General features: G+C 72.9%; 82 protein-coding genes and 1 pseudogene (1 of these 83 only partly in view). 48 read left to right on the top strand and 35 right to left on the bottom strand.

Annotated features, from left to right (window positions below):
- Together FB454_RS06255 and FB454_RS06250 are read right to left on the bottom strand one after the other, a co-directional pair.
- Nucleotides 1-94, bottom strand: a pseudogene (locus FB454_RS06255) (IS5/IS1182 family transposase); the annotation flags it as partial.
- A 163-nt stretch (nt 95-257) separates the two neighbouring features.
- The gene (locus tag FB454_RS06250) at nt 258-725 is read right to left on the bottom strand and encodes a helix-turn-helix domain-containing protein (RefSeq protein ID WP_145822629.1); all 468 of its coding nucleotides are present in this window, start codon (nt 723-725) and stop codon (nt 258-260) included.
- Between the two features lie 178 nt (nt 726-903).
- Between FB454_RS06250 and FB454_RS06245 the strand changes: the two genes are divergently transcribed.
- From FB454_RS06245 to glmM, 6 genes are all read left to right on the top strand, one after another.
- On the top strand, nt 904-1,161 hold the full coding sequence (locus FB454_RS06245; RefSeq protein WP_030269378.1) for a DUF6364 family protein: 258 nt from the start codon (nt 904-906) through the stop codon (nt 1,159-1,161).
- Nucleotides 1,151-1,444, top strand: a complete 294-nt coding sequence (locus FB454_RS06240) for a type II toxin-antitoxin system PemK/MazF family toxin (RefSeq protein ID WP_030269379.1) — start codon at nt 1,151-1,153, stop codon at nt 1,442-1,444. The genes FB454_RS06245 and FB454_RS06240 overlap by 11 nt, the downstream gene beginning before the upstream one ends.
- 122 nt (nt 1,445-1,566) lie before the next feature.
- On the top strand, nt 1,567-2,934 hold the full coding sequence (locus FB454_RS06235) for an MFS transporter (RefSeq protein ID WP_013288575.1): 1,368 nt from the start codon (nt 1,567-1,569) through the stop codon (nt 2,932-2,934).
- Between the two features lie 209 nt (nt 2,935-3,143).
- Nucleotides 3,144-3,587: a 50S ribosomal protein L13 gene (gene rplM / locus FB454_RS06230; protein ID WP_013288574.1), complete on the top strand. Its 444-nt coding sequence runs from the start codon at nt 3,144-3,146 to the stop codon at nt 3,585-3,587.
- Nucleotides 3,588-3,607: 20 nt separating this feature from the next.
- Nucleotides 3,608-4,072, top strand: a complete 465-nt coding sequence (gene rpsI / locus FB454_RS06225; protein WP_013288573.1) for a 30S ribosomal protein S9 — start codon at nt 3,608-3,610, stop codon at nt 4,070-4,072.
- Between the two features lie 116 nt (nt 4,073-4,188).
- Complete coding sequence (gene glmM / locus FB454_RS06220; protein ID WP_013473666.1) at nt 4,189-5,544, top strand: phosphoglucosamine mutase; 1,356 nt, start codon at nt 4,189-4,191, stop codon at nt 5,542-5,544.
- A gap of 57 nt (nt 5,545-5,601) precedes the next feature.
- On the opposite strand, the gene FB454_RS06215 is transcribed toward glmM, so the two are convergent.
- The 3 genes from FB454_RS06215 to FB454_RS06205 are packed head-to-tail and all read right to left on the bottom strand — an operon-like array spanning nt 5,602 to nt 8,901.
- Complete coding sequence (locus FB454_RS06215) at nt 5,602-6,708, bottom strand: beta-eliminating lyase-related protein (protein WP_145822628.1); 1,107 nt, start codon at nt 6,706-6,708, stop codon at nt 5,602-5,604.
- Complete coding sequence (locus tag FB454_RS06210; RefSeq protein ID WP_013288570.1) at nt 6,705-7,892, bottom strand: pyridoxal phosphate-dependent aminotransferase; 1,188 nt, start codon at nt 7,890-7,892, stop codon at nt 6,705-6,707. The genes FB454_RS06215 and FB454_RS06210 overlap by 4 nt, the downstream gene beginning before the upstream one ends.
- Nucleotides 7,893-7,923: 31 nt before the next feature.
- Nucleotides 7,924-8,901: an MmpS family transport accessory protein gene (locus FB454_RS06205; protein WP_013473664.1), complete on the bottom strand. Its 978-nt coding sequence runs from the start codon at nt 8,899-8,901 to the stop codon at nt 7,924-7,926.
- Between the two features lie 272 nt (nt 8,902-9,173).
- Here FB454_RS06205 and glmS point away from each other — a divergent pair, with 272 nt between their 5' ends.
- Nucleotides 9,174-11,087 carry a glutamine--fructose-6-phosphate transaminase (isomerizing) gene (gene glmS / locus FB454_RS06200; RefSeq protein WP_013288568.1) on the top strand — a complete coding sequence of 638 codons (1,914 nt, stop codon included), beginning with the start codon at nt 9,174-9,176 and terminating at the stop codon, nt 11,085-11,087.
- Between the two features lie 140 nt (nt 11,088-11,227).
- On the opposite strand, the gene FB454_RS06195 is transcribed toward glmS, so the two are convergent.
- Nucleotides 11,228-12,850 (bottom strand): alpha/beta hydrolase, encoded by a 1,623-nt coding sequence (locus tag FB454_RS06195; protein ID WP_145822627.1) that lies wholly within the window; start codon nt 12,848-12,850, stop codon nt 11,228-11,230.
- Nucleotides 12,847-13,149, bottom strand: a complete 303-nt coding sequence (locus FB454_RS06190; protein WP_013288566.1) for a type VII secretion target — start codon at nt 13,147-13,149, stop codon at nt 12,847-12,849. Before FB454_RS06190 ends, FB454_RS06195 begins: the two co-directional genes overlap by 4 nt.
- Before the next feature lie 216 nt (nt 13,150-13,365).
- Here FB454_RS06190 and FB454_RS06185 point away from each other — a divergent pair, with 216 nt between their 5' ends.
- The 4 genes from FB454_RS06185 to tsaE all read left to right on the top strand — a co-directional run bounded on the left by FB454_RS06185 (nt 13,366) and on the right by tsaE (nt 17,596).
- Nucleotides 13,366-14,835, top strand: a complete 1,470-nt coding sequence (locus FB454_RS06185) for an NAD(P)H-hydrate dehydratase (RefSeq protein WP_030269389.1) — start codon at nt 13,366-13,368, stop codon at nt 14,833-14,835.
- Nucleotides 14,836-14,916: 81 nt separating this feature from the next.
- Nucleotides 14,917-16,035, top strand: coding sequence for an alanine racemase (gene alr, locus FB454_RS06180; RefSeq protein WP_030269390.1), 1,119 nt, complete (start codon nt 14,917-14,919; stop codon nt 16,033-16,035).
- The gene (locus FB454_RS06175; protein WP_013473659.1) at nt 16,032-17,117 is read left to right on the top strand and encodes an alpha/beta fold hydrolase; all 1,086 of its coding nucleotides are present in this window, start codon (nt 16,032-16,034) and stop codon (nt 17,115-17,117) included. The genes alr and FB454_RS06175 overlap by 4 nt, the downstream gene beginning before the upstream one ends.
- The gene (tsaE, locus tag FB454_RS06170) at nt 17,114-17,596 is read left to right on the top strand and encodes a tRNA (adenosine(37)-N6)-threonylcarbamoyltransferase complex ATPase subunit type 1 TsaE (RefSeq protein WP_145822626.1); all 483 of its coding nucleotides are present in this window, start codon (nt 17,114-17,116) and stop codon (nt 17,594-17,596) included. Before FB454_RS06175 ends, tsaE begins: the two co-directional genes overlap by 4 nt.
- Here the strand turns inward: tsaE and FB454_RS06165 are convergent.
- Nucleotides 17,593-18,975 carry a lipase family protein gene (locus FB454_RS06165; RefSeq protein WP_145822625.1) on the bottom strand — a complete coding sequence of 461 codons (1,383 nt, stop codon included), beginning with the start codon at nt 18,973-18,975 and terminating at the stop codon, nt 17,593-17,595. The genes tsaE and FB454_RS06165 overlap by 4 nt on opposite strands.
- Before the next feature lie 181 nt (nt 18,976-19,156).
- Here FB454_RS06165 and ung point away from each other — a divergent pair, with 181 nt between their 5' ends.
- Entirely contained in the window at nt 19,157-19,855 is a 699-nt protein-coding gene (gene ung, locus FB454_RS06160; RefSeq protein WP_013288560.1) for a uracil-DNA glycosylase, read from the top strand.
- Here ung and FB454_RS06155 read toward each other — a convergent pair.
- Nucleotides 19,844-20,569 (bottom strand): helix-turn-helix domain-containing protein, encoded by a 726-nt coding sequence (locus tag FB454_RS06155; protein WP_013288559.1) that lies wholly within the window; start codon nt 20,567-20,569, stop codon nt 19,844-19,846. The genes ung and FB454_RS06155 overlap by 12 nt on opposite strands.
- Before the next feature lie 189 nt (nt 20,570-20,758).
- On the opposite strand from FB454_RS06155, the gene tsaB reads away from it, so the two are divergent.
- The 6 genes from tsaB to FB454_RS06125 all read left to right on the top strand — a co-directional run bounded on the left by tsaB (nt 20,759) and on the right by FB454_RS06125 (nt 26,743).
- Complete coding sequence (gene tsaB, locus FB454_RS06150) at nt 20,759-21,436, top strand: tRNA (adenosine(37)-N6)-threonylcarbamoyltransferase complex dimerization subunit type 1 TsaB (protein ID WP_145822624.1); 678 nt, start codon at nt 20,759-20,761, stop codon at nt 21,434-21,436.
- The gene (rimI, locus tag FB454_RS06145) at nt 21,433-21,876 is read left to right on the top strand and encodes a ribosomal protein S18-alanine N-acetyltransferase (protein ID WP_013288557.1); all 444 of its coding nucleotides are present in this window, start codon (nt 21,433-21,435) and stop codon (nt 21,874-21,876) included. Before tsaB ends, rimI begins: the two co-directional genes overlap by 4 nt.
- A 5-nt stretch (nt 21,877-21,881) precedes the next feature.
- Nucleotides 21,882-22,928 (top strand): tRNA (adenosine(37)-N6)-threonylcarbamoyltransferase complex transferase subunit TsaD, encoded by a 1,047-nt coding sequence (tsaD, locus tag FB454_RS06140; RefSeq protein WP_145822623.1) that lies wholly within the window; start codon nt 21,882-21,884, stop codon nt 22,926-22,928.
- A 17-nt stretch (nt 22,929-22,945) separates the two neighbouring features.
- Nucleotides 22,946-23,200 carry a hypothetical protein gene (locus tag FB454_RS06135; RefSeq protein ID WP_013288555.1) on the top strand — a complete coding sequence of 85 codons (255 nt, stop codon included), beginning with the start codon at nt 22,946-22,948 and terminating at the stop codon, nt 23,198-23,200.
- Between the two features lie 70 nt (nt 23,201-23,270).
- Nucleotides 23,271-24,977 (top strand): ABC transporter ATP-binding protein, encoded by a 1,707-nt coding sequence (locus FB454_RS06130; RefSeq protein WP_047890895.1) that lies wholly within the window; start codon nt 23,271-23,273, stop codon nt 24,975-24,977.
- Complete coding sequence (locus FB454_RS06125; protein ID WP_013473653.1) at nt 24,974-26,743, top strand: ABC transporter ATP-binding protein; 1,770 nt, start codon at nt 24,974-24,976, stop codon at nt 26,741-26,743. Before FB454_RS06130 ends, FB454_RS06125 begins: the two co-directional genes overlap by 4 nt.
- 53 nt (nt 26,744-26,796) lie before the next feature.
- On the opposite strand, the gene FB454_RS06120 is transcribed toward FB454_RS06125, so the two are convergent.
- From FB454_RS06120 to FB454_RS06090, 7 genes are all read right to left on the bottom strand, one after another.
- Complete coding sequence (locus FB454_RS06120) at nt 26,797-27,534, bottom strand: DUF4142 domain-containing protein (protein ID WP_013288552.1); 738 nt, start codon at nt 27,532-27,534, stop codon at nt 26,797-26,799.
- A 98-nt stretch (nt 27,535-27,632) separates the two neighbouring features.
- Nucleotides 27,633-28,808: an ROK family protein gene (locus FB454_RS06115; protein ID WP_030269402.1), complete on the bottom strand. Its 1,176-nt coding sequence runs from the start codon at nt 28,806-28,808 to the stop codon at nt 27,633-27,635.
- Between the two features lie 31 nt (nt 28,809-28,839).
- Nucleotides 28,840-30,099 (bottom strand): sugar ABC transporter permease, encoded by a 1,260-nt coding sequence (locus tag FB454_RS06110; protein ID WP_013473652.1) that lies wholly within the window; start codon nt 30,097-30,099, stop codon nt 28,840-28,842.
- Nucleotides 30,096-30,908 carry an ATP-binding cassette domain-containing protein gene (locus FB454_RS06105; RefSeq protein WP_013288549.1) on the bottom strand — a complete coding sequence of 271 codons (813 nt, stop codon included), beginning with the start codon at nt 30,906-30,908 and terminating at the stop codon, nt 30,096-30,098. Before FB454_RS06105 ends, FB454_RS06110 begins: the two co-directional genes overlap by 4 nt.
- 103 nt (nt 30,909-31,011) lie before the next feature.
- Nucleotides 31,012-32,115, bottom strand: coding sequence for a sugar ABC transporter substrate-binding protein (locus FB454_RS06100; RefSeq protein ID WP_013288548.1), 1,104 nt, complete (start codon nt 32,113-32,115; stop codon nt 31,012-31,014).
- A 203-nt stretch (nt 32,116-32,318) separates the two neighbouring features.
- Nucleotides 32,319-32,798, bottom strand: coding sequence for a Cys-tRNA(Pro) deacylase (gene ybaK / locus FB454_RS06095; RefSeq protein ID WP_013288547.1), 480 nt, complete (start codon nt 32,796-32,798; stop codon nt 32,319-32,321).
- A 55-nt stretch (nt 32,799-32,853) separates the two neighbouring features.
- Entirely contained in the window at nt 32,854-34,086 is a 1,233-nt protein-coding gene (locus tag FB454_RS06090; RefSeq protein ID WP_145822622.1) for a THUMP-like domain-containing protein, read from the bottom strand.
- Nucleotides 34,087-34,340: 254 nt separating this feature from the next.
- Between FB454_RS06090 and groES the strand changes: the two genes are divergently transcribed.
- The 3 genes from groES to FB454_RS06075 all read left to right on the top strand — a co-directional run bounded on the left by groES (nt 34,341) and on the right by FB454_RS06075 (nt 38,139).
- Nucleotides 34,341-34,655 (top strand): co-chaperone GroES, encoded by a 315-nt coding sequence (gene groES / locus FB454_RS06085; RefSeq protein ID WP_018222648.1) that lies wholly within the window; start codon nt 34,341-34,343, stop codon nt 34,653-34,655.
- A 70-nt stretch (nt 34,656-34,725) separates the two neighbouring features.
- Nucleotides 34,726-36,369, top strand: a complete 1,644-nt coding sequence (gene groL / locus FB454_RS06080) for a chaperonin GroEL (RefSeq protein WP_013288545.1) — start codon at nt 34,726-34,728, stop codon at nt 36,367-36,369.
- Between the two features lie 60 nt (nt 36,370-36,429).
- Nucleotides 36,430-38,139, top strand: a complete 1,710-nt coding sequence (locus tag FB454_RS06075; protein WP_486485396.1) for a sulfite oxidase — start codon at nt 36,430-36,432, stop codon at nt 38,137-38,139.
- Between the two features lie 171 nt (nt 38,140-38,310).
- Here FB454_RS06075 and FB454_RS06070 read toward each other — a convergent pair whose 3' ends face one another.
- Entirely contained in the window at nt 38,311-38,694 is a 384-nt protein-coding gene (locus tag FB454_RS06070) for a WhiB family transcriptional regulator (RefSeq protein ID WP_013288543.1), read from the bottom strand.
- Between the two features lie 252 nt (nt 38,695-38,946).
- On the opposite strand from FB454_RS06070, the gene FB454_RS06065 reads away from it, so the two are divergent.
- Nucleotides 38,947-39,765: a helix-turn-helix transcriptional regulator gene (locus tag FB454_RS06065; RefSeq protein WP_013288542.1), complete on the top strand. Its 819-nt coding sequence runs from the start codon at nt 38,947-38,949 to the stop codon at nt 39,763-39,765.
- Between the two features lie 12 nt (nt 39,766-39,777).
- On the opposite strand, the gene FB454_RS06060 is transcribed toward FB454_RS06065, so the two are convergent.
- The gene (locus FB454_RS06060) at nt 39,778-40,182 is read right to left on the bottom strand and encodes a DUF5319 domain-containing protein (protein ID WP_013288541.1); all 405 of its coding nucleotides are present in this window, start codon (nt 40,180-40,182) and stop codon (nt 39,778-39,780) included.
- Between the two features lie 197 nt (nt 40,183-40,379).
- On the opposite strand from FB454_RS06060, the gene guaB reads away from it, so the two are divergent.
- From guaB to FB454_RS06040, 4 genes are all read left to right on the top strand, one after another.
- The gene (gene guaB / locus FB454_RS06055) at nt 40,380-41,942 is read left to right on the top strand and encodes an IMP dehydrogenase (protein ID WP_013288540.1); all 1,563 of its coding nucleotides are present in this window, start codon (nt 40,380-40,382) and stop codon (nt 41,940-41,942) included.
- A 31-nt stretch (nt 41,943-41,973) separates the two neighbouring features.
- Nucleotides 41,974-43,092 carry a GuaB3 family IMP dehydrogenase-related protein gene (locus FB454_RS06050; RefSeq protein ID WP_013288539.1) on the top strand — a complete coding sequence of 373 codons (1,119 nt, stop codon included), beginning with the start codon at nt 41,974-41,976 and terminating at the stop codon, nt 43,090-43,092.
- Between the two features lie 98 nt (nt 43,093-43,190).
- Nucleotides 43,191-44,585, top strand: coding sequence for a M1 family metallopeptidase (locus tag FB454_RS06045; RefSeq protein WP_145822620.1), 1,395 nt, complete (start codon nt 43,191-43,193; stop codon nt 44,583-44,585).
- Nucleotides 44,586-44,674: 89 nt separating this feature from the next.
- The gene (locus tag FB454_RS06040) at nt 44,675-46,132 is read left to right on the top strand and encodes a M1 family metallopeptidase (RefSeq protein WP_013288537.1); all 1,458 of its coding nucleotides are present in this window, start codon (nt 44,675-44,677) and stop codon (nt 46,130-46,132) included.
- 5 nt (nt 46,133-46,137) lie between these two features.
- On the opposite strand, the gene FB454_RS06035 is transcribed toward FB454_RS06040, so the two are convergent.
- Complete coding sequence (locus tag FB454_RS06035) at nt 46,138-47,238, bottom strand: LCP family protein (protein ID WP_145822619.1); 1,101 nt, start codon at nt 47,236-47,238, stop codon at nt 46,138-46,140.
- A gap of 141 nt (nt 47,239-47,379) precedes the next feature.
- On the opposite strand from FB454_RS06035, the gene FB454_RS06030 reads away from it, so the two are divergent.
- Both FB454_RS06030 and guaA read left to right on the top strand, forming a co-directional pair.
- The gene (locus FB454_RS06030; protein ID WP_145822618.1) at nt 47,380-49,062 is read left to right on the top strand and encodes a GMC family oxidoreductase; all 1,683 of its coding nucleotides are present in this window, start codon (nt 47,380-47,382) and stop codon (nt 49,060-49,062) included.
- Between the two features lie 119 nt (nt 49,063-49,181).
- A complete protein-coding gene (guaA, locus tag FB454_RS06025) occupies nt 49,182-50,738 on the top strand; it encodes a glutamine-hydrolyzing GMP synthase (RefSeq protein ID WP_013288534.1) in 1,557 nt (518 codons plus the stop codon).
- 6 nt (nt 50,739-50,744) lie between these two features.
- Here the strand turns inward: guaA and FB454_RS06020 are convergent, their stop codons facing one another.
- The gene (locus tag FB454_RS06020) at nt 50,745-51,107 is read right to left on the bottom strand and encodes a PspC domain-containing protein (protein WP_013288533.1); all 363 of its coding nucleotides are present in this window, start codon (nt 51,105-51,107) and stop codon (nt 50,745-50,747) included.
- 144 nt (nt 51,108-51,251) lie between these two features.
- On the opposite strand from FB454_RS06020, the gene FB454_RS06015 reads away from it, so the two are divergent.
- The 3 genes from FB454_RS06015 to FB454_RS06005 all read left to right on the top strand — a co-directional run bounded on the left by FB454_RS06015 (nt 51,252) and on the right by FB454_RS06005 (nt 54,515).
- Nucleotides 51,252-52,199, top strand: coding sequence for an NUDIX hydrolase (locus FB454_RS06015; protein WP_013288532.1), 948 nt, complete (start codon nt 51,252-51,254; stop codon nt 52,197-52,199).
- Between the two features lie 144 nt (nt 52,200-52,343).
- Nucleotides 52,344-53,255 carry an NUDIX hydrolase gene (locus tag FB454_RS06010; RefSeq protein WP_145822617.1) on the top strand — a complete coding sequence of 304 codons (912 nt, stop codon included), beginning with the start codon at nt 52,344-52,346 and terminating at the stop codon, nt 53,253-53,255.
- A 345-nt stretch (nt 53,256-53,600) separates the two neighbouring features.
- Nucleotides 53,601-54,515, top strand: coding sequence for a CDP-alcohol phosphatidyltransferase family protein (locus tag FB454_RS06005; protein WP_013288530.1), 915 nt, complete (start codon nt 53,601-53,603; stop codon nt 54,513-54,515).
- 57 nt (nt 54,516-54,572) lie between these two features.
- On the opposite strand, the gene FB454_RS06000 is transcribed toward FB454_RS06005, so the two are convergent.
- The 3 genes from FB454_RS06000 to FB454_RS05990 all read right to left on the bottom strand — a co-directional run bounded on the left by FB454_RS06000 (nt 54,573) and on the right by FB454_RS05990 (nt 58,262).
- Complete coding sequence (locus FB454_RS06000) at nt 54,573-55,820, bottom strand: phosphatidylserine decarboxylase (RefSeq protein WP_013473638.1); 1,248 nt, start codon at nt 55,818-55,820, stop codon at nt 54,573-54,575.
- Between the two features lie 157 nt (nt 55,821-55,977).
- Nucleotides 55,978-56,415 (bottom strand): hypothetical protein, encoded by a 438-nt coding sequence (locus FB454_RS05995; protein ID WP_145822616.1) that lies wholly within the window; start codon nt 56,413-56,415, stop codon nt 55,978-55,980.
- Entirely contained in the window at nt 56,412-58,262 is a 1,851-nt protein-coding gene (locus tag FB454_RS05990; protein WP_145754057.1) for a PspC domain-containing protein, read from the bottom strand. The genes FB454_RS05995 and FB454_RS05990 overlap by 4 nt, the downstream gene beginning before the upstream one ends.
- A gap of 149 nt (nt 58,263-58,411) precedes the next feature.
- On the opposite strand from FB454_RS05990, the gene FB454_RS05985 reads away from it, so the two are divergent.
- The 7 genes from FB454_RS05985 (at nt 58,412) to FB454_RS05955 (ending at nt 66,791) form a co-directional block, all read left to right on the top strand.
- Nucleotides 58,412-59,689: an ATP-binding protein gene (locus tag FB454_RS05985; RefSeq protein ID WP_030269421.1), complete on the top strand. Its 1,278-nt coding sequence runs from the start codon at nt 58,412-58,414 to the stop codon at nt 59,687-59,689.
- A 1-nt stretch (nt 59,690) separates the two neighbouring features.
- A complete protein-coding gene (locus FB454_RS05980; protein WP_013473634.1) occupies nt 59,691-60,368 on the top strand; it encodes a response regulator in 678 nt (225 codons plus the stop codon).
- 586 nt (nt 60,369-60,954) lie between these two features.
- Complete coding sequence (locus tag FB454_RS05975; RefSeq protein ID WP_013288524.1) at nt 60,955-62,598, top strand: peptide ABC transporter substrate-binding protein; 1,644 nt, start codon at nt 60,955-60,957, stop codon at nt 62,596-62,598.
- A gap of 144 nt (nt 62,599-62,742) precedes the next feature.
- Nucleotides 62,743-63,669 carry an ABC transporter permease gene (locus tag FB454_RS05970; protein WP_013288523.1) on the top strand — a complete coding sequence of 309 codons (927 nt, stop codon included), beginning with the start codon at nt 62,743-62,745 and terminating at the stop codon, nt 63,667-63,669.
- A gap of 75 nt (nt 63,670-63,744) precedes the next feature.
- Complete coding sequence (locus FB454_RS05965; RefSeq protein ID WP_013288522.1) at nt 63,745-64,728, top strand: ABC transporter permease; 984 nt, start codon at nt 63,745-63,747, stop codon at nt 64,726-64,728.
- Nucleotides 64,729-64,753: 25 nt separating this feature from the next.
- A complete protein-coding gene (locus tag FB454_RS05960; RefSeq protein ID WP_013288521.1) occupies nt 64,754-65,782 on the top strand; it encodes an ABC transporter ATP-binding protein in 1,029 nt (342 codons plus the stop codon).
- On the top strand, nt 65,775-66,791 hold the full coding sequence (locus tag FB454_RS05955; RefSeq protein WP_145754060.1) for an ABC transporter ATP-binding protein: 1,017 nt from the start codon (nt 65,775-65,777) through the stop codon (nt 66,789-66,791). Before FB454_RS05960 ends, FB454_RS05955 begins: the two co-directional genes overlap by 8 nt.
- Before the next feature lie 85 nt (nt 66,792-66,876).
- On the opposite strand, the gene FB454_RS05950 is transcribed toward FB454_RS05955, so the two are convergent.
- Nucleotides 66,877-67,230, bottom strand: a complete 354-nt coding sequence (locus tag FB454_RS05950; RefSeq protein ID WP_013288519.1) for a chorismate mutase — start codon at nt 67,228-67,230, stop codon at nt 66,877-66,879.
- Nucleotides 67,231-67,518: 288 nt separating this feature from the next.
- On the opposite strand from FB454_RS05950, the gene pcrA reads away from it, so the two are divergent.
- On the top strand, nt 67,519-69,930 hold the full coding sequence (pcrA, locus tag FB454_RS05945) for a DNA helicase PcrA (RefSeq protein WP_145822615.1): 2,412 nt from the start codon (nt 67,519-67,521) through the stop codon (nt 69,928-69,930).
- 70 nt (nt 69,931-70,000) lie between these two features.
- Here pcrA and FB454_RS05940 read toward each other — a convergent pair whose 3' ends face one another.
- Nucleotides 70,001-70,774 carry a M23 family metallopeptidase gene (locus FB454_RS05940; RefSeq protein WP_013473628.1) on the bottom strand — a complete coding sequence of 258 codons (774 nt, stop codon included), beginning with the start codon at nt 70,772-70,774 and terminating at the stop codon, nt 70,001-70,003.
- Between the two features lie 250 nt (nt 70,775-71,024).
- The gene (locus FB454_RS05935) at nt 71,025-71,735 is read right to left on the bottom strand and encodes a M23 family metallopeptidase (RefSeq protein ID WP_013288516.1); all 711 of its coding nucleotides are present in this window, start codon (nt 71,733-71,735) and stop codon (nt 71,025-71,027) included.
- 402 nt (nt 71,736-72,137) lie between these two features.
- Between FB454_RS05935 and icmB the strand changes: the two genes are divergently transcribed.
- The 3 genes from icmB (at nt 72,138) to sucD (ending at nt 75,066) form a co-directional block, all read left to right on the top strand.
- Complete coding sequence (gene icmB, locus FB454_RS05930) at nt 72,138-72,542, top strand: coenzyme B12-dependent isobutyryl CoA mutase small subunit (RefSeq protein ID WP_013288515.1); 405 nt, start codon at nt 72,138-72,140, stop codon at nt 72,540-72,542.
- A 455-nt stretch (nt 72,543-72,997) separates the two neighbouring features.
- On the top strand, nt 72,998-74,176 hold the full coding sequence (gene sucC / locus FB454_RS05925) for an ADP-forming succinate--CoA ligase subunit beta (RefSeq protein WP_135241995.1): 1,179 nt from the start codon (nt 72,998-73,000) through the stop codon (nt 74,174-74,176).
- Nucleotides 74,177-74,178: 2 nt separating this feature from the next.
- On the top strand, nt 74,179-75,066 hold the full coding sequence (sucD, locus tag FB454_RS05920) for a succinate--CoA ligase subunit alpha (RefSeq protein ID WP_013288513.1): 888 nt from the start codon (nt 74,179-74,181) through the stop codon (nt 75,064-75,066).
- A 56-nt stretch (nt 75,067-75,122) separates the two neighbouring features.
- Here the strand turns inward: sucD and FB454_RS05915 are convergent, their stop codons facing one another.
- Entirely contained in the window at nt 75,123-75,392 is a 270-nt protein-coding gene (locus FB454_RS05915) for a hypothetical protein (protein WP_013288512.1), read from the bottom strand.
- 158 nt (nt 75,393-75,550) lie between these two features.
- Here FB454_RS05915 and FB454_RS05910 point away from each other — a divergent pair, with 158 nt between their 5' ends.
- Entirely contained in the window at nt 75,551-76,867 is a 1,317-nt protein-coding gene (locus tag FB454_RS05910; protein WP_030269427.1) for a cell division protein PerM, read from the top strand.
- 70 nt (nt 76,868-76,937) lie between these two features.
- Here the strand turns inward: FB454_RS05910 and FB454_RS05905 are convergent, their stop codons facing one another.
- Together FB454_RS05905 and FB454_RS05900 are read right to left on the bottom strand one after the other, a co-directional pair.
- Nucleotides 76,938-77,492 carry a DUF4190 domain-containing protein gene (locus tag FB454_RS05905; protein ID WP_013288510.1) on the bottom strand — a complete coding sequence of 185 codons (555 nt, stop codon included), beginning with the start codon at nt 77,490-77,492 and terminating at the stop codon, nt 76,938-76,940.
- Nucleotides 77,493-77,526: 34 nt separating this feature from the next.
- Nucleotides 77,527-77,823: a CD225/dispanin family protein gene (locus FB454_RS05900; protein ID WP_013288509.1), complete on the bottom strand. Its 297-nt coding sequence runs from the start codon at nt 77,821-77,823 to the stop codon at nt 77,527-77,529.
- Nucleotides 77,824-78,001: 178 nt separating this feature from the next.
- Between FB454_RS05900 and purN the strand changes: the two genes are divergently transcribed.
- The 3 genes from purN (at nt 78,002) to FB454_RS05885 (ending at nt 80,790) form a co-directional block, all read left to right on the top strand.
- Nucleotides 78,002-78,622: a phosphoribosylglycinamide formyltransferase gene (purN, locus tag FB454_RS05895; RefSeq protein ID WP_013288508.1), complete on the top strand. Its 621-nt coding sequence runs from the start codon at nt 78,002-78,004 to the stop codon at nt 78,620-78,622.
- Nucleotides 78,619-80,193 carry a bifunctional phosphoribosylaminoimidazolecarboxamide formyltransferase/IMP cyclohydrolase gene (gene purH / locus FB454_RS05890; RefSeq protein WP_145822614.1) on the top strand — a complete coding sequence of 525 codons (1,575 nt, stop codon included), beginning with the start codon at nt 78,619-78,621 and terminating at the stop codon, nt 80,191-80,193. Before purN ends, purH begins: the two co-directional genes overlap by 4 nt.
- 147 nt (nt 80,194-80,340) lie before the next feature.
- Entirely contained in the window at nt 80,341-80,790 is a 450-nt protein-coding gene (locus FB454_RS05885) for a hypothetical protein (protein WP_013288506.1), read from the top strand.
- A 220-nt stretch (nt 80,791-81,010) separates the two neighbouring features.
- On the opposite strand, the gene FB454_RS05880 is transcribed toward FB454_RS05885, so the two are convergent.
- The 5 genes from FB454_RS05880 to FB454_RS05860 form a co-directional block, all read right to left on the bottom strand.
- Nucleotides 81,011-82,039 carry an ABC transporter ATP-binding protein gene (locus tag FB454_RS05880; protein WP_013288505.1) on the bottom strand — a complete coding sequence of 343 codons (1,029 nt, stop codon included), beginning with the start codon at nt 82,037-82,039 and terminating at the stop codon, nt 81,011-81,013.
- The gene (locus FB454_RS05875; RefSeq protein ID WP_013288504.1) at nt 82,023-83,060 is read right to left on the bottom strand and encodes an ABC transporter ATP-binding protein; all 1,038 of its coding nucleotides are present in this window, start codon (nt 83,058-83,060) and stop codon (nt 82,023-82,025) included. Before FB454_RS05875 ends, FB454_RS05880 begins: the two co-directional genes overlap by 17 nt.
- Nucleotides 83,061-83,067: 7 nt before the next feature.
- Nucleotides 83,068-84,024: an ABC transporter permease gene (locus FB454_RS05870; RefSeq protein WP_120573183.1), complete on the bottom strand. Its 957-nt coding sequence runs from the start codon at nt 84,022-84,024 to the stop codon at nt 83,068-83,070.
- Nucleotides 84,025-84,042: 18 nt separating this feature from the next.
- Nucleotides 84,043-84,981, bottom strand: coding sequence for an ABC transporter permease (locus FB454_RS05865; protein WP_013473620.1), 939 nt, complete (start codon nt 84,979-84,981; stop codon nt 84,043-84,045).
- An 89-nt stretch (nt 84,982-85,070) separates the two neighbouring features.
- Complete coding sequence (locus FB454_RS05860; protein WP_013288501.1) at nt 85,071-86,669, bottom strand: peptide ABC transporter substrate-binding protein; 1,599 nt, start codon at nt 86,667-86,669, stop codon at nt 85,071-85,073.
- Nucleotides 86,670-87,059: 390 nt separating this feature from the next.
- Here FB454_RS05860 and FB454_RS05855 point away from each other — a divergent pair, with 390 nt between their 5' ends.
- The gene (locus FB454_RS05855; protein ID WP_145822613.1) at nt 87,060-87,923 is read left to right on the top strand and encodes a bifunctional methylenetetrahydrofolate dehydrogenase/methenyltetrahydrofolate cyclohydrolase; all 864 of its coding nucleotides are present in this window, start codon (nt 87,060-87,062) and stop codon (nt 87,921-87,923) included.
- A 98-nt stretch (nt 87,924-88,021) separates the two neighbouring features.
- Nucleotides 88,022-88,972: a malate dehydrogenase gene (mdh, locus tag FB454_RS05850; protein WP_013288499.1), complete on the top strand. Its 951-nt coding sequence runs from the start codon at nt 88,022-88,024 to the stop codon at nt 88,970-88,972.
- A gap of 124 nt (nt 88,973-89,096) precedes the next feature.
- Here the strand turns inward: mdh and FB454_RS05845 are convergent, their stop codons facing one another.
- Nucleotides 89,097-89,338 carry the 3' portion of an MBL fold metallo-hydrolase gene (locus FB454_RS05845; protein ID WP_013288498.1) on the bottom strand. Its footprint extends 556 nt past the window's final position, so the window shows 242 of its 798 coding nt (coding positions 557-798); the start codon falls outside the window, past its right edge; the stop codon is at nt 89,097-89,099.

Raw genomic sequence — 89,338 nt, 5'->3', positions numbered from 1 at the left:
GAGACCGTTGCTGCTGGCGGCGGGTTCGGATGAGGGCGGCGAGGTGGTTCAGGCTGCGGGTGGACAACGGAATCGCGGCAGGGTAAGACAGCACAGCGAGGCTCCCGGTTGGGGCATCTGATCTTGGTCGATTGCTGTCTTACCGGGAGCCTCGTCCTACCTGGACACCGGCCTCCCACACCGCCCGTGACCTGCGCCGTCACGATGAAAATGGCTCAGTGGACACCCTACCCAGCGCCCCCTGGCCGGGCCCGGAACTACACGTCGTCGGTGAAACCCAGCGCGTCGGATTCCCACATCAAGGCCTCGTACGACTTCCGTCGCTCCTCCATCTGCCATTGCCGGAATGCGAGGACGTCGCGGAGGAAGAGGCGCCGGTGGCTGCCGACCCGGTGGGACGCGATCGACCCGTTCTCCAGGAGGCGAACGAGTGTGGGGCGGGACATGCCGAGCAGCTTCGCCGCCTCGGTCGTCGTCAGTTCGCGGGAGATGGCGCTGATCGCGACGCCGTCGCCGCGGGCGAGCATCGCCGAGATCTGATGGAGGACGTCGAACATCTGGGCGGGCACCTCGACCTCTTCGCCGTCCGCCGAGACGAGGCGGGCCACGCCTCCGCCCGCGGCGAGGGGGTGCCGCACGAGGAACTCCTCCATGGCGGCCGCCTTCTGGCGCTCCGCTTCCTCGGTGGGCATGACCGAGGCGGCCATGCCGGTGCTGAGGCTCATGACGGCTCCCTGTGGCAGATGCGGCTTGTGTCGTCCCAGCCGTTCGGACCTGCTCTATCGTCGCCCCCAAGTGCAATATCCGCAACCGGATTCGCTTGTTTCACCTGCAGGTGTCCGATTCCGCGATCGGCGGGGACGAGGATGACTGGCGGTCATACCGATGGGTAGTCTTCCCGGCATGACCGCCAAAGTGACGCTGTCGTTCTCCGACGAGACGATCGAGGAGGCGCGCCGGTTCGCCAAGCGGGAAGGGCTCTCCCTCTCCGCCTGGATGGACCAGGCCGCCCGGGAGAAGGCGCTGCGCGAGGTCTTCACCGCGCACGCCGACGCGGTCGGCCGTGCCGGCCTGGACCTGGAAGCCGCCGCCCTGGCCGACGCCCAGGAGGTCGCGCTCGTCGACGACGCCCTGTTCGGCGGGCGTCCGCGTGCTGCGTAGGGGTGAGGTCTGGCGCATCTCCGGCGCCCGGGAGCGGTTCGGCCTGGTGATCAGCTCCGACGTCTACAACGCCACTGCGGTACCGATCGTGATCGTGGCCGAGGTGGTCGAGGAGTCGCTGCTGCGCGACTCGCCGCTCGCCGTGCCGATGGGCGCGTACGTGGTGATGCCCGACCGGATCTCCTCGCCGATGAAGAAGTGGTTCACCGAGTGCGTGGACGTGGCGGACACCGAGACCATGCAGCGGGTCGGCCGGGCGCTGCGGATCCTCCAGGAGCTGTGACCGCCTCACCGGCGCCGTCCGGCGGACGTGCGATCTCCGTTGCCGGGCCGACGCGTGCGGGGCACGCCGGGGAAACCACGGGCTGAGAGCGTCGCCTCGTCATCGACGAGGAGGAGTCGCCCGTGAGCACGCTCGTTTCCGCACCGACCACGCCCCCGGCCGCCACCGCCGGCCGGCTCACCGAATGGCGGCCGGAGGACCCGGCGTTCTGGGCGGCCGGTGGCGCCCGGGTCGCCCGGCGCAACCTGTACGTCTCGATCTTCGCCGAGCACGTCGGCTTCTCGGTGTGGAGCCTCTGGTCCGTCACGGTGCTGTTCCTGGGCCCCGAGTACGGCATCGACCCGGCCGGGAAGTTCCTGCTCACCGCCGTACCGGCCGCGCTGGGGGCGGTGCTGCGGCTGCCGTACACGCTGGCGGTGGCCCGCTTCGGCGGCCGGAACTGGACCATCGTGAGCGCGCTGCTGCTGCTGGTGCCGGCGGTGCCGATGGCGGTGCTGATCGAGCCCGGGGTGTCGTACGCCACGCTGATGGTGCTGGCCTGCCTGTCCGGCGTCGGCGGCGGCAACTTCGCCTCGTCGATGGCGAACATCAACCTGTTCTTCCCGGAGCGGCTCAAGGGCCGGGCGCTGGGGCTCAACGCCGGCGGCGGCAACCTGGGCGTACCGGCCGTGCAACTGGTGGGGCTGGCGGTGCTGGCGACCGCCGGCGCCGCGTACCCCCGGCTCGTGCCGGCGGTCTACCTGCCGCTGATCGTGCTGGCCGCGCTGGCCGCGGCCCGGTGGCTGGACAACGTGCCGGGGGCGCGCAACGAGCCGGGCGCGCTGCGCGCGGCGGCCCGCGACCCGCACACCTGGGTGATGTCGCTGCTCTACGTGGGCACGTTCGGCTCGTTCATCGGCTTCGGGTTCGCCTTCGGCCAGGTGCTCCAGCTCCAGTTCCACGACCGGTTCCCGACGCCCGTCGACGCCGCCTGGCTGACCTTCCTGGGGCCGCTGATCGGGTCGCTGATCCGGCCGGTGGGCGGTCAGCTCGCCGACCGGCTGGGCGGGGCGCGGGTCACGTTCTGGAACTTCGTCGCGATGGCCGCCGGGGCCGGGCTGGTGCTGTACGCCGCCAGGGAGAAGTCGTTCCCGCTCTACCTGGCCGGGTTCCTGGCGCTGTTCGTCTTCTCCGGCATCGGCAACGGGTCGACGTACAAGATGATCCCGGCGATCTTCCGGGCCCGGGCCGTCGCGGAGAGCGAGCTGACCGGCGACCCGGAGGCGGCGCAGCGGCGGGCCCGGCGGCTGGCCGGCGCGGTGATCGGCATCGCCGGGGCGGTCGGTGCCTCGGGCGGGGTGCTGGTGAACGTGGCGTTCCGGCAGTCGTTCCTGGCCTCCGGCACTGCTGATGCCGCCTACCTGGCCTTCATCGGCTGGTACGCGCTCTGCTTCCTGGTCACCTGGGTGGTCTACCTGCGTCCCGGACCGCGTACCCTGGTCGGCGTGTGACCTGTGCCATGACGAACCCGCAGGCCACGCGCGGCGCGACCCCGTTTTGACCTGCCGCCGGGCGGCCGGGTATCGTTGCCTGCTGTTGTACGACATTCTTAGGCGTGCCGCATCAGGTACGCTTGGTCGTTCGTGCGCGCTGGTCCGGCTGGGTACTCCTGGTCACCTCGGCGCGCGACCCCAGACCGACGACGAGACAAGGTAGACCTGTGCGTACGTACAGCCCGAAGCCGGGTGAGATCGAGCGTCAGTGGCACGTCATCGACGCCTCTGATGTCGTGCTGGGCCGCCTGGCGACCCACGCCGCCACGCTCCTGCGTGGCAAGCACAAGCCGACTTTCGCGCCGCACGTCGACACGGGCGACTTCGTCGTCATCGTGAACGCGGGCAAGGTCGCGCTGACCGGCAACAAGCGTCAGACCAAGGTCGCTTACCGCCACTCCGGTTACCCGGGTGGCCTGAAGCGGGTCGGCTACGACGAGCTGCTCACCAAGCGGCCCGAGCGGGCCATCGAGCTGGCCGTGAAGGGCATGCTCCCGCACAACAAGCTGGGCCGTCAGCTCCTCAAGAAGCTGAAGGTCTACGCCGGTGCCGAGCACCCGCACACCGCGCAGCAGCCGGTGCCGTTCGAGATCAAGCAGATCGCGCAGTGAGCGCGGGCGAAGGAAGCAGCATGACCGACATCACCGCCACCGAGGTCGCCCCCGAGGCCACCGAGGCGCCGGCGCCCGTCGCGCGCGCGCCCCGTGGTGACCGCCCGATCCAGACCGTGGGTCGGCGCAAGGAAGCCATCGTCCGGGTCCGGATCATCCCGGGCAGCGGCAAGATCACCTGCAACGGCCGCGACCTCGAGGCCTACTTCCCGAGCAAGGTGCACCAGCAGCTCATCAAGGACCCGCTGGTCACCGCCGAGAAGCCCGAGGCGTTCGACGTGATCGCCAACCTGCGTGGCGGCGGCACCACCGGCCAGGCCGGCGCGCTGCGGCTCGCCATCGCCCGGGCGCTGATCGTCAGCGAGCCCGACGACCGCCCGGCCCTGAAGAAGGCCGGCTTCCTGACCCGTGACGCCCGGGTCAAGGAGAGCAAGAAGTACGGCCTCAAGAAGGCCCGCAAGGCTCCCCAGTACTCGAAGCGCTGATCACCACAAGCGTCTTGTACTTCTGACGGACGGCCGGTTCGCCTCCCCCATCCGGGAGGCGGACCGGCCGTTCCGCGTTTCTCCTCTCATCGGCAGTTCCACGGAGGTTGGCGGGTATGGGCCGGTTGTTCGGCACGGACGGCGTACGCGGGCGGGCGAACGCGGATCTCACCCCGGAGTTGGCGCTTGCGGTCGCGGTGGCCGCGGCCCACACGCTGGCCGAGACCGACAAGAGCCATCCGCCGCTCGCGGTGGTCGGCCGGGACACCCGGGCCAGCGGCGAGATGCTGGAGGCGGCGGTGGTCGCCGGGCTCACCAGCGCCGGCGCCAACGTGGTCCGGGTCGGCGTGCTGCCCACCCCGGCGGTGGCGTTCCTCACCGCCGAAGCAAAGGCCGACCTGGGCGTGATGCTCTCCGCCTCGCACAACCCGATGCCGGACAACGGCATCAAGCTGTTCGCCGCCGGCGGGCACAAGCTGCCCGACGAGATCGAGATGCGGATCGAGGAGGCGGTGAAGGCGAACGCCACCACCGCCTGGAAGCGCCCCGTCGGCGCCGGTGTCGGCCGCGTGCACGACCTGCTCGACGGCGCCGACCACTACGTGCAGCACCTGGTCGGCACCGTGCCGCACCGCCTCGACGGGATCAAGGTCGTGGTCGACTGCGCCAACGGCGCGGCCGCCGACGTCGCACCGGTCGCCTACCGGGAGGCCGGCGCCGAGGTGATCGCCATCCACGCCGAGCCGGACGGGCTCAACATCAACGACGAGTGCGGCTCGAACCACATCGAGGCGCTGCGCGCCGCGGTGGTCGAGCACGGCGCCCACCTCGGCATCGCCCACGACGGCGACGCCGACCGCTGCGTCGCGGTCACCGCCGACGGAAACGAGGTCGACGGCGACCAGGTCATGGCGATCCTCGCGCTGGCCATGCGGGACGCCGGCGAGCTGACCCAGGACACCCTGGTCGCCACAGTGATGAGCAACCTCGGTCTCCGGCTGGCCATGTCCGAGCACGGCATCCGGCTGGTCGAGACCAAGGTCGGCGACCGGTACGTGCTGGAGGAGCTGCGCGCCTCCGGCCTGGCGCTCGGCGGCGAGCAGAGCGGCCACATCGTGCTGCCCGCGTACGCCACCACCGGCGACGGCGTGCTGACCGGCCTGCACCTGATGGCGCGGATGGCCGCCACCGGCACCTCGCTGGCCGAGCTGGCCGCCGTGGTCACCAAGCTGCCCCAGGTGCTGATCAACGTGCCGGTCGGCGACCGTACCGTCGGCGCCGCCGCACCGGCCGTCCGGGCCGAGGTCGAGCGCGCCGAGGCGGAGCTGGGTGAGACCGGCCGGGTGCTGCTGCGCCCGTCCGGCACCGAGCCGCTGGTGCGGGTCATGGTCGAGGCGGCCACCGAGGACACCGCGCGCGAGGTCGCCGAGCGCATCGCCGAGCAGGTCCGCACCGCCAGCCCGGTCGCCTGACCGACCCGGGGCCGCCTGCTCTTCCTCCTCGCCGGTCAGCTCGGCCGGACGCGGCGGTCAGTTCGCCTGGACCCGGCGCAGGAAGCGGGCGGCCAGGTCGGCCACCGCGCCGGCGTCCAGCTCCTGCGCCGGCCCGGCCACGGTCACCTCGGCCAGCGCCAGCCCGGGCACCTCGGTGTCCCGCCAGCCGCCGACGAACCACGCGCGTTCCTCCTCGGCCAGCGCCAGGTTCGCCGCGTCCAGCACGGCCGCCGGGTACGGCAGCCAGAACCGGAACTGGTGGGTGTGCGGCGGCGCCGGGTACACCCGGGCGCCGGGCAGGGCGGCCAGCGCCTCGGCCACCACCCGGGCGTGCACCACGTACCCGGGGAGGCGGGGCAGCTCCCGGGTCAGCCCGGCGAGCGCTGCGAGCGCCGCCGGCCACTGCTGGAACAGCGTGCCGCCGTAGCGGTGCCGCCAGGCACGCGCGTACCGGATCAGGTCCGCGTCGCCGGCCAGCGCGGCACCGGAGATGCCGCCCAGCGACTTGTAGAACGAGACGTACGTGCTGTCGGCCAGCGCCGCGATCTCGGCCGGCGAGTAGCCCAGATGGACTGACGACTCCCAGAGCCGGGCCCCGTCGAAGTGCACCCGGGCACCGCCGGCGCGGGCCGCCGCGACGACGGCCACCAGCTCGTCCCAGGTCGGCAGCACGAACCCGGCGTCCCGCAGCGGCAACTCCAGGAAGAGCGTGCCGATCGGCTCGTCGAGCGCCGCCACCTCGTCGGCAGCCGGGTTGCGCGGCGCGCTCGTGGTGCGCACCGCGCGTACGCCGGCGAGCAGCGCGTACGCGTCCCGCTCGTGTGTCAGCGGATGGCTGAGCGGGTGCAGGCCGACACCGGCGCGGCCGGTCAGCTCCGCCCCGTGACGCATGGCCACCTGCTGCGCCATCGTGCCCGACGGGAAGAACGCGGCAGCCCCCGCGCCGAGCAGCTCGGCGACCCGCAGCTCCAGCTCCGCCACCGGCCCGCCCTCGCCGTACAGGTCGGGCGGGTCGTCCCCGGCCACCTGATCGAGCGCGGCGAGCTGTTCCCGTACGGAGGCCGGGCGTACGCCGGAGAGCATCGTGTCGCAGCCGCGCTGGGCGGTGAACCGGCGCAGCCGCGTGGCCTGCTCGTCGCTCATCCGTCCGCCCGGAGCCGGCGCAGCCGGGTCACCGCCTCGGCCAGCACCTCCGGCCGTTTGCAGAACGCGAACCGGATCAGCCGGCGCCCGGCCTCCACGTCGTCGTAGAACACCTGCGTCGGCACCGCCACCACGCCGCAGCGCTCCGGCAGCGCCCGGCAGAACTCCACCCCGTCCCGGCCGCGCAGCGGCGTGACGTCGGCGGTGACGAAGTAGGTGCCCTCCGGCGCGAGCACGCCGAACCCGGCGTCGGCCAGCCCGGCGGCGAGCTGGTCCCGGCGGCGTTGCATGTCGTCCCGGAACCCGGTGAAGTACGCGTCCGGCAGCCCGAGCGCCACAGCCACCGCCGGTTGCAGCGGCCCGGCGTTGACGAACGTGAGGAACTGCTTCACCCGCAGCACCGCCGCCACCAGCGGCGCGGGGCCGCTCACCCAGCCGACCTTCCAGCCGGTGCAGGAGAACGTCTTGCCGGCCGACGAGATGCGCAGCGTCCGCTCCCGCATGCCCGGCAGCGTGGCCAGCGGTACGTGTGGCGCGGCAGCGTCGGTGAACACCAGGTGCTCGTAGACCTCGTCGGTGACCGCGTACACGTCGTGTTCCCGGCACAGCTCGGCCACCGTCGTCAGCTCGTCGGCGGTGAAGACCTTGCCGGTCGGGTTGTGCGGCGAGTTCAGCAGCACCAGCCGGGTACGCGGCCCGAACGCGGCGCGCAGCTCGTCCGGGTCGAACGCGTACCTGCCGTCGGGGCCGGGCCGCAGCGTCACCGGGCGGCGGACCGCGCCGGCGAGCGCGATCGAGGCGGCGTACGAGTCGTAGTACGGCTCGAAGCAGATCACCTCGTCACCCGGCTCGCAGAGCGCGAGGATGCTCGCCGCGACCGCCTCGGTGGCGCCGGCCGTCACGACGATCTCGCCGTCCGGGTCGTACTCCAGGCCCCAGAACCGGCGCTGGTGCCCGGCGACGGCGGCGCGCAGCGCGGGGATCCCCGGGCCGGGCGGGTACTGGTTGTGGCCGGTACGCAGCGCCTCGGCCGCGGCGGCGAGCATCTCCGGCGGGCCGTCGGTGTCCGGGAAGCCCTGCCCGAGGTTGACCGCGCCGGTGCGCACGGCCAGCGCGGACATCTCGGCGAAGACGGTGGTGCCGAACGGCCGCATCCGGGCCACCAGGGGATCGGTCGTCGTCACGGCGGCCAGCCTACGGCCCGCCGCCGACCGCTCACCAGCCGAAGCAGGTCGCGCCGTACTCGCCCGAGTCCGTGGAGACGACCTTGCCGTTGACGGTGATCCGGCAGGTCACCTCGCCGGACTCGACGGGGCTCGCGATGATCTGCACCCGCTCGCGGTCGTTCGCGGTGAGGCTCAGCCGCCAGGGCGTGTCCACGGCGCCGGGCTGGTGGAAGTTCGCGTCCGCGTCGTAGAACTGCACCTCCGCCTCGCCGTCGGTGGCTGTGACCTCGTACAGGACGGTGAACCTGCCGGGTCCGCCGGACGGGGTGGTGACCGGTCGGGCCGGGGGACCGGTGGGCTCGTCGGCCCATCCGTCGGGCTCGCCGTACAGCGGCCCGTCGTACCGGTCGCCGGAGGCCGTCCCGTCGGTCATGGAGCGACCGAGGAAGGACAGCCCGACGCAGCCGCAGACGATCAGCGCGAGGACGGTGACGATGCCGATCACCAGACCGGCCACCCAGCCGCCGCCGCTGCGGCGCGGCGGCATGCCCGGATACGCGTACGGCGGCGGGTAGGGCCCGGGCGGGTAGGACCCGGATTTGTGAGGGCCGGGCGGGTAGGCGCCCGGTGTCCAGGCCGGCTGTGCCGAGAAGTCCGGGACGCCGGGCTGGGACGGCCAGCCGGGCGTGGCCGGGAAGCCTGGGGCCTGCGGATCGCCGGAGGCCGGTGGGACGGCCGGGCGTGGCGTGGCGGCCGGGTCGGCCGGAGCCGCCCACCCCGGTTCGCCCACCGGCCGGCCCGTGCCGCTCGGGGACGAGGCCGGGTCGGTTCCGGACGCGCTCTCCGGGCCGGCTGCCGCCCACGGGCTCGGTGCCGGGGGCGGCGACCAGGGCGCGGGCGGCGTCCACGGCTGCGGGGCGGCCAACGGGTCCGGCGGCGTCCAGGACGAGGGCTGCGGCGTGGCCGGCGCGGCGGTCGGGTCGCTCGGTCCGGAGGCCGGTTCGGGGGCGGGGGTCGTCTCGGACATGGGCTCAGCTCACAGGGGTACGGCGCGGACGACCGCGGAACGGTGGGGCCGGGGGACGGCGCCCGGCCTCAATGTAGGCGGTGGCGACCAGCCGTGCGGTCCCGGCCGGCGGTCCGCGCCCCGCGTCCCGAACCGGTCCGGACGGGCGGAACGACCTGGATGGTGCTTTGTCCGGTAATCGCATCCCCGGCGCTCGGTTCGCTCAAGTTCAGTGATCGTTAACCGCCTTTCCGAGCACGCACGATGAGCGAAACTCGGTTAGGCTGCGGACCATGTGTGGAATCGTGGGTTACGCCGGTGCGCGCCCGGCGCTCGGCATCGTGCTTGACGGACTGCGGCGTCTCGAATACCGCGGCTACGACTCGGCCGGCGTCGCCGTGGTCTGCGAGGACGAGCTGCTGACCGAGAAGAAGGCCGGCAAGCTCGCGAACCTGGAGAAGGTCCTCTCCGAGCGGGCGGCCGACAACCCCGAGGACTGCGCCGCCAGCCCGATCGGCATCGGCGACGGCACCACCGGCATCGGCCACACCCGCTGGGCCACGCACGGCGGCCCGACCGACCGCAACGCCCACCCGCACCTCTCCCCGGACGGCCGGGTCGCGGTGATCCACAACGGCATCATCGAGAACTTCGCGAAGCTGCGCGCCGAGCTGGAGGACGAGGGTGTCGAGTTCGCCAGCGACACCGACACCGAGTGCGCCGCGCACCTGATCGCCCGCGCGCTGGCCGACCTGCGCTCGGCCGGCGAGACCGACAGCCCGGCGCTGCTCGCCGCCGCCATGCGCGTGGTCTGCGCGCGCCTGGAGGGTGCGTTCACGCTGCTCGCCGTCGACGCCGGCATCCCCGGCGCGGTGGTCGGCGCCCGGCGCAACTCGCCTCTGGTCGTCGGCCGGGGCGACGGCGAGAACTACCTGGCCAGCGACGTCGCCGCGTTCATCGAGCACACCCGGGACGCGGTCGAGCTGGGGCAGGACCAGATCGTCCTGATCACCCCGGACAGCATCGACATCACCGACTTCCACGGTCAGCCGGCGAGCGGCACGGACTTCCACATCGACTGGGACTCGTCGGCCGCCGAGAAGGGCGGCTACGACTGGTTCATGCTCAAGGAGATCGAGGAGCAGCCGCAGGCCATCGCCGACACGCTGCTGGGCCGGCTCACCGAGACCGGCGAGATCGCCCTCGACGAGGTCCGCCTCAGCGAGCAGGACCTGCGCGACGTCGACAAGATCTTCATCGTCGCCTGCGGCACCTCCTACCACGCCGGCCTGGTCGCCAAGTACGCCATCGAGCACTGGACCCGCATCCCCTGCGAGGTGGAGCTGGCCAGCGAGTTCCGCTACCGCGACCCGGTGCTGGACCGGTCCACGCTGATCGTGGTGATCTCGCAGTCCGGCGAGACGATGGACACGCTGATGGCGCTGCGCCACGCCAAGGAGCAGAAGGCCCGCGTGCTGGCGATCTGCAACACCAACGGTTCGACCATCCCGCGCGAGTCCGACGCGGTGCTCTACACCCACGGCGGCCCGGAGATCGCCGTCGCCTCCACCAAGGCGTTCCTCACCCAGGTCGTCGCCTGCTACCTGATCGGCCTGCACCTGGCCCAGGTGCGCGGCATCAAGTTCGCCGACGAGGTGGGCGCGGTGGTGGCCCAGCTCCAGGAGATGCCGGGCAAGCTGCGGGAGCTGCTGGACCGTATCGAGCCGGTCCGTGAGCTGGGCCGCGAGCTGAAGTCCGAGCCGACGGTGCTGTTCATCGGCCGGCACGTGGGCTACCCGGTGGCGCTGGAGGGTGCGCTGAAGCTCAAGGAGCTGGCGTACATGCACGCCGAGGGCTTCGCCGCCGGCGAGCTGAAGCACGGCCCGATCTCGCTGATCGACCAGGGCACGCCGGTGATCTGCATCGTGCCCTCCCCGGTGGGCCGGGGCATGCTGCACGACAAGGTCGTCTCCAACATCCAGGAGGTCCGCGCCCGCGGCGCCCGCACCATCGTGATCGCCGAGGAGGGCGACCAGGCGGTGGTCCGCTACGCCGACCACCTGATCTACGTGCCGCGTACGCCGACGCTGCTGGCGCCGCTGGTGACCACGGTGCCGTTGCAGGTGCTGGCCGCCGAGATCGCCGCCGCCCGCGGGCACGACGTCGACCAGCCCCGGAACCTGGCCAAGTCGGTCACTGTCGAGTAGCCGATCTCGTCCACGGTCCCTCCGCTCTCGTCCACGGTCCCTCCGCCCGCACCACGGGTGGAGGGACCGCGTCGTCTCCGGCCTGCCTCTCGGGCGGCCGCCGGACGGCCGCGGACCGGTCGCCGGAGGGCCGCGGGCGGTCATCGGCCCAGCACGATCCGGGCCATGCCGTCCAGCGCCGGGTTGTCCGGATCCCAGTAGCCGGTGTGGCCGTGCGGAGCGCTCGGGAAGCGCCTCCCGCCGAAGTCCGGCGCGCTCGGGTCGGCGCCGAACCAGAGTCGCTCGCCGTGCGGGTCGAGCACGGCGAGCGCCGGACCGAGCGGCGTACCCGCGAGCAGCGCGCGGCGGGCCAGCTCGTCCGGTGGGCGGGCCAGCCGGATCACGTCGTCCGGCGCGGTCGACGACCAGACCTGACCGGCGGGCATCCGCAGCTCGGCGGCGTGGTCGACGCCGACCCCCGGCGAGCCGACGAAGACCAGCGCGTCGGCGCCCAACCCGTGGTCGCGGGCGGCGGTGCCGACCACGAGCGAGCCGTAGCTGTGCCCGAGCACCGTCTGCCGGGCCGGTGGGCCTTCGTGCGCGGCCCGCAGCCCGTCCTGGAACCGGTGCAGCGCCGGGCCGGCGTCCTCGGCCTGCCGGGTGCCCGCCGCCTCGGTGAGGAAGCCGGGCGCGTCGTAGTCCAGCCAGAGCACAGCCGCCGCCTCCTCGCCCGGCCCGAGCGCCGCGCATCGCTGCAACACCCGTGCTGCCCGGCCCAGCTCGGCCGGCGCGTCGGCGAGATCCGAGGTCATGCCCGGGACGTACGTGAGCACCGAGGCGGCGCGGTCCGGGTTGCCGAGCGCCACCACCGCGCGGCCGTCGCCGGCCGGGTCGAGCCCCAGCAGGTACGCCCGGGGCGCCCCGCCTGCGGCCAGCCGCTCGCCGAGCCCGTCCAGCCCGCGCAGCGCCGCCTCGACAGCGGCGAGCCGGACCCGCCGGGACGCCTCCAACGGCCCGGCCGGAAGCGGGTGCAGCAGCCCGAGCCGGCGCGCGAGCAACTGCTCCCGCCGGTCGCCGAGCAGTAGCCGGTTCGCCTGGTCCCGGACGGCGGCCGGAAGCCCGTCGAGGCGCCCGATCCGGCCCGGTTCCCGCCCCACCAGCCAGCGCCGCTCGGCCGCGCTCAGGCCGGCCCACCAGCGGCTCACCTCGGCCGGCCCGGCGCCGGGACCGGGCCGCCACGCGGGCGGGACGCTCACCCAGCCGCGTACCGCAGCGGTGGTCAGCTCCGCCAGCCGGCCGGCCGCCTCCCGGTCGGCGGCGCCGGCGAGCGTCAGCGCGCCCCGGATCCCGGCCCGCGCGTCGACCACCGCCGGCGCGGTCTGCCCCAGCGGCCGTGCCGGGTCGGGCCGGACCGCGCCGGTGCGGTCGACGAGCAGGCCACCGGACTCGGCGCGGGCCACCTCGGCGCCGAGCCGGGCCTTCGCCGCGCCCAGCCGGGCGCCGAACTCGGCGAGCACCTGGTCGACCTCGACCAGTGCGGGCAGCACGTCGGTGAGATCGGTGCGCAGATCCCCGATGCGCCGCTGCGCGGCAGTCGAGGCCGCACCCGACCACCCGGGGCGGAGCGTGCCGATCCGGGCGGTCAACGCGTCGGCGCGCTGCCGTACCGGCGTGGTGAGGCCCCGCCACGCCGCCCCGGCGGTGGACCAGGCGCCCGGATCGGCCCGCCAGAGCTGCGGGTAGCCGACCGGCACGTCCACGGCGTCGGCCGGACCGTCGTTCACCGGAGCACCCCGGTGAGGCGGCGGGCGGCGCGTTCGTCGACCGCCTCGTAGCCGTCCGCGCCGCGGCGCAACGCCTGAGCGGTGTCGGCCACCCGGGCGCCGAGCGCGCCGGACCAGCGCCGCACGGCTGACTCCAGTTCGGTCAGCGCCACCGCGGATCGCCAGCCGTCCGGCGCCGCCACCAGCAACGACTCCGGCGCCGCGCCCGGCCCGCGGCCCAGCCGGTACGCGTCGTCGGCCAGCTCGCGCGCCACCGATCGCAGCAGCTCCGGGTCGACGTCGAACGGTTTCTCCACCACGTGCCCTCCCTCGCCCGGCGCCACCGGCCGGCTCCGGACACCGGGACGCTAGGCGGCACCCGGCAGTGGCCGCCGACCCCTGTGGACAACGGTCCGGGTTATCCACAGGGCTTGTTCGCCAGCCGGTCCCGGGCGCGTACCGCCGGTAGGGTGAGGCCGTGATCGGGGGAGCCGCGAGCGGATGCTGAGCCGGCGCGACGAGCGGGGCGGGGTGGCATGAGACAGGTGTGGCGGGTCGCGGACGTTCGCGCGGCGGAGGCGGGCCTGATGGCCACCCTCCCGCCCGGCGCGCTGATGCAGCGGGCCGCGGCCGGGCTGGCCCGCCGCTGCGCGTTGCTGCTCGCCGACCGGGGCGGTGTCTACGGCGCCCGGGTGCTGGTGCTCGCCGGGTCCGGCGACAACGGCGGCGACGCGCTGTTCGCGGGCGCGCATCTGGCCCGCCGGGGCGTGGCGGTGACAGCGCTGCTCCTCACGCCGGGCCGGGCACACGCCGAGGGCCTGGCCGCCCTGCGCGCCGCCGGCGGCCGTGTGGCCGACCGGCCGCCCGCTGTGGTCGACCTGGTGCTCGACGGCATCGTGGGCATCGGCGGCACCGGAGGGCTCCGCGAGACGGCCGAGCAGCTGGCCGCGAGCCTGACCGGGCAGCGCGGGCGCGGCGGCACGCGCGCCACCGTGGTCGCGGTCGACGTGCCGAGCGGCGTCGCTGTCGACACCGGCCACGTCCCGCTCACCGACGCCGGGCGGCCCCGGGCGGTCCGCGCCGACGTGACAGTCGCCTTCGGCGCGCTCAAGCCCGCACTGGTCGTCGGGCCGGCCGCCGAGCTGGCCGGAGAGGTCGAGCTGGTCGACATCGGGCTGACGCCGTGGCTGCGCGGCACGCCGGCGCTCCAGGTGATCGAGCAGACGGACGTGGCCGACTGGTGGCCGGCGCTGGGCGCGTCGTCGGAGAAGTACACCAGGGGCGTAGTAGGCGTCGCCACCGGGTCGGCCACCTACCCCGGCGCCGCCGTGCTCTCGGTCGCCGGGGCGCTCGCCGGTCCCACCGGCCTGGTCCGCTACGCCGGTAGCGCCGAGGGCGAGGTGCTGCACCAGCATCCGTCGGTGATCGCCACCGGCCGGGTCGCCGACGCCGGCCGGGTGCAGGCGTGGGTCTGCGGCTCCGGGCTCGGCACCGGCGAGGACTCCGCCGCCGAGCTGCGCGCGGTGCTCGCCGCGCCGGTGCCGGTGGTGCTCGACGCGGACGCGCTGACGCTGCTCGTCGACGGCAAGCTGGCCGACCGGCTGCGCGGCCGGGACGCGCCGATCGTGGTGACGCCGCACGACCGGGAGTACGCCCGGCTCTGCGGCGAGATGCCGGGGGACGACCGGGTCGCCGCCGCGCTGCGGCTGGCCGCCTGGATGAACGCGGTGGTGCTGCTCAAGGGCGACCGCACGGTCATCGGCACGCCCGACGGCCGCGCGTACGTGAACCCGACCGGCACCCCGGTGCTCGCCACCGGTGGCACCGGCGACGTGCTGGCCGGGCTGCTCGGTTCGCTGCTCGCCGCCGGGCTGGCCCCGGAACGGGCGGCCGCCGCGGCGGCGTACCTGCACGGGCTGGCCGGGCGGGAGGCGGCGCGCGGCGGTCCGGTGACCGCGCCCGACGTGGCCGCGGCGTTGCGTCCGGTACTGGCCCGGCTGGGCTGATCCGGGCGGCGCCCGGTGGCGGCGGGCACCGCCCGCTCGGCTCACGGCGCTGATGATCACTGACGGAAGTAGGCTGAGGACATGTGGCAGTCGGAGGTGCGCGTCGACCTGGACGCGATCCGGGAGAACGTGACCCGGCTCAAGGCCGGCACCAGCGCCGAACTGATGGCGGTGGTCAAGGGCGACGGGTACGGCCACGGCATGGTGCCGGCCGCCCGCGCGGCGCTCGACGCCGGGGCGGACCAGCTCGGCGTCTGCACGCTGGACGAGGCGCTGCGGCTGCGCGAGGAGGGCATCACCGCGCCGGTGCTGGCCTGGCTGCTCAGCCCCGGGCTGCCGCTGCACGACGGGATCACCGTCGGCGTCGACCTCGGCTGCGCCGGCCTCACCCAGCTCGACGAGATGATCCAGGCGAGCCGCCGGGCGGACCGCCCGGCCCGGCTGCACCTCAAGATCGATACCGGGCTGGCCCGGGGTGGCGCCACGGTCGCCGACTGGCCGGCGCTGCTGGAGGCCGCCGCGAAGGCCCAGGCCGACGGTCTGGTCGAGGTGGTCGGCGTGTGGAGCCACTTCGTGTACGCGGACTCGCCCGGTCACCCCACCACCGACCGCCAGCTCGCCGTGTTCCAGGAGGGGCTGGAGATGGTGACGCGTGCCGGTCTGCGTCCGCGCTACCGGCACCTGGCCAACTCGGCCGCCACGCTGACCCGGCCGGACACCCACTTCGACCTGGTCCGGCCCGGCATCGCCGTCTACGGCCTGTCGCCGGTCGCGGGCGAGCAGTTCGGTCTGCGTCCCGCCATGACCGCCCGCGCCCGGGTGATGCTCACCAAACGGGTGGCGGCCGGCACCGGCGTCTCCTACGGCCACACCTACCTCACCGAGCAGGAGGCCAACCTCGCGGTGGTGCCGCTCGGCTACGCCGACGGGGTGCCGCGGCACGCCTCCAACACCGGCCCGGTGCAGCTCGCCGGCAAGCGCCGGACCATCTCCGGGCGGGTCTGCATGGACCAGTTCGTGGTCGACTGCGGTGACGACGAGGTGACCGACGGCGACGTGGCGACGCTGTTCGGCAGCGGCGCGGACGGCGAGCCCACCGCCGACGACTGGGCCGAGGCGGTCGGCACCATCAACTACGAGATCGTGACCCGCTTCGGCGGTGTGCGCGTACCCCGCGTCTACGACGGCGAGCACGCATGAGTGTCCGGTTGCCGCGACCGCGTACCGCCGCCGGCAAGGTGGCCGGGCTGGTCGGCGCCGCCGTCGGCGTTGCCGCCGCCGGGCTCGCGGCGGGCGTGGTCAGCGAGCGGGTGCTGGTCCGCCGGCTCAAGAACGACCCCACCGACCGGTACGCCGACGAGGTCTTCGGTGAGCAGCGTTACGACGAGGCGTACCGGCTGGAGATGCCGGACGGCACCGACATCCACGTCGAGGTGGTCGAGCCGACCCGCCCTGTCGCAGGGCACCCGACTGTGGTGCTGGTGCACGGGTTCTGCCTGGACATGGGCACGTTCCACTTCCAGCGCAAGCGGCTCGCCGAGCGCGGCGACTACCGGGTGGTCGCGTACGACCAGCCGGGGCACGGCCGTTCCGGCCGGCTGGAGAGCGGCGAGTACGACCTGACCGCGCTGGGCCACACGCTGCGCCGGGTGCTCGACGAGGTGGCCCCGGACGGCCCGCTGGTGCTGGTCGGGCATTCGATGGGCGGCATGACGATCATGGCGCTGGCCGAGCTGTACCCGGAGATGTTCGGTGACCGCGTGGTCGGCACCGTGCTGATGGCCACTTCGGGCGGCCTCGCGGCGGAGACCAAGCTGGTGGCGCCCGCGCTGCTCGGCCGCGTCGGCTCGCCGGTGCTCTACATGATGAGCAACGCCACCCGGTACGGCGGGACCGTGATCGACCGGGCGCGCCGGTCGACGTCGAACGTGGCCTGGCTGCTCACCCGCAAGTACGGCTTCGGCACGTCGAAGCCGAGCCCGGCCCTGGTGTCGTACGTCGAGATGATGAACTCGCGCACCTCGGCCGACACGGTCACCCGCTACCTGCGCACGATCGCCACCCACTCCCGGTTCCCGGCGCTTGCGGCGCTGGCCGGCACGCCGGTGCTGGTGATCGTGGGCGACAAGGACATGATCACGCCGGTGACGCACTCCGAGGAGATCGTCCGGCGGCTGCCGCACGCCGAGTTCGTGAAGATCAACGACAGTGGGCACGTGGTGATGCTGGAGCACGCCGACGAGGTGAACGTGGCGCTGGAGAGGTTCCTGGACTCGCTATGACAGTGGTCGTGGAGCTGAAGACGGTCGACGACACCCACGAGTTCGGGCGGCGGCTGGCCGGGGTGCTGCGGACCGGTGACCTGCTGCTGCTCAGCGGCCCGCTCGGCGCCGGCAAGACCGCGCTGACCCAGGGCATCGGCGCCGGCCTCGGCGTACGCGGGGACATCACCTCGCCCACCTTCGTCATCGCCCGGGTGCACCGGCCCGACCCGGCGCGGGGCGGCCGGGTGACGCTCGTGCACGCCGACGCGTACCGCCTGGGTGAGGCCGCCGACCCGCGCGCGGAGATCGACGACCTCGACCTGGACGCCTCGGTGGACGAGGCGGTCACCGTGGTGGAGTGGGGCGAGGGGATGGTCGAGCAGCTGGTCGACGCGCACCTGCGGGTACGCATCGACCGCCGCGACGACGACACCCGGGCGGTCACGCTGGAGCCGGTCGGCGGCGACTGGGCCGCCCGGGTCGCCGAACTGTCCTAGGGCTGAAGGGGCATCGTCCAGCAGTTGGAGTAGGCGGTGCGCCCGGCGAGCCGGTCGGTCAGCCAGGCCACCGCGTCGCCCTGGTCGGTGATGAGCGGCGCCAGGTGGTTGGTGAGGAGCTTGTCACCGAGGTTGGGCAGGCTGACGGCCTGGTAGGTCACGTTGGCGCCCTTGCGGCACCAGTCGACCGCCAGTTGACGGGCCTGCCGGTGGGGCACGATGTCGTCCTGGACGCCGGTCGCCACGCGTACCGGGCCGGCGGGCTTGAGCGTGCCGATGCGCTGCCGGTCGAGGACGGCGGCTGCCTCGGGCGAGGCGGCGATGACAGCGGTGAGGGACCGGCCGCCGGTGATCCACCTGCTGCTCTTGGTGAACGCGTACCGGAGGATGGCGTCACCGACGCACATGGTCGAGGTGTCGGTGAGCGCCGCCCGGCCGGCGTCGTTGACGTTCGCCTCGATGACGTCCCGCACCGCCGGGTCGGACTGGGCGAAGCCGTTGAGCGACCAGCCCAGCGCCCCGGCCAGCGCGCTGCCGTCGATGCCGCCGATGACAGCGGTCAGGTCGGCCGGCGGCGCGCCGACGTAGGTGCCGGCCAGCGGCACGTCGGGCGCGTAGGTGGGCTGGAGTTCGGCGGCTGCGGCGCTGGCGCCGCCACCCTGGCTGTAGCCGTACAGACCGACGCGGGACCGGTCGGTGACCGACGCGCCCGGCACGGTGCGGGCGGCGCGGGCCGCGTCGAGCAGGGCACGTCCCTCGTCGAGGCGGTTGACGTACGTGTGCAGCCGGTCGGTCGCGCCCAGCCCGACGTAGTCGGTGACGACGACCGCGGCGCCGGTGGCGAGGAGGCGGTAGATCGCCAGGGCCTCGTAGCCGACGGACAGGGTGTCGCCGGTGAGGGTGAGCGGGTGTTGCAGGGCGAACGAGGGCGCGCACTGGTCGCCCTGCCCCATCGTGCCGGAGGCGACGGCGACCAGCGGGCGCGGGCCGGTGCCCCGCCACGCCGCCGACGGTTCGATGTAGGCGCCGGTCACGCCGACGGCCCGGCCGTTGGAGTCGGTGGACCGGTACATCAGGCGGGTGGCGGTGCCGGGCATCGGGCGGCCGTCGAGCCCGGGGATGCTGAGCCCGAGCGGCAGCGGCTCGGTACGGATCAGCGTGCCGTTGGTGGCGGGCAGGTCGGCGGGCGGGTGGTAGAAGGCGGGGATCGTCACGCCGCGGGAGACCACCGGCGTGGTGCCGTCGGCGGCTGCGGCTGCGCCGGATCCGGCCAGGTAGGTGGCTGCCGCCGCGGCGACGGCCAGCATCCGGAGGCCGGTCGTGCGGCGGGGGGAGGGGGCGGCGGAGGGCGTGCGGGGACGGGTGTTTCTCCTGCTCACGGGCACTCCTAGCGAGCATCGATGGTGGTGGATGCAAGCTAGCAGTGGCGGTGTGGCGTAAGTAACTTGCCAGTAGGTTACGCTCCGGTAACTTTTCTCGTCCAGTACCCGGCCCTGCCGCCGCCCGGGAGTGTCGGTCGCGGCTGGTAAGAAGATGGCGACCGACGAGGAGAGGTTGCCGATGCCCGACGCCCCCACCCTGGACCTGCCGGCGCTGCTGCCGGAGGCCTGGCGTGCCGTGCTCACCCCCCACCTGGACCCGGCCCGCACCGCGGCGCTGGCCGAGTTCGTCGCCCGGGAGTACGCGACCGCCACTGTCTTCCCGCCGCTGGAGGACCTCTTCTCCGCCTACCGGCTGTGCGGGCCGGCCGACACCCGGGTGCTGATCCTCGGGCAGGACCCGTACCACAAGGCGGGCCAGGCGCACGGGCTGAGCTTCAGCGTGCGCGAGGGGGTGGCGGTGCCGCCGTCGCTGCGCAACGTCTTCAAGGAGCTGGGCGAGGACCTGGGCGTGCCGAAGCCGCGCAGCGGCAACCTCGACGGCTGGGCCGCGCAGGGCGTCCTGCTGCTCAACTCGGTGCTGACGGTCCGGCAGGCCACGCCCGGCTCGCACGCCAACAAGGGCTGGGAGGAGTTCACCGACGCCACCATCCGGGCGCTCGACGCGCTCGACCAGCGCGTGGTCTTCCTGCTCTGGGGCGGCTACGCGCGCAAGAAGGCGGCGCTGGTGACCAACCCGCAGCACGTGGTGCTGGAGGCCGGGCACCCGAGCCCGATGAACCCGCGCGGCTTTCTCGGCAGCCGCCCGTTCAGCGCCGCGAACAAGGCGCTGGCCGACGCGGGGCTGCCCACCGTCGACTGGGAGCGCTCAGCCGGCTGACCCGCCCGGCGCCTCGCCCGCCGCGGCGAGGCGCCGGCGGTACCGGGACAGCAGCTCGGCCGTGCGCCGGTCGGTCACCTCCACCTCGACCAGCGGCTCGACCGGGTACGTACGTTCACCGAGGCGGACCTCGATGGGCTCGGGCAGTTCCTCGCACATCCGGGCCCGCAGCTCGCCGTAGCGGGTCAGCCAGCGGTGCTCGCCCGGCTCTTCGGGCTCCGTGTGGATGCCGCCCCACACCTGCCATCGAGCGTCCCAGCGCTGCGCGTAGATCCGATCGAGGAGCGCGCTGAACTGCGGCGAGTCCCGCCAGCGCACCGCAATCTCGACCGCGTCCACCGGCAGCGGCGCGCCCTGCAGCAGCGCCGCCGTGCCGCCCGACAGCACGTACGGCAGGTCGCCCAGGGCATCCATGATCCGGTCCAGCCGGAGGACTTCGATCCGCTCGGCAAGCACCGTCCCGGCCATCTCGTCCAGCGCGGCGTCCAGGTGGCTGTCCAGCGGCTCGACCTCGATCCGCAGTTGCCGGCCGAGCGCGGCGAGCAGGCGTTCCGCGGCGGTCAGGCTCGGCAGCCGGTCGCCGCGTTCGATCCGGGCGATGGCGGCCTGACTGAGCCCGGACCGGGCGGCCAGAGCCTGCTGGGTGAGCCCTGCCTGTTCGCGTTCACGCCGCAAGGTCCGGGCGATTTCTCGAACGAGGCGACTCTCCGTCATCTCCGGAGAATGGCAGTCCTCTTCTTAGCCTTATGCCTCTGAGTCATATTTATGACCCAGAGGCATAAGGCTCTCACCTCTTCTCTTTGATCCGGGCGCTACGCATCGTGACCGGGCGAGCGGCGAGGGCGTGCCGGGGGCGGACGGGGCGGACGGAGCGGACGGAGCGGACGGCTAGGCTGGCTTACCGTGCTGGTACTCGTGGTGGACTCCTCGACGCCCGCGGTGACCGCGGCCCTTGCCGAGGTCTCGGCGGACGGCGTCGCGGTCCGCGCGTCCCGGTGCACCGTCGACGCCCGCGCCCACGGCGAACTGCTCGCGCCGCAGGTCGACGCCGTGCTGGCGGACGTCGGTGCACGGCCCGCCGACCTGGCCGCGATCGTCGCCGGCCTCGGCCCGGGCCCGTTCACCGGGCTGCGCGTCGGGCTGGTCACCGCCGCCACCATGGGTCAGGTGCTCGGCGTACCCACGTACGGCGTCTGCTCGCTGGACGGGCTCGGCCACCCGGCGGCCGCCGGCGAGCCGGTGCTGGCGGCGAGCGACGCGCGGCGCCGGGAGATCTACTGGGCCGTCTACGACGGCGCCGGCCGGCGCCTGGCCGGGCCGGAGGTGGCCGCCCCGGCGGTGGTCGCCGAGCGGGCGCGCGACCTGGCGGTCACCGTCGCGGTCGGCGACGGCGCGCACCGGTACGCGGACGTGCTGAGGCTGCCGGTACGCGACGAGCCGCGCTACCCGGACCCGCTGGCGCTGGCCCGTCTCGCCGCGCCGCGGATCCGCGCGGGCGCGCCCGGCGAGACGCTCACCCCGCTCTACCTGCGCCGCCCGGACGCGGTCGCGGCCACCGGCCACAAGCCGGTCCTGCCATGAGGCTGGGCCGGTTCCGCTGGTGGCACATCGACGAGGTGCTGCCCATCGAGGCAGACCTCTTCGGCGCCGAGCAGTGGTCGGCGGCGATGTTCTGGAACGAACTCGCCAACGGGCACTTCTACCTGGTCGCCACCGACGACGACGGCGCCGTCCTCGGCTACGCCGGGCTGGCCGTGTCCCCGCCCGACGAGGCGTGGGTGCAGAACGTCGCGGTCCGCCGGGACGCCCACCGCCGGGGGATCGGCCGGCTGCTGCTGGAGGCGCTGCTCGCCGAGGCGGCCCGGCGCGGCGCCCGCAGCACGCTGCTGGAGGTCGCCGCGGACAACGCGCCCGCGCAACGGCTCTACGCCACCTACGGCTTCGAGCCGATCGGCGTGCGGCGCGGCTACTACCAACCGAGCAACACCGACGCGCTGGTCATGCAGCGCAACGAGGACTGACGCGCATGGCTGACGAACCCCTGATCCTCGGCATCGAGACCTCCTGCGACGAGACCGGCGTGGGCATCGTGCGCGGGCACACGCTGCTCGCCGACGCGCTCGCCTCCAGCGTCGAGGAGCACGCCCGGTTCGGCGGCGTGGTGCCCGAGGTGGCCAGCCGCGCCCACCTGGAGGCCATCGTGCCGACCATGGACCGGGCGCTGCGCGAAGCCGGCGTCACCATCGCCGACATCGACGCCATCGCCGTGACCTCCGGGCCGGGCCTGGCCGGCGCGCTGCTCGTCGGGGTCGCCGCCGCCAAGGGGTACGCGGTCGCGGCGGAGAAGCCGGTGTACGGCGTGAACCACCTCGCCGCACATGTGGCGGTGGACACGCTCGAACACGGCCCGCTGCCCGAGCCCGCGATCGCGCTGCTGGTCTCCGGCGGGCACTCCTCGCTGCTGCGCGTCGACGATCTGGCCCGCGACGTGGTCCCGCTCGGCGCCACCATCGACGACGCCGCCGGCGAGGCGTTCGACAAGGTGGCCCGGCTGCTCGGGCTGCCGTTCCCCGGCGGGCCGTACATCGACCGCGAGGCGCGCGCCGGTGACCCGGCGTCGATCGCCTTCCCGCGCGGGCTGACCGCGGCGAAGGACCTGGTCGGACACCGGTACGACTTCTCCTTCTCCGGCCTGAAGACGGCTGTCGCCCGCTGGGTGGAGGCGCGGCAGCGGGCCGGTGAGCCGGTGCCGGTCGCCGACGTGGCGGCATCCTTCCAGGAGGCGGTCTGCGACGTGCTCGTCGGCAAGGCGATCGACGCCTGCCGCAGCAGCGGCATCGACACGCTGGTGATCGGCGGCGGAGTGGCGGCCAACTCCCGGCTGCGGGCGATGGCCGAGCACCGGGCCGGCAGGCACGGCATCCGGGTGCGTACGCCCCGGCCGAAGCTCTGCACGGACAACGGCGCGATGGTGGCCGCGCTCGGCTCCCACCTGGTCGCCGCGGGCGTCGCGCCGAGCCGGCTGGACCTGCCGGCCGACTCGGCGATGCCGCTGACAGTGGTCAGCGTGTGAGCGGGGAGGGGACCGACATGATCGTCCGCATGTGGGAGGCCAAGGCCGAGCCGTACGGCTTCGCCGATTTGATCACCTGGGTCTGCGAGACCGCGCTGCCCGAGTTCGAGCACGACCCGATGCACGTCTCCAGCGAGGTGTTCTCCTCCACCGACCACCGGCTGGTGGTCGTCTCCAAGTGGCGGAACAGCCCTCGGGAGCTGCCCGAGCCGCCGGCGCGCCTGATCGCCCGCCCGCCGCACAGCTGGGACTTCACGCAGGTCGACCGCTGACGCGAGGATCGTCACGGCCGCCGGAATTGGTTGGCGCGCGGGTCGCCCCGGCACCTAGCGTCGGTGCGCCATGCGCTTCTCACCGGCCGGCGATCCCGGCACCCCCGACGCGCGGTCGGCCACTCGATATCTGGTGTGGCTCGCCGGGCGACATCCCGTCATCTTCGGCGCCGGGCTCGCGCTCGGCGTGATCTGGATGCTGGCCCAGGCGCTGGTGCCGGCCGTGCTCGGCCGCGCCGTGGAAGCCGGCCTGGCCCAACGCGACCCGGACGCGCTGGTGCGCTGGAGTCTGGCCCTGCTCGGGCTGGGTCTGGTGCAGGCCGTCGCCGGAATCCTGCGCCACCGCTGCGCGGTGCACAACTGGCTCGGCGCCGCCTACCGCACCGTGCAGGTCACGGTGGACGCCACGAACCGCCTCGGCGCGGCGCTGCCCCGGCGGGTCGCGGCGGGCGAGGTGGTGAGTATCGGCACCGCCGACATCGAGCACATCGGCAGCGCCATCGACATCACCGCCCGGGGCGCCGGCTCGGTGGTCGGCATCGTCACCGTGGCGGTGATCCTGCTCAGCGCCTCCCAGCCGCTCGGCCTCGTGGTGGTGCTCGGGGTGCCGCTGCTGATGGCGCTCGTGGCGTTGCTGATCCGCCCGCTGCACCGGCAGCAGGCCGCGTACCGGGACTCGACCGGCCGGCTCACCGCCCGGGCCGCGGACATCGTCTCGGGCCTGCGCGTACTGCGCGGAGTCGGCGGCGAGCCGGTGCTGTCCGAGCGCTACCGGCAACGCTCGCAGGCGTTGCGCGCGGACGGGCTGCGGGTGGCGCGGGTCGAGTCGCTGTTGCAGGCGGCGCAGATCCTGCTGCCCGGCGTCTTCGTGGTGCTGGTGACCTGGCTGGGCGCCCGGTTCGCGCTGCGCGGCGAGATCAGCGCCGGCGAGCTGGTCTCGTTCTACGGCTACACCGCGTTCCTGGTCAGCCCGCTGCGCAACCTCACCGAGGCGGCCGACAAGCTGACCCGGGGACACGTCGCGGCCCGCCGGGTCGTCCGGTTGCTGCGGCTCGCGCCGGAGTTCACCGACCCGGCCACCCCGGTGCCGGTACCGGCCGGGCCGGGCGAGCTGGCGGACGTACGTTCCGGACTGGTGCTGCGACCGGGCCGGCTGACCGCGCTGGCCGCCGCCACCCCGCAGGACGCCACCGAGATCGCCGACCGGCTCGGCCGGTACACCGACGGGGACGTCACGCTGCACGGCGTACCGCTGCGGGACGTGGCGCTGGCGACGGTGCGGGAGCGGATCCTGGTGGCCGACAACGACGCGCAGCTGTTCAGCGGCGTGCTGCGCACGGAGCTGGACCCGCACGACCGGGCCGAGCCCGGCGCCGTGGCGGCGGCGCTGGCCGCGGCGAGTGCCACCGACATCGTCGAGGCGCTGCCCGGCGGCCTGGACGGCGAGGTCGCCGAACGCGGCCGGGAGTTCTCCGGCGGGCAGCGGCAACGGCTGCGGCTGGCCCGCGCGCTCGTCGCCGACCCGGAGACGTTGATCCTGGTCGAGCCGACCAGCGCGGTGGACGCGCACACCGAGGCGCGCATCGCCGAACGGCTCGGCCCGGCCCGCCGCGGCCGCACCACGCTCGTCTGCACCACGAGCCCGCTGGTGCTCGGTCACGCCGACCACGTGGTCTTCGTCGAGGACGGCAAGGTCGTCGCCGAGGGCCGGCACGAGGAACTGCTCGCCGGCGAGCCGCGCTACGCCGCCACGGTGAGCCGGGAGGAGGACCGATGAGCAACGCGCTGCCCGTCGCCGACATCGCCCAGGTCCGCCGGTACGTGCGCGAGCTGATCCGCCGTCACCCGCGTGGCCTGGCCGTCGCGCTCGGCCTGCACGCGCTCGCCGCCGGCGCCGGGCTCGTCGCCCCGCGCCTGCTCGGTGACCTGGTGGAGGGAATCTCCCAGGGCATCGCCGCGACGACTGTGGACCGGGTCGTGGCGGCCATCGCCGCGTTCGTGGTGGTGCAGGCGGTGCTGGTCCGTTTCGCGCACCTCGCCTCGGCCCGGCTCGGTGAGCGGGTGCTCGCCGAGCTGCGGGAGGAGTTCGTCGACCGGGTCCTCGCGCTGCCGCTCGCCACTGTGGAGCGGGCCGGCACCGGCGATCTGCTCACCCGCACCTCGCGGGACGTCGCCGCGCTGTCCCGCACGGTCCGGTTCGCCGGGCCGGAGACGCTCATCGCCGCGCTGACCGTGCTGCTGATCCTGGGCGCGCTGGTGCTGACCGGCCCGCTGCTGGCGCTGCCCAGCCTGCTGGCGGTGCCGGTGCTGTGGGCCGGCACCCGCTGGTACCTGCGCCGCGCGCCGCAGGGCTACCTGCGGGAGAACGCCGCCTACTCGGACATCACCGACGGGATCAGCGAGACGGTCGAGGGGGCGCGGACCACCGAGGCGCTGCGGCAGGCGGCCCGTCGCCGGGCCCGCGGCGACGCGGACATCAGCCGGTCGTACGCGGCCGAGCGCTACACGCTCTACCTGCGGACAGTGTTCTGGCCGGTGGCCGAGTTCGGCTACCTGGTGCCGATGGTGGCGACCCTGCTCATCGGCGGCTGGTTCCACCTGAAGGGCTGGGCCAGCCTCGGCCAGGTCACCGCCGCCACGCTCTACGCCCAGCAGCTCACCGACCCGATCGAGCGGCTGCTCGGCTGGCTGGACGAGTTCCAGGTCGGCGGCGCCTCGCTGGCCCGGCTGCTCGGGGTGGCCGCCGAGCCGGACGAGCGCGCCAAGGCATTCGCCACGCCGGACGAGCGCGCCGCCGCTGCGGGCAGTGCGGGCGGCGCGGGCCGGCTCGCCGCGCACGACGTCCGGTACGCGTACCGCCCGGGTCACGACGTGCTGCACGGCGTGACGCTGGAACCCCGGCCGGGGGAGCGGCTCGCGATGGTCGGCCCGTCCGGGGCGGGCAAGTCGACGCTGGGCCGGCTGCTGGCGGGCGTGCACGCGCCGAGCGCCGGCACTGTGACAGTGGACGGCCGGCCGCTCGCCGGAATGCCCCTGGCCGAGCTGCGTACCCATGTCGCGCTCGTCAGTCAGGAGCACCACGTGTTCATCGGGACGCTCGCCGACAACGTGGCGATGGTCCGGCCGGACGCCGACCCGGCTCGGGTACGCGCGGCGCTGGCCGCGGTCGACGCGCTGGACTGGGCGCTGGCCCTGCCGGACGGGCTCGACACGGCGGTCGGGGCGGGTGGCCACCCGCTCACCCCCGCGCAGGCGCAGCAGCTCGCGCTGGCCCGGCTGGTGCTCGCCGACCCGCACACGCTGGTGCTGGACGAGGCCACCTCGCTGATCGACCCGCGGGCGGCCCGGGCACTGGAACGGTCGCTGGCGGCGGTGCTGCACGGCCGTACCGTCGTCGCCATCGCGCACCGGCTCTTCTCCGCGCACGACGCGGACCGCGTGGCGGTGGTCGCCGACGGGCGGATCACCGAGCTGGGATCACACGACGAACTGGTCGCGGCCGGTGGCTCGTACGCCGCGCTGTGGCGCTCCTGGCACGGCTGAGAACGCGCGACGGGCCCCGGCACACGTGCCGGGGCCCGCTCGACGGCCGGGGGTCACGTGCGGCGGGTCAGCCGCCAGGTCGCGTACCCGCCGGTGCCGAGCGCGATCAGGAACACCGCCCACACCACACCGGTGCCCACCTGGAGTCCACCGCCGCTGCCCACGTTGGCCTGGGCGGCGGCGACGAGCGAGTCGCTCTGCGCGGGCGGCAGCGCGGCCGGCGGCAACTGCTGCCAGCGCACCAGCCCGGTGCTCTCCAGCATGGTCATGTGGTCGTTGACGAACGTGTTGGCGTCCTCGGCCAGCTTGCGCACGATCGGGTCACGGGTGCTGGCCCGGACCGCGCCGATCACCGGGAAGATCTTGCCGTGGGCGACCCGCAGCCGGGTGACGAAGATCTGGTCGAACCGGGCGCCGGTGGCGTTCTGCATCTCGGTCAGCCACCCCTTCTGCTCGGCCGTCGGATCCGTCGGCAGGGTGGCGCCCAGCTTGTTCGCGGCCTCGACCACCAGCAGGTCCAGCTCCGCGTGCTGCTTGGCGATCTCCGCGCCGACCTCGCGTACCCGGGCGGACTGGCCCTTCTCGGCCGCCATCTGCCCGGCCGGCATCTCCCACAGCCCGGCCAGCCGTACGCCGTTGAGCAGCGTCATGTCGGCGGCGTTCATCTGCACGCCGGGGTTGGGTGCGGCCTGTGCCGTCCCGGGAATGACGCCGATCCCCGCGCCCAGCGCGGCGAGCAGCAGTACCACCCGGTGCGCCAGCTTGCGGCGTGCGGATTCCAGCGATGCCATGGTTGCGGTGCCTCCTCGGTCCGGACCGGTACGCGGGGTCGTGGACGGCCGCGCAAGCCGGCCGCCCGTCCGCACACTGGTACGGATCGGCGGGCCGATCAGTTCAGCGGGTCGGCGAGGAGTCGTTCGAACGCCAGCTCGGCGGCGCCGATCAGCGCCGCGTCGCCACCGAGCTTCGGGGTACGCAGCCGTACGTGCTCCAGGCACGCGGGCAGCCCGTTGGAGTTGAGCCGGCTGCGTACCTGCGCCGCGGAGGCCAGGTAGAGGTCACGCATGGTGCCGCCGAAGATGACCATCTCCGGGTTGAAGATGTTCACCAGGTTCGCGACGCCGAAACCGAGCCAGTCGCCGGCCTGCCGTACCGCGGTCTGGGCGCGGGCGTCGCCGCGGTCGGCGGCGTCGAAGACGGCGAGCAGGGCGTCCCGGCCACGCGCCTCGGACCGGCCGGCGGCGCGCAGCAGCCCGTGCTCGCCGATCTCGGTCTCCCAGCAGCCGCGCCGGCCGCAGTCGCAGCGCACCCCGTCGCGGACCACCACCATGTGGCCGACCTCGCCGCCGTAGCCGCCGTGCCCTCTCAGCCGCCGGCCCCCGGCGATGATGCCCGCGCCCACGCCGACGTCGCCGTAGATGTAGATGACGTTGTCGCAGCCGACCGCCGCGCCGCGGGCGTGCTCGGCGTACGCGGCCACGTCGGCCACGTTGCCCACCGTGATCGGTACGTCTATCCCCAGCTCGACGGCGAGCGCCGCACCGATCGGCTCGTCCACCCAGCCGGTGGTGGGGCTGAGCCGGACCAGCCCGTCCTCCCGGCGGACCATGCCGCACACGGCCACCCCGGCGCCGACGCAGATCGCGTCCGGCGGCACCGACTGGTGCATCTCCTTGACCGCGCCGGCGAGCAGCGGGGCGGCCTCCCCGGCGACCAGGTTGCGCGGCCGGTCCATCTCCCGGCGGTCGAGCACCTCACCGCCGAGCCCGACCCGCGCGGCCCGCAGCCGGTCCACCTCGACGCTGTACGCGTACGCGTAGACCCGCCCCGACTCGGGCCGGACGACGAGTGACGGTCGTCCGGCCCGGCCGGTCTCCTTCGGCGTCCCCTCGCTGACCAGACCGGCGCCGGCCAGGTCCGCGGTCAGCGCGCCGATGGTGCTGCGGTTGAGGCCGAGCGCTGTGGTCAGCTCGGCCCGCGTGGTGGCGCCGTGGACGTGTACATAGCGGAGCAATGCGCCCAGGTTCTGCCGACGGATCTCGTCCTGACTGGGGCCCGCGCGCATTGCCACTGCCATGGTGTTCCCGTACCCCGGGTCAGCGCGTGCCGGTGGCGGCGGCCCGCCGACGCGACAGCGCGTCGATGGTCGCCGCGGCGAGCAGCACCACGCCGGTGACCACGAACTTGACGCCCGAGCTGTATCCCATCAGTCCCATACCGTTGTCGATGACCGCCACCACTGCGCCACCGAGCACGGCGTCGAGGACCCGGCCCTTGCCGCCGAAGAGGCTGGTGCCGCCGATCACCGCCGCGCCCACGGCGTAGAGCAGTACGTTACTGCCCCCGGTGTTGGGGTCGACCGAGTTGGCCCGGCTGGCGGCCACGATGCCGCCGATCGCGGCCATCGAGGAGCAGATGATGAACACGGAGATGCGGATCCGGTCGACGTTGATGCCGGCCCGGCGGGCCGCCTCGGCGTTGCCGCCGACCGCGTAGATGTGCCGCCCGTAGCTGGTGCGCTGGAGCACGAACGTCCAGACGACGAGCAGGATCGCGATGATCGGCACCACGATCGGCACGCCCTTGAGCGAGACGACGAGCACGTTGCGGCTGCGCTCCAGGTTGAGCACGTAGACCGCCACGCCGAGGATCACGGCCAGACCGGCGATCCGCGCGGCGACCACCGCGATCGGATCGGTGAGCAGGCCGCGGGCGGCACGGTTGCGGTGCCGCAGCAACTGCACGGCCGCGTACCCGGCGACGGCGACGGCTGCGAGCGACCAGCCCAGCACGGGGGAGAGGTTGCGGTTGGCGATCGCGACGAGCACGTCGTCCCGGACCGCGATGTTGGCGCCCTCGTCCATGAGCGTCAGCACCACGCCCTGAAAGGCCAGGAACCCGGCGAGCGTGACCACGAAGGAGGGGATGCCGACCTTGGCGACCAGCAGGCCCAGCACGGTGCCGATCACCACACCGGTGACGACGGCGGAGAGCACCGCCACGTACCAGGGGTAGCCGAGCACTGTCACCACGTTGGCCAGGATCGCGGCGCAGACGCCGCTGGCGAAGCCGGCGGAGAGGTCGATCTCGCCGAGCAGCAGGACGAAGACCAGACCCATCGCGATGAGCGTGACCGCCGCGCCCTGGGTGAACAGGTTCGCCAGGTTGCCGGCGGTGAAGAACGACGGGCGGGCGATCGAGAAGCCCACCGCCAGCGCCACGAGCATGACCACGGCGGGGAGCGCACCGATGTCGCCGCCGCGTACCCGGCGCCAGTAGTTGTTCACGTGGCTGCCGACGGTCGGTGTCGGGGTGACGCCGGCCGGGCCTTCCTTCTTCACGACGATGGCGGTCATCGGACGGCTCCTGGAGTGGTGTCGGCGGGCGCGGCGCCGTTGCCGCCCGGCTCGCCGGTGAGGCCGAGGCTGCCGGAGCGGCCGGCGGTGATCAGCTCGACCACCTGCGAGTGGGTGATGTCGGTGGTCTTCACCTGGGCGACCATCTGGCCGAGGTAGAGCGCGGCGATCCGGTCGGAGACGGCGAAGACGTCGTTCATGTTGTGCGAGATGAGCACCACGGCCAGGCCGTTGTCGGCCAGCCGGCGGACCAGCTCCAGCACCTGGGCGGTCTGCGCGACGCCGAGTGCGGCGGTCGGCTCGTCCAGGATGACGAGCCGGCTGTTCCAGAGCACGGCCTTGGCGATGGCCACGGTCTGCCGCTGGCCGCCGGAGAGGCTGGCCACGTGCTGGCGCAGCGACTTCACGGTGCGCACGCTCAGGCCGGCGAGCGTCTCGGCGGCCATCTGCTCCATGGTCGGCTCGTCGAGCACGATGCCGCTGCGCTTCTCCCGGCCGAGGAACATGTTCTGCACGATGTCGAGGTTGTCGCAGAGCGCGAGGTCCTGGTAGACGACCTCGATCCCGAGCGCGGCGGCGTCCCGAGGGCTGTTGATGGTCACCGGGCGGCCGTCGAAGACGAACTCGCCGGCGTCGGTGGGGTGGATGCCGCTGATGCACTTGACCAGGGTCGACTTGCCGGCGCCGTTGTCGCCGACCAGCGCGGTCACCTCGCCGGCGTGCGCGGCGAAGGCGACGTCACGCAGCACCTGGACGGGACCGAAGCTCTTGTCGATCCCGCGTAGCTCCAGCAGGGGGGTTGCGGACACGGGGTTCTCCTTTGGGCGGAGGGAGGTCTCGGATCCCGTCCGGCGCGGGCGCCGCCCGGCACGGGAAACCCCGTGCCGGGCGGCGCCGCCTGAGGCGGGTGGGTCAGCTCACGCCGGCGTCGGTGCAGAGCTTCGCGAAGGCATCGGTGCAGAGCTCTTCCTTGGTGACGTATCCGTCGGCCACCACGTCCTTGACGTTGTCCTTGTAGATGGCCTTGGGCTCCAGCAGCACCGACGGCACGTCCCGGCCGCCCTCCGGGTCCTTGACCGTCTGGCCGGTGTCCTTCCGCTCACCCTTGGCGAGCGCGATGGCCAGCTCGGCGGCGGCGTCCGCCTCCTTCTTGACCGCCTTGTAGACAGTCATGCACTGGTCACCGGCGAGGATGTTCTGCAGGCCCTCCTTGGTGGCGTCCTGACCGGTCACCGGAACCTTGCCGTTGAGCTTGTTCTTCTTCAGCACCGAGATGGCCGCGTTGCCGAGACCGTCGTTGGCGGCGAGCACGCCGTCGATCTTGCCGCCGGCCTTGGTCAGCTGCTGCTCGAAGATCGTGGCGGCCTGCGCGTTGTCCCAGGCCGGCACCGAGTCGTCGGCGACCTTGGTGTACTCCTTCGAGTCGAACTTCGGCTTGAGCACCGAGTCGTACCCGTTCTTGAACAGGGTGGCGTTGTTGTCGGTCGGCGAGCCGTTGAGGTACGCGATCGACGGGTTCTTGACGCCCTTGTCGGTCAGGCACTTGCTCAGGCCCTCGCCCTGGAGCTTGCCGACCGCCTCGTTGTCGAAGCTGACGTAGTACTGGGCGGAGCCGCCCAGGGTCAGCCGGTCGTAGTCGATGGTCGCGACGCCCTGCGACTTGGCCTTGTCGAGCACGGCCTTGCCGGTGCCGGAGTCCAGGTTGACGATCATCAGGACGTTGACGCCGTTGGTGATCATCTGGTCGGCGATGGTCTGGAACGCGGTCTTGTCGTTCTGCGCGTTCTGGATGTCGGACTCGACGCCGGCCGCGTCGAACGCCGCCTTGAGGTACTTGCGGTCCGCGCCCTCCCAGCGGGCGGAGGACTTGCTGTCCGGCAGGATCACGCCGATCTTCGGCTTCTTGGCGTTGGAGCCGCCGGCCTCGTCGGAAGAACCGCCGTTGTCACCGCAGGCGGCCATGCTGCCGGTCGCGAGAAGACCGACGGCCGCGAAGGTGAGGAAGCCCTTGCGCATGTGCAGGGTCCTTTCGGAGGTGGGGGAGTGGTGATGTTTTGTTGTGCCCGGCAACGTATTCCCCGCTTCCCATGCGCCGCAAGACTGCCGAGGTCGGAAGTTTGTTGGCGGCGGTAACAATTCAGCAACGCGGTTGTCACCCGCGGGACACCGCCGGGAGAGCGCGTTCCGGAAACGCTCCCACACGTACCGTCACGAGCCGCTCAGGCAGTGGCGATCGACGCCGTCGTCGCCCCGGTGAGCGCCACCAGATCCGTCGGCGCGAGCTGCACCTGCAACCCCCGGCGACCCGCCGAGACGTACACCGTCGGGTGCGTCAGCGCGGAGGCGTCGATGACAGTCGGTAGCCGCTTGCGCTGCCCGAGCGGGCTGATGCCGCCGCGGACGTATCCGGTCGCCCGCTCGGCCGTCGTGCGCTCCGCCATCGTCGCCCGCTTGCCGCCGGCCGCGGCGGCGAGCGCCTTCAGGTCCAGCTCGCCGGTCACCGGCACCACCGCCACCGTCAGCCCGCCGTCGACCTCGGTGACGAGCGACTTGAACACGCGCTCCGGCGCCACGCCGAGCGCGGTCGCCACGAGCGCGCCGTAGTTCGGCGCGTCCGGCGAGACGTCGTAGGTGTGGGTGCTGTGGGCGATCTTCCGCTTGCTCAGCAACGCGATCGCCGGAGTGCCAGGGCCCGCCACGGGCTCAAGCTAACCCGCGCGCCGCGACACCGCGAGCCGGAAACGTGAGCCGGGGTCAACCGCCGGGCGGAACCGGCCGGCAGACGAGCACAGTGGGGTCGCCGGCCACCCGGGTCAGCGCCAGACCGGCCGCCTCGTCACCGGACAGCCGCAGGTCGCGGCGCAGCTTCTCCGGCTCCAGCGCCGAGCCGCGCTTGCGGATCTCGACCCGGCCGACGCGCCGCTCCCGCAGCAGGGCGCGCAGCCGCTTCAGCGAGAACGGCAGCACGTCGGTGATCTCCAGGCAGCGGGCGAACGGCGTGGGCCGGGCCTCGTCGGCGTACAGGTAGGCGATCGACGGGTCGGCGAGCGTGGCGTCGAGGTCGGCGGCCAGCTCGGCGACCAGGTGCGCGCGCACCACGGCCGGATCCGGGTCGTAGAGGAACCGCCGCACCGGTCCCACCGGCGCCTCCTGCGCACCGGTCCCGGTGAGGTGATAGGAAGGGCCCCTTTTACTACCGGAGGCGTTAAGAAGGGGCCCTTCCTTCTCGCGCAGCAGGGTGGCGCGGCGTGGGACCTCGGCCAGCTCGCCGCACCAGAGCGCGGCCTCGACCAGGTCGCCGTCCACGCTCACCCACTCCGCCTCGGCGCCGGCCGGGATCAGCGCGTGGTCCAGCCCGGGCGCCACCTTCACCACTGTGCGCGGCACGCGCGCGGCCAGGCCGGTGACGAAGTCCCACGGCGGCGAGTAGGCGTTCGGGTCGAACACACGCCGCCCGGTGCCGGCCCGCCGCCGCGCCGGATCGCAGAACACGGCGTCGACCCCTGTCGCGTCGAACGCCGTGGCGTCACCGCGTTCGACGGTCACCAGGTCGGTCAGCCCGGCCGCCTCGGCGTTCGCGGCGGCCATCGCGGCGGTCACCGGGTCGGCCTCCACCGCGTACACCCGGATGCCGGCGCGAGCCGCGGCGAGCGCGTCGGCCCCCAGCCCGCACCCCAGGTCGGCCAGCGTGGTCACACCCGCGGCCCGCAGCCGCGCGGCGCGCCGGTCGGCGACCGCGCGGCGGGTGGCCTGCTCCAGCCCGGCCCGGGTGAGGAACATCCCGGCCGCCGCCGCGCCGAACTTGCCGGCCGCCCGGCGGCGCAGCTCGGCCTGGGTGAGTGCGGCCGCCGCGAGCCCGCCGGGGATTCCGGCCGAACGCAGCGCGGCAGCCGCCGCCAGCGGGTCGCCGCCGGCCACCCGTTCGGCCGCGGCGAGCGCGGCCGACCCCTCGGGGGTACGCAGCGCGGCGAGCTGGTCGAGATCCACGCGCTCATTCTCCCGGCCCGGTTCCGGCGCGACACGGAGGGCGACGCGTTGGCACTCTCCTTGACGGAGTGCTAGCCGAGGAATAACCTGCGATTAGCACTCTCACCCTGAGGGTGCCAACGCCCGAGCCTCGTGCCCGGGGGTTGAGCGCCAGGCGGACCGGCACCCGCGACGACGGCCCCGCCCGGTGGCATGTGGCAGATTGACGCTGGTCGGCATGCCGGCCGGCAACGACACCAAGTACCCGGGAGGGTATGCCCGTGACTACCGCGACCAAGGTTGCGATCAAGCCGCTCGAGGACCGCATCGTGGTCCAGGCGAACGAGGCCGAGACCACCACCGCCTCGGGCATCGTGATCCCCGACACCGCCAAGGAGAAGCCGCAGGAGGGCACCGTCCTCGCTGTCGGCCCGGGCCGGATCGACGACAAGGGCAACCGCGTGCCGATCGACGTGAAGGTCGGCGACACCGTCCTCTACTCGAAGTACGGCGGCACCGAGGTCAAGTACGCCGGCGAGGAGTACCTGGTGCTCTCCGCCCGCGACGTCCTCGCGGTCATCGAGAAGTAAGCAACCGATCAGTGTCGTTGCCCCGGTCCGGCTCGCCGGGCCGGGGCAACGTCGCTTCGAAGGGATACTGATGGCGAAGATCCTCAGCTTCTCGGACGACGCCCGGCACCTGCTCGAGCACGGTGTCAACGCCCTCGCGGACGCGGTGAAGGTCACCCTCGGCCCGCGCGGGCGCAACGTCGTCCTGGACAAGAAGTTCGGTGCGCCCACGATCACCAACGACGGCGTGACCATCGCCAAGGAGATCGAGCTCACCAACCCGTACGAGAACCTCGGCGCGCAGCTGGTCAAGGAGGTGGCGACCAAGACCAACGACGTCGCCGGCGACGGGACCACCACCGCCACCGTGCTGGCCCAGGCCATGGTCCGCGAGGGCCTGCGCAACGTGGCCGCCGGCACCAACCCGACCGGCCTGAAGCGGGGCATCGACGCGGCGGCCGCCAAGGTCTCCGAGGCGCTGCTCGGCAAGGCCGTCGAGGTCGCCGGCAAGGAGTCGATCGCGCACGTCGCGACCGTCTCCGCGCAGGACGCCGCCATCGGCGACCTGATCGCCGAGGCGATGGAGAAGGTCGGCCGCGACGGCGTCATCACCGTCGAGGAGGGCTCCGCGCTCACCACCGAGCTGGAGGTGACCGAGGGTCTCCAGTTCGACAAGGGCTTCATCTCGCCGAACTTCGTCACCGACCTGGAGGCGCAGGAGGCGGTCCTGGAGGACCCGTACATCCTGATCACCACCCAGAAGATCTCGGCGATCGAGGAGCTGCTGCCGCTGCTGGAGAAGGTTCTCCAGAACAACAAGCCGCTGCTCATCGTCGCTGAGGACGTCGAGGGCCAGGCCCTGTCCACGCTCGTGGTCAACGCGCTGCGCAAGACCGTCAAGGTCTGCGCCGTCAAGGCCCCCGGCTTCGGCGACCGCCGCAAGGCGATGCTCCAGGACATGGCGATCCTGACCGGCGCCGAGCTGGTCGCCCCGGAGCTGGGCTACAAGCTCGACCAGGTCGGCCTGGAGGTGCTCGGCACCGCCCGTCGCGTCGTGGTCGACAAGGAGAACACCACAGTCGTCGACGGTGGCGGGCAGGCCTCCGAGGTCGCCGACCGGGTCGCGCAGATCCGCAAGGAGATCGAGGCCTCCGACTCCGAGTGGGACCGAGAGAAGCTGGCCGAGCGGCTGGCGAAGCTCTCCGGCGGCATCGCCGTGATCAAGGTCGGCGCGGCCACCGAGGTCGAGATGAAGGAGCGCAAGCACCGCATCGAGGACGCCATCGCCGCGACCAAGGCCGCGGTCGAGGAGGGCACGGTCCCGGGTGGCGGTGCCGCCCTGGCCCAGATCCTGCCGGCGCTCGACGACGACCTGGGCTTCACCGGTGACGAGAAGGTCGGCGTCTCGATCGTGCGCAAGGCGCTCGTCGAGCCGCTGCGCTGGATCGCCCAGAACGCCGGCCACGACGGCTACGTGGTGGTGCAGAAGGTCGTCGCCCAGGACTGGGGTCACGGCCTCGACGCCGCCACCGGCGAGTACGTCGACCTGGCCAAGTCCGGCATCATCGACCCGGTGAAGGTGACCCGCAACGCGGTCAGCAACGCCGCCTCGATCGCCGGCCTGCTGCTCACCACCGAGAGCCTCGTGGTGGAGAAGCCGGCCGAGCCGGAGCCGGCCGCCGGTGGCCACGGCCACTCGCACGGTCACGGCCACCAGCACGGCCCGGGCTTCTGACCCGACCGCACGGCCCGACGTCAGGGCACACCGCCGACCCGGTGGTGTGCCCTGACGCGTATGCCCTTACGGAACGCTGACGACATTGGCAGCCGGGCCGGCGGGTCGACCAGACTGGACGCCGTGAGCACCCTCTCCCGCCGCCGCGCGGCACTGGCCGGTGTCGTCGCCGCCGTGGTGGCACTCGGCACCGCCGAGCCCGTGGCGGTCCTGACCGGTCCCCGGTCCGCGCCGCTCGTCGCCGTCGGCGGACTCGTCGTCGACCTCGTACCCGAGCCGGTCAAGCAGTTCGCCATCGACGTCTTCGGTACGTACGACAAGATCGCCCTGCTGGTCGGGACGGCGCTGCTGCTGGCCGCCTTCGGGGCGCTGCTCGGCCTGGCGGCGGCCCGGCGGCTGGTGATCGGCCTGGCCGGCGTCGCCGCGTTCGCCGTGCTCGGCGTCGCCGCCGCGCTGACCCGGGCCGGCGCTGACGCGTTCGACGCGCTGCCCTCCCTGGCCGGCGGCGGACTCGGCGCGCTGACGCTCTGGGCGTTCGTGGCCGGACCGCTGGGCGCCGGCCCGGCACGCCGGGAGCAGGCCGGGCGCGACCGGGCCGACGCGGCGGACCGGCCGCCGTCGGCGCCGCCTCCGGCGGTCGCCGCGCTCGCGGGGGAGGAGAAGACCCCGGGCGGCTGGGAGCCGGTACGGCACGACGATGACGCGGAGTCGCGGCGGCGGTTCCTGCGCGGCGCCGGGCTGCTCACCGGCGCTGCGGCGGTGGCCGGGCTGGGCGGGCACTGGCTGGCCGGGCGGCGCGGCGTGTCGGCGGCCCGGGAGGCGGTGACGCTGCCCGCCCCGGCCGCGCCCGCCCCGCAGGTGCCGGCCGGAGCCGACCTGTCACTGCCCCGGCTCGCGCCGTACGTGACGCCGAACCGGGAGTTCTACCGGATCGACACGGCGCTGGTGGTGCCGCAGGTGGACCCGGCCACCTGGCGGCTGCGGATCCACGGGCGGGTGCGCAACCCGATCGAGCTGAGCTTCGACGACCTGCTGGCCCGCCCGATGGTCGAGCGGTACGTGACGCTCGCCTGCGTCTCCAACGAGGTGGGCGGCGACCTGATCGGCAACGCGCGCTGGCTCGGCGTACCGATCAAGGAACTGCTCGACGAGGCCGGCCCGGAGGAGGGCGCGGACCAGGTGGTGGGCCGCGCGGTCGACGGGTGGACCTGCGGCACGCCCACCTCGGTGCTGCGCGACGGGCGGGACGCGCTGCTCGCGGTCGGCATGAACGGCGAGCCGCTGCCGATCCAGCACGGCTTCCCGGTGCGGATGGTGGTGCCGGGCCTCTACGGGTACGTGTCGGCCTGCAAGTGGCTCACCGAGCTGGAGCTGACCAGCTTCGCCGACTTCGACGCGTACTGGGTGCCGCGCGGCTGGTCCGTGCAGGGCCCGATCAAGACGCAGTCCCGGATCGACACGCCCCGGCCCCGCAGCCGCCCGGCCGCCGGCCCGGTGATCGTGGCCGGTGTGGCGTGGGCGCAGCACCGCGGCATCCGTCGCGTCGAGGTACGCGTCGACGGCGGCCCCTGGCAGGAGGCGACGCCGGCCCCGGCGGTGTCGGCGGACACCTGGGTGCAGTGGTCCTGGCGGTGGGACGCGACGCCGGGCGAGCACGCGCTCCAGGTGCGGGCGACCGACACGACCGGTGAGACCCAGACGGAACAGCGCGCCCCGGTCGCCCCGGACGGCGCGACCGGCTGGCACACAGTGCGGGTCACGGTCACCTGACGACCGCCCCACCCCGAAAGATCAACACCAGTTCCCCGAAGTGGTGGCATCAGAGGCTCCGCGATATGGCCATTTCGCCGAGCTGGTGTTGATCACGCGGGGGGCCGGGGCGGGACGACACGACGCCGCGCCCCGGGGTCCGGGGCGCGGCGTCGGGGGTCGTGAAGCCGGTCAGGCGACCTTGCGCTGGTCCGGCACGGCGGTGTTGTGCGGCCGGCCGAGGCGCGCCTCCAGCCGGGCGATGTCCACCTTGGTCTGCCGGCGGTCGGCCAGGTCCTCCCAGCCGAGGGCGAGCAGCCGCAGCCGCTCGGACTCGCTGAACCCGCCCCAGACGCCGTACGGCTCGCGTACGGAGAGCGCGTGGGCGGCGCACTCGGCGCGTACCGGGCAGGCGCGGCAGACCGACTTGGCACCCATCTCGCGGCGCAGCCGGGAGGAGCCGCGCTCGCCGTCCGGGTGGAAGAACTGCGCGCTGTCGCGGCCACGGCAGGCTCCGAGCCGCTGCCAGTCCCAGAGCTCGTCGATCGGTCCAGGCAGCCTACGTACGTTCGACATCAGCACCCCTCCTCCCGCGCGGCACCGCGGAGAATGTTCGTTGCCAGCTACCGGGCGGCGGTCCGCGCGGGATGCCGGTTCCGGATGAACCCCTCGGTACCCGAGCGGTCCGCGGCTCACACATCTGTGATCGAAAACCTCGGACACTCGGCGGCATATGCCCCATCTGTCGGAAAAGTTCGGATGATTGCCCGGAACCCCCTCCCGAGCCCACCTCCGCATGGTCTGCTCTGAGTCGGAGAGGAGACCACTGTGCGTAGTGTTCTTGTGTGCGTTCGGACACCATTGGCGGCCCAGCATCTGACCTCCGCGGCGGCGCGGCTCGGGCTGTCCGGCGTCGTCCGGACGGCCGTCTCCGATCCGGAGGTGATGTTGCGGCTCGCCGAGCGCCCGGTGGACGTGGTGCTCGCCGACACCGCCCTGACCCGTCCGGACAGCGCCGGCTTCGTCCGGCGGGTGCTGGCCCGTGCCCCGCAGGCTGCGGTGCTGCTGCTCGGCGCCGAGGAGTCGGAGTCGGCGGCGGCCACCATCAGCGCCGGGGCGCGCGGACTGATCCAGAACGCCGACCACGACCTGACCAGCGCGGTCGCCAAGGCGCTGCTGCTGCTCTCCGCCCCCGGGCGGAGCAACAGGCACCGGGTGGCGGACACCGCCCGGGACGCGGCGGCTGTGGGCGGGCCGACCCGGCCGGCGGCGCCGGGGCGTACCCAGGGTGGGCCCGGCTGGCCGGCGACGGCGCCGGTGGACGCGGCGGGCCTGCCCACAGTGGTGCCCGTGCAGCGGGGTGAGGACCCGGACGACCCGGCGGCGGCCGACGGCGCGGAGGCGCCCCGGCCCGGTGCGGCCCAGCGGCCGGCGCGGTCGCCGCGCAGCGCGATCGGGCTGACCGAGCGGGAGCTTCAGGTGCTGCTCGGCATGGCCGAGGGCAAGAGCAACGCGGAGATCGGGCGGGAGCTGTTCGTCTCCGAGGACACGGTCAAGACGCACGCCCGGCGGCTGTTCCGCAAGCTCGGCGCGCGCGACCGGGCGCACGCCGTGGCGGCCGGGTTCCGGGCCGGCCTGGTCGCCTGACCCGCGCGGGGATCACTCCTGCGCGGAGTCGTCGGTGCCCTCGGTGAGCGTGTCGTGCACGCCGTCCGCGTAGCCGCGGGCGTAGTCCCAGCTCACGTAGTGGTCCGGGTCGGGGTCGTAGGCCGGCTCGTGCACCCGGGGACGCCCCGAGTTGAGCAGGTGGCGCAGGTTGCCGCGCAGCAGGTCCCAGTCGAAGTAGTGCGGCTCGCGGCAGTCCTCGCACTCGATCACCAGGCCGCGCACGCCGATCGGCTGGAGCAACGCCTGGTAGATCTCCAGATCGGCGAGATCCTCCAGGACGTCCTGGCGCTCGACCTCGCTCAGCGGGTCGAGCGCGTCGTCGTCGCCGGGATCGTGCAGGCCGGCAGCCGGATCGGCCGGGTCGCCGTTGAACGGGTCGATGGGCTCGTCGTGCACCCCTTCACCGTAGACCCCGCGCCGCAGGAAAGCCCGCCCCAGCCCGTGCTGTGGCCCGGCCTACCCTCGGGCCCGCCGCTTCCCGGGCGCGGACGGGCAAGTGGGTACGATGAGGCGACGCGCCGTCACCAGGCGCCTGCCGGTGCCCCCGCGCGCCGCCTCGCTGCAGCCCGTACGACCAGCTCAGGGGAGCAATCGTGGAGAATTCGCCCAGCACCGAGATCCCGGCCGGCACCGACGGCGGGGAGTTGGGTGGCCATCTGCCCGAGCTGCCGGCCGGTTCGGCCCGGGTGGTGCCGCTCGGGCTGACCTTCGACGACGTCCTGCTCCAGCCGGGCGAGTCGGACGTCGTGCCCAGCCGCGTCAACACCCGCACCCGCCTCACCCGCAACATCGAGCTGACCGTGCCGCTGCTGTCCAGCGCGATGGACACCGTCACCGAGGCGCGGATGGCGATCGCCATGGCCCGCCAGGGCGGCATCGGCGTGCTGCACCGCAACCTCTCCGTCGAGGACCAGGCGCTCCAGGTCGACCTGGTGAAGCGCTCCGAGTCCGGCATGATCACCAACCCGGTGACCGCCAGCCCGGACGACACGCTGCGCGAGGTCGACGCGCTCTGCGGGCGCTACCGCATCTCCGGCGTGCCGGTGGTGGACGGGCAGGGCCAGCTGGTCGGCATCGTCACCAACCGCGACATGCGGTTCGTCTCCGACCCGGCCACGCCGGTGCGCGAGATCATGACCCGCACCCCGCTGATCACCGCCCCGGTCGGCGTGAGCAAGGACGACGCGCTCGGCCTGCTGCGCCAGCACAAGATCGAGAAGCTGCCGATCGTGGACGCGGGCGGCAAGCTGCGCGGCCTGATCACGGTCAAGGACTTCACCAAGAGCGAGCAGTACCCGAACGCCACCAAGGACGACGCGGGCCGGCTCCGGGTCGCCGCCGCGGTCGGTGTCGGCGAGGACGGCTACAAGCGCGCCCGTGCCCTGGTCGACGCCGGCGTGGACGTCGTCATCGTCGACACCGCGCACGGCCACCAGCGCGCCGTGCTGGAGATGGTCGCCCGGCTCAAGCGGGACGTCACCATCGACATCGTGGGCGGCAACATCGCCACGTACGCGGGCGCGAAGGCGCTCGTCGAGGCCGGCGCGGACGGCGTGAAGGTGGGCGTCGGCCCGGGCGCCATCTGCACCACCCGGATCGTGGCCGGTGTGGGCGTACCGCAGATCACCGCGATCATGGAGGCGGCCCGCGCCGCCGGCCCGGCCGGTGTGCCGGTGATCGGTGACGGCGGTATCCAGTACTCGGGCGACATCGCCAAGGCGCTCGTCGCCGGCGCCGACACGGTGATGCTCGGCAGCCTGCTCGCCGGCTGCGAGGAGAGCCCCGGCGAGCTGATCTTCATCAACGGCAAGCAGTACAAGGCGTACCGGGGGATGGGCTCGCTCGGCGCGATGCAGTCGCGCGGCCAGGGCAAGTCCTACTCCAAGGACCGCTACTTCCAGCAGGACGTGCTCGCCGAGGACAAGCTCGTCCCGGAGGGCGTCGAGGGTCAGGTGCCCTACCGGGGGCCGCTCTCCGCCGTCGCCCACCAGCTCATCGGCGGGCTGCGCGCCGCGATGGGGTACGTGGGCGCGGAGAGCATCCCGGAGCTGCACCGGCGCGGCCAGCTCATCCGGATCACCGCGGCCGGGCTCAAGGAGAGCCACCCGCACGACATCCAGATGACCGTCGAGGCGCCCAACTACCACTCCCGCTGAACCACCACCCCCAAACCACCTGGAGTCCCCCATGCGTGACGTGGTCGAGATCGGGCTGGGCAAGACCGCGCAGCGCGGCTACCACCTGGACGACATCGCCATCGTGCCGAGCCGCCGCACCCGGGACGTCGACGACGTCTCCACCGCGTGGCAGCTCGACGCGTACCAGTTCGGCATCCCCTGCGTCGCGCACCCCTCGGACGCGACCATGAGCCCCGCCTCGGCGGTCCGGCTCGGCCAGCTCGGCGGCCTCGGCGTGCTCAACGTCGAGGGCCTCTGGACCCGGTACGAGAACCCGGCCAAGATCCTGGAGGAGCTGGCCGGTCTCGGCGAGGACGCGCGGGCGACCAAGCGCCTCCAGGAGGTCTACGCCGAGCCGATCCGCCCCGACCTGATCGCCGAGCGGGTCCGCGAGCTGCGTGAGGGCGGCGGCACGGTGGCGGTACGGGTCTCCCCGCAGCACACCCTGGCGCTGGCCCCGGTGATCCTCGACGCCGGCGTGGACATCCTGGTCATCCAGGGCACGCTCGTCTCGGCCGAGCACGTCTCCACCACCGACGAGCCGCTCAACCTCAAGGAGTTCATCGCCGACCTGGACCTGCCGGTCGTCGTCGGCGGGTGCACCGACTACAAGACCGCGCTGCACCTGATGCGTACCGGCGCGGCCGGTGTGATCGTGGGCATCGGCGGCGACGACTGGTCGACCACCGAGTCGGTGCTCGGCATCCGGGTGCCGATGGCCACCGCCATCGCCGACGCCGCCGCTGCCCGCCGCGACTACCTGGACGAGACCGGCGGCCGGTACGTGCACCTGATCGCCGACGGCGACATGCAGACCTCCGGCGACATCGCCAAGGCGCTCGGCTGCGGCGCGGACGCGGTGATGCTCGGCGAGCCACTGTCGTTGTGCGAGGAGGCGCCGGCCGGGGGCGCCTGGTGGCACTCCGCGGCCAGCCACCCGTCGCTGCCCCGTGGGGCGTTCGAGGTGGCCGGTGAGCCGCTCGGCTCGATGGAGAAGCTGCTGTTCGGCCCGGCCGACGAGCCGGACGGCCAGCTCAACCTCTTCGGCGGCCTGCGCCGCGCGATGGCCAAGTGCGGCTACCGCGACCTGAAGGAGTTCCAGAAGGTCGGGCTGGTCCTCGACCGCTGAGCGCCGCTGAGCATCGGCTGAGCACCGCGCGACGGCGCGGGCGGCGGCCCGGACGAGTTCCGGCCCCGCCCGCGCCGTCGCGCGTCTAGGCTCGCCGGGTGAGACGGGGGCGGGTCTGGGCGGCAGGGCTGGTGGCGGCGGCGCTCGCGCTGAGCGGATGCACCGGCGGCGACGACAACGGGTTCCGGCCGGGCGCGGCGGACGCCGGTGACCCGTACGTGCCGGGGGCCGGCAACGGCGGCTACGACGTGGGCCACTACGCGCTGGACGTGCGCTACGACCCCGCGAGCGACCGGCTCACCGGCACCGCGACGCTGACCGTCACCGCCACCCGGGCGCTGTCCCGGTTCCAGCTCGACCTGGCCGGGCTGGACGTCGAGCGGGTGCGGGTGGACGGCGAGGCGGTGAAGCACCGCCACGACGTCGCCGAGCTGATCGTCACCCCGTCGGGCGGGCTGCCGTCCGGGCGGCGGTTCACTGTCGAGGTCACGTACGGCGGGGTGCCGGAGCCGCTGCCGAACGCCGAGCTGGGGGACGGCGGATTCCACGCCACACCGGACGGTGCGATAGCGCTCGGTCAGCCGGAGTCGGCGAGCACCTGGTACCCGGTCAACGACCACCCGTCGGACAAGGCCACCTACGACCTCGCGGTCACCGTGCCGGACGGCCTCGCCGCGCTGTCGAACGGCGTGCCGGAGGGGAGGACGTCGAGCGGCGGCTGGACCACCTGGCGCTGGGCGGAACGCGCGCCGATGGCCAGCTACCTGAGCACGCTGGTGATCGGCGACTACCGGGTCAGCAGCGGCACCCACGCCGGCAAGCCGCTCGTCACCGCCGTCGCCGCGGCGCTGCCCGCGGACGGGCCGGCCGCCGCGTCGGTGGCCCGCACCGGCGAGGTCGCCGACTTCCTGGCCGCGCGCTTCGGCCCGTACCCGTTCGAGGCGTACGGCGGCGTGGTGGTCGCCGACGAACGCATCCGGTACGCGCTGGAGACGCAGAGCCGTCCGGTCTACGGACCGGCGTTCTTCCGCGGGGACCGGCCGAACACCGAGGTGGTCGCGCACGAGCTGGCGCACCAGTGGTTCGGCGACAGCGTCTCGGTGGCCCGGTGGAGCGACATCTGGCTCAACGAGGGCTTCGCCACGTACGCCGAATGGCTCTGGGCCGAGCACGACGGCGGGCGCACAGTGGCGCAGACCGTCGTCGAGCGCTACGCGGCCACCGACTGGTCGAGGCCCACAGTCGACCCGGGCCGGGCCGGGATGTTCGGCGACGCGGTCTACCAGCGGGGCGCGCTCGCGGTGCACGCGCTGCGCCGCGCGGTGGGCGACGAGGCGTTCTACCGGGTGCTGCGCGGATGGCTGGCGCAGCACCGCGACGGCAACGTCACCACTGCCGATTTCATCGGGTACGCCGAACGAACGTCCGGGCGGCCGCTGCGGGCGCTGCTGGACGCCTGGCTGGTCGGGGGCACGCCACCGGGACTGCCGTGACGCACGCGTGACCGCCGCTGGGTAGGCTGCCGCGGTCGGAGCGGCCCGTGGGCGGGGCCGCCGAACGGGCCCCGGGAGGGATCGAGGCGATGACGCGGCGCGGCGCACGACGACGGATCGGGTTGCTGACCTGCGGCACGCTGCTGCTGGCCGGCTGTGGTTCGGCCGAGCCGGACCCGGGCCCGTCGTCCCCGGCCGGTCCCGCGCCGGCGACCTCGCGCAGCTTCGCGCCGGGCGCGGCCGGAGCCGGCGACGCGTACTTCCCGAGCTACGGCAACGGCGGGTACGACGTCGCGCACTACACGGTGAAGGTGCGCTACGACCCGGAGACGGACAAGCTCAGCGGCACCACCACGCTGCGGGCCACCGCGACCGCCGACCTGTCCGCGTTCAACCTGGACCTGGCCGGGCTGACCGTCCGCTCGGTGACTGTGGACGGCACCGCCGCCCGGCACAGCCGCACCGAGGACGAGCTGGTGATCACCCCGGCGATCGGGCTGACCTCCGGCAACGGGTTCACCGCCGAGATCCGGTACGACGGCAGGCCGGAGGCGCTGCGTACCGAGGCGCTGGGCGAGGGCGGCTGGCTGCACACCGTCGACGGGGCGATCGCACTCGGGCAGCCGGAGTCGGCGAGCACCTGGTTCCCGGTCAACGACCACCCGTCGGACAAGGCCACCTACGACATGGAGATCACCGTCCCGAAGGGACTGACGGCGGTCTCCAACGGCGTGCCGAAGGGGAAGGCGACCAGCGGCGCCTGGACCACCTGGAAGTGGTCGGAGACCGCGCCGGCCGCCAGTTACCTGACCACCGTGGCGATCGGGAAGTTCCGGGTCACCACCGGGCAGCACAAGGGACGGCCGGTCTACAGCGCGGTCACCACGCAGGTCGCCCAGGGGGCGCCGGACCGGTCCGTCGCGCGCACGGTCGAGGTCGCCGACTACCTGGAGAGCGTCTTCGGGCCGTACCCGTTCGATTCGTACGGCGGCGTGGTGATCGCCGACGAACGCATCCGGTACGCGCTGGAGACGCAGAGCCGGCCGGTCTACTCGGCGAGCTTCTTCCGGCAGGGCGACAACACCGGCGTGGTCGCGCACGAGCTGGCCCACCAGTGGTACGGCAACAGCGTGTCGATCCAGCGCTGGCAGGACATCTGGCTCAACGAAGGGCTGGCCACGTACGCCGAGTGGCTGTGGGCCGAGCACAGCGGCTCGACCACGGTTCAGCGCATGTTCGAGCAGAGGTACGCGAACGCCGGCGGTCAGGTGTGGCGTACGCCGCCGGGCAAGCCGGGCGTGGCGAACCTGTTCAGCCGCTCGGTCTACGACCGGGGCGGGATGACCGTGCACGCGCTGCGGGTGGCGGTGGGCGACACCGCGTTCTTCACCATCCTGCGCACCTGGGCGGCGGAGCGGAAGAACGGCAACGCCACCACCGCCGACTTCGTCGCGCTGGCCGAGCGGATCTCCGGCAAGAAGCTGGCGAAGGTCTTCGACCCGTGGCTGTACGGCACCGAGCGCCCGCCCGCCCCGAAGCCGCTGTAGGGCCTCTAGTTCTTGACGCGCAGCGACGGGTGGGCGGCCAGGAACGCGTCGGCCCGCCCGCCGCGCAGCGCGGTGAGGAAGTCGCGGCCGAGCGGCTTGAGCTGCTCACCCCGGTACGCGCCGCCGCTGCTCACCCCGGCGCCGGGCAGCACGACGAGCGTGAGCCGGTCGGCCGGCAGGCCACCCAGGACGTACGCGTAGTCGATCAGCTTCCGGCCGCCCCCGGCGTACACCAGGGTCTTGCCCAGCGCGGCCACCACCTGCTCGACCCGCTGCGGGTCGCGGGCCGTGCCCTGGTCGAGGATCTTGCGGGCCAGCGCCCGGAGCAGTTGCTGCTGGTGCCGTTGCCGGGTGTAGTCGCCGCCCGCGGTGTAGCGCTGCCGCGCGTAGTCGAGCGCCTGCCAGCCGGTCAGGTGGCGGGTGCCCTTCTCGTAGACCATCTGCGGCCCGGTGTAGCCGCCGCCGGTCAGCGTCCGCATGGTGCCGTCCGGGCGGCGGTGCCGGGACTCGACCCGCTGGTCGACGTAGAGGTCCACCCCGCCGAGCGTGTCCACCAGCTTGTCGAAGCCGCCGAACGTGATCACCGCCCCGGCGTCGATGCGCAGCCCGGTGTAGCGGGAGACGGTGGTGCGCAGCAGCTCGTACCCCTGGGCGGTGCTGGGGTTGCGCTTGTCGCCCGGCACCCGGCTGCCGTAGCTCATCGCGTGGGTGAGCTTGGTCCGGCCGCCCGGGTAGCGGGCCTTCGGGTAGGCGGGGATGTCCACGACCAGGTCGCGGGGGAGCGAGAACAGGTACGCCTTGTCCAGCCCGGCCGGTACGTGCAGCAGCAGCACCGCGTCGGCGTGCGGCTCCCAGCCGGGGATGCTGACCCGGGTGTCGACGCCGACGAGCAGCAGGTTGAGCGGGCCCTTCAGGTCGGCGCCGGGCGGGGGTGCCGGGCTGGCGGTGGTCGGGGCGGGCGTCGGTGAGGCCGGCGGCGCGGTGCTCGGTCCGGCGGCCGGGGCGGCCGGGCGGTTCGCCACCAGCCGGGTGGTCACCACCGCTCCGGTGGCCACCAGCAGCGCCGCCACCAGTGCGGCCAGGCCCAGCAGGCGTCGTCTCGTCACGTTCGTTCCTCCCCGTGGAGTTCGACGCGCCGGGGGCCGCCGGAGGTTGCAGCGGCGGGAATCCCGGCGAATCGAGCGCTCTGCATGATCTGCGAAAAACACTTGCTGGCGCCATAGCTACCGGTCGGTAATGATGCGTTCATGCGTTACGACGTGCTCGTCATCGGTTCGGGCTTCGGCGGCAGCGTCACCGCGCTCCGGCTGGCCGAGAAGGGCTACACGGTGGGCGTCCTGGAGGCGGGGCGGCGCTTCGCCGACGACGAGTTCCCGCGTACGTCCTGGCGGGCGCGACGGTTCCTCTGGGCGCCCCGGCTCGGCTGCTTCGGGCTCCAGCGGATCACGCTGCTGCGCTCGGCCGACCGCAAGGCCGGCGGCGGCGTGCTGGTGCTCTCCGGCGCCGGGGTGGGCGGCGGCTCGCTGGTCTACGCGAACACGCTCTACGAGCCGCTCGACGCGTTCTACGCCGACCCGCAGTGGCGGGACATCACCGACTGGCGCGACGAGCTGGCCCGCCACTACGACCAGGCGAAGCGGATGCTCGGCGTCACCACGTACCCGATCGACACCCGCGCGGACCAGGCCGTCCGCGCGGTGGCCGAGCGGATGGGGGTGGCGCACACCTACCACCCGACGCCGGTCGGGGTGCACATCGGGCGCCCCGGCGAGCGGGTGGCCGACCCGTACTTCGGCGGGGCCGGGCCGGACCGCACCGGGTGCAGCCACTGCGGGTCGTGCATGACCGGCTGCCGGCACGGCGCCAAGAACACGCTCGTGAAGAACTACCTCTGGCTGGCCGAGCGCCTCGGTGTGCAGGTGCACCCGCTGACCACGGTCACCGCCGTACGCCCGGGCCCGGCCGGCGGCTACGCGGTCCACACCGAGCGCACCGGCGCCTGGCTGCGCAAGCGGCGCGAGGTGATCCACGCCGACCAGGTGGTGTTCGCGGCCGGCGCGCTCGGCACCCAGCGGCTGCTGCACGAGATGAAGTCGACGGGTGCCCTGCCGGCGCTCTCGCCCCGGCTGGGCGAGCTGACCCGCACCAACTCCGAGGCCATCCTCGGCGCCTCGGTGGCGCCCGGCGCGGCCCGGAAGCGCGGCCTCGACTTCACCGAGGGGGTGGCGATCACCAGCTCGTTCCACCCCGACGCGCAGACCCACATCGAGCCGGTCCGCTACGGCAAGGGCTCCAACGCGATGGGCCTGCTCCAGTCGCTGCTCGTCGACGGCGGCCCCCGCCGGGTCCGGCGCTGGCTCGGGAGCATCGTCCGGCAGCCCGTGCTGGCGGCGCGGATGCTGTCGGTACGCCGCTGGTCCGAGCGCACCGTGATCGCGCTCGTCATGCAGTCGGTCGACAACTCGCTGACCACCCGCTACCGCAAGGGGCGGCTGGTCTCCGGCCCCGGCCACGGCGCGCCCAACCCGACCTGGATCCCGGCCGGCAACACGGCGGCCCGGCTGCTCGCCGAGGAGATCGGCGGCACCCCCGGCGGGGCGGTCACCGAGCCGTTCAACATCCCGGTGACGGCGCACATCCTCGGCGGCGCGGTCATCGGCGCCACCCCGGACGAGGGGGTGATCGACCCCTGGCACCGGGTGTACGGCCACCCGGGGCTGCACGTGGTGGACGGCGCGGCGGTCTCGGCGAACCTGGGCGTCAACCCGTCGCTGACCATCACCGCGCAGGCCGAGCGGGCCATGTCGTACTGGCCGAACAAGGGCGAGGCGGACCCGCGCCCGGCGCTCGGCACGGCGTACACCCGGGTCGAGCCGGTCCCGCCGCGGCGGCCGGCCGTCCCCGCGCACGCCCCCGCCGCCCTGCGGTGAAAGGAAGGGCCCCTTCTTAACGCCTCCGGTAGAGGAAGGGCCCCTTGTTAACACGTTCACCCCGCCACACCGCCGGGGCGCGTCCGCGCGGCCGGTGACTGTCGGTAGGCTTTGCGCACATGAGCACGCCTCGCCCCGTCCTCGTGGTGGACTTCGGAGCCCAGTACGCCCAGCTCATCGCGCGCCGTGTCCGCGAGGCGAAGGTCTACTCGGAGATCGTCCCGCATTCCATGCCGGTGTCCGAGATGCTGGCCAAGAACCCGGCCGCGATCATCCTGTCCGGCGGCCCGTCCAGCGTCTACGCGCCTGACGCGCCGCAGATCGACGCCGGGATGTTCGACGCCGGCGTGCCGGTCTTCGGCATCTGCTACGGCTTCCAGGCCATGGCCCAGGCGCTCGGCGGCACCGTCGCGCGCACCGGCAACCGCGAGTACGGCGGCACGCCGCTGCGCCCGCGCCTGACCGAGCCCGGTGTGCTGCTGCGCGACCTGCCGGCCGACCTGCCGGTCTGGATGAGCCACGGCGACTGCGTCACCGAGGCCCCGGACGGCTTCACCGTGACCGCCGAGTCGGCGGGCGCCCCGGTCGCCGCGTTCGAGGATCTGGCCGGGCGCCGGGCCGGCGTGCAGTTCCACCCGGAGGTGGGGCACACCGCGCACGGCCAGGAGATGCTCAGTCGCTTCCTGTACGACATCGCCGGCATCGAGCCGGCGTGGACGCCGTCGAACATCATCGACGAGCAGGTCGCCCGGATCCGCGAGCAGATCGGCGACAAGGAGGTCATCTGCGGCCTCTCCGGCGGTGTCGACTCGGCGGTCGCCGCCGCGCTCGTGCACCGTGCCGTGGGCGATCAGCTCACCTGCGTGTTCGTGGACCACGGGCTGCTGCGGGCCGGTGAGGCCGAGCAGGTCGAGAAGGACTACGTGGCGGCGACCGGCATCAAGCTCAAGGTGGTCGACGCGCGGGAGCGGTTCCTCGGTGCGCTCGCCGGGGTGACCGACCCGGAGCAGAAGCGCAAGATCATCGGCCGGGAGTTCATCCGCGTCTTCGAGGCCGCCGCCCGGGAGATCGCCGCGCACGGCGACGTGGAATACCTGGTGCAGGGCACGCTCTACCCGGACGTGGTGGAGTCCGGCGGCGGCACCGGCACCGCCAACATCAAGAGCCACCACAACGTCGGCGGCCTGCCCGAGGACCTGAAGTTCGCCCTGGTCGAGCCGCTGCGCACGCTGTTCAAGGACGAGGTCCGCACGATCGGCCTGGAGCTGGGACTGCCCGAGGCGATGGTGTGGCGGCACCCGTTCCCCGGTCCGGGCCTGGCCATCCGGATCATCGGCGCGGTCGACGAGGAGCGCCTCGCCGTGCTCCGCAAGGCCGACCTGATCGCCCGGCAGGAGCTGACCGCGGCCGGTCTGGACCGGGGTGTCTGGCAGTTCCCGGTGGTGCTGCTGGCCGACGTGCGCAGCGTCGGGGTGCAGGGCGACGGGCGCACCTACGGCCACCCGGTGGTGCTGCGCCCGGTCTCCAGCGAGGACGCGATGACCGCCGACTGGTCCCGGCTGCCCTACGACGTGGTGGCCCGGATCTCCACCCGGATCACCAACGAGGTCGCCGAGGTCAACCGCGTGGTCCTGGACGTGACGAGCAAGCCGCCGGGCACCATCGAGTGGGAGTGACGCGGCTCAGGCCGCGGGCGGCGTCTGCGGGCCGGCCTGCGGCCCGCCCGGCGTCCGCGGCTCGGTCGGCGTAGCCGGCGGGACCGGCCCGGCCGGCGGGACCGGCGGCCAGCCCGGCGCGGTGCCCGGCGGGTGCGGCCAGGCGGGCGCGCCGGCCGGCTCCTCGGGCATCAGGAACCACATGATCGGGTACGCGAGCGCGGCGAGCCCGCCGGTGAGCACGGTGGCGGTCGCGAAGATCACCCGGATCAGTGTGGGGTCGGCGGCGAAGTAGCGGCCGAGGCCGCTCGCCACACCGGCGATCATGCGGTCGCTGACCGGCCGGCGGAGCTGCTTGTACGGGGCCTGGGAGGGGTTCGGGAAGGTCATGTGTCAACGGTCCCGCGCGCCGCGGCGGGCGACCTCGGTGACCGCCCGGACGCCTACCCTGAGCTGCCCCTGAGACGCCAGCGGAGAGTCAGGAATCTGACTCTTTTCGATGTCGGTAACCCGCTACGGGGAGAATTTGCTCCCGTGACCACCTCGCTGGAGCCGCTCCGCAGGATCGCGGCATACGCAGTTTGTGCTGACTCAAACGGCCGAGTGTTGCTGGTCCGCGCATCGGAGCGCTCCGGCACCCCCGGCACCTGGTCGCTCCCCGGAGGAGCGGTCGACCACGGTGAGGACCCCAAACACACGGTCGTCCGGGAGACCGCTGCCGAGACCGGGCTCTCGGTGGCGGTCGCCGGTCTTCAGGACGTGCTCGCCGACATGCGGGCGCTGCCCGAGCGGCACATCACGATCCACACCGACCGGCTTCTCTACACCGTGTCGGTCCGCGGCGGGACGCTCACCGAGCGGGTCGACCGCCCGACCGACCTGGCCCGCTGGTTCACCCTCGACGAGGCCCGGGAGCTGCCGCTGCGGTCGTTCACCGCACGCGCCCTGGGCCTGCCCACCTCCACCGACGACATCGTGCCGGAGGAGGTGCCCGAGTTCCCCTCGTTCTACGCCGTCCCCGGCCCGGACGGGCTGCACCGGGCGCAGCGTTTCGCCGCGTACGCGGTGGTGACCGACCCGGAGGAGCGGGTGCTGCTGACCCGGGTGTCCGACGGCTACCCGGGCGCCGGCTGCTGGCACCTGCCCGGCGGCGGCACCGACTACGGCGAGCAGCCGGGCGCGGCGCTGATCCGGGAACTGGTCGAGGAGACCGGCCAGACCGGCCGCCTGGTCGAGTTGCTCGGGGTGGCCAGCCACCGGGACGCCGCCTCGCTCGGCCCGGAGGGCTACCCGATCGACTGGCACGGCGTACGCGCCTTCTACCGGGTGGTCGTCGACCAGCCCGCGCCGCCCACCGTTGCCGACATCGGCGGTTCGACCTGCGAGGCCCGCTGGTTCCGCCGCGAGGAACTCGGCGCCCTCCCCACCGACCGCCTCACCGAGGTGACGGCCGAAGCAGTCCAGGCCGCCCACCTCCTCTGACCCACCCACCCCCGCCCTCCGGGCGTCCACCCCGGCGATCATGAAGTTGACGGCGCGAGATGTCCGCCTCGGTACCGCTAACCTCATGATCGACGGAGTGGGGCGCGGGGAGTGCGCGGGGGCGCGCGGGCGGGGGAGGGTGCTGTGGAGCAGCGGCGGCGGGTCGGGGCCTACGGGGTGCTGCGGGACTCCGACGGGCGGGTGTTGCTGGCGCGCGGTTCGGCGAGGTGCCCGTACCCGGGGGTGTGGCAGTTGCCCGGCGGCGGCGTCGAACACGCCGAGCACCCGGCCGACACGGTGGTACGCGAGTTCGCCGAGGAGACCGGCCTGACCGTCGCGCTCGGCGCGATCCGGGCCGCGGTGGCCGACGTGGCCGCGTTCGCCGACCTGGGGATCGCGCTGCACACCGATCGGTTGGTCTTCGAGGTCGAGGCGCGCGGCGGGCGGCTGCGGCCGGAGCCGGCCGGTGGCAGCGACGAGGTCGGCTGGTTCACGCCCGACGAGGCAGCCGCCCGGCAGCTGATGCCGTTCACCGCCGAGCTGCTCGGCCTGCCTGTGACTCCGCTGCCGGCCGACCTGCCCCGGGCGCTGCCCGCCGAGCCGGCCGGGCCGTCCGTCGACCGCCGGCAGCGCTTCGCCGCGTACGGGCTGGTCACCGACCCGGCCGACCGGGTGCTGCTCACCATGATCGCCGACGGGTACCCGGGCGCGGGCCGCTGGCACCTGCCCGGTGGCGGCACCGACCACGGCGAGCAGCCGGCCGCCGGGCTGCTGCGCGAGCTGGTCGAGGAGGCCGGGCAGCTGGGCCGGGTGGTCGACCTGATCGCCGTGGACAACCTGCACAACCCGGCCGCGCTCGGCCCGGAGGGCCGCCCGCTGGACTGGCACGGCGTCCGGGTGATCTACCGGGTACGGGTGGACGCGCCGACCGACGCGGTGGTGACCGAGCTGGCCGGCGGCTCGACCGCGCGGGCCGCCTGGTTCGCCCCGGAGCAGGTCACCGGTCTGTCGATGACCGACGTGGCGGCCCGGGCCACCGGGCAGCGGGTGAGCTGAATCGCTCGCCGAGCCGCCCTGGGTGACCTCCGGTACAGTCGGAAGTACGGCTGACCGACGAAAACGGGCGTTGAGGCCCGAGATGGGAATGACTGGGCGGTTCGCGCGGTTAAGGGAGATATAAGTACCGCCGGCAGCTATCGCCAAGCCCCTGTCCCCTGTGCAATGGTGTACTCCGCAAAAGGGCTGCCGGACCCGAAAGGTCCGGCACGAGACAGCCGGACACCCGCCCCGCAGTGGGCGGCCAGCCGATCCGGTGATGGAGGAAACGTGCCGAGAGCCCCATGGCGCCGGCGTCGTACGACTGACAGTCCGCGCCCCGCAGGGCGTCGCTGGGCGGGCAGGTTGCGCCGCAGCAGTACGTTCGCCCGCCAGGTGCTGCTGGTCCGGGTGGGCCGCCGAGACGGCGCGGCCGTCTCCGGGACCGACCTGGTCACCCCCGACCACCGTTACGCCGACCGCCAGCGCCTCCGCTACGGCCGGCTCGACACCGACATCGAAGCGGTACGGCCCATCAGCCCGGCGCTTCCCCCGGCGACACCCGTCGACGACGAGTCCCCGGCGATGTCGATCCCGCTCCTGCCGGGTGAGCGCACCGCCGCCCGCCGGGCCAAGTTCGCGCTCGTCAACGCGTGCACGCTGAGCAGCCTCATGCTCGGCATGCTGGCCATCTTCCTGGCCATGCGCGGTGAGGTGCAGATCGCCGCGATCTGCCTGATCGCGTGCGTCGCGTTCGACGGCCTCGACGGCGCGCTGGCCCGCAAGCTCGGTGTGGCCAGCCCGTTCGGCGCGCAGATGGACTCGCTCGCCGACATGTGCTCGTTCGGCCTCGCCGCGCCGGTCGTGGTCTACGCCTCGCTCGCCGGTTCGGCGCCGCCGGCGGCCGCCGCGGTCTCCTGCGCGCTCGTCGCCGCGTGCGCGGCCGTCCGGCTCGCCCGGTTCAACGTCTCGCCGAAGGACGGCCGCTTCTTCTGCGGCGTGCCGACCACCATGGCGGCGGCAGTGCTCGCCCTGACCGTGGCCATCGGCGTGCCGGTCCCCGGCCTGGTCATGGTGGCCGGCGTGGCGCTGCTCGCCTTCGCCATGGTGTCCAGCTTCCCGTACGCGAAGCTCGCCCGGCTGCTGAAGCTGCCGCCGTGGCTCTGGCTGGCCCCGGTGGTCGGCGCGCTCGTCGACATCCGGCTCACGTTCGCCCTCGTGGTGGTGGGCTACCTGGTCAGCGGGCCGCTGCTCTGGCTGCACCAGCGCCGTACCGCCTGACCCGAGAACGACAGAAGGGGCGCCGCGAGAGCGGCGCCCCTTCTCTCTGTCCGGCGCTCAGCGCCAGCGGGCGATCACCGTCGCGCCGCCGACCACCTTGTCGCCCGGACCGACGAGCGGGTCCGCGGCGTCGGCCGGCAGGTAGACGTCGGTACGCGAGCCGAACCGGATCAGGCCGAAGCGCTCACCCCGGGCCAGCAGCGAACCCACGGGCGCCCGCTGCACGATCCGGCGGGCGATCAGCCCGGTGCGCTGCGCCACCACCACGGTGCCGTGGTCGGTGTCCAGCACCGTGTACGCCGCCACGTTGTGCTCGGCGTCCGGCTTCATGGCGTTGACGAACCCGCCGTCGGCGACGAAGTAGTCGACCACCTTGCCGGCCACCGGAGCGCGGTTGACGTGCACGTCCAGCACCGACAGGAAGACCGCGATCCGCAGCCACTCGCCGTCACCGAAGCGCTCGTCCTGAAGGCGCTGCACGGACAGCACCTGACCGTCCGCCGAGGCGACCACCGCCGACGGGTCCTCCGGCACGTCCCGCTCCGGGTCGCGGAAGAACGCGGCCACCGGCGCGGCGGCCAGCGCCGGCAGCAGCCAGAGCTTCGACTTCGGCCGCGCGGCCCGGGCCAGAGCGGCCAGGCCGAGCGTGATGCCGGCCGCGGCCACCCCGTTCGAGTCGATGTGCATGCCCCGGGTCAGCGGCACGCTCGACGGCCGGTACGCAGGGGACAGCGAGGCCGCGAGCGCGACCGGCGCCGGGGTGAACCGCAGGTGGTGCACGCGTACCGGCGGGGTGTTGCGCAGCACCAGGTCGGTGCGTACGCCGTGCAGCACGCCCTGCCGGTCCAGCTCGCCGTCGGCGCCCTCGGTGCGGAACAGCGGCGCGGCGACGCTCAGCACCGCGCCCTCGGCGAGGTATTTCGCCAGCCCGTCGATCGCGACGCGCGCCTCGTCCGCGGTGCCGGTGAACGGCTCGGCGACGACCACCACCGCGGCGGCGTCCGCCTCGGCGAGGGTGTCGACCACGCGTACCCGGTCGGCGACCCAGCGGCCCTGCGCGGTCACGTGTTCGCGCAGCGCGGCAGCCGCGGCGCCCTCCGCCGGCACCACTGTGAGCCGGTCGCCGGGGAGCAGCGCCTCGATCGCGGCGGCCAGCACCGCGGACTCCGGGGTCGCGCCGACCAGCAGGCCGGCCTTCGGGTCGTTACGCCGGGCGAACTCGCTGACGAGCGTGCGGGCGGCGCGCTCGCCGATGCGGACCGCACCGGAGGGAGCGGTGACGCGCACGGCGGGGGACTGGGTCATGTCGGACGGGCTCCTGACGAGATAGCGAACGGACGGGGCGGGCTCCGGCGACCCGGCCGGCGGCTCCGGCATGGTCGGGGTGCGCGGGCCGGCCGGCGGAGACGAGATCTCCGCCGACCAGCATAGGCCGCGTCCGGAGGGCGCCGCAGTTGCGCGGTCAGGCCGGATCCCCCGGCGTACGGCGCTGCGGAGCCGCCTCGTCGGCCGGTGGATCGAGCGGCGGCAGTTCGCGGGTGGCCGGTTCCGCGGAGTCGGTCGTGGCCTCGGTGGCCCACTCGTCGGCGCGGTCGGGCGTCTCCGGGCCGGCGGTCGTCTCCGCGCTGCCGGCGGTCTCCGGGCCCGCGGCCGGGGAGCCGTACGGCGCCGAGACCGTGACGTCCGGCGCGGGCTGCGTGGTGGGCTGCTCCGGGGGACGGCCCGAGCGCAGCGCGCCGATCAGCCCGAGCAGTCCGATCAGCACCAGCCCGCCGGCCAGGAACCAGCCGACCGGGGGTACGGAGAGGCCGAGGATCCGGGCCAGCAGCCACCAGACGGACAGGCCGAGGAAGACGAGTCCGAAAGCGAACGACACGATGTCGGTACGGTGTGCCTTCACCGGGTCACCTCCAGCTTGCCGGCGTTCACGTGGACGTAGAGGCGCAGCTTGCCGCCACCGGGACCGTCGGCGCCCGGGTCGGTGGTCTCCCACTGACGACCGCCGAGCCCGCCGCTGCGCCGGCCGAAGACAGTGGCGTCGCCGGCGTTCACGTCGGCCACAGTGGTCACGTCGACGTCCGGCGGTACGACAACTGTCGCGTTGCCGAGGTTCACGTCGACGGTCACCTGGACGTCCTGCTTGTCGAAGTCGATCCCGCGCAGGTCGAGCGTCGCGTCACCGAGGTTGTTCTCGTACCGGTCGGCCAGGTCGCGCAGGTCGGTCGGCGCCCAGGTGACGTTGCCGTCGATGCCGCGTACCCGGTCGTAGGACTCGGCGACGGTGGCGATGCCGAGCGCCGCCGCTGTCACCAGGCCCAGGGCGATCAGCCAGCGGGCCCGGCCGAACCAGGTGCCGACGAGCAGACCGAGGCCGATGGTCGCGAGTACCGCGGCGAAGTAGCCGGCGGCGCCGACCGGGAAGACGTCGAGCAGGTCGAGCATTGCGACCATGCCGAGCGCCAGGAAGATCAGCGAGAACGTGATCGCGCCGAGCGGCGAGCGCTCCTTGGGCCGCTTCGGCGGTCGCGGCGGCCGGACCGGTGGCGGAAAGGGCGGCGGAACGGGCGGCGATCCGGCGTACGGGCCGTGCGGGGCGAACGGCGGCCGGTAACCGCCGGGCGGCAGCGGTGCGCCCACCGGCGCGGGCGGCGGCACGGCGGCCGGCTCGTCCAGCCGGGCCCCGGCGTCCCGCGCGCCCGGCCAGGCCGGGTTCGCGCCGTACGCGGGCCAGGTGGCGGTGTCGGCGACCGGGCCGGTCACGTGCTGCATCGCGACGGTCGTCGGCTCGGACGGGCCCGGCCGGGTGCCGGCCGCGGCGGGCCAGCCCGGCGCCGGCAGCGTCGGGTAGCCGGTAGTAGGCCCGGGGTGGCCCGGCTCGCGCTCCGCGTCGGACGTGGCCGGGTGCCCCGGCTCGGACGGCGCCGCCGGCGGGTAGCCCGGCTCGGACGCGGACACCGGCGGGTAGCCGGGCTCGGACGCGGACACCGGCGGGTAGCCGGGCTCGGCGGGCATGCCGCCGGACGGCGCCGCCGCGGGGTGTGCCGGTCCGGCGGGTGTGCCGGTCCACTGTGCCGCGGGGGGAGCCGCGGTCCAGGTGCCCGGCGCCGGGGCCGGCGGCGCGGGCCAGGCCACCGGTGGTACCGGACCCGGCGGGGGACCGTGCGGCGGCGCCGGCTGAGCCGGCCGCTGCGCCGGGCCGCGCTGCTCGCGGTTGAGCAGGAGCGCGCCGCCGATCAGGATCACCGCGCCGAGCAGGATCGCCCGGAACCCGTCGGTGACGACGTAGGCGAAGCCGAGCGCCACCACGATGCCGAGCACGATCACCGTGATCGGGGACATGCTGGACCGGCCCCGGCCGAGCATGGCCTCCACCGGCGAGGCGGTGTCGCCCTCGCCGGGGATGATCAGCCAGCCGGCGACGTACACGATGATCCCGATGCCGCCGAAGAAGCCGAGCACGGCCAGCAGCACTCGCCACAGCACCGGGTCGGTGTTCGTGGCCCGGCCGATGGCGGCGCACACCCCGGCCAGGTAGCGGCCCTCACGGGGGCGTACCAGGCCGTACCGGGTGGTGAAGCCGGCGGCACCGGGCGGTGGGGCGTACCCACCGGGTGGCGGACCGCCGAACGGCGTGCCGCCGCCGGGCGGCGGGGTCGCCTGGTCGGTGGGTGCCGCTCCCGGCGGGGGCGGCGGGGCGTCCTGTGCTGCCGCCCAGGGGCGGGGCGGACGGGCAGCGTCCTCGTTCATGCCTTCGATACTGCTGCCCCGGCCGCCCGAGCAGCCTCCGGACCCGACCCTGACCCCACCCTGAGATCCTCCGCCGGTGAAACTCCGGGGCGTCCCCGTGGTCCCGGGCGTCGCGGCCGTGTGACGATCGGGGCGTCGGCGCCGCCGGCATGTCCGCCTCGACCTGGGAGCCTCCGATCAGCAGCACCCCCGCCCCGCACGCCCCGCGCCTCTACCGGGCCACCGACCACCGGCTGGCCGCCGGGGTGGCCGCGGGCATCGCCGAGCACCTGGGCATCCCGGTGCTGCGGGTACGCGTGGCGTTCATGGTGCTGCTCGGGCTGAGCGGTCTCGGCCTGTTGCTCTACGCCGCCTTCTGGGCGGTGGTCCCGCCCCGCCCCGGCGACACCGCCGTCCCGCCCCGCCGCGACCTCGCCCAGCTGCTGCCGTTCGTGGTGATCGGGCTCGGCGTGCTGCTGCTCCAGGTGGTCGCGTTCAACTCGGTGGGCGCGGCCGGCACCGCCGGCTGGCTGGTGGCGATCATCGCGGTCGGCGCGGGCGTCATCTGGCACCAGTCCGCCCCGGAGCGCCGCCGGCAGTGGGGCGACTCGGCGGTGCCCTGGCTGGGCGCGGTGGTGGAGGAGAGCGACAGGCGCGCGTTCGTGCTGCGCTTCATCGGCGGCGGCGTGCTCGTCGCGGTGGGCATCATCGGCGTGGCGGCCGTCTACTCGCCGGCGCAGAACGTCGACGCGGTGCTCAACGGCGTGATCTTCGCGCTGGTCGGGCTGGCCGGCGTGGGTGTGGTCACCGGTCCGGTGCTCTGGCGCACCTGGAACCAGCTCCGCTCCGAGCGGGAGGGCCGCATCCGTGAGCAGGAGCGCGCCGAACTGGCCGCGATGGTGCACGACCAGGTCCTGCACACGCTGGCCCTGATCCAGCGCAACGCCAGCGACGTCAAGACGGTGCAGCGTCTGGCCCGGGGCCAGGAGCGCTCGCTGCGCAACTGGCTCTACAAGCCGGCCGCCTCGCCCACCGAGCGCTTCGCGGCCGCCCTGGAGCAGGCCGCCGCCGAGGTGGAGGACACGTTCGCCATCACCGTCGAGGTGGTGGTGGTCGGCGACCGGGAGACCGACGAGCGGGTGGGCGCGATCGTGGCCGCCGCCCGGGAGGCCCTGGTCAACGCGGCCCGCCACGCCGGTGTGCAGACCGTGTCGCTGTACGCCGAGGTGGAGCCGGAGCAGGTGAGCGTGTTCGTCCGGGACCGGGGCAAGGGCTTCGACCCGGATACGGTGGAGAATCACCGGCACGGCGTCCGGGGCTCGATCATCGGACGGATGAAGCGGCACGGCGGCCGGGCGGAGATCCGGTCCGAGCCGGGGGAAGGGACCGAGGTCCGGCTGATCCTGCCGATCAGCGGCTCCGGCTCCACGGCGGAAAGGGACAAGTGACATGTCCGAGCAGGAACCGGTCGAGGGTACGGCGCCGAGCGGGCCGCTGCGGGTGTTCCTCGTCGACGACCACGCGATGTTCCGGGCCGGCGTCCGCGCCGAGCTGGGCACGCGCGTGGAGGTGGTCGGTGAGGCCAGCTCGGTGGCCGAGGCGGTGACCCGGATCGCCGCCACCGCTCCGGACGTGGTGCTGCTCGACGTGCACATGCCCGACGGTGGTGGCCGCGCGGTGCTGGAGGCGATGCGGCGTACCCACCCGCAGGTGCGGTTCCTGGCGCTGAGCGTCTCCGACGCCGCCGAGGACGTGATCGGCCTGATCCGCGCCGGCGCGCGGGGGTACGTCACGAAGACGATCTCGCCGGAGGAGCTGACCGACGCGATCCGGCGGGTGGCCGACGGCGACGCGGTGTTCAGCCCGCGGCTGGCCGGGTTCGTGCTCGACGCGTTCGCCTCCCGGCCGGACGCGCCGGTGGCCGACCCCGAGCTGGACCAGCTCACCAACCGCGAGCGCGAGGTGCTGCGGCTGCTCGCCCGGGGGTACGCGTACAAGGAGATCGCCAAGGAGCTGTACATCTCGATCAAGACGGTCGAGACGCACGTCTCCAACGTGTTGCGCAAGCTCCAGATGTCGAACCGGTACGAGCTGTCCCGGTGGGCCGCCGACCGCCGGCTGGTCTAGGAACCGACGCCCGCCCGGGGGCGGGGCCTCGGCGACCTCGTACCCCGGGGGTGCCGGTGGTGCCCGCTCGGTCGGCATGGCATCATCCGGACGGACAAAAAACCCGGCAGCCGGGTGCCTGCGAAGGGGGCCGACGCCGGCGCGGTGAACGTCACAGCCTCCCGTGTCGCAGGGACGTCCGTCGACCTGTCTGTGCCCGTCTTGCCTGTTCAGGGCCCTATCGTCCGTGCGCTTTGTGATCTTTTCTCAAGTATCGGCAACGTGGCGACCAACTAACGGCTTGATAACGGCACCTTCACGGAAAGGGCCGGTTGGTGTCACAGTGGCAGCACCTCACCCCCCGGTGTGAGGCATCTCGTCGGGCCTGCCGACCACGTGACGCCGTCTTTCGCGCCGCCGCGTGGTCGCCGACCCTGCGCGGTGTCTCGTCCAGGGTGTGGCGCCCGGCGGATCGGTACCCCTGGGGTGTCCCGAATTCCTCTGCGGTAAACCGGCGTCCTGCGGTTCGGGTCGCCGGTGGTGTCACCCCCAAAGACGTGCGTGAAACTCACGACGGAACCAGGTTAGAAAGAGGAGGCCCCTCGGAATGAGAGTCTCGAAGCGGGCGAGCGGCGCGCTCGCGGTGGGCGCGGCATTCGCGCTCGTCGCGTCCGGCTGCTCCAGCGGGAACAACGACGGTGGCGACGCCGGCGCCAGCAAGGACGGCGCGATCGTCATCGACGGCACCCAGCCGGAGAACCCCCTGGTTCCGGCGAACACCACCGAGACCGGTGGCGGCGCGATCATCGACTGGATGTGGAGCGGTCTGGTCGAGTACCCCAACAACGGTGGGGCGCCGCAGAACCTGCTCGCCGAGTCGATCGACACGAGCGACTCGAAGGTCTTCAAGGTCAAGATCAAGCAGAACACCAAGTTCCACGACGGCACCACCGTCAAGGCCGAGAGCTTCGTCAAGGCCTGGAACTGGGCTGCGTACGGCCCGAACGGCGCGCAGAACGCCTCCTTCTTCTCCGACATCCAGGGCTTCGACGAGGTCTACACCGAGGACCCGGACGGCCCGGACGGCCCGCAGAAGGCCCCGGAGCCGAAGGCCAAGGAGATGTCCGGCCTGAAGGTCGTCGACGACTGGAACTTCGAGGTCACGCTCTCCGCGCCGACCGCCGTGTTCCCGACCAAGCTCGGCTACAGCGCCTTCGTGCCGCTGCCGGACGCGTTCTTCTCGTCCACCCCGGCTGACTTCGGCAAGAAGCCGATCGGTAACGGCCCGGTCAAGCTCGTCTCCTGGCAGGACGACGTCGAGATCAAGCTGACCCGCTTCGACGACTACAGCCTGCGCGACAAGATGAAGGTCAAGGACGTCACCGTCAAGATCTACCAGGACGACACGGCGGCGTACAACGACCTGCTCGCCGGCAACCTGGACTTCCAGCAGCAGGTTCCGGTCTCCGCGCTGGCCGGTGAGAAGTGGAAGACCGACCTGGCCGAGCGGGCCATGGCCTCGACGACCCCGTCGACCGGCATCATCGCCTTCCCGATCTACGACAAGCGCTTCCAGAACCCGAAGCTGCGCAAGGCGATCTCGCTGTCCATCGACCGGCAGTCGATCACCGACAAGATCTTCTTCGGTACCCGTAAGCCGGCCGACAGCTGGGCCAACCCGCTGACCCCGGGCGCCGAGCCGGGCAACTGCACCGCCTGCAAGTTCGACGTGGCCCAGGCCAAGCAGCTCCTCCAGGAGGCCGGTGGCTTCCAGGGCAAGCTGACCCTGTCGTACAACGCGGACGCCAGCCACAAGGAGTGGATGGAGGCCGTCGCCCAGCAGATCAAGACCAACCTGGGCATCGACGCTGTTGCCGTCGGCGTGCCGACCTTCGCGGTCTTCCGCGCCAACATCAACGCCTACAAGATGACCGGTGCCTACCGGGCCGGCTGGCAGCAGGACTACCCGGACGTGGAGAACTGGATCAACCCGCTCTACGTCACCGGTGGTTCCTCGAACGACGGCAAGTACAGCAACCCGCAGGTGGACGCCCTCGCCAAGGAGGCCTCCGCGGCCCCCAGCATCGAGGAGGCCCACAAGAAGTTCGCTGAGGCCGTCAAGCTCATCGACCAGGACGTCCCGTCGATGCCGATCTACTTCGGTGGCCAGCAGTCCGGCCACTCGGAGAAGATCAAGAAGCTGGAGCTGACCAACGTCGGCGAGCTCGACATCACCTCGGTCGAGCTCTGATCCGAACGGTCTGACCCCGGGTCGGGCTCGCCTACCGGTGAGCCCGACCCGGGGCCGTTCCGCGAGGGGGTGTACAACGGACCCCTCGCACGTTGTCGCCGCCGCGCCGGCTCACCCGGCGCTCCCTGTCTGGAGGACCACCCCATGGGCCGTTATCTCTTGAGACGGCTGCTGCAACTCGTGCCGGTGTTCATCGGCACGACGTTCCTGATCTACTGGCTCGTCTGGTCGGTGCCCGGTGACCCCTTCGCCGGCAAGTGCGGCGACCGCGGTTGCCCGCCGAACTACCGGGCCATGATGACCGAGAAGTACAACCTCGACGAGTCGATCTGGGTGCAGTACGCCAGCTACATGAAGAACCTTCTGCAGGGTGACTTCGGTATCACGTTCGGCGGTCGCGAGATCAGCGACATCATCGCCACGTCGTACCCGAACACCCTGAAGCTGGCGGTGGTGGCCCTCGCCATCGAGGCCGTGATCGGTCTCGGCGCGGGCATCCTGACCGGTCTGCGGCGCAACGGCTTCCTGGACAACCTGGTCCTGGTCTCCACCCTCTTCCTGATCGCCCTCCCGGTCTTCGTCATCGGCTTCGTGCTGCAGTGGCTGCTCGGCGTGAAGTGGGGCATCATCAACCCGACCGTGTCCAACGAGATGCGGTTCAGCGAACTGATCGTGCCGGGCTTCGTGCTCGGAAGCGCATCGATGGCGTACATCGCCCGGGTGGCGCGTACGAGCATCGCCGAGAACCGGCGTGCCGACTACGTCCGCACCGCGATCGCCAAGGGTCTCCCGATGCGCCGCGTGGTCGGCGTGCACCTGCTGCGCAACTCGCTCATCCCGGTGGTCACCCTGCTCGGCACCGACCTCGGCGCGCTGATGGGTGGCGCGATCGTGACGGAGGGCATCTTCGGCATCAACGGCATCGGCCGGCAGGTGCTCCGCTCGATCGTCACCAAGGAGAGCGCTACCGTTGTCGGCATCGTTGTGGTGCTGGTGCTCGTCTATCTCATCATGAACCTGGTGGTGGACCTGCTCTACGCCGCCCTCGACCCGAGGATCCGCTATGAGTGACCGCCGCAGCGTACGAAACGTCCCAGCAGTCTGCGCGGGCAACCACGCCCGTGCCGAGCGCAGCGAGGTACGGGCATGAGTGACCCGAATACCGCGTCGATCGTGTCGACGCCGCCCGCGACCATGCCCACCGAGGCGGGGTCGGGCGCGCCCACCAACGCGGGCCTGCCGGAGAGCGCGAAGCAGAACAAGCCGCGTGGCCTGCTCGGTGACGCCTGGATCGACCTGCGCCGCAAGCCGCTGTTCTGGATCTCGGCGACGATCATCCTGGTCTTCCTCGTGATGGCGGCCTTCCCGTGGCTGTTCACCTCCGGCGACGCGGTGAACGGCTCGCTGGACCGCAGCCGGGTCGAGCCGTCGTCGGCCGCCTGGTTCGGCTACGACGTGCAGGGTCGCGACGTCTACGCCCGGGTCATCTACGGCGCCCGCGCCTCGATCGTGGTGGCTGTGGTCTCCACCTTCCTGACGCTGCTGGTCGGCGGCACGATGGGCATCATCGCCGGCTACCGCGGCGGCTGGGTGGACGCGCTGCTCTCCCGCATCGCGGACATCTTCTTCGGCCTGCCGTTCGTGCTCGGCTCGATCGTCATCCTGACCACGTTCAACGGGTCCGGCTCCGACAACGGCGAGTGGACGATCATGGGCCTGGTCATCATGTCCCTGAGCGTGCTGAGCTGGCCGGTCGTGATGCGGCTGATGCGCTCCTCGGTGCTCGCCACCAAGGAGGCCGACTACATCGTCGCGGCCCGCGCGCTCGGCGCCGGCACCGGCCGGATCATCCTCAAGCACCTGCTGCCGAACTGCCTGGCCCCGCTGCTGGTCTACGGCACGATCATGGTCGGCTCGTTCATCGGCGCGGAGGCCACGCTCTCGTTCCTGGGCATCGGCCTGAAGAGCCCGGTCGTCTCCTGGGGCATCATGATCAGCGAGGCGCAGAACTACATCCGGGTCTCGCCCTACCTGCTGTTCTTCCCCTCCGCGTTCCTCGTCGCCGCCGTGCTGAGCTTCGTCATGCTCGGCGAGGCGGTCCGCGAGGCCCTCGACCCGAAGCTCCGATAGGGGAACTGAGTTGTCCGACATTCTCGTGTCCGAGCAGTCCTCGCCGGGCGCCGACGGATCCGGCCGCCCCTCGGGTCGGCTGCTCGAGGTCGACGACCTTCGGGTGGAGTTCCGCACCCGGGACGGCGTCGCCAAGGTCATCAACGGAGTCACGTACCACGTCGACGCGGGGGAGACCCTCGCCGTGCTCGGCGAGTCCGGCTCCGGCAAGAGCGTCACCGCGCAGACCATCATGGGCATCCTGGACACCCCGCCCGGCTTCGTCACCGGCGGCAAGGTCCGCTTCCACGGCAAGGACATGCTCACCATGTCCCCCGAGCAGCGGCGGCGGATCCGGGGCGAGGGCATCGCCATGATCTTCCAGGACTCGCTCTCGGCCCTCAACCCGGTTTTCACAGTCGGCTTCCAGATCGCCGAGCAGTTCCGCATCCGCCGCGGCATGAGCCGCTCGGACGCCAAGAAGCGCGCGATCGAGATGCTCGACCAGGTGAAGATCCCCAACGCCAAGGGCCGGTTCAGCAACTACCCGCACCAGTTCTCCGGCGGTATGCGGCAGCGCGCCATGATCGCCATGTCGCTGGCGCTGGACCCCGAGGTGCTGATCGCCGACGAGCCGACCACCGCGCTCGACGTGACCGTGCAGGCCCAGATCATGGACCTGCTCGGCGAGCTCCAGCGGGAACGGCAGATGGGCATGATCCTGATCACCCACGACCTCGGCGTGGTCGCCGACGTCGCGGACCGGATCGCGGTCATGTACGCCGGCCGGATCGTCGAGGAAGCCGACGTCTACGACCTGTACCGCAAGCCGGCACACCCGTACACGCTCGGCCTGCTCAACTCGATCCCGCGGATGGACGAGAAGGGCCAGGAGCTCCGCACCATCAAGGGTCTCCCGCCGAACCTGATGAACATCCCGACGGGCTGCGCGTTCAACCCGCGCTGCCCGATGGCGCAGCCGATGTGCCGGGAGAAGGTCCCGCCGCTGCTGCAACTGGGCAACGGCCGGGCCAGCGCCTGCCACTTCGCCGAGGAACTGGTGAACCGTGACTGAGAACATCATCGAGGTCCGTGACCTGGTCAAGCACTACCCCGTGACCCGGGGCGTGGTGTTCAAGAAGACCATCGGTCAGGTCAAGGCGGTCGACGGCGTCTCCTTCGACCTCAAGGCCGGCGAGACGCTCGGCGTGGTCGGCGAGTCCGGCTGCGGCAAGTCGACGCTGGCCCGGGTGCTGATGAACCTGGAGAAGCCGACCGGCGGCCAGGTGCTCTACAAGGGCCAGGACATCTCCAAGCTCTCCGGTGGCGCGCTGCGGCGGCTGCGCCGGCAGATCCAGCTGGTGATGCAGGACCCGTACACCTCGCTGAACCCCCGGATGACGGTGGGTGACCTGATCGGCGAGCCGTTCGAGATCCACCCCGAGGTGGCTCCGCGCGGCAGCCGGCGCAGCAAGGTCAAGGAGCTGCTCGACCTGGTCGGCCTCAACCCGGAGCACATCAACCGGTACCCGCACCAATTCTCCGGCGGTCAGCGGCAGCGCATCGGCATCGCCCGGGCGCTGGCGCTGCGGCCCGAGGTGATCGTCTGCGACGAGCCGGTGTCGGCCCTGGACGTCTCGATCCAGGCTCAGGTGATGAACCTGCTGGAGAAGCTCCAGGCCGAGTTCGGGCTGTCGTACGTCTTCATCGCCCACGACCTGTCCGTGGTGCGGCACCTCTCCGACCGGGTCGCCGTGATGTACCTGGGCAAGATGGTGGAGATCGGCACCGAGGACGAGATCTACGAGCGGCCGACCCACCCGTACACCCAGGCACTGCTGTCGGCGGTGCCGGTGCCGGACCCGACCGTGCGGGAGAGCAAGGCGATCATCCGGCTCCAGGGCGACGTGCCCTCGCCGGTCAGCCCGCCCTCGGGCTGCCGGTTCCGCACCCGGTGCTGGAAGGCGCAGGACGTCTGCGCCCAGGAGGTGCCGCTGCTCCAGATCCGGCCGGGCTCGGACCACCCGAGCGCCTGCCACTTCGCGGAGAAGCGGGAGATCGTCGTCACCCACGAGGTGGCCTGATCCGTTCCGGACCGCCTGCCGGCGTCAGCTCGACGCCGGCAGGCGGTTCGTCGTCTCCGTGGCCGTCACAGCGTCTCCGTGGCCGTCACAGCGGGCCGCGGCCGGCGCGCAGCAGCAGGAGCGCGAGCTGGGTGCCGTCGGCGCCGAGTTCGGACCGGAACCGCTCCAGGATCTCCCGCTCGCGGGAGAGCACCAGCCGGGTGCCGCCGGACGCCATCCGGGTCGCGCCGACCTCCTGGGAGAGCGCTGCCCGCTCCTGCCAGAGCGCGATGAGGGTGCGGTCGATCTCGTCGATCCGCCGCCGGATCTCGCCGATCCGTTCCGCCGCCGCCGCGTCGTCGGTGCCGGTCCGGGCCGCCGCGGCGCCGGTCGGGTCGCCGCCGGCCGGCCGGTCGTGCCGCGCCAGGCTGCCGCTGGACTCCACCACGTCAGTCATCATCGTCGTCCCTCTCGGGGCTCGGGCCCGGTACCCGGATCCCGGGACGGAAAAGCCCCGGGCTCGGGGAGCCCGGGGCGTTTCGTAGGTCTGTGATCAGGCGCGACCCACGGCTGCCGGACTCCCGGTGCCGTAGTAAAAGTAGAAGCGCTGATCGAACACGTCGTCGAGTATGCCGACCATCCGGGCGGGCGCGCAAGAAGACGCACCAACAGGTGAGACGTGACGGTGTGCGCCGGGCGGCGGCGCGGGCGGGGAAGTGTCCGCCCGGCGGCATAGACTCGGGCTGCGATGCATCCTCTCTTCGACATTCCCACATCCCCGCCCGCGCCGGAGTCCCCGCCCGCGCCGGAGTCCCGGCCGACCCCGCCGCGCCGTCCCGGGGGCGCCGGGTCGGACCCGGCCGCCCTCCTCGACGGCCTGAACGGCCCCCAACGGGACGCGGTGACCCACGCCGGCTCCCCGCTGCTGATCGTGGCCGGCGCCGGGTCCGGCAAGACCCGGGTGCTGACCAACCGGATCGCCTACCTGCTCGCCGCCCGCGACGTGCACCCCGGCGAGATCATCGCGATCACGTTCACCAACAAGGCCGCCGGTGAGATGAAGGAGCGGGTGGCCGCGCTGGTCGGCCCGCGCGCCCGGCTCATGTGGGTCTCGACGTTCCACTCCGCCTGCGTACGCATCCTGCGGGCCGAGCACGAGCACGCCGGCCTGAAGTCGACGTTCTCGATCTACGACGCGGACGACTCGCGCCGGTTGATGCAGATGGTCGCCCGCGAGCTGGATCTGGACCCGAAGCGCTACCCGGCCCGGGGCCTGGCCGCCCAGGTGTCGAACCTGAAGAACGAGCTGGTCGACCCGGAGGAGTTCGCCGGCCGGGCCAAGGGGCCGAACGAGCGGGCGCTGGCCGAGGCGTACACGCTCTACCAGCGGCGGCTGCGCGAGGCGCACGCGCTGGACTTCGACGACCTGATCATGACGACTGTGCACCTGCTCCAGTCGCACCCGCACGTGGCGGAGAGCTACCGGCGCCGGTTCCGGCACGTGCTGGTGGACGAGTACCAGGACACCAACCACGCCCAGTACGTGCTGATCAAGGAACTGGTCTCCGGTACCGAGGGGATCCCGCCGGCGGAGCTGTGCGTGGTCGGTGACGCCGACCAGTCGATCTACGCGTTCCGCGGCGCGACCATCCGCAACATCCTGGAGTTCGAGCGGGACTTCACCGACGCCCGCACGATCCTGCTGGAGCAGAACTACCGCTCGACCCAGACCATCCTCAACGCCGCCAACGCGGTGATCGACCGCAACACCTCCCGCAAGCCGAAGCGGCTGTGGAGCGACGCCGGGTCCGGCGAGCAGATCGTCGGGTACGTCGCCGACACCGAGCACGCCGAGGCCGACTGGGTGGCCCGGGAGATCGACCGGCTGGTCGACGACGGCGAGACCCGCCCGGGCGACGTGGCGTTGTTCTACCGCACGAACGCCATGTCCCGTGTGTTCGAGGAGGTGTTCATCCGGGTCGGCCTGCCCTACAAGGTGGTCGGCGGGGTGCGCTTCTACGAGCGCAAGGAGGTCCGCGACGCGCTCGCGTACCTGCGCGCCGTGGTCAACGACGACGACACGGTCAGCCTGCGCCGGGTCCTCAACACCCCGCGCCGGGGCATCGGCGAGCGGGCCGAGGCGTGCGTGGAGGCGCTGAGTGCCCGGGACCGCATCTCCTTCGGCGCCGCGTTGCGCCGGGCCAAGGACGCGCCGGGCATCTCCACCCGGGCGGCGAACGGCATCGCCGAGTTCGTCGCGCTGCTCGACGCGGCGCGGGAGCTGGCCGGCACCGGCACCCCGGAGGAGGTGCTGGAGGCGGTGCTGACCCGCTCCGGCTACCTGGCCGAGCTGGAGGAGAGCCTCGACCCACAGGACGCCGGCCGGGTGGACAACCTCCAGGAACTGGTGAGCGTCGCCCGGGAGTACACCGAGCGGATCGAGGCGCTCGGCGCCGACGACGAGCGAGCCACGCTCGCCGGCTTCCTGGAGCAGGTGGCGCTCGTCGCCGACGCCGACCAGATCCCCTCCGACGACCCGGACCACCAAGGGGTGGTCACGCTGATGACGCTGCACACCGCCAAGGGCCTGGAGTTCCCGGTGGTCTTCCTGACCGGCCTGGAGGACGGCGTCTTCCCGCACCTGCGCTCGCTCGGCGACACCCGCGAGCTGGAGGAGGAGCGGCGGCTGGCGTACGTGGGCATCACCCGGGCCCGCCAGCGTCTCTACCTGTCCCGCGCGGTGACCCGGTCGGCCTGGGGCGCGCCCGCCTACAACCCGCCGTCGCGGTTCCTGGAGGAGCTGCCGCCCGAGCTGGTCCGCTGGGAGCGCACCGAGGGGTCGTACACCTCGTGGGGCGGCGGAGGCGGGGGCGTCGGCGGCCGGGCGGACCGGCTGGGCCGCAGCGGCTTCGCCGGCGGCACGCCCAAGGCGACCGAGCTGGCGAAGCGGCTGGGCGTGGACGCCAGCCGGCTGGCCACCGCGAGCGAGCTGAAGCAGGCTCCGAAGGTCGCGGTGGGCGACCGGGTCAACCACCAGCGGTACGGCCTGGGCCGGGTGCTGGCGGTGGAGGGGGCCGGGCCGGGTGCCCGGGCCCAGATCGACTTCGGCGACCAGACCATGTGGCTGGTGCTGCGGCACGCCCCGATCGACAAGCTCTGAGCGTCAGGCGGACGGACCGCAGGCGCGGCCGGGCAGGAGACCGGCCCGGCCACGCCGGTGGACCACTGCGTCAGCAGGCCACGCCGATGCCCCGGGCACGCAGGAACGGCGCCGGGTCGATCTGGTTCCACATCGCGCCCTGGTGCACCTCGAAGTGCAGGTGCGGGCCGGTGGAGTCGCCGGTGGAGCCCTCGTACCCGATGACCTGACCGGCCTTGACCGTGTCGCCGACGCCGACGGCGAGCCGGCTCTGGTGGGCGTAGTGGGTCAGGTAGCCGTTGTGGTGGTCGATGAAGACCGAGATGCCGTAGCCGTCGCCCACGTCACCGGCCTTGACCACGGTGCCCGCTGCGGCGGCGTGGATCGGCGTGCCGGCCGGCATGGCGAAGTCGATGCCGGCGTGCTGGGTGCCCCAGCGGGGCCCGTAGCACGACGTGATGTCGGCACCCTTCATCGGGATGACCCAGGTGGGCTTCTTCGCCACTGTCGTCTTCTTCGGCTTCGGCTTGGGTTTCGCCGTCGCCGTCTTCTTCGGTGCCGGGCTGGTCGCGCTCGCGCTCGGGCTCGGCGACGGGCTGGCCGGTACGGCGGACGGGGTGACCGGCTCGCGGGCCGAACGGTCGGCGCGGTCGGCGTCGTCGGCGCGGGCCGCTACGCCGAGGTCGACGGCGGCCGGCGTCGGGTCGGACGGGGCGGTGGTGACGACCACGCCGCCGATGCCGAGGCCGAGCAGGGCCACCGCGCCGGTGACCACGTAAACGGTGCGCCGGGCGCGGCGCGGGCGCCGGTGCCGGGCGGGAGCGTTGTCCGGGGTGGGGCTGCTGTGCTGCACGGGATCCTTCATCGGTTCGAGGGGCACGTGACCTCGAAATACTGGTGTCGGTGCAGGTCGCAGCGGGTATCGGGGGTGCGGAGGCGGTGGCCCGCGCCGCCACCGCGCGTCCGGTTTCGGACCGGCCGGCCGGTTCGGTCGAAGAGACGATCATTCGGCGATGTGCTCCCGCTCACACCGGCCGGTGTGACGTGGCAGACATCGGCACAGACGAAACCGCCCGGACCGTGCGGTCCGGGCGGTGACGGGGCGGTACGGAGCGTCAGGACGCGGCTACGTCGCTGTAAACTGCCTCGACTTCGAGCTGAATGTCCACTCCGCGATCCTTGAGGAACGCCACCGGGTCCTGCGGCTGGCCCTTGACATGGATCTCCAGGTGCAGGTGGGAGCCGTAGGAGTGGCCGGTGTTGCCGACCAGGCCGAGCTGGTCGCCGGCCTTCACCTCCTGGCCCTCCTTGACCGTCACCGCGGAGGAGTGGCCGTAGATGGCCTCGCTGCCGTCGGAGTGCTGGACGATGACGGCGTAGCCGTAGCCGCCGAACCAGCCGGCCTTGGTGACGGTGCCGGCGTGGACCGCCTTGTAGGGCGTGCCCTCCGGGGCGACCAGGTCGATGCCGGTGTGCAGCTTGCCCCACCGCATGCCGTAGGGGGACTTGAAGTCGTAGCCGTGCAGCGGCAGGAGCCACGGGTCCTGCTCGGCGGCCTTGCTGTCGGAGCGGTCGGCACGGGACGGGCGCTCCGCGCTGTCGGCGCGGGCGGCGGCGTCCTGGCTGGCGACCGAGGCCTGCCGGAGCTCGTCGAGGACCGACGGGCTGACGCTCTTGGCGTCGGGGAGGGCGTTCGCGCCGATGGCGACGATGCCGGCGCCGACGAAGGCGGTGGTGACCACCGCGGCGTAGCGGCTCCGCGGGGGGGTGGGTACGCGGCGGCGGCCGCGATAGCGATCGGGCTCAGACGACAGGCGCTGGCGCACGCACACCCTCCGTTGTCGGGGATCCGATGCGACTCCGGACCGTTCGGTGAAGCTCGGTCGAACCTCCGGTGTCGCGTCGTCACCCGTCCGTGGACCTGATGACAACCGTGGACACGTTAGCCAACCGCCACTCCTGTCACAAGCCGAAGCGCCGAAATGCTGATTCGTTATGTCCAATTCCATCCGACCTTGTCATAGCTCGTGCCGCCGGTCGGATGGTATGTCGACTGCCCATTCGTCGCGGACAGTGACCGAACGGCGGAGGTGTCCGGCTTTCCGCGTACCCGGGTGGGCGGTAGTGGGGCGGCTCGTATGTGGGAAGGTCCGGCCCGGCTTCCCGCCTCCGGTCCGGCCGGGTTACCGTTCGTTCAGGTCAGGAGTGCCGGTGAAAGGTGTGCGCAGATGAGCTCTCGTATCCGGGTCGTCGTCGCGAAGCCCGGCCTGGACGGCCACGACCGGGGGGCGAAGGTGGTCGCCCGCGCCCTGCGTGACGCGGGCATGGAGGTCATCTACACCGGCCTGCACCAGACGCCCGAGCAGATCGTCGAGACCGCCATCCAGGAGGACGCGGACGCGGTCGGCCTGTCGGTGCTCTCGGGCGCGCACATGACGCTGTTCAAGCGCGTCGTCGAACTGCTCACCGAGCGGGACGCCACCGACATCGTGGTGTTCGGCGGCGGCATCATCCCCGAGGCCGACATCCCGGAGCTGGAGCGGCTCGGCGTCGCGAAGATCTTCACCCCGGGCGCCACCACCGGCTCGATCGTCGAGTGGGTGCGGGAGAACGTCGCCCAGCCGGTCGGCTGACCCCGCCCGGTTCCCGGCCCCTGCGTGCCCGGCCCCCGCGTTTCCGGCTCCGGGCACGGGGGAGGGGCCGGACGCACCCCTCACACGCCCGGCCCCTCTATGCACGATGCCCCGCCGCCACCCCTCGACCGACAGGGCATCGGCCGCTCCCGTCGCCGCGCTTGACCAGCGCGCCGACATCACACTCAACGACGCCCCCGACGGGCGGTTACGCCCCGGTCCGGAGATCCCCCGGACGGCTGACGCCCGCGCGCGCCGGTGCGGCCGTGCCCGGGACGGCCGGACGACAGCCTGTGCATTACCGCACACCCCGCACCCGCTCGGTTGCCGCCCGTTCCCATCTCGTTAGGCTGCGGCAAATGGCCTGTCTCATCTGATGACAGGCGTCAAACTGATTTTCCGAAGCTGGTGGCGGCGCGACGGCGCGCCGCGGAGACGGGACGGGACGCGCAATCGTGGACCTGTACGAGTACCAGGGGCGGGACCTGTTCGAGCGGCACGGCTTGCCCGTGCTCGCCGGCGGCGTCGCCACTACCCCGGAGGAGGCCCGCGCGATCGCCGAACGCCTCGGCGGCCGGGTGGTCGTCAAGGCGCAGGTGAAGGTCGGTGGCCGCGGCAAGGCCGGCGGCGTGAAGCTGGCCGAGGGCGCGGAGGAGACGGTGGCCCGGGCCACCGACATCCTCGGCATGGACATCAAGGGTCACACCGTCCACAAGGTCATGATCACCGTGACCGCGGACGTGGCCGAGGAGTACTACTTCTCGTACCTGCTCGACCGGGCGAACCGCACCTTCCTCTGCATCGCCAGCGTGGCCGGCGGCATGGACATCGAGCAGGTCGCGGCCGAGACCCCGGAGCGGGTCGTGAAGGCGCCGATCGACGCCAACACCGGCGTGGACGAGGCCAAGGCGCGCGAGATCGTCACCGCGGCCGGCTTCCCGGCCGAGGTCGCCGACCAGGTGGTCGAGGTCGCGGTCAAGCTGTGGCAGGCGTTCGTGGCCGAGGACGCCACGCTCGTCGAGGTGAACCCGCTGGCCACCACCAAGGACGGCAAGCTGCTGCTCCTGGACGCCAAGGTCACCCTGGACGAGAACGCCGGGTTCCGGCACCCGGACCACGAGGCCCTGGTCGACCAGGCGTCGGTGGACCCGCTGGAGCAGGCCGCGAAGGCCAAGGACCTCAACTACGTCAAGCTCGACGGCGAGGTCGGCATCATCGGCAACGGCGCGGGCCTGGTCATGTCCACGCTCGACGTGGTCGCGTACGCGGGTGAGCGGCACGGCGGCGTCAAGCCGGCCAACTTCCTCGACATCGGCGGCGGCGCGAGCGCCGAGGTGATGGCGAACGGCCTGGAGATCGTGCTGTCCGACCCGTCGGTCAAGAGCGTCTTCGTCAACGTCTTCGGCGGCATCACCGCCTGCGACGCGGTCGCCAACGGCATCGTGCAGGCGCTGGCGCTGCTGGAGCAGCGCGGCGAGAAGGCCACCAAGCCGCTCGTCGTGCGCCTCGACGGCAACAACGCCGAGGCCGGCCGGGCGATCCTCGACGGCGCGGCCAACCCGCTGATCCAGCGGGTCGACACCATGGACGGCGCGGCCGAGCGGGCCGCCGAGCTGGCAGCTGCGGGGGTCTGACAATGGCTATCTGGCTGACCAAGGACTCCAAGGTCATCGTGCAGGGGATGACCGGTTCCGAGGGTTCCAAGCACACCCGGCGGATGCTCGCCGCCGGCACCAACGTGGTCGGCGGCGTGAACCCGCGCAAGGCCGGCACCACTGTCGACTTCGACGGCACCGAGCTGCCCGTCTTCGCCTCCGTCGCGGACGCGATGAAGGAGACCGGTGCCGACGTCACCGTCATCTTCGTGCCGCCGCAGTTCACCAAGGCCGCCGTGGTCGAGGCGATCGACGCCGGCATCGACCTGGCCGTGGTGATCACCGAGGGCGTGCCGGTGCACGACACCGCCGCGTTCTGGGCGTACAACCGGGCCCAGGGCGAGCGCACCCGGATCATCGGCCCGAACTGCCCGGGCATCGCCTCGCCGGGCGCGTCGAACGCCGGCATCATCCCGGCCGACATCACCGGCTCCGGCCGGATCGGCCTGGTCAGCAAGAGCGGCACGCTGACCTACCAGATGATGTACGAGCTGCGCGACATCGGCTTCTCCACCTGCGTCGGCATCGGCGGTGACCCGATCATCGGCACCACCCACATCGACGCCCTGGCCGCCTTCGAGGCGGACCCGGAGACCGACGCGATCGTCATGATCGGTGAGATCGGCGGCGACGCCGAGGAGCGGGCGGCCGAGTTCATCAAGGCCAACGTCACCAAGCCGGTGGTCGGCTACATCGCCGGCTTCACCGCCCCGCCCGGCAAGACCATGGGCCACGCCGGCGCGATCATCTCGGGCTCGGCGGGCACCGCCGACGCCAAGAAGGCGGCGCTGGAGGCGGTGGGCGTCAAGGTCGGCAAGACCCCGACCGAGACCGCCAACCTGATGCGGGAGATCATGTCCGGCCGCTGAGTGGCCGAGCGACGTGTCGAGGGGGTCGACCGGGGAACCGGTCGGCCCCCTCGCGTTCAGCGATACCAGTACGGGTAGTACGAGTTGCCCCGGGCGCGCACGATGGCGCTGGCGACGATGTTGATCACGCCGAACGCGATGGCCAGCCAGCCGAGCAACTGCGACCGGCCGTTGCGCCGGGCGTCGCGGATCGACAGCGCGCCGAAGACGATGCCCAGGATCCCGCAGCAGAGCAGGCCGAAGACGATGCCGAGGACGCCCCAGAGCGTGGTCCGGTCCCGGCCGACGGCCGGTGGCGGCGGGGGCGGCGGATACGGAGCGTGCACGGCTTCCTCCGAGCGGTCGGCGCCGCGACGGGAACGGTCGCGTCTGAGGCCGAGGCTAGACCGGATCACCACCGCGGGACCGGGGTTCGGCGAACTCGCCACGCTGCCGACCCGGTATCGGACTGCCGTCCTTCCCGCGGCGTGCCAGAGTAGACACGATGTCACGCGTCACCCCTGACCAGCCCCGCCGTCCGGCCACCGGTCCCCCCGCCGGCGCCCGGCCGCCCGGCCGTGCCCGCCCGGCCGCGCGGGTGCCCGCACCCCGATCGGGTGAGGAGCCCCGCAGCCGGGCCCCGCTGCCGGTCGCCGCCGGGGTGGCCGCGCTCTGGGCGGCGCTGACCTCCTGGCTGCCGGTGTCCGCCGTGCTGGGCCTCGCCCAGCTCAGCGAGGACGCCGGATCGTTCGGCGGCGCGTTGCGCGCCGGCCTGGCCGGCTGGCTGCTCGGGCACGGGGTGCCGCTGCAGACCACCGCCGGGCCGCTCGGCCTGGCGCCGCTCGCACTCAGCGCGCTCGTCGTCTGGCGGCTCACCCGCGCCGGGGTGCACGTCAGCCGGGCCGTCGGCGCGCGCGGGGCCGGCTCACCCCGCCAGGCGCTCACCGTCGCGGTCGCCGTCGGCATCGGGTACGCGCTGCTCGGCGCACTCGCCGCGTTCGCTGTCGACGCGGGCGGCCTGCGGGTCTCCCCGGTCACCGCCGCGCTCACGTTCGCCGCGTTCGGCGTACCCGCCGCCCTGGTCGGCGCGCTGCGCACCACAGGTGTCTGGGCGCTGCTGGCCGAGCGCTGCCCACCGCCGGTGCGCGACGGTCTGCGCACCGGACTGGTGGCGGCGCTGCTGCTGTGCGGCGCGGGCGCCGGTGCGGCCGGGCTGGCGGTGGCCACCGGTGGCGGCGACGCGGCCGACATGATCGGGGCGTACCGGACCGGGGTGGCCGGTCAGGCGGGCATCACACTGGTCAGCCTCGCCTACGCGCCGAACGCGACCGCCTGGTCGGCGAGCTACCTGCTCGGCCCCGGGTTCGCGGTCGGCACCGACACCGCCGTCCGCACGAGTGAGGTCTCCGTGGGCGCGCTGCCGGCCGTACCGCTGCTGGCGGGCCTGCCGCGCGGCCCGATGGACGGGCTCGGTGGCGCGCTGCTGGCCGTGCCGGTGCTGGCCGCCATGGCGGCCGGCTGGCTGCTGGCCCGGCGGCTGCTGCGCGTGGCGGCCGAGGAACGCACCGAGGCGGGCTGGCCGGCGCTGCTGCTGCCGGCCGCGCTCGCCGGACCGGTCGCGGGCGCGCTGCTGGGGCTGTTCGCGGCGGCCTCCGGCGGGTCGCTCGGCGGTGGCCGGCTGGCCGAGGTCGGGCCGTCACCGTGGGCGGTGGCCGCGGTGGCCACGCTCGTGATCGGGGTGGGCGCGGCGCTCGGCGCCGCCGCCACCCGCACGCTGACCCGCCCGACCCCTCCGCCCCGCGCCACCCCGGCTCCCCGCTGACCTCGCGGCGCGGCTCGGGAACGCGAGAGGGGCGCCCACCGGATGGTGGACGCCCCTCGTCGGACGCCGGTCAGGCGCCGAAGTTGTTCATGTTGATCGCCGCGCCCGCGATGGCGCTGACGATGCCGACGACCACGCCGACGGCACCGCAGATCAGGGCGGCCCGGGCCTGGCCGGCGTTGCTGGCCTCACCGGCCTGGACCTTCTTCTGGCCCAGCACGCCGAGGACGACGGCGACGATGCCGGCCGGGACGCCCAGCAGCGGGCAGCACAGGCCGAGCACGATCGACGCGATGCCGACGATCATGCCGGCCAGCCCCATGGTGTTGTTCTGGCCCTGCCCCGGGCCGCTGGGGTAGCCGGCGGCCGGGTACTGCGGCGCGGCGCCGTACGGCTGCTGCTGCGCGTACGGGTCCTGGCCGTAGGCGGGCTGACCCGACGTGGGCTGGCCGTACGGCTGGCCCGAGGTCGGCTGCTGGCCGTACTGCGGCTGCTGCCCGTACGGGGGCTGCTGGCCGTACTGCGGGGCCTGCGGCGGCTGGGCGTACGGGTCGTGCGGCTGCGCGTTCGGGTCCTGGTTCGGCTGCTGGCCGTACGGGTCCTGTCCGGGGTAACCGGGCTGCATGTCTGGTGCTCCTCAGATCGGTTCGGGTTGTCGGTCAGTTGCTGCCGCTGTTGCCGGCGAGACCAGCAAGGCCGCCGAGGAGGCAACATCCCACCACGATGATGCCGATCCAGATCAGGCCGACGATGAGGGCCCACTTGGACCACTTCTTGGACTCGGCGGCGGCGGCTTGGGCGCCCGCGTAGTCACCCTGCTGGATCAGCGGGTTGACCTTCGACGCGTTGATGATGGCCGGGATCGCGAGCGGCCAGAACAGGAAGATCGCGACGATGGACATCGTCATGTTGTTGTCGATCTGCTGCGGCTGCTGCGGGGGGTATCCGGGCTGCATTCGAAGTACTCCTCGGTCCGGTGGCACGCGGCGTGCCGGGTTCACTGGGGGTGCGGGCCGGGCACGGGGCCGGACACCGGGCGACCGGCAGCGTACCGCGATCACGCCACCGGGGAGGTCACCCGATGAGCCGCCGCCCCGCGGCCGGGCCGCCTGACCTGCCCGATAGGGTTGCCCGGTGACCGAGCCCGCGTCCGTCGCCCGCCTCGTCGTCCTCGTCTCCGGTTCCGGCAGCAACCTCCAGGCGCTGCTGGACGCCACCGCCGACCCCGGGTACGGCGCCCGGGTGGTCGCCGTCGGCGCCGACCGGGACGGGATCGCCGGCCTGGACCGGGCCGCCGCAGCCGGTGTGCCGTCCTTCGTCGAGCGCGTCAAGGACCACCCCACCCGCGCCGACTGGGACAAGGCGCTCGCCGCGCGGGTCGCCGAGCACCGGCCCGACCTGGTCATCAGCGCCGGGTTCCTCAAGCTGGTCGGTCCGGAGTTCCTGGCCGCGTTCGGCGACCGCTACCTCAACACGCACAACACGCTGCTGCCGGCGTTCCCCGGCATCCACGGCCCCCGCGACGCGCTGGCGTACGGCGTCAAGGTCACCGGGGCCACCCTGTTCTTCGTCGACGCGGGCATGGACACCGGCCCGATCGTGGCCCAGGTCGCCGTGCCGGTGCAGGACGACGACGACGAGGACACGCTCACCGAGCGCATCAAGTCCGCCGAGCGGCGCCAGCTCGTCGAGCAGGTCGGCCGCCTGGTCCGTGAAGGTTGGACGATCACCGGCAGAAAGGTCACCATCCCGTGAACGCCACTGAGGACGCCGGCCGCCGCCCGATCCGGCGCGCGCTGGTCAGCGTCTACGACAAGACCGGCCTGGCCGAGCTGGCCCGTGCCCTGCACGAGGCCGGCGTGGAGATCGTGTCGACCGGGAGCACCGCGTCGACGATCTCCGGCGCCGGGGTGCCGGTGACGCCGGTCGAGCAGGTCACCGGCTTCCCGGAGATCCTCGACGGGCGGGTCAAGACGCTGCACCCGAAGATCCACGGCGGCCTCCTCGCCGACCTGCGCAAGGACGCGCACGCCGCGCAGCTCGACGAGCACGGCATCGCCGGCATCGACCTGCTGGTCTCCAACCTGTACCCGTTCCAGGCCACCGTCGCCTCCGGCGCCGACACCGACGAGTGCGTCGAGCAGATCGACATCGGCGGTCCGGCGATGGTGCGGGCCGCGGCGAAGAACCACGCCTCGGTGGCGGTGGTGACCGACCCGGCCGCGTACCCGGCGGTGGTGGCCGCGCTCGCCGAGGGCGGCTTCACGCCGGCCCGGCGCCGGGCGCTGGCGGCCCGCGCGTTCGCCGACATCGCCGACTACGACGTCGCGGTGGCCGACTGGTTCGCCACCACCGTGTCGCCGGCCGAGGACGGCTGGCCGGAGTTCGCCGGGCTGGCACTGCGCCGCCAGGCGGTGCTGCGGTACGGCGAGAACCCGCACCAGGCGGCGGCGCTCTACACCGACCCGGGCGCGCCGGCCGGGCTGGCCCAGGCCGAGCAGCTGCACGGCAAGGAGATGTCCTACAACAACTACGTCGACGCGGACGCCGCCTGGCGGGCCGCGAACGACTTCCCCGGCCAGCCGGCGGTGGCGATCATCAAGCACGCCAACCCGTGCGGCATCGCTGTCGGTGCGGACGTGGCCGAGGCGCACCGAAAGGCGCACGCCTGCGACCCGGTCTCCGCGTTCGGCGGCGTGATCGCGGTGAACCGGCCGGTCGACGCGGCGATGGCCGGCCAGGTCGCGGAGATCTTCACCGAGGTGCTCGTGGCGCCCGGCTTCGACGCGGACGCGCTGGAGCTGCTGCGGGCCAAGAAGAACCTCCGCCTGCTGCGGGCGCCCGAGTTCGCCGTGCGGCCCGCGGAGTGGCGGCAGGTCAGCGGTGGCGTGCTGGTGCAGACGCGGGACGCCGTCGACGCGCCCGGCGACGACCCGTCCGGCTGGACGCTCGCGACCGGCGACCCGGCCGACGAGGCGACACTGCGCGACCTGGCGTTCGCCTGGCGGGCGGTCCGCGCGGTCAAGAGCAACGCGATCCTGCTGGCCCGCGACGGCGCCACCGTCGGTGTCGGCATGGGCCAGGTCAACCGGGTGGACTCGGCGCGGCTGGCGGTCAGCCGGGCCGGTGACGAGCGGGCCCGCGGCTCGGTCTGCGCCTCGGACGCGTTCTTCCCGTTCGCCGACGGTCCGCAGATCCTCATCGACGCCGGGGTGCGGGCGATCGTCCAGCCGGGCGGATCGATCCGGGACGAGGAGACCATCGCGGCCTGCAAGGCGGCCGGCGTGACCATGTACCTCACCGGCACCCGGCACTTCTTCCACTGACGAGTCCGGCCTCCGGGTGCGTCGGTCGTCCATCCGACGACTGACGCACCCGGACGTCGTGCCGTTGCCCGCCGCGGGAGGCGGTTGCTAGCGTGTGGGCGGCGACGATCGAGCGTCTCCGCTGTCTGTGAGCCCGGCAGGTGTGCCATGCGCGTTCGCGACCGGTTGACCGCCGTCGTCGTCACGCTGGCGTTCGTCCTGGCCGGACTGGGAGCGGCAGCCGCACCCGCCGTCACCGCACCGGCCGTCGCCCCGATCGTCGAAGCGCTCGCCGCCGCGCGGCCCGCTCCCGACGTCGCACCACCCGCCGAAGCGCTCGCCGCCGCGCCGGCCGCCGCCTCGGCGAGCGGAACGAGCCCGGCCGCGCTGCGTGCCGCGTACCCCCGAATCTCCTGGTCGGAGCTTGCCGCCGGGCCGTGGCACGACCACGGCGGCGGTCTCGGCTACGCCGACGGACCGGACGACCTGGCCCCGGCCGCGCTCCCGCGCGTGGCCGGTCCGGCGGTGCCGGAGCCCGTCGTGCCCGCGCCCCGGCCGCCTGTCGTGCCGCTGCCGCCGCGCGGCCCGCTCGCCGCGCGCGCCCCGCCGGCCGCCTGAGCCGCACCGAACCCGCAGCCCGCACCGACACGCGCGCTCGCGCCGCACTGGACACCGCCGCGTCGACCCGGCGGTCTCCGCCGCGAGCTGCCGTCCACCGGTACGGCGGCGCGCCTCACGCCGCCGGGCCGCCTCGGGTTCGTCCCGGGTCCGCCTTCCGCACGCGTGCCCGCATCGGAGGCCCCGCCCCCTCTTCCTCCGGGGGACGGGGCCTTCGTCGTCACGCCTCGGTGCGTACCTCGGCGAAGTGGCAGGCGCTGGGGTGCGGGTCCGCCGCGCGCGGTACCGCCTGCGGGTCCTGCGTCGCGCAGACCTCCTCGGCCTTCCAGCAGCGGGTCCGGAAGTGGCAGCCGGACGGCGGCTCGGCCGGGCTCGGCACGTCGCCGGTGAGCCGGATGATGGTCCGCCGGTCGCGGGCCTCCGGGTCGGGCACCGGCACCGCCGACAGCAGCGCCTGGGTGTACGGGTGGGTCGCGCGCTGGTAGATCTGCTCCTCGGTGCCGATCTCCACGATCCGGCCCAGGTACATCACCGCCACCCGGTCGGAGATGTGCCGGACCACCGACAGGTCGTGGGCGATGAAGATGTACGACAGCCCCAGCTCGTCCTGGAGCTGCTCCAGCAGGTTGATCACCTGGGCCTGGATGGAGACGTCCAGGGCCGACACCGGCTCGTCGCAGACGATGATCTCGGGCCGCAGCGCGAGCGCCCGGGCGATGCCGATGCGCTGCCGCTGACCGCCGGAGAACTGGTGCGGGTAGCGGTTGACGTGTTCCGGGTTGAGCCCGACCACGTCCAGCAGCTCCTGCACCCGCTGCCGCCGGCTGCGCTTCGGTGCCGCCTCCGGGTGGATCTCGAACGGCTCGCCGATGATGTCGCCGACAGTCATGCGCGGGTTCAGCGAGGTGTACGGGTCCTGCATCACCATCTGCATGTTCCGCCGCAGCCGGCGCAGGTCCGCCCCTGCCGCCCGGAGCAGGTCGCGCCCCTCCAGCGTGACCCGCCCGGCGGTCGGCGTCTCCAGGCGCATGAGCAGCCGGGCCAGCGTGGACTTGCCGCACCCGGACTCGCCGACCACGCCGAGCGTCTCACCGCGCCGCAGCTCGAACGAGACGCCGTCGACCGCCTTGACCTGGCCGATGGTCTTCTTGAACAGCACGCCCTGGCTGATCGGGAAGTGCTTGACCAGCTGGTCGACGGCGAGGATCGTCTCGCCGCGCACCTTGGCGGGTTCAGCCGTCGCGGTCATCGTGCACCTCCTGGGCGAAGTGGCACGCGCTGGTCCGCCCGTCGCCGAGCACCAGGTCGTGCGGCACCTCGTCCACACAGACCGGCTGGACGTACGGGCACCGGGGGTGGAACGGGCAGCCGGACGGGATCGCCATCAGGTTCGGCGGCAGCCCGCGGATGCTGGACAGCGCCTGGCCGCGCACGTCCAGGCGCGGGATCGACTCCAGCAACCCCTTCGTGTACGGGTGGGCCGGTGCCCGGTACAGCGCGTGCACGTCGGCGTGCTCGACGATCCGGCCCGCGTACATGACCGCGATCCGGTCCGCGACACCGGCGACCACGCCCAGGTCGTGGGTGATCAGGACGAGCGCCATGCCGAGGTCCCGGCGCAGATCGGCCAGCAGGTCCATGATCTGCGCCTGCACCGTGACGTCCAGCGCGGTGGTCGGCTCGTCGGCGATCAGCACCTTCGGGTCCAGCGCCAGCGCCATGGCGATCATGACGCGTTGCCGCATGCCGCCGGAGAACTGGTGCGGGTAGTCGCCGAGCCGCTTCGCCGCGGCCGGGATCCGGACCAGATCCATCAGCTCCACGGTGCGCCTGCGCGCGTCGGCGCGCGACATCCCGGCCCGCTCGCGCAGCGACTCGCCGATCTGCCAGCCGACCGGGAAGACCGGGTTCAACGCCGACAGCGCGTCCTGGAAGATCATCGCGATCTCGGCGCCGCGTATCTGCCGACGTTCCTCCTCCGGCCGGGTGAGCAGGTCCCGCCCCTGGTAGAGGATCTGCCCGGCGCGCACGTACGCGGGCGGGGTGTCCAGGATGCCCATGATCGCCTGCGCGGTGACCGACTTGCCGGAGCCGGACTCGCCCAGCACCGCGAGCGTCTCACCGGCGTCCAGGTGGTACGTCACCCCGTTGATCACCCGGGCCACGCCCTCCCGGGTACGGAACTCGACGTGCAGGTCCCGTACCTCCAGCAGGTGCCCGCCGGGCGGCGTGGGTGAGGCCGGCGTGGGCCGGACCGCGTTCTGCGTCATGAGGAAGTCACCGCAGCTTCGGGTCGAAGGCGTCGCGGATCGCGTCGCCGAGCATGATGAAGGCGAGCACGGTCAGGGCCAGGAACGTCGACGGCACGATCAGCGGCGTCGCCGACTCCCGCATGTGCACCCGGCCGGCGTCGATGTCGATGCCCCAGGAGATGGTCGGCGCCTTCAGCCCGATGCCGAGGAAGCTCAGCGTCGCCTCGGCCGCGATGAACGACCCGAGCGCGATGGTGAGCACCACGATGGCCGGGGCGAGCGCGTTCGGCAGGATGTGCCGCCACATGATCCGGCCGTTGCCCGCCCCGAGCATCCGGGCCGCCGCCACGTAGTCCTGCTCCCGGGCGGTGATCACCGAGGAGCGGACCACCCGGGCCGCCGTGGTCCACCCGAGCAGCGCCAGGACGAGGATCACCGCGAACAGCCGTACCGTGTCGCCGCTGGTGCTGACGCGCTTGAGCAGCACGATCGCGGCCAGCAGCAGCGGGATGCCGAGCACGATGTCGATCACCCGGGACAGCACCGCGTCGATCCACCCGCCGAAGTAGCCGGCGAGCATGCCGACGACGAGCGCGATCACACCGGTGATCAGCGCGGAGAGCGCGCCCACGAGCAGCGAGGCGCGGGCGCCGTAGACCGCCCGGGCGAACGTGTCGCAGCCCTGGAAGTCGTACCCGAAGATCGCCCCGCCGGACGGCCCGGCGTGCTGCCGGGAGAGCACGCAGTCGCGCGGGTCGTTGGCGGCGAACAGGCCGGGCGCCACCGCCATCGCGGCGACCAGCACCACCAGGAGCAGGCTGATCCAGAAGACCGGGTTGCGGCGCAGGTCCCGCCAGGCGTCACCGGCCAGGCTGCGGGCCCGGTCCGGCCGCCCGGCCCGGCCCGGTGTGCCCGGCTCGCCGGAGACGCCGCGCCGCGCGGCCTGGTTCTCCGTGGCCGCCACCGTCTCGAAGTCGCTCACGGCCGCACCTCGCTGCGCTCACTCATAGCGGATCCTCGGGTCGAGGACGGCGTAGAGCACGTCCACCACCAGGTTGGACAGCAGGTAGACCACGACGAGCACGCTGACGATGCCGACCACCAGCGGGCCGTCCTCGGTGCGGATGCCGCGGAACAGGTTGAAGCCGACGCCCGGGACGTTGAACACGCCCTCGGTGATGATCGCGCCGCCCATCAGGTTGCCCAGCTCGACGCCGAGGAAGGTGACCACCGGGATGAGCGAGTTGCGCAGCACGTGCACGCCGACGATCCGGCGTCGCCGCAGGCCCTTGGAGCGGGCGGTCCGGACGTAGTCGGCGCGCAGGTTCTCGGTCACCGAGGTACGCGTCAGCCGCAGCGCGGTGGCCAGGGACAGCGAGCCGAGCACGATGCCGGGCAGCAGCAGCGCGTAGAAGGACGGCTGGGCTCCGGCGGTGGGCGGGAAGATCGGCCACCGGACGCCGAGGAAGTACTGCGCCAGCGGGGCCAGCACGATGGTGGGGATGCCGAGCACCAGCAGCGTGAGCACGAGCGTGGCGTGGTCGAACACGCCGGAGCGGCGGATCGCCGCGATCACGCCGGCGGTGACCCCGAAGATCACCGTCACGGCCATCGCGATCACGGCGAGCTTCAGGGTGACCGGCCAGGCGGCGGCGAGGATGTCGCTGATCTGCCGCCCGGTCAGCGACTGCCCGAGGTCGCCCTGGACCAGGCCGCCCAGGTAGTCGAAGTAGCGGTAGAAGAAGCCGCCGACACCCGTCGCGTCCAGGTGGTACTTCTCGGTCAGGTAGGCCCGCTGCGCGGCGGTGACCGGCCGCTCCCCGGCGAGGGCCTGGATCGGGTCGCCCTGCCCGGCGAACATCAACGCGTAGACGATCAGCGTGGTCCCGAAGAAGGCGAGGACCATCTGGAGCAGTCGCCGCAGGATGAAGCGGAGCATGCTGGCAAGTCTGCCGAAACCAGGCTAAATACGTGCCAATGCGAGGGCCGGGCCACCCGGTGGGGGTGGCCCGGCCCGTCAGCGGGGTGTCAGGCGCGTTCGATCTTCAGCAGATCCACCCGGTCGAAGAGGTCCACGTGGACGTTCTTGACCTTGGTCGAGTGGCCGAAGTTGTTCTGCCCGTACCGCAGCGGGATCACCGGCATGTCCTGCGCGAGCAGGTCCTCCGCCGCCTGGTACTTCTTGATCGCCTCGTCCTCGGTCGCCGCGCGGGCGCCCTCCGCGAGCAGCTTGTCGAACTCCGGGTTGCTGTAGCCGTAGTAGTTCGACGAGCCGGTGGTGCTGTACAGCGGGCCGAGGTAGTTCTCCATGGACGGGTAGTCCATGACCCAGCCCATCCGGAACAGGCCGACCGGCTGCTTCTGCTTGAGCTTGGTCAGCAGGTCCGCGAACTTCGGCTCGGCGGTGCCCACGCACTCCACACCCAGGTTGGCCTTGAGCTGGTTGCACGTGGCGTCGATCCAGTCCTTGTGGCCGCCGTCGCCGTTGTAGGACAGCTCGATCTTCTTCGGGCCGCCCGCGGCCTCGTACATGGCCTTGGCCTTGACCGGGTCGAACGCGCCCGCCGTGCCGATGGTGTTCTCCCGGTAACCGGCGACCACCGGCGAGACGAACGAGCGAGCCGGCTGCTGCGAGTCCTTGAAGATCGACTTGGTGATCTCGTCCCGGTCGATCGCCATCGAGATCGCCTTGCGCACCTCGGGCTTGCTGAACTCCTCCTGGAACGTCGGGAAGGCCAGCACCTGCAGCGACGAGGCCGGGCTCTGCTGGAAGCGGTCGCCCAGGTCGGTCGAGGCGGTCGACAGGTTCTCGGTCGGGATCGTCTTGATCACGTCGAGGTTGTCCGACAGCACGTCCGCGTACGCCGCGGTCGGCTGCTGGTAGATGCGGAACTCGACGCCGCCGACCTTGGGCTGCTGGCCCGGGAACGCGTCGTAGCGCTCCACCTCGACCTTGGCGTCGTGCTGCCAGCTGCCCTTCATCTTGAACGGGCCCTGGCCGATCGGCGCCTGCTCGTAGCCCTCGGCGAGCACGCCCGGGGCGGAGAAGGCCGCCTTGGGCAGCGGGTAGAAGGCGGTGTAGCCGAGCATGGACTTGAAGTCCACGTACGGCTGGCTGAGCGTCACGGTGAAGGTCAGGTCGTCGACCTTCTTCAGGCCGCTCATCGTCGTCGCCTTCGGGCTCTCGCCCTGGAGGTCGTCGTAGCCGGCCACCTTCTCGAAGAAGTAGCTGGAGTTCTGGCCGTTCGGCGCGTACGCGCCGTAGTTCCAGGCGTCGATGTAGTTGTCGGCGGTGACCTTCTCGCCGTTGTGGAACGTGTAGCCGGGCTTCAGCTTGACCGTCCAGACCTTGTTGTCGGACGTCGTCACCGAGTCGGCCGCCACCTCGTGCGGCTTGTTCGCCTCGTCGTAGTCGACGAGCGGGCTGAACAGGGCCGACAGGACCTGGGAGCCGCTCGTCTCGTTGGTGTTGGTGGGCACGAGGTGCTGCGGCTCGGCGATCTCGATCCGCACGGCCGCATCGGAGTCGCCGGCACCGCCGCCGCCACCGCCCGAGCCGCAGGCCGTCAGGCCGAGCGTCACCGCGAGCGGGAGCGCGGCCCAGGCCGCGAGCCTACGAACACGCATGGAGTCTCCTCATCTCCTCACGCTGCGCGGTCGTCCCGGCGCTGGGTGACTCTGCGCAACGAGCGGTAACGGTAGGTCGCCATCCGGCCCGTCGACAACTAGTGCGTGGTCAACTGATGACGGATCGTGTTCGGCGGGCCTTGCCGCTGCTGTCCGCGCGTGCTAAACACCGCCCCTACCTGGCCTTTTGTTCGCCCCTGGTGGTCCGTTCGAGGTCGGTCAAGCGCGTCTGCGACGTCCGGCCCGCCTGTCCGGTCCCTGCCCGTCCGGGCGTGTCAGGGCTGCCGTGTCACGGTGACTGGTCACTCTCCGTGAGTTAGGGCACGTTGCGCAGCGTGATCGTCGGCCGTCGTCGTCCGGGCCCGCCCGCAGCCGTGAGACGATCACGACGTGACGGCGACGATCCTGGACGGCAAGGCCACCGCGGCGGAGATCAAGGACGAGCTACGGGCCCGGGTGAAGGCGCTCGCGGAACGCGGCATCACCCCCGGCCTCGGCACCGTGCTGGTCGGGGAGGACCCCGGCTCCCAGGCGTACGTCAACGGCAAGCACCGTGACTGCGCCGAGGTCGGCATCGCCTCGCTGCGGGTCGCACTGCCGGCCGACGCCAGCCAGGAGCAGCTCGACGCGGCGCTGGCCGAGCTGAACGCCGACCCGGCCTGCCACGGCTACATCGTCCAGCTCCCGCTCCCCGGGCACCTCGACACCCAGCGCGCGCTGGAGTCGATCGACCCGGACAAGGACGCCGACGGGCTGCACCCGGTCAACCTGGGCCGGCTCGTCCTCGGGTACGACGCGCCGCTGCCCTGCACCCCGCGCGGCATCGTGGAGCTGCTGCGCCGGCACGACGTGCCGCTGCGCGGCGCGAACGTGGCTGTCGTCGGCCGGGGCAACACGGTCGGCCGCCCGCTGGGCCTGCTGCTGACCCGGCGCAGCGAGAACGCCACAGTGACGCTCTGCCACACCGGCACGCTCGACCTGGCCGCGCACACCCGCGCAGCCGACGTCGTCATCGTCGCCGCGGGCGTGCCCGGGCTGCTCACCGCCGACATGATCAACCCGGGCGCGACGGTGATCGACGTCGGCATCACCCGGGTCATCGGCGAGGACGGCAAGGGCCGCTACACCGGCGACGTCGACCCGGAGGTGGCCGAGGTCGCCGGCAAGCTGGTGCCGATGCCCGGCGGCGTCGGCCCGATGACCCGGGCGATGCTGCTGACGAACGTGGTCGAACGGGCCGAGCGGACCGCCTGACACCCACCCAGGTCATAACCGTCCGCCCCTGACCCGATCGGTGCCAGGATGGCTGATACGGTCCGGAAAACCGACTGGTATCAGGGAGTGGGACGACCATGGGTAAGAAGGTCACTGTCGTCGGCGCCGGCTTCTACGGCTCGACCACCGCACAGCGCCTGGCCGAGTACGACGTCTTCGACACCGTCGTGATCACCGACATCGTGGAGGGCAAGCCGGCGGGTCTCGCGCTCGACCTCAACCAGTCCCGCGCGGTCGAGGGCTTCGAGACCAAGGTCGTCGGCGTCACCACCGGCCCGAACGGCGAGGGCTACGAGGCCATCGAGGGCTCGGACGTCGTCGTCATCACCGCCGGCCTGCCGCGCAAGCCGGGCATGAGCCGGATGGACCTGCTGGAGACCAACGCCAAGATCGTCCGGCAGGTCGCCGAGAACGTCGCCAAGTACGCCCCGAACGCCGTCGTCATCGTGGTGTCCAACCCGCTCGACGAGATGACCGCGCTGGCCCAGCTCGCCACCCAGTTCCCGAAGAACCGGGTGCTCGGCCAGGCGGGCATGCTGGACACCGCCCGCTTCACCAACTTCGTCGCCGAGGCGCTGAGCGTGCCGGTGAAGTCGGTACGGACCCTGACGCTCGGCTCGCACGGCGACACGATGGTCCCGGTGCCGTCCAAGAGCACGGTGAACGGCAAGCCGCTGCGTGACGTCATGCCGGCCGAGCAGATCGAGGAGCTGGTCGTCAAGACCCGCAACGGTGGCGCCGAGGTCGTCGCGCTGCTCAAGACCGGTTCCGCGTACTACGCCCCGTCCGCCGCCGCGGCCCGGATGGCGAAGGCCGTGGCCGAGGACTCCGGCGCCGTCATGCCGGTCTGCGCCTGGGTCGACGGCGAGTACGGCATCTCCGGCGTCTACCTGGGCGTCGAGGCCGAGATCGGCGCCGAGGGCGTGAAGCGGGTCGTCGAGACCGACCTGGACGCCGACGAGCTGGCCGCGCTGAAGGAGGCCGCCGAGGCCGTCCGCGCCAAGCAGGGCGACGTCGCCAGCATGTGACGCCCGTCCCACCGCATCGAAGGCCCGTCGGCTCCGCCGGCGGGCCTTCTGCCGTCCCACCCGCGGTTCTCCCCGTCGATCATGAAGTTGACGGCGTAGTCGATCTCCAATTCCGCCGTCAACTTCATGATCGACGGGGTGGGGGATGGGTGGTGAAGGGGGCGGTCAGGTGGGGAGTGGCCAGGACGGTGGGGGAGAGGGACGTGAGCAGGTGCTGCCGGGAGTGGCGGGCCGTGGGCTGGTCCTCCTCGTGGGCGTACGCCAGCTCCGGGTCGACCAACTGGATCGCGTGCACGAGCAGGTCGCCGGTGATCAGGAGGCGCTCGTCGTCCGCCTCGACCAGCACCGACTGGTGACCCGGCGTGT

This window comes from Micromonospora sp. CNZ297 (genome assembly GCF_007827625.1).
Note: the sequence above shows the minus strand (reverse complement) of the source record. Positions and strands in the feature narration are given on the sequence as shown.

Bases quoted from the DNA above. Each gene is read 5' to 3' on its own strand.
- FB454_RS06250 (WP_145822629.1), bottom strand. From the start codon at position 725: ATGAGCCTCAGCACCGGCATGGCCGCCTCGGTCATGCCCACCGAGGAA.
- FB454_RS06245 (WP_030269378.1), top strand. From the start codon at position 904: ATGACCGCCAAAGTGACGCTGTCGTTCTCCGACGAGACGATCGAGGAG.
- rpsI (WP_013288573.1), top strand. From the start codon at position 3,608: ATGACCGACATCACCGCCACCGAGGTCGCCCCCGAGGCCACCGAGGCG.
- glmM (WP_013473666.1), top strand. From the start codon at position 4,189: ATGGGCCGGTTGTTCGGCACGGACGGCGTACGCGGGCGGGCGAACGCG.
- FB454_RS06215 (WP_145822628.1), bottom strand. From the start codon at position 6,708: ATGAGCGACGAGCAGGCCACGCGGCTGCGCCGGTTCACCGCCCAGCGC.
- FB454_RS06205 (WP_013473664.1), bottom strand. From the start codon at position 8,901: ATGTCCGAGACGACCCCCGCCCCCGAACCGGCCTCCGGACCGAGCGAC.
- glmS (WP_013288568.1), top strand. From the start codon at position 9,174: ATGTGTGGAATCGTGGGTTACGCCGGTGCGCGCCCGGCGCTCGGCATC.
- FB454_RS06185 (WP_030269389.1), top strand. From the start codon at position 13,366: ATGAGACAGGTGTGGCGGGTCGCGGACGTTCGCGCGGCGGAGGCGGGC.
- alr (WP_030269390.1), top strand. From the start codon at position 14,917: ATGTGGCAGTCGGAGGTGCGCGTCGACCTGGACGCGATCCGGGAGAAC.
- FB454_RS06175 (WP_013473659.1), top strand. From the start codon at position 16,032: ATGAGTGTCCGGTTGCCGCGACCGCGTACCGCCGCCGGCAAGGTGGCC.
- tsaE (WP_145822626.1), top strand. From the start codon at position 17,114: ATGACAGTGGTCGTGGAGCTGAAGACGGTCGACGACACCCACGAGTTC.
- ung (WP_013288560.1), top strand. From the start codon at position 19,157: ATGCCCGACGCCCCCACCCTGGACCTGCCGGCGCTGCTGCCGGAGGCC.
- FB454_RS06155 (WP_013288559.1), bottom strand. From the start codon at position 20,569: ATGACGGAGAGTCGCCTCGTTCGAGAAATCGCCCGGACCTTGCGGCGT.
- rimI (WP_013288557.1), top strand. From the start codon at position 21,433: ATGAGGCTGGGCCGGTTCCGCTGGTGGCACATCGACGAGGTGCTGCCC.
- tsaD (WP_145822623.1), top strand. From the start codon at position 21,882: ATGGCTGACGAACCCCTGATCCTCGGCATCGAGACCTCCTGCGACGAG.
- FB454_RS06135 (WP_013288555.1), top strand. From the start codon at position 22,946: ATGATCGTCCGCATGTGGGAGGCCAAGGCCGAGCCGTACGGCTTCGCC.
- FB454_RS06130 (WP_047890895.1), top strand. From the start codon at position 23,271: ATGCGCTTCTCACCGGCCGGCGATCCCGGCACCCCCGACGCGCGGTCG.
- FB454_RS06125 (WP_013473653.1), top strand. From the start codon at position 24,974: ATGAGCAACGCGCTGCCCGTCGCCGACATCGCCCAGGTCCGCCGGTAC.
- FB454_RS06120 (WP_013288552.1), bottom strand. From the start codon at position 27,534: ATGGCATCGCTGGAATCCGCACGCCGCAAGCTGGCGCACCGGGTGGTA.
- FB454_RS06115 (WP_030269402.1), bottom strand. From the start codon at position 28,808: ATGCGCGCGGGCCCCAGTCAGGACGAGATCCGTCGGCAGAACCTGGGC.
- FB454_RS06110 (WP_013473652.1), bottom strand. From the start codon at position 30,099: ATGACCGCCATCGTCGTGAAGAAGGAAGGCCCGGCCGGCGTCACCCCG.
- FB454_RS06100 (WP_013288548.1), bottom strand. From the start codon at position 32,115: ATGCGCAAGGGCTTCCTCACCTTCGCGGCCGTCGGTCTTCTCGCGACC.
- groES (WP_018222648.1), top strand. From the start codon at position 34,341: ATGCCCGTGACTACCGCGACCAAGGTTGCGATCAAGCCGCTCGAGGAC.
- groL (WP_013288545.1), top strand. From the start codon at position 34,726: ATGGCGAAGATCCTCAGCTTCTCGGACGACGCCCGGCACCTGCTCGAG.
- FB454_RS06075 (WP_486485396.1), top strand. From the start codon at position 36,430: ATGCCCTTACGGAACGCTGACGACATTGGCAGCCGGGCCGGCGGGTCG.
- FB454_RS06070 (WP_013288543.1), bottom strand. From the start codon at position 38,694: ATGTCGAACGTACGTAGGCTGCCTGGACCGATCGACGAGCTCTGGGAC.
- FB454_RS06050 (WP_013288539.1), top strand. From the start codon at position 41,974: ATGCGTGACGTGGTCGAGATCGGGCTGGGCAAGACCGCGCAGCGCGGC.
- FB454_RS06040 (WP_013288537.1), top strand. From the start codon at position 44,675: ATGACGCGGCGCGGCGCACGACGACGGATCGGGTTGCTGACCTGCGGC.
- FB454_RS06030 (WP_145822618.1), top strand. From the start codon at position 47,380: ATGCGTTACGACGTGCTCGTCATCGGTTCGGGCTTCGGCGGCAGCGTC.
- guaA (WP_013288534.1), top strand. From the start codon at position 49,182: ATGAGCACGCCTCGCCCCGTCCTCGTGGTGGACTTCGGAGCCCAGTAC.
- FB454_RS06020 (WP_013288533.1), bottom strand. From the start codon at position 51,107: ATGACCTTCCCGAACCCCTCCCAGGCCCCGTACAAGCAGCTCCGCCGG.
- FB454_RS06000 (WP_013473638.1), bottom strand. From the start codon at position 55,820: ATGACCCAGTCCCCCGCCGTGCGCGTCACCGCTCCCTCCGGTGCGGTC.
- FB454_RS05990 (WP_145754057.1), bottom strand. From the start codon at position 58,262: ATGAACGAGGACGCTGCCCGTCCGCCCCGCCCCTGGGCGGCAGCACAG.
- FB454_RS05985 (WP_030269421.1), top strand. From the start codon at position 58,412: ATGTCCGCCTCGACCTGGGAGCCTCCGATCAGCAGCACCCCCGCCCCG.
- FB454_RS05980 (WP_013473634.1), top strand. From the start codon at position 59,691: ATGTCCGAGCAGGAACCGGTCGAGGGTACGGCGCCGAGCGGGCCGCTG.
- FB454_RS05975 (WP_013288524.1), top strand. From the start codon at position 60,955: ATGAGAGTCTCGAAGCGGGCGAGCGGCGCGCTCGCGGTGGGCGCGGCA.
- FB454_RS05970 (WP_013288523.1), top strand. From the start codon at position 62,743: ATGGGCCGTTATCTCTTGAGACGGCTGCTGCAACTCGTGCCGGTGTTC.
- FB454_RS05965 (WP_013288522.1), top strand. From the start codon at position 63,745: ATGAGTGACCCGAATACCGCGTCGATCGTGTCGACGCCGCCCGCGACC.
- FB454_RS05950 (WP_013288519.1), bottom strand. From the start codon at position 67,230: ATGATGACTGACGTGGTGGAGTCCAGCGGCAGCCTGGCGCGGCACGAC.
- pcrA (WP_145822615.1), top strand. From the start codon at position 67,519: ATGCATCCTCTCTTCGACATTCCCACATCCCCGCCCGCGCCGGAGTCC.
- FB454_RS05940 (WP_013473628.1), bottom strand. From the start codon at position 70,774: ATGAAGGATCCCGTGCAGCACAGCAGCCCCACCCCGGACAACGCTCCC.
- icmB (WP_013288515.1), top strand. From the start codon at position 72,138: ATGAGCTCTCGTATCCGGGTCGTCGTCGCGAAGCCCGGCCTGGACGGC.
- sucD (WP_013288513.1), top strand. From the start codon at position 74,179: ATGGCTATCTGGCTGACCAAGGACTCCAAGGTCATCGTGCAGGGGATG.
- FB454_RS05910 (WP_030269427.1), top strand. From the start codon at position 75,551: ATGTCACGCGTCACCCCTGACCAGCCCCGCCGTCCGGCCACCGGTCCC.
- FB454_RS05905 (WP_013288510.1), bottom strand. From the start codon at position 77,492: ATGCAGCCCGGTTACCCCGGACAGGACCCGTACGGCCAGCAGCCGAAC.
- FB454_RS05900 (WP_013288509.1), bottom strand. From the start codon at position 77,823: ATGCAGCCCGGATACCCCCCGCAGCAGCCGCAGCAGATCGACAACAAC.
- FB454_RS05885 (WP_013288506.1), top strand. From the start codon at position 80,341: ATGCGCGTTCGCGACCGGTTGACCGCCGTCGTCGTCACGCTGGCGTTC.
- FB454_RS05880 (WP_013288505.1), bottom strand. From the start codon at position 82,039: ATGACCGCGACGGCTGAACCCGCCAAGGTGCGCGGCGAGACGATCCTC.
- FB454_RS05875 (WP_013288504.1), bottom strand. From the start codon at position 83,060: ATGACGCAGAACGCGGTCCGGCCCACGCCGGCCTCACCCACGCCGCCC.
- FB454_RS05865 (WP_013473620.1), bottom strand. From the start codon at position 84,981: ATGCTCCGCTTCATCCTGCGGCGACTGCTCCAGATGGTCCTCGCCTTC.
- FB454_RS05860 (WP_013288501.1), bottom strand. From the start codon at position 86,669: ATGCGTGTTCGTAGGCTCGCGGCCTGGGCCGCGCTCCCGCTCGCGGTG.
- mdh (WP_013288499.1), top strand. From the start codon at position 88,022: ATGGGTAAGAAGGTCACTGTCGTCGGCGCCGGCTTCTACGGCTCGACC.